Raw genomic sequence first — 114,686 nt, 5'->3', positions numbered from 1 at the left:
CCATGTAGTACAATGATACGGAGTAGTCTGCGTGCTGTCGCCCCAATTGCTACCTTCTGAGGCTTGTTTCGCCTATTTCGGAATCGCCAGTAAAGTCACAGGCCTTCGCTCAAAGGTGAAGGAAATTGATCAGCCTTTTACTCCCTAGCCTACTTCACGCTTCAGGGACTAGCAGAACTCTCATGGAGTCACAGGCGCGTCTTTGGGCCATCCTAGCCCTCATTCGGAAAAGTCCCTCTGCAACACGTACAACGACGCGTTCGCATTACGATTGTATCTGAATCCGTACGATTGGTAGGAATGTTCTCGAACCCAGATAGGTTTTGCTGTTTCCTCACCTCACGCACTCTCTGGTTCCCCGCTGCTTCAAGCTGAATAACATGAATACCGTACAAGCCGTCGGTATGTTCGAGGACAGTCCGTTCACTTCGTGTGCCACGAATCTCGAACGCAGTTACACAGTTCGGCTGTAGACCTCGTTTGGTATTGCTTATAATAGTGCTATATAGTACTGCCCAGCTCTTTTGGGTAGTCATCTCTAGAATCGTAATGTATGACACAGTGGAACGAAGCCCAGACGAAAGCTGTAAGCCCGGATATTACTGAAAAGTCGAATGCGTTGCCAGCGAGATATTTCACTGATATAGAAATTCTTGAATTGGAGAAAGACAAAATATTCGGCCAGTACTGGGTTTATGCCGGTCACGCAAACTGCATCAAAGAAGCAGGGCAGTACTTCACTCGATCCGTCGGCGGTCGTGGGTTGGTTGTCCTCCGTGACGACGATGATTCAATCCAGGTGTTCCACAATGTCTCAGCACGTGATGGCTCAGAGCATGTGCCAGAGGCTCCAATGGATGATCCAAGTCGACTCGATACTGGCGAGCTTGATGATTTAGATGACGTACGCGTGGACTCAATTGGACCACTCATCTTCGTCAATCTGAGCGACGATCCGATGCCACTTGACGAACAGGCTGGCGTGATGAAAGATCGTCTGGAAGCGCTTCCACTCGGCAAATACGAACACGCAAATCGCATCGTTTCGGAGGTTGAGTGCAACTGGAAGGTATTCAGCAGCAACTATTCAGAGTGTGACCACTGCCAAGCGAACCATCAGGACTGGGTAAAAGGGCTACGGCTTAAGAAATCTGAACTTGAAGTCAACGACTACCATTGGGTGCTTCACTACAAACATAGACAGGATGTCGATGATGAGCTACGAATTCATGACGAACACGAAGCTCAGTTCCACTACTTCTGGCCGAACTTCACGGTCAATATGTATGGTACCGCCGACGGCTACGGCACATATATCATCGACCCGATCGACACCAACCGGTTCCAGCTCATCGCAGACTACTACTTCGAGAGTCCAGAGCTCTCCGAGGAAGAGATGAATTTCATTCGAACAAGTCGTCAACTGCAAGAGGAGGACTTCGAGTTGGTTGAACGCCAGTGGGCAGGACTGCAAACAGGTGCACTTTCACAAGCACAGCTTGGGCCGAATGAACATACTGTCCACAGATTCCACCAGCTCGCACAGGACGCCTACAATTCATAGATGATATGAGACAGCGGCCAGCATTACTTTACGCTGATCAACTACCCTGAACCTCACAGTGCGGGGTACTTCGGGTTATTCTTCGTTATTCCAATCCCCACTCAGCTCTGTACGTCACATCTTCGTACGAACAGTGGAATGGCTCTCTATAAATTGCCTCGGGGCTCAAGTTTCGAGGCTTTCGCATGGATTCCCGTTCTAACCGCTGAGAGCGGTAGTCGAATATTCGTCATTCATATTCAATGTCACGCAATCCAAGCGCACATCTATGGGTGCGTCTCTGTCGACCTGTCTAAGCAACTGTGATATTGTTGATGCCCAAATCCACACCCAGGACTGTTCTGTGCTTGGCCTCTGATTCGGGCGTTTCGTCGTCCCTCACTTTTCGCATCGAAAGTGGAGATACCAATCACCGTCACGATATTGCAAGCTCCATCTGAAACTGGAAGTCATCGTTTTCAACGTACATTCCCAAAAGCATCCACAAATTCGTTTGAGACAATGGATCGCCTCGGGACCAGGCCTCAGGGTATTCGTCTTGGCAGCCCGTGAAGTATATACCACAAACCATCAGAAGAACAATTATTAGAAGACACAAGCTGTCCACTATTATTCATTCTCAAGAATCCATTTTTGTGATTTTCCAAGTAGACCATAGATATAAATATGGTCGCCCAGAGAAGATGAATGGAGTATTACAAACGATGTCCATGGACGCTGTCGTCTTTAAAGGCGAACATGAGGTCGCAGTCGAAGAAGTTGAAGAACCGGCAATCGAACATCCAAATGATGTAGTAATTGACATCACAACGTCATGTATTTGTGGGTCCGACCTCCATATGTACGAAGGGAGGACGGCCGCGGAACCGGGAATCGTATTTGGACACGAAAATATGGGTACCGTGACGGAGGTCGGAGACGCAGTCAGTAGCCTTGAAAAAGGAGACCGCGTTGTCGCCCCGTTTAACGTTGCTTGTGGATTCTGTGAGAACTGTGAGAGCGGTTACACAGGTTTCTGTACGAACGTTAATCCTGGCTTCGCAGGTGGGGCATATGGGTACGTCGCAATGGGACCATACCAAGGCGGTCAAGCCGAAAAACTCCGCATCCCATTTGCAGATTTCAACGCGCTTAAACTTCCAGAGGGAAGAGAACACGAAGATTCGTTTGCCTTACTGGCTGACATCTTCCCGACTGGCTGGCACGGTACAGAACTCGCCAATCTCGAGGCAGGCGACTCCGTTGCGATATACGGCGCTGGTCCAGTCGGATTGATGGCAGCGTACAGTGCGAAGCTTAAGGGTGCTTCTGAGATTTACGTGGTGGATCGCGTCCCGAGCCGCCTTGAACTCGTAGAAGAGCACTGCGATGCAATCCCGATCAACTTTGAGGAAGGCAATCCTGTCGAACAAATCAAGAACCTTCATGGCGGTGGTGTTGATAAAGGCGTCGACGCTGTCGGTTATCAGGCGATTGACCCAGATAAGGAGGGTGATGGTGCATATGACCCAGCTCGTGAAAATCCGGCCATCGTTATTAACAACCTCATCCGGACTGTTCGTCCAACTGGTGAGCTCGGGATTCCTGGTCTGTATGTGCCTGACGACCCTGGCGCACCCGACGACATGGCTGCACAGGGCCGCCTCGGCATCGACTTCGGCCTCCTCTTCGAGAAAGGTCAAGCTCTCGGCACCGGCCAGTGTAACGTCAAAGAATACAACCGTGAACTCCGCGACATGATTATTTCAGGTCGAGCTGACCCCAGTTGGGTCGTCTCGCACCGTGTCGACCTAGAGGACGCGCCAGAGATGTACGAGAAATTCGACAATCGTGAAGAAGGCGTCACAAAGGTTCTGCTGGAACCCTAATTCCACCGAATTCGTTCTCCTCTCTTCCAGATTTTACCGATACTTCTATATTCCTAAATAGGATACGAGTGTACATGTGTCAATACTGTAGCTTCCGATACCATGATGGCTGGACTCAGTTGTTGGAGTACGACGACGTCTACCAGACTGTTGTTAGTGTAGAGTCAGAAGCAACCTACGGGTTCCATGATTCGTGGGACGAACTTCGCGAGGAAGTCGGCTACGGCGCTACCTAATCTGATTAGTCGGAATTGCGGGGGAAGGGATCCTCAAGATCTTCCGCAGCTTGTTCTTCAGCTGTCGCCAAACAGTCGTCAAGTTCTGCAGTCAGGTCAACTTCATTAAGGTCACGCCCAATGAACACTAGTCTGGTCATCGGTTCGTCGTCCCCCCACCGGCCAATGGGGCCGGCCTGTACTTCCGGGCCCGCCTGACTTATACCAAGAACAGTCCCTGGACGACTCGATATCCACGCGAATCCTTTCGCGCGAATGATATTACCACGCCATTCGTCAAGCCAACTGTTGAATCGTGTTGGATAGAACGGCCGATCCCGATAATAGACAAACGATTCTACCCCATGGGCAGTCGCTGCCGAAACTGCTTCACCACTATGCTTGTGGCTATGGTCATGGTTCTCATTGCCGGCTTTGTCCTGACCGTTGGCTAGAGCTCGTTTCCAGCCTTGCTGCCGTTTCGCTTCCTCAAAGTCGAATAGACCAGTGTCAAGCACATCATTTGGGTTTATTTGACTGTATCTCGTCCGGTGAATTTCTGCACGTGGCTGAAGTTCCTCAATTGCCGCCTCAACCGCGTTTAGCGCTTTTTCAGGAACCATATCACACTTGTTCAGTAACAGCACGTCGCAAAACTCGATTTGATCGACTAACACTTCCGTCAATGGACGCTTTGGGCCGGGCACAGAGTCCGGAAGCGATTCCTCGGGATCGAACGCTTTCCAGAATCCATAGGCGTCAATAACGGAAACGGTAGTATCTAGATCGAAGCGGTCTGAAAGGCTCTTTTCCTCCAAGCCGACCGTTAGTGATCGAGCGATGGGAATTGGTTCGCTGATCCCCGAAGCTTCAACAACAAGGTGATCAAACGATCGTTGATCAGCTAGACGGGTTACCTCCGTCACTAAATCTTCTTGAAGGCGACAGCAAATGCACCCATTCGAGAGGTCGATAACCCCCTCTTCTGTCTCGTCTTCGACTAACTCTGCATCGATGTTCACTTCGCCCATATCGTTGACAATGACGGCTATTCGCCTCTCTCCAGAGTTTTTTAGTAGTCGGTTGACTAATGTTGTTTTACCTGCCCCCAGCGGACCACATATAACCGTTATCGGAATGTCTTCTACTGATTCGTGCATAATGTATAAAAACTCATGACGGTGCATAATGAAACCTCGGTTGGAGCGTTTAAATGTAAATATACTGAGTAGATATGGGCTCGCTCCTTACGCCGGCTTTTCAACCTGATAAGTTTTTAACCAATATAAACGTACTAATCTCAACATTAGTTTGTCAGTCAACGGATGCTGGTTTACAAATCTCCTCATCCATTGCTGCATTTCAACGGTGAGGACAACACGGAGCGGGCAAAACACGAGGTTAAGTCTGTCTTTTTACGCGTAGCGAAGAACATGACGCTCTGACCGGCCTCAGTAACGATCCCGAAAGACCGGACAGAAAGTCCGATTAACCTACCCGAGGAACCACCGTGTACGATATCGTACTAGAATAAGGCGTTCTCGCTGCTTGGTCACAGCACAACATCTAGCGACTTCCAAAGAATAATAATCTACGTATGCAGCTTACACAGTATAGACAGATGGCGAGACTTTGGCTAGATAGTATTAGGGCTGCGGATCTCGAAACCGTCGGTGGCAAGGCTGCCTCACTGGGAGAACTCACAGCAGCGGATCTGCCGGTCCCACTAGGGTTCGTTGTGACCGCAGGAACCTACCGTGCGTTCATCGAAGACTCCGGAATCGACGACGAGCTTTTCGAAGCGGTCGACATCGACCCCGAAGATTCCGGCGCGCTTGCGGAGGCACAACAGCGCGCTCACGATCTCATCATGGGAACGGAGCTCTCCGAGAGCGTCCGCGAGGAGATTCTCGAAGCCTACCAGTCGATCGGCGACGACGGTGAGGAGGCGTTCGTCGCCGTCCGGTCGTCGGCGACGGCTGAGGACCTCCCCGACGCCTCCTTCGCGGGCCAGCAGGAGACATTCCTCAACGTCACCCAGGAGAGACTCCTGAACTGCGTCAAGGAGTGCTGGGCATCGCTGTTCTCCCAGCGTGCCATCTACTACCGGAACCGACAGGGATTCTCGCACGACGAGGTGGACATCGCGGTCGTCGTCCAACAGATGGTCGACGCTGAGAAGTCCGGCGTGATGTTCACCTCCCATCCGTCGACGGGTGAACCACAAATCATCATTGAAGCCGCATGGGGGCTCGGCGAGGCGGTTGTCTCCGGGGCAGTCTCTCCCGACAACTATATCATCGACCGCAAGTCCGGAAGTGTCGAAGAGGTGACTGTCGCCGACAAGAAAGTAATGCACGTCAAAGACCCGGAAACCGGCGAGACAGGTGAGCGCAATGTCCCCGAGGACAAGCAAGAGGTGCGTGTACTCTCAGATGAGGAAATCGCTGCGCTCGTCGAACTCGGTGAGCAGGCCGAAACCCACTACAGCAAGCCCCAAGACGTCGAGTGGGCTATCCACGACGGCGAAATATATATGCTTCAGTCACGACCCATCACAACCATTAGCAGCAGCAGTTGTGAGGGAGCTGAAAGTGATTCTCTTACTAACAGCGGGACTGAGGGCACTCGGGGCACCAATGACGTTTTGTTACGCGGACTGGGTGCCAGCCCCGGTATCGTCTCCGGGCCAGTTAGTACCGTCACGAAAGTCGACCAGTTCGACAATATTGCGGAGGGCGATATCATCGTTACCGAGATGACGATGCCCGATATGGTGCCGGCAATGAAACGTGCTGCAGGAATTGTCACCGATGAGGGTGGAATGACCTCCCACGCCGCCATCGTTTCCCGAGAACTTGGCGTTCCCGCTACCGTCGGTTGCGGGAGTGCCACTAACCAGCTCAGTGACGGGCAGACAGTTACTATCGACGGCGATAAGGGCACAATTCGCGAGGGAGGAAAGACCAGGAACATCCAAGAGCGTGAACCAGTCAGGGAGATCCGTCCGAAGACGCCGGTCAAACCGATGACCGCCACCGAAGTGAAGGTCAACGTCTCCATCCCCGAGGCTGCAGAACGCGCGGCGGCGACGGGAGGCGATGGGATCGGTCTCCTCCGTATTGAACACATGGTGCTCTCACTGGGTATGACGCCCGAGCGTTATATCCACGAGAACGGCGAGCGTGCCTATGTCGATGAAATAGTTGAAGGTGTCTGTACTGCCGCCGAGGAGTTCTACCCACGACCCGTTCGCGTTCGCACGCTCGACGCGCCGACCGACGAGTTCCGTCAACTCCCTGGTGGCAAAGACGAACCTGACGAACACAACCCGATGCTCGGCTACCGAGGCATCCGTCGGAGCCTCGACAAGCCCGACATCTTCAGACACGAACTCGAAGCGTTCCGCCGTCTATTCGAAATCGGCTGTGACAACGTTGAGCTGATGTTTCCGCTAGTCAATGACGTCGAGGATGTCTCCCAAGTCAAGAAACTAATGTACGAGGCAGGTATCGACTCTGACAAGCGCGAGTGGGGCGTGATGATCGAGACGCCTGCGTCAGCGCTCTTGGTCAAAGAACTCGCGAAGACCGGCATCGACTTTGTCTCGTTTGGGACGAACGACCTCACCCAGTACACTCTGGCGATTGACCGCAACAACGTGCGTGTCGCCGACCGGTTCAACGAACTTCACCCGGCCGTGCTGGAACTCATCGCGTCGGCCATCGATACATGCAAAGAGTTCGATATAAGGACGAGCATCTGCGGACAGGCCGGCTCGAAGCCGAAAATGGTGCAGTTCCTCGTCAACGCCGGCGTTACCTCGATCTCGGCGAACATCGATGCGGTGCGCGACGTCCAACATGAGGTCAAGCGTACGGAACAGAAGCTCGTCCTCGACTCGATTCGGTAATATACGAAAAGTGTGGCCATTCCGAAAGCTGCGTCCACTGCCTCAAGCAGTCGTACCGCGAGTAATCGTCACAGTCGGTGTCCCCGACGCTGACCTGACGAGGGGATTATCCCAATACGCGTGAAGATAAGCCATTTCCTCACAAATATCGTTACTGACGGCAGTAGTCGTCGTAACCGTAGCATCTTCAGTAGCGATGGTGACATCGTCTCCATCCTCGATTCCTCGTATCGCAGCATCGTGTGCGTTCAATACGACTTGGTCGTCAATCATCTGCACGGGATCGAAGCCGCCCGTCCGACCACCAACGATGAGGGTGAGTTCACCGTCTTCCGTTTTTGATGTCGCTACCGGATTAAGACTCACAAACGGTGCCTTGCCATCACGTGTTTCGAACCTATGGCGATACAGATATACATCGGCATTCACCGGCCAACGTTCATCAGCCACATCAGAGAGATCACGAGATAGGAGATTTACCAGTCGTAGTTCGTCAAAAGCGGCCTCAGGAGTCGCAGATGCGAACTCGTCCCCAATGAGCCGTTTGCCGAGCGCTGCTAAAATCGAATAATCCGTTCGAGCCATGCAGGGTGGTGACGCCGTGACCGCCGGGATGCGTAGTTGAACTCCTCGAACGCCCCGTTTCGCCCAGATTCTGTCCGTGCTTCATGCATCTGCTTTGCACACTAAGAGCACGGAATCGCACGGTCGCTTCCGAGCACGAGCCACGTATCCTTTTCTGGCACAAAAATACTTACAACTCCTCTTTGACTACAGTCACGTCGCGTCGTCAAATGCAAACCGATGTGAGATCCCATGACTCGGTGTAACGCTCTCCATCGATAAAGAAGGCTGCTGTCCCAATAAACCCACTTCGAGCGCCGGGGATGAGGTCACCACGGATGTTATCAAAAATGACGTTGTATTCAGTTAGCATTCACCAACTCCCGCGAGAACCTCACAACGCTCTCGATTCATCGGTATTGACGGCGATAATCGGCCATCGCGTGCGCGTGTTCCCGTTGATCATGTTTGTCCCTGTCAACGCCCAATTTGACTCTCGAACCTCGTAGGCTACTCAATGTCCTGAGAACGCGACGCCAGGGTTCACGATGACCTCTCTGATCGGGCCATCGTATGGAGTTTTTCGCCGATTCTACGTATTGATCGTGACGCTCTGACGAATCCGATTGGCGATTTCGGCTCTAGATACCTTGGAGTTATTCTCTTTCCACACCCTAGTGAGGACGAGATCTAACAGATCCAGTCGCTCCAATAGTTGTCGAGCTTCATCCCGGCCGATGTTCAGCTCACGCGTGACATCGTGTACCGTTATCGAAGATTCGACTGCGTCGGCAAGTGAATCGATAGTCACCCCGTCGGGGAGTCCAATTCCGTCAGCAATGAGCGGCTGGTTTCCGACATCCTCCACAGGGTCGTATGTTTTTGAGTCCATTCCGTCCATCGTTTCGTCCGGCTGTTGTTCGACAGTAGTCGATTCGGAATCCTCCTCCGGAATCTCCGTGATATCTGCGTCTACCGTCAGCGAGGTATCACAGTCATCCCGTTCCAATGTCGATACGTCCTCGCTGTTGGAATTAAACGCGGTATTGTAGGAAGTGGGTTCGTGTACACCTGCTTCGATCATATATCGGCGGACGGTCTCTGAGGAGACATCCATCTCGATTACTTCGGCCATCTCGATGAAGGTATCGCACGATTCGAAGAGCCGTTGTAAATACTCAGTGTCTTCGTATGGCAGGAGATTCTCGTTTCGCACCGCGCTGAGATCGCTTTCATGGTCTGATTTCCCCTCGGCCACAGGAGTATGTGCAGCCCCCGGACGGGTATTGGCTTTTCGTTCGTCCGTCGGTTCATCCTCCCTACCCGTACTCTGAGTCGGTTCCACCGTCTCTTCTATATCGTACTCGCCGATTTGCTGTGCTTTGTTCTTCCTTGCAGTGGTTCCCTGTTGTCCCGCCCCATCGTCGGGGGCGATGGTCACGATGGACGTCACCAGAAGCGTCCCATCTTCGATTCGCACGCTCTCTGCTTCTTCGACCGACACCCGATCGTTTTCGATACGGTCCGCTGTCGGAAGAGTAGACGATGGAAAGTCGATCTGCAAGCTACCGTCCTCCCGTATCGTCGCGGCCGTCGGCACGAGAGCGTCCTCTGAGTGGCTATTCAGTGTCGCACACAATGGAATGGCGACATCGACGGTAGCGCGTAGCGCCCCATTCGACTCGGGATCGTCTGGTCGAGTCGCCTCTACGTGCTGTATCTCTGCCTGCCCCGACTCGTAGTGTTCGAGTACTTGGGAGAACCACCAGAATGTGTCACTTGCTACCATGAGACTGGGTATTCCAATGGAGTACCTAGATGGGGAAATAGGTGCGTCATAAACTATCCGTGTGTTTAAATAGCCACTTCAGGTCAAACTTTCACGACGGCGAATCCGTTTTCCACAGAAGTACAAAGTGAGTGCCTCGGGACGTGACCTCGAGGCGGTTTACATAGCCATCGAAGCGGTTTCGGAAAGAGATTACTTGAGAACTAATTGTTAGCAATGGACCTTCTCTGAAGGCTGCTCAACCAGTATAGATAAACATTATTGTGCGCTTGCGGGGGTGAATCCTCGATAGGGACGGTATGACCGAACGAACGGTAACACCGAGACGACCACATTTACGAAGCCGTGCTTTCGGTCGAGTTCGACGACCATTCAGGGTGTGATCGTAGGTGAGGTATGACTGAGAATGGATCCCTGGTCGAGTCGCCTCTAGATCGGTCGCTGAGGAAGAGTGAGAAAGAGGCATTAGAATCACACGCTCGGCTCCAGTCGATAATGCTCCAGAATCCGATGTCCGACTCCGAACACGGTGAGATAATCGAGACTGCGATGTTCATCGGATACGATTAGGTGACAGCCGTGATCTGCTTCGTAAGTCACGGCTCGAGGGTTATCTTCCAGAGTGAGATGGAGGATAACATACTCGCCAACGGGTCACTCTCCAGTGACAATGAAACGTCGGTCAGGTCGCTCCCGCCGACGTTCCGAACCGTGATGGACTCCTCGATTTGGGCACCCTTCGGCACAGCGAGGGTTACGAGTCCAGAAAGCACGAGAACCGGTGGGAGCGCGTCCATCGACACCTCTGCTTTGAAGGATTCGACCGCTTCCGCTGGCTTCCAGACGACCGTGTTCCCCTCGACCAGCGCGATAGCCATGTGCCAGAACGGGATGGCGACCGGGAAATTCCATGAGGTGATACAGCCGACGATGCCTCGTGGTTTCTGCGTCTCCGAGGTAGGTACTCATGATGGCAATCGCGGGGTTGCTTTGATGTTGAAGGTATTACTCAAGTATTAGATGTCGATTTCCTGTAAACAGCGTCGGGGCAAGCCCCGACGCTTCCCCGAGGGTTGGGGTGAACACCTCCTGCCCGCCTCGGACTGGTATCCTCACGTGGCGGACGAGGAGTCGGGGCGGCCTGTCCACGCGGCCCGATGCCGCCCGTCGCGGCCCACAAGGGACATTTTGAGAGGCGACACATCCCTTCGACTCCAAACGGTCGCTTTGGAGTACGGTTGTTACTCCGCGTCACGACCGTAAAACGGTTATACGAAACGTTGGTAGTTAAGCGTTCATGTCGGCTTCATCTCCGAGGTCAAGTGGTTCGAGAGAGCGAATCTCTCTCGTCATCCCGGAAGACCGAAGGTCTTCCGAACGACCTCAGGGCACTCGCCTTGCTCCGCCTGTAGAAACTAGAGGAGGGTCGGCCTTCCTATCGACCGTGGTTCGTGTTGTAGAGTATCGGATTTCCGATCTCAAGGGTTGGAATATCCGCCTTGAGAAGTGACAAAATTAGACACGCAGTCAGCATCGCATAAAACTGCTTCTTCAAATGACTCATCGGCATCCGCTTCTACCTGTATAATAGAGACGTATTTGTGGCGCTGATCGAGCTTGATCTCTGAGCCACAACTAGCACAGGATGCTGTTCTTGATGTGTCCAAAATACGGGTTGAAACATGTACAAGCTGTTGTTCCTCTACTGACTTTCCTCGTTGAAGAGCATTACTCATTGTCAACCACGATTGTGTACGATACATATGTAACAAGCGACCACGACACATATTGCTACAGGAGCGAATGGGCATGTCGCTTTATTTCTCTAACTGGAACAAAAGTGAATAAATCCCTACTCAGTTCGAACTCCATCGAGTGGCAGTCTCTGCCGTAATCAACGTTGTTTTGTCTTCGCCTCCATGACGAGGCTATATACGATGGTACATACCAGCGTCATTGGATGTGGAAAGATGGGTGGCGCCCTTGTGAGGGGACTTTCGAGAACTGGAAATCACACCGTGATTGCATGCGATGTGGATCCGAATGCCCTTGAAACAGTATCGGAACATTGCTCGAAAACAACGACGAGTATCGACGTTGCAACTGAGCCAGATGTCGTGTTTGTTGCCGTGAAACCCGATCTTGTCGGAGATCTCGTTACCGAACTCGATCTCTCGCCAAATCAAACGCTAATTTCCATTGCCGCGGGTGTTTCAACGACCACACTGAGAACGAAGACTGACGCAACGGTTATTCGATTGATGCCGAATCTTGCAGCCGAGTCAGGATCAATGGCCGCAGCCGTCGCTGGAGCGGAGATTTCCGATGACATTAGATCACTACTTGATGATGTCGGCGTATTCGTCAAGATTGACGAAGAACAAATGGACATCGCAACCGCGGTTAATGGAAGTGGACCTGCGTTTGTCTTTTACTTACTTGATGCAATGAAGCAGGCTGGCATGAACAGCGGTCTCAGTCAACAGGATGCGAAGATACTTGCTGCACAGACATTCAAAGGAGCTGCGGAGACGGTGCTTCGCTCCGACGAAACCGTGACTGATCTGATAGACGCCGTCTGCTCACCCAAGGGAACGACGATCGAAGGAATGGAAGTGCTCTGGAACAGCTCTGTCGAAGAGACCATCACGAAGACAGTGGCAGCAGCCGAAGAACGATCTAAGGAGTTGGCACCTGAATATGGCGATGAATAATACCGTCGAAGCGCGGACGCTCGACCAATCGAGACAGCAAGCAGCCGCAGCCGAACGAATCGTCCTCAAAGCTGGAACAAACTCACTCACGGACGAAACGTCGAGCCTCGATGATGAAAAGCTCAATAAACTCGTTGACGATGTAATGGAGTTACGTGAGCGCGGGAAAGACGTATTGTTCGTCTCATCTGGGGCGATCGGGGCAGGGAAGGGTCGGATTGGCTACTCCAATGATACTGTCGAAGAATCGCAGGCCCTGTCGACTGTGGGTCAGTCCCATCTCATGCGTCGGTACACGGAAAGCTTCGAACGCTACGATCAAAAAGTCGCGCAAATACTGGTAACCCAGCACGATCTCGACGATACAGAACGGTTCACCAATTTCAAAAATACCATTGACACGCTGATAGAGTGGGATATCGTACCGATTATTAACGAAAATGATGCAGTCGCAACCGAAGAGATCCAAATTGGTGATAACGACATGCTGTCTTCATCGGTGGCGATCGGTGTCGATGCTGATCTGTTAGTCACGCTCACCGATGTCGAGGGCGTGTATACCTGCAACCCGAAAGAAAATCCCACGGCAGAGCGCATCGAGGCAGTCGGTCGCAACTACGGCAATATCCAACAGATAATCGACAAAAGCGCGACTGCGACGTTCGGTGGCATCCAAACGAAAGTAGCGGGTGCACGTTCAGTGAGTGAACGTGGCATTCCAGCCATTATTGCACAGTCGACGAAAGACGATATCGTAGAGCGAATCGAAGATGGGAAAGCAGTGGGAACGATATTCATTCCAACGAACGGAGTACACGAGGACGATGATTGAAAAAAGCACAGGAACAAAGGTTGAAGAAGCACAGACTGCCGCACTCCAGCTCGCCAAGATATCTGACGAGGATCGATCGAATGCATTGCATGCAATCGCGGATTCGATCGCTGCGAGGCAGGATGAGATTCTCGAAGCCAACGAAATGGACGTTCGCGAGGCGAAAGACCTCCTTGCGGCAGGAGAGTACAGTCAAGCCCTCGTCGATCGGCTCAAACTCTCCCCATCGAAGCTCGAAAATATTACAGAGATGGTTCGAAGCGTTGCCTCCCAGGACGATCCACTTGGGAAGACACAAACGGCACGAGAACTCGATGAAAACTTGGAACTCTACAAATGCACAGTTCCGATCGGCGTTATTGGAACAATCTTCGAATCGCGACCTGATGCGCTCGTCCAGATTGCTGCTCTCGGTCTCAAATCGGGGAACGCAGTGATACTGAAAGGAGGCAGCGAGGCAAGTCATTCTAACAGAATACTCTTTGAAGTCATCCAAGAAGCAACAGCCGAAATGCCCACGGGCTGGTCACAACTCATCGAGGCACGAGCAGACGTCGATACGTTGCTCGAAATGGATGATTCGATCGACCTTCTCATGCCACGAGGCAGTTCAGAATTCGTGCGATACATTCAGGACAATACAAGTATTGCTGTCCTTGGCCATACAGAGGGCATCTGTCACGTCTACGTTGATGACAAGGCAGATCTCTCGATGGCGACTGAGATCGCATACGATGCAAAAGTACAGTATCCTGCCGTGTGTAACGCGGTCGAGACACTCTTAGTCCACGAGAACGTGGCTGCGGATTTCCTGCCGAAGATAGCCGAGCGATATATCGAAGCAGATATCGAGATGCGAGGTGATGAAGCGTCACGTGCGATCGTTGAAATGGAACAAGCAAGCAGAGATGACTGGACTACGGAGTACGGTGATTTGGTCATTTCAGTCAAAATCGTTAGCTCGCTCGAAGAAGCGATCGATCATATCACCACGTACGGATCGAAGCACACAGAATCAATCGTAACCGAAGATTCGGATCGTGCGAGTTTCTTCATGCGTAGCCTCGATTCGGCAAGCGTGTTCCACAATGCCTCGACTCGATTCAGTGACGGATATCGGTACGGACTCGGAGCTGAAGTCGGAATCAGCACCGGCAAAATACACGCCAGAGGACCAGTGGGGCTTGAGGGTCTGACGACCTATCAGTATTATCTCGAAGGAGATGGACAGGTCGTTGGAACTTATTCTGGCACAGATGCAAAGCAGTTTACTCACGAGGACTACGAAGAATCCTGGAATCCAGGTTCGTTATTTGAGCGATAGTTTATCCGGGCGGAGAGGGGCTAAAACCCCGTGCTTTAGCGCGGAGATACAGCACCTGCATCCGTGATATTAAGCGGTTTGATACCATCCCGGATGGTAACCGAGGCGGTCTACAGAGAAGCAAGGCGAGTGCCTCGGAGCGTGACCCCGAGGCGGTTCACTGGACACTCAAGACAACTCGAATACCCTGACCTCTCGATAACCGCTCCGCCCACGCTTACCACTACCCCTCAACCAACCCACCGCTCACAACTTCTTGCATCCCGTGGACAGTCATATTGTGACGTCAGAGTAGCCATCAACGTCTTCAATGGAAGTAGTTAGCACTTTTAGACATTATATCGAAGGATTTTCGTTTTTGGTTAAATAGGTCGATCGATCATGGTCGCCTCCATCATCGTCTGCTTCGAAAGAGTGGGACAAAAACGCGAATCTCAGGATGCTTGGACGTCTCGATTCCTCGTATGGGTGTTACGTTTGTGAGTAGTCTCTTTTCCCTTCGTCTTCGCTCATCTCCCGTTGCCGGACGTACGATTCGAGCTGGCGACGGTCGTCTTGACGCCAGAACAGTTGTGTCTCTCCGTCCGTCCGAAGATGACCATGGGTTTCAAAATACCTTACTCGATCTTTGAACATAGTCTGTAGGCACTCGTGCGCGAATAAGTGACACCGAACTGATCATCTAACAGCTGTATCACAAGTGGAATACTCCATTGTTCAGCGTCATTGCCAGCATTTGCAGGTGGCTCGCGCAGTAGCTGTAAGTCTTTTGATTGTTCCTCACGATCGAATTTCGGTGGGCGACCCGAACCTTATATCGGGCTGCGCCGCAAACCGGCTCTTCCTCGAATCGTTGGAGCCAATTATACACGGTCTTTCGGGAGAGTCCGTACCACTTGGCTAACTCCGTCTGCGAGACGTCCTGTTTGCGGGCGATCGCGTCTATGAGCCGCTTCGTTGCGTGGCCGTCATTCGCGTCATCAAGTGCATGCTGCGGTTCATCGGTTGAGAATGTCTCCAATCAATGATTTGCTGAATACAACAAATAAAATGGGTAAATAATTTTGTGACAGAGAAGGATTCTCCAATCCTTATAATAAATAATTATCCAGTGGATATAACCAAAAGAGGTAATTTTAACTTTCGTCTTATGTACTGTCAAAACAGAGGTTCTCAAGACGCGTTTCACATTCACTAAGCGACGCATTGAGTTCAGAAACGATAGCTTCCAGGTCTTTGTCTGGTGGAGCACTATGTGGTGTCGGTTCACTCAACTTTGAATTGTCCGGTTGTCTGTGCTGGCTACTGTTACTGCTGTCGTCAGTAGTTAATAGTCAATATAATGGGAACGTCTAGGTTGAACTAGGCTCAGGTACGTTGCGCTATTTATCCGTGCGTGAGTAACAGCGTTTTCGCGCATCGGCAAAGGAAAAGCGTGACTCAACGAGCTCGTGCTCTTCTAACCGATTGAGTGCGTACCGGATCGTCCGCGGAGGGAGCAAGGTTTCTTCATCAAGTTGCCCTTGGGTAAATGTATCGTTGTATTCGAGCACTTTGGCGACCAGCTTGGCGCTTGGTGGCAGTTCGGAGAGTCTCTCGATAACCAGACTCTCTGTTTGATCATGTTCATCCGTCTGTGCAGGATTGGGTCGCTGCATTATACTAATATGAGGAGACTTGCTCCGGGTCTGAGTCTCTCATGGGAACGCTCCTGCGAACGGAGAGAGCGCGAAGAGGACTGTCCCCATTGCGAGCACGCCAAGCAGCAAGAAGACGGTGTTCACGAGGGTACTGGCAGCACGAAGGCATGAAAGTGAGATCCGCCGCCGAGAGAACGGGAGGAAAGGCTGGATACCGCTGACCGTAATGATATCGCCGGCGAGATGGACACAGATGGCGAGAACGCCGATGACAAACCTTCCTGTCAAAAAACACCAATGGGTGAGTATCCGACGCGAGCATATAAATAGAGTAACGTCGAATAAATATTCATGACCTGTGATGATTCAGCACATGTTAGTGGAGTTGTAATACAGTTAGCGATTTCAGAGAGTCATTTTGCAATTAGAGATGTTCAGGATGAATTAGAACGAAATATCAATGAAGGAGTAATTAATGGAGTTCTTGTTCAGTTAAAGAGTGATGGTTGGATTGAGAAAGTCAGCGACAGTCCATTTGGGAGATGGAAAACAGGCCCCATTGCCCATGAATATGGAAATATGGTGAAATTTGCAAAAAAATCCGAAGGAGAAATTCCAGTGCTCCCCGATGAACAACTCAAATAAAATCTTCGAAATAATCAAAGATAAATAATTTAGCTTAATGGTAGAAAGTTTGATAGTATAATCGGCATAGATTAAGGCAAGTTCACGAATTGACCGGTATCACGCTCACATATCCATAGTATCGCTGTCATGGATTCATTGGCCATGATTTCAGTTGTTCAATCCATACTGACCGTCTGTAGCATTAGTATCAAATTTTTATAATCCTATTAAACTTACAAATAAAGTATAACAGGTACTCAATTTTTACTGAGCAGCAATGCCTCCATCAGCTACATGAACTTCTCCAGTCACATACCCTGCTGCATCGCTTGCAAGATAGACTGCGATATTTGCAATTTCTTCTGGATCCGCAAATCTATTTTGTGGGATTGTTTCAAGAATATCTTCCCGAATACTCTCATTCTCGCGAACACCCTTCGTGAAATTGGTTTTTACGTACCCCGGGGCAAGTGCGTTGACACGAATATCTGGTGCCCACTCGACAGCAAGACATTTAGTCATTCCTACCATTGCATGTTTAGATGCAGTATATGGTGTCTGATATGGTAATGCAACGACCCCTCCAACACTGGCAATGTTTACGATAGATCCATTTCCGTCTCGCTTGAACACGCGTTGACCAAACTCACGGGTACATTGGAACGTTCCAATCACGTTCACCGACAGGATGGATTCCAACGTCTCAATGTCGAGGTTACATGCATTCCCAAAGTATGGATTCACACCTGCGTTATTGATCAAGATATCGACATCCCCAAGGGTAGCTTCAACTTCATCGAATAATTCTTCAATTCCTCTTTGTTTGGTTATATCTAATGGATAGGCAAGTGTGTCGCTTCCAGCTGCCTCAATCCGATCGGCAGTTTCGTCCAATGCTCCTTTAGATCGAGCCACTGGGACGACATTAGCACCAGCCTCTGCCATCGCGACGGCGATAGCTTCGCCAATGCCGCGGCTTCCTCCAGTGACAATAGCAACCGAGTCTTCGAGGTCGAATACGTCAAGTCCCATGTAGGGAGGTATTATTGGAGTGTGCATAAAATTTCGGCAATATCTAACAATAATAGGACAATTTACGAGTGAATAATTATAATGTAGATGATAAAAATGAGGACGTTAAATGATAGCTTACTATAGGCTAAATTAGAGCGAAAGAAGACATAGTCGGCAAGTGATCCGATCTCTTACGTGCAGGCCTCCGCAGTTCGGACGGCCTAGTTAGTTGGAAATTAATCAACTATATCCACGTCTGGAAGAGCGGGATTGGCATCGGTGCCAACAAGGAGACGATGAATGTCTATCAATACTCGTTCGTCATTCTGGTTAACCATGTCGATACGAATGGTGAGCTTACCCCACTCGTCGTTCTGCCGGTCAGTGGCTGTGATTTCGAGGGTCGCAGTTAGTGTATCCCCTGGATAGACTGCTGTGAGATACCGTACCTTGTCATGACCGTAGTTCATTGCCAGTGCGGCGTTGTTGGCCAACTTATCGACGAGCAGCCCGTCGGCAATACCTAATAATAGCGTGCCTTGGGCACATACAGTCTCGACAAGTGGATGGGCTTCTGCGTACTCGTGATCGACATGAATCGGATCAGCAGCATCGGTCGCGCCAATGAACATACGAATATCTGATTCAGTGACCGTCCGCCCTCGGCTGTGGAACGTTTCGCCGACGTCAAAGCTCTCGAAAGTTCTCATTGGAATGCCCACTCAAACCTGCACAAGCGGGGGAATAAGCTTTGCCGCTCCCCGAAGTAGATCGGTACTTGTCAGCCTATAGCAGCGCAGGAATAGTACTAGGAGGATCTAATCCGTCTCTTTGACGTCGAGCTCTTGGCCCGACCTTGATCGTAGAATCGACGAGTCGGCCGGAGCGCTACTACGGAAGGCTAGTCTATAATCTCCGTCTGCGGTTACCACTCCAAACGCTATTTGGATCGATACGACTGTATGCCAATTGAAAAAGATTGGGCTGACTGAACTGACAATAGATTCGTTACGGTAACAGAACCACTTTTCCCTTTGACTTGCGATCCTCCATCAATTCGTGAGCGGATCGTACTTCTTTGAAGTTGAAAATATGCTCGACCTGCACTTCTAAACGTCCGTCAGCTAACATTCCAGTCAATTCTGGCACAGCACTCAGTACTCGTCCAGGGGATTGTTGGAGACTTTGAGCTAGGTGAAATCCGATAATACGTGCATTATCGAATAGAAGTTTCTCCGTAGATGGTTTCCCAGGTTCTCCACTTGCAGTACCGTAGGAAACCATCCGACCAAACGGCGCAAGTGCATCTACACTTCGCTCCGAGATACCGTTACCCACGCCGTCGAGTATCAGATCTACACCTTCCCCTTCAGTCACCGCATTGACTCTATCGACGAAATCCTCGCCAGTGTAATTAATAGGATAGTCACAGCCCAATCGCTCAGCCATCTCGAGTTTCTCTCGAGTGCTCGCGGTTCCAAACACCTTGGCGCCACTCTCGCGTGCGAGTTGAACTGCGGCGCCACCGACACCACCACCAGCCGCGTGAATTAACACCCGTTCGTTTTCCTGCAGCTCTCCCCGGTCGTGAAGGCAGTTGTGAGCAGTTAGATATTGAACCGGAAATCCAGCCGCCTCCTCAAAGCTCATGCTGTCCGGGATTTCGAATAGAACGCTCGAATGGGCAATTGCGTATTCAGCATATCCACCTTTGTTAAGAAGACCGGCGACACGGTCTCCAATACTGTAGTCCACGCCCTCGCCAACCGCATCAACAACACCTGCGATTTCCATCCCCACGATAAACGGAGGCGTCGGCCCTCCAGGGTACGCACCTCGCCGCTGTAAAATATCCGCAAAATTGATCCCAGCAGCGCGCACCTCAACTCGGATCTGCCCTTCTCTTGGATCTGGAATGTCGCGCTCGACGATATCTAATGCGTTAATACCACCGTATTCTGACGCTTCTACAGCTCTCATCGTGTATTAATACGAAAGTTCATGTGATAAATGGCGGGGTTAAGAAGTACTCGATTCATTTTAGTTTGATATATCCTCCATATACAATTCCCTTGAAGTCGCATCGACTCCGCGATAAACGTCTCCACCGAAAAGACGATTGTTGTCTGTTTATTTTCATAATATTCATATTTGATCATCTATGGTATTATGGTATGTCATTAACGACGTCCATGTTCGTTCACGGTTTTACACCTGGGATTATCCACTACGGACGGGGATGCATCAGCGATATTGGACAGACGCTCGCTGAAAACGGATTAGAAAATGCGATGATCGTCTGTGGCCAAAATATTGGTGCAAATGAGAGGCTAATGACACCAGTCAAAGAGGGTCTTGGCGATCAGTTAGTAGGAGTGTTCAATGAAACAACGCCTGTCAAGTCGATCGAAACGGTCTTTGACGGTATCGATCGGGCTAACAACCTAAATGCGGACGTGCTCGTAGCTGTCGGAGGGGGAAGCAGTCTTGACATCGCTACTGGAATAAGTTTACTGGCAAAGGACAACCGATCGCTAAAAGATGTACAAGCGGAGGTTCAAGAAACGGGAACTATTACCCTCCCAGAGGATTCGGATCAGCTCCTCCCGATGGTTCCGGTGCCAACGACCTTGGCGGGCGCCGATCTATCAGTTGCAGCGGGTATCATAGTACCAACGAACGAGGGAAAAACTGAGGTGATCGTTGCTCACGAGGACCTGATGCCTACTGCATTCTTCTATGACCCCGATTTGTTCGATACCACACCAATGGACGTGCTGGCTGGCTCAGCGATCAATGGCTTCGATAAGGGTATTGAGGCGATTTATTCACGATTTGCAAATCCGATGACGGACGCTACCGCGATTCGGGGGCTTAAATACCTTCGTTCGTCCCTACCCGGACTTAGAGAGACGGAGGATCCAGCCGTCATTGAACGTGCTGTTTTAGGTATAATACTAGTACAATACGGAGTCTCGGTACCAGGCGCCTATAAGATAAACATAGTACATGCTTTCGGTCATGCTTTGCGAAATCAATTTGGTATCCAACAAGGAGTTGCGCACGCCGTTATCGTACCTCACGCACTCCGGCTAATCTTCGAGGAGGGCGGAGGGCGGCCGGAGGTTCTCGCGGAAGGACTCGTGACCGATCCGGAACCGGAGAACGCTGAAGGAGCGGTCGTCGAGGCCGTGACTTGCATCCGTGATGGTCTCGGTTTACCGAAACATCTTCGCGACATTGATGGTGTATCGAGGGAAGAACTCCGGGATGCCGCCAAACTCACGTACGAAGATGATTTCCTCTCGATGGGGCCCCCAAATTTCAATCCTTCCGTGGACGATATCGAGGAGGCGTTGCAATCTGCCTGGTAAGCGAGATTTAAACCGTTGATAGATGAATTCGGTCGATATCGCGCTTTTTGTCATTATGTATCTCGCCATCGGCGCACCAAAGACCGATGACCATGCCGTCATTGTCGAGTACTGCCCATCCCGCGGAATCGAAACTAAGCGCGAATTGGCTACAGGATGACGATCCTGTGGCGGTGCTCAGTTGCTCGTCATGTAGAACGGTCACCGACCGCTTCGGAGCGGAATCCGACTAACACATGGGCTCAGACCGAGTACCCACCGTCGACGACCAGATTGTGTCCAGTGATGTACGAGGCCGCGTCGCTCGCGAGAAACACAACCGCGGTTGCAATCTCATCGGGAGATGCGACGCGTCCCACCGGTGTCTCCTCCTCGGCGAATGTGCGCGTACCGCTGTGGGTGTCCTCCTCCAGCATTGGCGTGTCAACGAATCCCGGCGACACCGCGTTAATTCGGATGTCGGCGGCGTAGTCTACGGCGACTTGCCGAGTGAGGGAGATAACACCACCCTTTGCGGCACTGTAGGAGAAGCTGTTTGGCCCACCGACCACACCGAAAACACTCGCGACGTTGACTATAGCCCCGCCTCCGCGATCCAGCATCCGATCAACGGCCGCGAGACAGCCATGGTAGACCCCCGTGAGGTTTACTGCGAGCGACCGCGCCCAGTTCTCGGCGTCCGTCGACACTAAAGTTTCCGACTGTGCCCGACCGGCATTGTTTATCATCACGTCTATGCCACCGAATTGCTCGGCGGTCGCAACCGCATCGCGAACCGACTCCAGTCGAGTAATGTCGGTCTCGACGTATGTCGCTTCACCGCCGTCGTCGCGTATCACCTCATGGGTCGGTCGGCCGTCCGTCCGGGGTGTCGGGCGCAGGTCGGTGTTGACGACCGCGGCGCCGTGGTCGGCCGCCGACAGTGCGATTGCCCGCCCGATACCCGAACTCCCGCCCGTCACGACGACGGTCTGGTTCTCGAGATCCATACGTATCGACTCCCGGCACGTCAACAAATGTCTTTGGCCCAACCGCTCGCACACCGTCGAACAGTGCGAGTCCACTTGGCTGCCGATCCGCTGACCGCGTTTCCCGCGTTTCACGTAACGAAAACTCGATGGTTGTTGATATTGGTTTGCTGGTCGATAGCAGGGTATGTGGTGTCAGTAGACATAGGTGGAACGTTCACCGACTGCGTTGTCGTCGACGAAAACGGAGACACGACGATAGCGAAGTCGCGAAGCACACCGGAAAATAACTTCAAGACGGGGTTCTTCGATAGCATCGAAGCAGCCGCAGTAAAACGCGGCATCGACGCCGCCGACCTGCTGGAGAACTCCGTTCGCGTGACACACGGATCGACTGTCGCGACGAACATCATGGTCGAGAAGAGCGGCGCGGACATCGCCCTTATCACCACCAAGGGCCACGAGGACACCCTCGATCTGACGAAGGGGAGGGGGCGGATTCATAGCGAATCCCCTGAACACCTCCTTCGCATCGCCAACGTGCGAAAACCCGACCCACTAGTCGAAGGCAGAACTTCGGGCTGACCGACGAAAACTTCATGGCGGGCATGGCGATCGAGAGACCGACATCGCCGAGGCTGGATCGTCGTTTGAGGATCTGGACTGGCACGTCGACGACGACATCCGACTGTATCGGTTCTACTGCCAAGGGTGTCAAACCCTGCTCTCGGTGACGGTGGGGAGGGAGGACGAACCAGTTCTCGACCAGTTTGAACCCCGCTTGTAGCGCCACCGGATCGGCTGATTTTTCCTTGGGGAAGCGGGTTCCGTTTCGAGTCGCCCGTCGTCTCGACGCCATCGCTCATTTTAAGAGCCGGCCGGCCGAAGCACGGCCATGTCGTTCGACAGCGAGCAGTATCTCGGACCGTTCCAGCGAATGCTCGGTCTCGAGGTGGTGTCGGCCACGGACGGCCACGCGGAAGTGACGCTCAAACTGGAACAGTGGCACTCCTCGATGGAGGATCAACTGGTCGCACAGGGTGGCGTTGTGTTCACGCTCGCGGACTTCGCGGGCGGGATGGCGCTCGTCTCGCTAATCGACCACCCCATCCCAACTATCGACATGCGCATTGACTACCTTAAGCCCGCCACGGAGGATCTGCGGGCCGTCGGCACCGTGCTCCGCGACGGGAGCGGCTCAGGCGTCGTTGACGTCACCGTCAAGGACGACGCCGGGCCCGTCGCCACGGCACGCGGTGTGTTCAAGACAGGCGAGATGACGACGGGGTCGCCGTGGGCCGACGACGGGGAGTGAGTCGAGAGTTGGATAATCGGGGATCTGGTTACCAGCGCGGGGCCTCGACTGGCTCGTACGGCTCCTCCAGCCACTCCACGTCGGACTCGGAGAGATCAATCTCGAGCGTTTCGACAGCATCCTCGAGGTGCTCGACGCTCATCGTCCCGACGATGGGTGCGGTGACGAACTCCTTGTCCAGCAGCCACGCGAGCGATATCTGGGCCATCGTGACGTCCTTATCGGCGGCGAGTTCCTTGACCCGCTCGTTAATCTCGCGGCCGCCGCCAACGTCGTAGGGGTTCGCCTGCATCCATGTGTCCGACTCCGGGCGGTCGGACGTCTCGAACTCCTCGTGGGGGCGGGTCAGGTAGCCGCGGGCCAGCGGTGACCACGGAATGACGCCGATGCCCTCTTCCTCGCACATCGGGAGCAGATCCCGCTCGCGTTCGCGGTAACAGAGGTTGTAGTGGAGCTGCATCGTGACGAATCGCTCCAGGTCGTAGACGTCGCTCTTCCGAAGCGTGCAGGCGAACTGGTAGGCCCACATCGAACTCGCGCCGATATATCTGACCTTTCCGCGTCGCACGGCGTCGTCGAGCGCCCGCATCGTCTCCCCGACGGGTGTCTTCTCGTCCCAGCGGTAGATCTGGTAGAGGTCGATGGTGTCCATCCTCAGCCGGTCGAGCGACGCGTCGAGTTCCTGCTCAATGGTCTTCCGCGAGAGCCCCCCGAATTCGGGTCGTCCTCGCGCATCTGGAAGTACACCTTCGAGGCGACGACGCTCTCCTCGCGTCGCCCCTCCAACGCGTCGCCGAGGATGCGCTCCGACTCACCCTTCGAGTACATGTTCGCCGTATCGAAGAAGTTGATACCGAGGTCGATGGCCCGCTCGATGATCTCGTGCGACTCCTCCTCCTTGAGCATCCAGCCGCGCCAGTCCTTCGACCCGAAACTCATACACCCGAGACAGATGCGACTGACCGTGGTTCCCGTGGATCCGAGAGTGGTGTACTCCATACGGCAGTGCTGTCGTGACTCGGCCACATAAGTGCTAGCGTGCCACATGGGGATGGCCGGGGAACTATAGTCGACCTGCCCGTCCTCATTCGGTGAGTTCGTAGCGCTTAATCTTCCCGGAAACGGTGGTCGGGAACTCCTCGACGAACTCCACCTCGCGCGGGTACTTGTAAGCGGCCGCCTGCTCGCGGACGTACAACTGGACCGCGTCCGCGAGGTCCGCACTCCCCTCGACGTCGGGGTCGGTCTTGACGAACGCCTTCACGACGGTGCCGCGCGTCTCGTCGTCAACGCCGACGACGACGGCGTTGCTGACCCCCTCCACCTCCCGGACGTACTCCTCCACTTCGAGTGGACTCACGCGGTAGCCGCTGGTGATGATGACCTCGTCGGCGCGGCCCTCGTAGTAGATGTAGCCGTCGGCGTCGCGCGATCCGGCGTCGCCAGTCTTCATCCAGTCGCCGACGAACAACTCCTCCGTCCGCTCGGGGTCGTCCCAGTACTCCAAGAGCATCGACGGATCCGGTCGCTTGACCACGATGTGGCCGATCTTGCCATCCGGCATTAGCTCGCCCGTCTCCTCGTCGATGATCTCGACGTCGTGGCCGGGGCAGGGCTTGCCCGACGACTCGAGGTTGCGCTCGACGAGCCGCGAGTTCGTCCCGACGACGAAGTTGCACTCCGTCATCCCGTATATCTCCTCCAGTACCGCGCCCCACTCCCGGTTAACAAACTCGTAGAGGTCGGGTGTGACCTTTTCGCCGCCGCTGGGAATCACCTCGAGGTCGAGGTCGTACGCCTCATGGTCGACCTCGCTCAGCATGCGTATCATCGTCGCCGTCAACAGGGGGTTCGTGATGTCGTACCGCTCGAACAGCTCGTACGTCTGCTCGGGGTCGAACTGTCTGGAGGTGCCGACGACCGGCTGGCCGTGGAACCACGCGCCCCAGACGACCGCGAACAGGCCACCGACCCACGACCACCCGGCTGGCGTGTAGTGAACCGCCGACTCGCCGGGGAAGTCGTTGATCATCTGCCAGCCGGGGATATAGCCGAGTAGTTTCCGGTGGGCGTGGTGGGCGCCTTTGGGTTTCCCCGTCGTCCCCGACGTGTAGATTATGTACGCCGAGTCCTCGGCGTCCGTCTCGACCGTCTCGTAGCCGTGGCCGGCGTTCGGCACCACATCGCCCCACGCCTCGCCGTCGACGTCGGGTGCGTCGAGCGTCACCACCGTCTCCAGCGCGTCGAGTTCCTCCCGCAGGTCGACGACCGTCGCCGCGCGCTGCTGGCCGACGATGGCAAGTTCGGTGCCGGAGTGGTTCAGCCGGTACTGAAGGCCGTCCTCACCGTACATCGGCGACAGCGGAACCATCACGGCGCCACACTGCAGGACGGCCACGTTCGCGATCAGAGTCTCCGGGCGCTGGGGGAGGACGACGCCGACGCGCGTCCCCTCTTCGACGCCCAGCGATTCGAGTGCGTTTGACACCTGGTTGGCCGCGCGCTGTATCTGACAGAATGTGTAGATCTGCTGGGTGCCGTCCTCGTCCTCGTAGAACAGCGCCACGCGGCGCTTCCCGTCGTCGGCCCGAGCCCACTGGCCACACACCGACTCGGCGGCGTTGAACGTCTCCGGGATGTCCCACTCGAACTCGCTTCTGGTCTGGTCGTAGCTGTCGTACTGAGAGAGGCTGATCTCCGGGACTCGCATACCGGGTAGTCACAAGACTGGAGAATAAACGTTACGTCGCCCAGGAACCATGTGTTTAAGCGGTCGCCGCCGCTGGGTTGGCATATGCCACGCGCCACCGTCCGGGACGGCGTCGAACTGTTCTACGAGGATCTCGGCGAGGGGCCGACGGTAGTGCTTATCCACGGCGGGCTCATGAGCCACCGAGTGTGGGAGATGCAGGTCACGGCGCTCCTGGACAGCGGACACCGCGTCGTCGCGCCCGATCTCCGGGGCCACGGCTGCTCGGCGAAGCCGGTGAGTCCCTACACCGCCGAGATGCACGCGGCCGACCTCGAAGCGCTCCGCACGACACTCGGCGTCGACGAGTGGGGGTTCGTCGGCTGGTCTCTCGGCGCGACCGTCGCCACCGCGTACGTCGCGACGCACCCGGAGCGACTCACCCATCTTGCGCTCGTATCGACGGGCATCTTCGCGGGAATGGCTCCATCGGTTGACGACGGAAGCGACGACAACGGCCTCGACGTCGAGGTGCTGCTCGACCAGCAGCGGATCGGCCGGCCAGCGGGGGTGGCGGCGTACGTCGACCGGATGTTCGGCGGCAACCCCGACGAGTGGACGAAGGAGTGGCTCTGGGGGATCGCGATGGAGACCCCCCTGCGGGTCGCGCTGAAAACACTCGACATCTACCGCGACCCCGACTACGACGCGATGGCGCGGACGCTCTCGTCGCTGTTGGTACCAGGGGCAGTGTTTCACGGTGCACGGGACGGGGCTGCGCCGCTTTCCGCAGCTGAGCGCGTCGCCGACGAGGTGTTCGCCGACGGCAGGTTTGTCCCGTTCGAGGCGAGCGGCCACGTGCCGTTCCTCACCGAGTCCGTGCGGTTCAACGAGCGCCTGCTCGCGTTCCTCGAGGAGTGACCGTCGCCTTCAGTCGGCGGCGACCGCTCCGATTTCGGGTGCGAACCACGCCAGCGCGACGCCGATGACGGCCACGACGCCGTAGCCGAACACCGGCAGAAAACTCCCTGTCCGTTCGATGAGCCAGCCGGCGACGATCGGGGCGGTGAACGACCCGACCACGGAGACGGTCATCAGGAACGTCGTGGCAGTGCCGACGATGTTCGGCTCGACCAGTTCCCGCCCGTAGATGTACAGCAGGCCGTGGCTTGACTGGATGAACAGCCCCGAGAGGACGACCAGGACGAACAGGAACAATGGCGTGGCGACGACAGCGACGAGCGCCACGTGCGGCACCGCACAGACAAACGAGAGCAGTACGTGCGGCTTCCGGCGGGTGCCGAACAGGCGGTTCGCGACGGCACCGCCTCCGCTCTAGGAGAGGATGCCGACAGCGGGGAACAGCGCGACAGCGAGACTGCTGTTGGCCAGCGAGAACCTGAACTCCTGGGCGAGGTACGTCGGCATCCAGCTGTTCATGAACACGTACAGCGAGTAGGCCATATAGCCCATCCCAGCGATGTGCCAGATCCGGACGTTCGTGAACACCTGCTTGAAGTCAAGCACGCCCGGTGAGGCCGTGTCCCGTCGCGAGAGACCGGTGCTGGCCCTCAATTTGAGGAACACGACGAGCCCGACCACGGCCAGCGTGCCGTACGCAACGAAGATGGCCTGCCAGCCAAGCCGGGCGGCGATCTGCGGGCCGGTCACTTGCTCGACGACGAACCGCGGAGGCGCGCTGGCAGTGAAGAGGCCGAGCACCGTCGCCCGCAGGTCGGGATCGACCACTTAGCCGGTGAGGTTGGCCGACGCGTTCCACGCGAGGACGACGCCGATGCTCGCCAGCGCCCGCGAAAGCAGCAGCGCGACGAAGTCGCCAACAGCGGCGGCCTGCCATCCCCACGCGCCGCCGACGAGGAACACGGCGGTGGCAACGGTTATCGCCACGCGGTTGTCGAAGTGGCCGAGGCCGATACCGGTCGGCGTGCTCGCTAGCGACTGCATCTCGAACATGACGCTGACGACTCAGCTCGCCGCCGTCGGGCCGATCTGGGGGTCGGCCATGATGAGTGGGAGGACGCTCGGGGGTACGATGATGAACGTCATGCAGGCGGACATCAGCACCCAGAGTTCGTCAACCGTCGTCCAATGGCGTGGCTCGGTCGCCAGCCCGTCGAACAGCCGCCGTGCTCCCGAACGGACGAATGCTAGCACGGCTCTACGTTCGAGGATGGTCGCCAAAGCCGTTCGGGTGCCGGAACGGCCGGTGTGACCCTCGACCGGCCGCTGGCCCGGTTAATGGTCACGCCTTGCGGCGGCGGACCAGCAGTTCGGCCGTCAGCGAGACGAGCCGTTCGCCCTCCTCGTCGAACGCGGTGAACTCGTAGGTGACGTAGCCGCGGTCCGGGTGCCGCTTCGAGAGCGTCTTCTCCAGCACCTCGACGCAACCCGAGAGCGTCGTGCCCGGACGGAGGGGACGGTGCCACCGCACGTCGTCGGCCCCCCGACCACCCATGTTCGCGGTGTCGCGGACGAACCCATCGACGAGCATCCGGTTGAGCAGACAGACCGTGTGCCAGCCGCTGGCGACCAGGCCGCTGAACACGCTGTCCTCGGCCGCCCGCTCGTCGAGGTGGAACGGCTGGGGGTCGTACTTCTCGGCGAATGACAGTATCTCCTGTTTGGTGACGGTTCGGCCGCCGAACTTGTGGCTCTCGCCGGTCGAGAGGTCTTCGAAGAACCTCACGCTCATATGCTGACCGGGAGACGGGAGCTATTAAATCCCATGTGCGACAGGCCACCCGAACGGCTTTGACGGTTCACGCCCACATGCGACATAACACGATGACGGCACGCAAAACCTTCGAGGAGTTCGATGAGGGCGAGACGTACGTGACCGATGGCCGGACAGTCACGGATTCCGACATCCGGATGTTCGTCGGCGCGACTGGGTCGACGGATCCCATCCACCTCGACCGCGAGTACGCCGACGCACACCCGCTGGTCGACGACGTGGTACTGCAGGGAACCCTGCTGCTCGGCATCGCCGACGGGTTCCTCGTCGACGCGGTAGCGAGCGACGCGGTACTGGCGATGAATTACGGCCACCGGAACGTCCGCTATCTGGAGCCTGTCTCGCCCGGCGACAGCGTCCATGGCGAGGTGGAGGTGACGGGCCTGACGAAGCGGAACGACGAGTGGGGCCTCGTCGAGTGCCGGGTCGAACTCGTCGACGGCGACAATCCGGTTCTCGTCGACGACCACGACCTGCTTGTGGCGACGGCCGTGAACTCGGCAGTGGACGGATGAGCGGCGATACGTCGACGATCCCGGTTCGTCGACGACGCACGCGCGAGTGTGTGACTATCGTTACCAATACTTATATAACTCGGAGCGACAAACGGGGTGGACGATGAGCGAGGCGCTACTAGCAACAGAGGACTTGACCAAGCAGTTCGAAGGCGTGACTGCAGTCGACGGCGTAAGCGCAACGTTCGAGAAGGACTCCCTGCACGCGGTCATCGGCCCCAACGGGGCCGGCAAGACCACCTTCTTCAATCTCCTGACGGGGGCGCTCCGCCCGTCCAGCGGACGCATCCACTTCGCCGGCGAGGACATCACCGACCTGTCGCCCGCGGAGATCGCGCGTCGACGGCTGACTCGCTCCTACCAGGTGACGAACGTCTTCGACGAGCTATCTGTCCTCGAGAACGTCCGTATCGCGATCCAGGCCCGCCACAGCATGTACAACTTCTGGTCGAAGGCGTCCTCGATGCCGAACCTCGTCACGGAGGCCGAGGAGATACTCGAACGGGTCGGCCTCCTCGACAAGCGCGACGTAAACGCGGCGACGCTGAGCCACGGAGAGCGACGGACGCTCGAACTCGCTATCGCGCTCGGGACGACCCCGAAGATGCTGCTGCTCGACGAGCCGACCAGCGGGATGAGCGCCGAGGAGACGAAGGAGATGATCTCGCTCATCGAAGAGCTGTCGTCCGACGTGACGATAATCCTCGTCGAGCATAAGATGAGCGTGGTGATGCAGGTGTCCGACCGCATCAAGGTGCTCCACCGGGGACAAATCATCAGCGACGGCACGCCCGAGGAGGTCCAGAACGACGAGGAGGTTCGCCGCGTCTACCTCGAAGGAGGCCAGGAACAATGACGATGCTCGAAGCCGACGAGATAAACACCTACTACGACAAGAGCCACGTGCTGTACAACGTCTCGCTCGAGATCCCGGCCGAAGGGCTGGTGACTCTCATCGGCCGGAACGGCGCCGGCAAGACGACGACACTCCGGTCGATCATGGGCATCCAGCCGCCGCGGTCCGGGACTGTCACGATGAACGGCGAAGACATCACGGACGCATCTCCCCACGAGACGTCGCTGAGAGGGATCTCGATAATCCCGGAGGGGCGCCGGATCTTCGCCGACTTGACGGTACGCGAGAACCTTCGCCTCGGCCACCTCGGCCACGACATTGAGGACATCGACGGGGCGATGGTCGACATCTTCGAGTACTTCCCCCGCCTGGAGGAGCGACAGCAGCAGCGGGCCGGGACGATGTCTGGCGGCGAACAGCAGATGCTCACCATCGCCCGGGGGCTGCTGTCGGACCCCGACCTCCTACTCGTCGACGAGCCGACTGAGGGGCTGATGCCCTCGCTCGTCGAGCGCCTACGCGACATCCTCGGGCGTATCAACGACGACGGCGTCGCGATGCTGTTGGTTGAGCAGAACGCCGAACTGGCGCTGGACATCAGCGACTACGGCTACATCATCGACGAGGGCCGGATACGGGAGTCTGGCCCTAGCGAGGAACTGCGGGCCGACGAGGAGATCAAGGATCGGTACCTCGCGGTCTGACTCGGCCAGATCGTACGAACGCGTTTTCTTGACTCAGGACGGGAGGTGGGGGATGACCTCGTCGCTTATCGTCTCCAGACACTCTTTGGCCGTCGACGCGTCCATCCCCGGATACTGCACTCGGAGGACGACATGGTTGACGCCGATGTCGGCGTACTCCTCCAGGTCGGCCAGCACGGACTCGGGTGACCCGATGAGGAACCGATCCTCGCTGGCCTCCCGGAAGTCGTCGAAGTCGACGCCTTCGAGCCCCCAGCCGGCGTAGCTTTCGAACTTCTGCTGGAGGTACGGCCGGACGGTGTCGAACGCCTCGTCGCCGTCGGGCAGGACGAACGCCTCCCGAAGCACGGGCGGCGTGAAGCACTCGTCTTCGCGGTTCGCCTCGGCGACGGCCTCCTCGTAGAGGGTGAACTGCCGCTTGAGTTCGGCCTTGTTCTGGAGGTTGCCGTACATCCAGGAATTGCCGATGTTGGCCGCTCGCTTCGCCGCTGCGTCGACGTACCCCGCCACCAGCAGGGGCGGGTGCGGTGACTGCGCCGGCTTCGGGTTGATTGTCACGTCTGAGACACTGAAGTGGTCACCCGCGAAGGAAACCTTGTCCTCGGTCCACAGGCGCTTCATCAGTTGGATGCCTTCCACCAGTCGGCCGACCCGGTCACCCTTGTCGACGCCGAAGACGTCAAACTCCTCGTCCCGGTAGCCGAGGCCACAGGCCATCTGGAAGCGGCCGTCGCTCATCACGTCGATGGTCACTGCGAGTTCCGCGACGTGAACTGGGTTGTGCAACGGCAGGAGAAACGCCCCCGCGCCGATAGTTACGTTCTCGGTTTCGCTGGCAAGTGCCGCTAACACCGGGATGTTCTGAAGATACTGGTCGTCAGGTGTCACGTGGTGTTCGCCGATCCACAGCGAGTCGAATCCACCTTCGTCGATGGTCATTGTGAGGTCGTGAACAGACGACCAGACCTCGGACGCCGGGATGGACTGTTCGTACTGCGTCAGGTTGAACACGCCGAGTTGCATGCTCGGAGCGTTCGACCGAGAACGTCTTACCTCTTGTGTCGCTCCCGAAACGGACGCATACTGGACCGACATGACTGTTCCATCATATGAGCGTAAAATGCCATAAAAACGCGGCAGCGAGAGTGAGGTGGATCCACGACTCGTCGGCGGCTTCCTCCCGAGTACGAGCTTACTTATCGTCTATTTAGATGTTAGGTTCAAACCGCAAGAGCGACTGACGACACAGTAGGAGCAGTCATGACGGCACTGTCTCCCTCGGCGTGAAAGGCAGTGGCGTGGGCGTTTTATAGCACGCCTGGCATGGGATCCGAACCCACTCAGCCCCACAAGCGAAGCGCCGATTGCGGAGAAGGTGATGATATGGATGTGCGAGGGGAACGACGTCGCCGCCGCTTACTAGCTCACTTGTCGGTTGCCTATTTGTTCATGTTCATGACGGCCGCCGCCCACAACGTTGCCGGTCTACTGTTAGCGTGACCTCGCTGGCCGCTAGTGCTCGTCGTCTCCGCCTCACTCCTTTGATACCTGAAACTCTCTCGAACGCCGACACGATATGAGGCAGTACCGTTGTCGGGACGACCGTCGACTAGATCCGCACTCCGCCCGGCCGAATCAGGCGCTCTCACCCATAACGATGAGGTCACAAACGTTGATGAGTTCGTCTCCCTTGACCACGCAACTCTCCTCTACGGCAATGGCCACCGACTTGCTGGTTTACCTAGGGCAGGTTCACCGTCTCGAAGTAACCTGTCAGGAACCGGCAGTTCGCCTTGAAGTCGTGCTCCTCCAATTCACTGAGGTTCAGCCGGCGTCACGGTCGACGTCCTTGATAATCGCGTACAGTTCGAGCACAGTCCGCTCGTACAGCGCGTTGTTCCGCTCGACGTTGTTGAGTTTCTTAGCGCAATCACGGTCATTCTCTGGGTAGTTCACTACTAAGCGATCGAAGGCCTCCAACTTATGGTCTGTGCCACTCCCTGGTTACAATTAACTAGCTGACGCCGAAATGGGCACACCCGAGAGACTATAATGATAGACAATTACTAGCTCATCGGCGGTACAGATGAAAGCGATCCGGATGCACGACTTCGGGGGACCGGAGTCACTACGGTACGAGGAGGTAGAGACACCGACGCCCGACGCTGACGAGGTGCTGATAGACGTGGAGGCGTGTGGCATCAACCGAATGGACAGCGAACTGGTGAAGGGGGAGTACGGTAACCTCGACATCGCCGAGTTTTGGTTCGGCGACGTCGACCTGTTCCCGCATATCCCAGGCATCGAACCGGCCGGCGTCGTCTCGGCGGTGGGCGATGACGTCACCCGCTTCGAAGCGGGCGACCGGGTCGTCGCCCACTCGCAGTTCACCTGCGGGGAGTGCGAGTGGTGTACACGCGGGCTGGACAACGCCTGTCCGAAAATACGGGTACTCGGTGTCCAGACACCCGGGCTTGGCGGCTACGCAGAAGCGATAGCTCTGCCGGAGGAGAACGTGCTGACCCTGCCCGACGGGATCACCACCGAACAGGCCGCCAGCACCTGTGTCCAGTTCGGGACAGCGTGGTACATGCTCCGGCGCATCGGCCTCGAACCGGGCGACAACCTACTCGTCACCGGTGCCTCGGGCGGCGTCGGCCACGCGCTCACCCAGATCGGGTCGTTCACGGGCTCGACAGTCATCGGCACGACGACGACGGAGTCAAAACAAGAGTGGGTCGCGGACCATGGCGCGGATCACGTCGTGTACGCCCCCAACAATGAGTTCGCCGAGGAAGTCCGCGAGTTGACCGACGGCGCTGGCGTCGACGTCGTGGGCGAGGCCGTCGGCGGCGCGACGTGGAGCGAGAGCATCGAGTCGCTCGGGATGCGCGGCCGTCTTATCCTCTGTGGGGCCCACTCCAGTCTGGAAGCGGGCATCAACCTCGGGAACTTATTCGGCAAGCAGATCGAACTGGTCGGCACGACCCGTGCCCCGCGGTACGCGATGGAGGAGACTCTCGAACTCATCGCGTCGGGCGCGTTCGAACCGGACATCACCGAGAGATACCCGCTCGAAGACGTCGCCGAGGCACTCCAGCGCATGGAGGACGCCGACCACGTCGGGAAAATGGTGCTTACCACGTAGCGACGGTGGAACTATGTTCCCTGGGGCTGGACGGTGAGACGTGACGTGTCTCGCGGGGCGGAACGAACGGTTCTGCCCCACAGACGCCGAACGGAGACAATCAATGCATAGGTGGTCATCTCATGGCTGACAGCGACATCGAGTTCGGAGTAACGCTGTGGAACGTCGGCGACGGCGAGTACGTGAACGTCGACGCGTTCGAGCAGATAGCGGACGCGACCGAGGAGGCGGGGTTCGACTTCCTCTGGACCGGCGAGCATCCGGTTCTCCCGACGGAGATACCCGATACGTACCCATTCACGCCGGACGGGTCGGCGCCGCTCGACAGTTCGATGCGAACGTACGACGTGTTCGAGGTGCTGTCCTATCTCGCCGGGCGCACGGACGACCTGCGTCTCGGCACGAACGTCTGCGTCGTCCCGTACCGCCACCCGGTCATCACGGCGAAGAGCGTCCTGACGCTGAACGAGTTGCTCGACGGCGCGTTCGACTTCGGCGTCGCCGTCGGGTGGCTCCGCACCGAGTTCGAGGTACTCGACGTCCCGTTCGAGAAGCGAGGCGCCCGCCTCGACGAGTTCTTCCGGATGTTCGAGCGCATCTGCGCGGAGGGCGAATTCGCCTTCGACGGCGAGTTTCACTCCTTCCAGAAGACGGGGTTCTACCCGGTGCCAGACGACGGCAAGGCGCCGCCCATCTACGTCGGTGGGAAGTCCGGGGCGTCGGTGCGCCGCATTGCCGAGTTCGGAGACGGCTGGACGAGTTTTTGGGAGCGGCCCGACGACGTCCGCGAGATGCGCGAGCGGCTGAACCGCGCGTGGGACGACTTCGACCGCGACGGCGACCCCGCCATCGCGGTGTCGCGGCCCGTCTACGTCGGCACCGACACCGACCGCAACACCGATCGGCCGCTTTTGGGCCGGGCCGACAAGGTCATCGCGGACGTCGAGGCGTACGCCGACGCCGGTACGACGAAGCTCCACATCACGACGTATGATACGAGCCTCGACGCCCAGCTCGAACAGATACGACGGTTCGGCGATGAGATCATCCCGTCGTTCTGACTCCCGGGGGAAGCTATTTGCTCGGAGAGGGTGACAGGGGAGTCGTGAACAAGCGATTCAGCGTCGAGGACAACGTCGTCCTCGTCACCGGCGGCAACCGCGGTATCGGCCGAACCATCGCGACCGAATTCGCGAAGGCGGGCGCGCGAGGTGTCACCGTCACCAGCCGAACTGAGGAAGAACTCGAGGAGACCGTCTCGCTCATCAAGGAGGCAGGCGGCGATGGGCTGGCGATGGCCGGCGACGTCCGGGACTCGGATCGCCTCAAGGAGATACGCGACGCGACCATTGAAGAGTGGGGAAAACTAGGCGTAGTCGTCAACAACGCGGCGGGGAGCTTCGGCAGTCCACCCGAGGAGTTGAGCAAGAACGCGTTCAGAACCATCGTCGACATCAACTTGAATGCGCTGTTCGACGGCTGTCGGCTCGCGGCTGACCACTTTATCGAGGAGGACGGCGGCACCATCATCAATGTGTCAAGCGTGGCTGTCGAGGGCTACCCACTGGCGGTTCACTACGCGGCCTCGAAGGCCGGCGTCGAGTCACTGACCCGGAGCCTCGCGATGGCATGGGAGGACGAGAACGTCCGCGTCAACTGCATCAGGCCCGGTTGGGTGAACACGCCTGGAATCAGACAGCAGTACGGCGTCGAGGCAAGCGACACTTCTGACCGCTCTGACACGTCCCGTCCCGTCGGTAAGCCCGAGGAGATTGCCGACATCGCGCTGTTTCTCGCCAGCGAGGCCTCCTCGTACATCAACGGCGAAGTCATTACCGCACAGGGAACACCACAGGAACACCTCCAGAACCTGGAGAACGTCTGACCAGCCCATCTTCCTTGTCTTACTCTTTGGTCTCCTTCCGGATAGCTTCGGCACCGAACTCCATCCGGACGTTCGTGTCTACTGGATGGGGAAACTCTGCGAGCAGGACAAACATCCCGCCAAAGTCCTGAGGATGATAGAACAGTTCCGAGAAGTCGCCCCAATCGATGCGGCCGACGGGATCGACGCCCTTCTTGGCGAGGTGTTCTTCGGCCTCGTCGAGGTCGGCGACGCGGAACGCAACCCCGTACAGTCCGGGGCCGTGCTCCTCGAGGAATCGGGTGACCTCGTTATTGCCGTCGCCGGGTCCAGCGAGGTCGAGTTGGCCATCGGGGCTGATTCGGCTCACGAGATTGTTCGTCCCAGCGACTGTCTCCGTCGAGGCTGAAAAGAACTCACCGAATGAGATGCCCAGTAGTTCATTCAGTCGATTGGCTGTCTCGTCGACATCGGAGGTTGCGAGAACCACTCTGTCCACTCCTAGAACCTGCATACCCCTCAATCGCAGCAAGTGTAGTTAAATCTAGGGAGGGTTATTCTCCGCCACGACGTAGTTGGTCGATAACCGACTGGGCGTCGAATCCGCTCTGGTCGTCGAAGTAGTTCTGGTAAAGGCCGTAAACGCCCTCGGGCGCGAACATCACGACCAGGACGAAGATGGTTCCGAAGATGAGGGGCCAGTTCTGAGTCACCTTCGTCAGGTTATGCGAGAGCACGCCGAAGATGACGGCCCCGACGATGGGGCCATTGAGAGTCCCGATCCCACCGAGGATGGCAATGAGAACCACCTCGCCGGATATTGTCCAGAATAGCATTTCCGGGCCGACAAACGCGAACAGCACCGCGTGTAACGTGCCGGCCAGCCCGGCTAGCGCTCCCGAGAGCGTGAACGCCAGCAGCAGCAGTCCGTTGACGTTGTACCCGAGGTGTCGGGCGCGATCCTCGCTCTCGCGGACAGCCATTAGCGCCTTTCCAAATGGTGACTGGATGACACGCCGGACGCCAAGCCAGGTTAGCGCCAGCAACACAAGGGCGAATACATAGAAGTTGAGACCGGCTGATAGCGGATCGAGACCGGCAATGGGCGCGCTATACATCGGAAGAGACTTTCCGTTCTGTCCCCCCGTCAGGCTATTCCATTGGAATACGACGTAGTACACCATCTGTGCCAACGCGAGCGTGATCATCGCGAAGTAGATGCCACGACGCCGAAGGCTCACGTAGCCAAAAACGAAACTGACCAGCGTAGTGAACGCGATGGCGATGACCATGCTGATGTATAGGTTCAAGACGATGAGTTCGGCCGCGAGGATAGTGCCGTACGCGCCCAGGCCGAAGAACGCCGCGTGGCCGAAGGAGAGTTCGCCGCCGTAGCCGAGAAGCAGGTTGTAGCCCATGGCGAACACCGCTAACACGACCACGGTATTCGCCGTCGACGTGCCGAACACGACCGGCAACAGAGCGAACCCGATGACGACGGCGACGAACTTGAGCAGGTCGGTAGTACCACCGAACGACAGTCGGTCGCGAACCTCGTCGACGGACGCCATACTACTCCACCACCTCTCGACCAAACAATCCCCGCGGTCGGACGAGAAGGAGCAGCGCCATGAACACGAAGATGATGACGTTCGACATCGGCGAGTAGACGACGCCGGTCAACACCATGAGTTCACCGATAAGCAGTCCCGCGAGGATGCTCCCCCGGAGACTGCCCAGTCCACCGACGACGACGACCACGAACGCCGGAATTATCAGATCGATACCTAGTGTGGGGTACGCGCTCCGTAGTGGACCGATAAGCGCCCCGGCGATGCCGGCGATGGCACTCCCGATGGCGAACACCACCAGGAACGTCTGCTTGACGTCGATGCCGAGTGCGTTCACCATCTCGCGATCAGCCGTAGCTCCACGGATGATGAGACCGGTGTCCGTCTGCGTGAGGAACACGTACACGCTGACAACGATGAGCGCCGCGAGGCTGATGACGAAAAGGCGGTACATGGGATAGGTGAACAAGGTGAAATCGAGGGTGCCTACTGCCCACGACGGCGTCGGGAACGATGTCCCCGTCCTTCCCCAAATTATCATCACCACCTCCCGAATTATCTCTGCCAACCCGAACGTCAGCAGTAGCTGTAACAGGATGTCGCGGTCGTAGATTGGCCGGAGTGTGAACCGTTCGACAACAGCGCCAAGCAGGGCGACCGCAATCGGCGCAGCGATCAGTCCGAGGAGAAAGCTTCCGGTTATCTGAATGACTGTCAGCGCGACGTACGTCCCGACAAGTAGAAACTCACCGTGCGCAAAATTCACAACGCCCATAAGACCGAAGATAATGGACAACCCGAATGCGATCAATACCAATATCATCCCGAGCGCAATACCGTTGAGTAACTGCGTGAGAAGATAGTTGACGCTGACCTGCAGGGGTAACCAACTAATCGTTGAAAGTGCTGTCATGATTGAGGTGCGCTATTGTCGGACATTCACTCCATCTGGCAACCGGTCTCTTCGCAGGATCGCATTACCGACTCGGGGTTCTTCGGGTAGTCCAGGATCGTGTATACTGAACCGCTGTCGATGTTCTGCTGGCTCAGTCCTTGCTTTGCCTGCACGATCATCGTTGAGATGGTCGCACGGTGGTCACACGCCCGATACTTCTCGCCGACACCCCAGAGCTGCGGGGACAGCTGTTTCCCCTCAAGTTCGCTCCGCAAGTCGTCTGGGTTCGTCGAACCCACCTCGCCAATTGTTTTTAACACTGTCCGCGTCCCGGCGTAGTGACATGCCGAGAAGTTCAGGGGAACCGTGTTGTACTCATTGCGGAAGGCACTGCTGAACTCCTGGGCTCCAGGTGTGGAGTGCTCCCAATACCACACGGTGCCGCCGGGGTAGAAGTTTTTGTGGCTCATGATGTCGATGCCTATCGACTTGACATCCGACAGCGTCGCGGCCGCCGCGCTGATGTACGACTCCTTTTGCAGACCGAACTCGAACGCCTGGGTGACACCGCCTACGAGGTCGGTTCCCGTCACGGCGAAGTGGATGTGGTCGGCGCCGGAGTCGCGGGCGTTGGTGACCGGCTGTGACCAGTCGTTCGTCCCTAGCGGAACCGCCTGCGTCCCGACGACTTTGCCGCCTGAGTCAGGGATAGCGTGGTTCTTGTTCCACTCCATGTACGACTGGGCCCACGCGTAGTCCGAGTAGATGATGAATACCGACTTGCCGCCGCGTTCCTTGAGCATATACGGCATCGTCACCGACTGTTGGACGGCACTGTTGCCCGTGTTGAACACGTACGGATGGCACTCCGAGCCGGTGATGGCATTGGATCCACCGACGCACTGGTAGATAAGTCCCCGCCGCTGGGCGAGTTCCCCAATGGACAGCGCTACCGCGCTCGAGTAGTTCCCCGAAAGGAAGTCAGCGTCGTTGTTAATGAGTTCCTGTGCGGCCTGGCGGCCGGTGCTCGGGTCACCCTTCGTGTCTGCGAACTCCACCTCAACCTCGCGGTCGCCGGCGTCGCCCTGCTCGTTGGCGTGCTTGACCGCCAGTTTAATTGCACTCTTGTGGTTATTCCCGTAGGCCGCGAACGAACCGCTCGTCGGGAGCGGCGCCCCGATTTTGACGTTCCCTGAACCGCCGCCACCGAGTTGATTGAGACACCCGGAGAGACTTAGCCCCCCGACCGCAGCCGTTGCTTGAAGTAACGTCCGGCGGTCGGTGATGATTCCCCGAAATGAATTATTAGATTTTTGGCCTTCGTCGCCACTACCGGTACTACCACTAGGCCTGTCAGTGGGTGCCATACAAAAGCCATTACGGGGAGTGGATATATAACCCCCTGGAAATAGTAATCTAGATTATGTCTTGGACAGAAATGCAATGCGATGGCTCTACGTTCCGGGGGCGCCCGGCGGTATCGCAGGGGGGCGAAAGAGAGAGTCAAGATCTGGCGACTGCACCTCAGACGCCATAGGATCGGGGCAGATCCAGGACGTTGTTCGCGATGAAGTTCCGCTTCATATGGTCGGTCACGGGGGCAATCTGCTGGTGGCGGGAGAGGCTCCAGACGGCCGCAATGCCGTAGTCGGCCACGGCACTCCCACCGCCGAACGTCTCGACGGCGTTGTCGGCCGCTTCAAAGGCAGCGTTGCCCGCCAGCATGTGGCCAATGTTTGAGAGTTCGCCGACGTTGTCCTGATCGTTGTCGTATCCCCACGCCGCCCTCTTGACCATTGTACTTGCAGACTCGAGGTCGGCATACGACTGGGCGAGGGGGTGCTGGATGGCTTGATGCGCGCCGATGGGTTCACCCCACACCTCCCGTTCCTGGGCTCGCTCGACAGCCTTGTCAAGCACCCACCTCCCTCGGCCGAGATGTTCGGCCGCAGTGCTAATGCGCTCAGGGTTGAGTACCTCGAAGATAGGCGCGAACCCCTCGTGGATTTCTCCGATCGCCTGCGACTCATGAACCCGAAGATCGTCAATATGCACTGTGAACGTATTCTCGCCGGCTGGCCAGTACACATCTAGATCGACCGGTTCGAACTCGATGCCGTCAGTGTCGGGATCGACGAGGAATACAGTGAGACCGTCGGTACGCCGGTCGACCTCATCGAATGGCTTAGTTCGGGTCAACAGCGTGTAGCCGTCGGCCTGATCGAGACCGGAGTTGAACGCCTTCTCGCCGTTGATGACGAACTCGTCACCGTCGCGTTCGGCGAACGTCTTCGTCTTCAGCATGTTCGACCCGGTGTTGGCCTCGGTGACACCGAGCGCCCAGTCCATCTCGCCGTCGGCTATCTTCGGGAGGTAAGTCTCCTTCTGCTCTTCGGTGCCGTAATTCGAGAGGACAACCCCGCCGAACACCGTGTTCAGGGTGAACTTGGCGATGGCGTCCCAGCCGCCGGCCTCGCCAATGGCCTCGATAGCGTACACGAGATCCAGCATCCCCATCCCCTGGCCGCCGTACTCGACGGGAATCGGGATGCCGAAAAAACCAGCGTCGGCGAGATCCTCGACGAACTCCTCCGGCTCCTCGTCGGCCAGCCGTTTCTCTCGGAAGTACGACTCCCCATATTTGTCTACGATGTCCCGGGCCGTCTTGACGAGCATCTTCTGCTCGCCCGAACGCTCGAAGTTCATTCGAAATATCCTCATCTTGACTGTGAATCCCAGTCAATTATACATTACGGTACCACATCTCACGGTCGGGAGCCGGCACCGAGTTTTTGCCGGGGACTCAGAACTGACCGAGCTTCCCGCGGTAGTAGAGGTCGAGTTCCGCGACCGTGCTGGGCCCCTGCTGGCGAGCCGCGAACGCCACAGCGTCGGCCACCTCCTCCGGTTCCGACACCTCCCCCTCGCCGAACCGCTCGTCGATGGCTGTCCCGAGCACCTCGATGCCCGTCCTGACCTCCGCAGGGTTCACGACGGTGACGCTGACGTCGTCCTCGGCGACCATCCCCTCGATGCTCAGGGCGTAGCCGCGAATCCACCACTTCGTCGCCGCGTACAGCGGCGTCGCCGGGCGTGGGTACTGGCCCGCGATGCTGCTCATGAAGATGAGGTTCCCGCCCGTATCCCGCAGGTGAGGGACGGTCGCCCGTACCGTGAAGAACGTCCCGTCGACGTGCGTCTCCATTAGGGTTCGGTACTCCTCGGTCGAGGTGTCCTCGGGTCGACTTCCCGGCGCTCCCACCCCCGCGTTCAATACGACGATGTCGAGGCGGCCGAACGTTTCGACCGTCGCCTCGACCGTCGCCTCGACGTCGTGTTCGTCCCTGACGTTCGTCGGAGCGACGAGCGTCTGGGTGCCGTGCTCGGTCTCTAGCTGTGCCGCGAGCGATTCGAGTTTGTCCTCACTGCGGGCCGCGAATGCGAGATCCGCGCCGTCCGCGGCGAGCGCCTGCGCAGTGGCGTGGCCGATTCCCGAACTTGCACCGGTGACGAGGGCAACGCGGCCCTCTAGTGGTTGGTTCGCCGACATACACGTCCCCCTTCGAAGACGGGTGTCATAACTACTGTGGCGGTGTGGAAGCGTCGCCCGAACCGCCACGTTCGACGTTCGAGCAGGCGACGGAGGAACGCAACCCCCGAACCCTCGATACGTGTTTCGTTCGTCCCGCCCAGCACGGTGCGTGCCGGAAGACAGACGCGCAGTGCTACGGTTCGACAAACCGTCTCTCACCGAACCGACCGCGTAGTGGGCACTGATCCGGTGTCGAGCGCACCCTGTCCTCGTTAGCTATAAGTTACACCGCGGAGGATGCCCTCATATGTCATTCAGTGACAATGAGCTGACGGAGCGGCAAGAGGAGATTAAAGAACGGTTCAAAGAGGAGCGTAACTACTGGTCTAGCCTGTACGGCGACCTGCTATGCCTCGACCCGGAGTACCTCGACAAGTATCGCGAGCTGTCGGCCCAGCCGTGGAAACACGGCGAACTCGATCCTAAGGTCAAGGAGTTCATCTACATCGCTATCGACTGCTCGACGACGCACCTCTACAACAAGGGAACGCGAGTGCACATCAATAACGCGTTCGATCAAGGAGCCACAGTCGACGAGATCATGGAGGTGTTCCAGCTAGCGAGCGTGCTCGGCGTCCACTCAGTGACCGAGGGCGTTCCCATCCTCGTCGACGAGGCAGGCCAGCCCGACGCCGCGACCGGCGAGGCGGCCGAGGAGGAGGAGCGCCTGCGACAGAAGTTCGAGGACGAGCGCGGCTACTGGTCGGAGCTGTGGGAGGACGTCCTGAAGCTCGACCACGGCTACTTTGAGGCGTACCTCGACTTCTCGGCCCACCCCTGGAACGAGGGCGAACTCGACCCGAAGACGAAGGAGCTCATCTACGTCGCCATCGACGTCGCCACGACGCACCTCTACCTGCCCGGACTCCGCGTCCACATCCAGAACGCCCTCAGCTACGGGGCTACCCGCGAGGAGATCATGGAAGTGTTCGAACTGGCCAGCGTGCTCGGCATCCACACCATTACCGACAGCGTCCCGATCCTCGTCGAAGAGGCGCAGAAGCGCGGAGAGCTCCCCGAGGAACTCTGACGCGCGATATCACCTGGCGTCGAGAACCATATCGTCCACGATAGCTTCCCCGTCTCCGGCCACCTCGGTCGTTATCCGCGTCGCACGGTCCGGGCAGTAGAACTCCCAGAACATCATCTCGTCGTCGACCAGCATCGAAAGGGGAATCCAGAGGCGGCCCAGGTCATCGACGTTCCGATCACGGAGTGCGAGCCGTTCCTTGTAGTTTTCGTCCGGCGACCTGAACCCACAGCCACACTTGACGCACCGAAACTCTCCGTCGTCGAGTTCGATGTAGTCACCGACGAGTCGCTTCTCGCTCGCACGGAGTTCCTCGACGGACGGGAAGTCGTCGGTCATTCGTTGTCACCTCCCTCGGAGGAGACGGCCTCGTCGAGTCGCTCGTCTCGAATCTCGGCACGCCGTCGCTCCGTCGCCTGCGAATCGAGTTCGCCATCCTCGAACACAACCCCGTACGAGTCGCGGGCCATCTGCTTTGAGATCCAACCGTGGTCGACGTCGTCAACGACGCGGTCGACGGGCCGGTCGAGCGGATCACCGTAGCCGGCACTGCCCATCCACGTCCACTCGAGCACGTCGTTGCCGTCCAACGACAGGCCCGCACCCTTGCTCGGCGGATGTTTGGTTTCGCCGTCTAGCGCGTCGATTCGCAACTGACTCGAGCGGTCTTCGAAAACCTCTTCAGGAGTCGCATCCCTGAGAACCCAGGTCTGAAGTCGAGAGCCGGGGGCGCCCCCGAACAGCCCGAGGGCTTTCGGACGTAGTCGTTCGTGTACACACTGACGTTCACGTCGCCCTTGTGCGGAACAACAGCCAGTTTCCCGCCGTTTCCGCCCCGATAGTAGCCTTCTCCGCCCGAGTCCGACTGTTCGCCACGATAGAACCAAATTAGAAGTTATCTTCCGGAGTGCTCCGCATCTTGCTCGTGATTACTTCACCGGCCTCGTCGACCAGTGTGCAGTCCGTGACCGTTCCGCCGATGTCAACCGCGCCAACGTACTCTACGTGTCTCTTTATTTGATGCTGTTTTATGTGACAAGATCTAGGGTAGAGTATAACCGCATAAAATTTGGGAGGAGAGTGACACGCATTTCACGTCGATCCGAGGAGAGACGAGAGGAGCGTTGCGCTCGACAGTACGGTGACGAGAGCGAAAGCACGCCTCCACCCGCCCGGTTCTCTCCTCTCAGTCGAACAGTTCGACGGCGGCGACGCCTTCCGCGGCGCGTGACTCCTCGGTTCGCGTCCACACCTCGAAGACGACGGTTCTCGTCTCGGCATCGACGGTCGTCACCTCCCCGCCGACGTAGAGCGGGTCGTCCGGCGTCGCCCGACCGACGTTGCGCCACGAGAGTTCGGTCAGTTTCCCGTCCGCGCCGAGCCAGTCCATCAGCAGTTCCTGGATGGCGGCACCGTGGAGGTGGGCCTGCACGAGGATGTTCGGGTGGCCCTCCTCGTGAGCGTGTTCCGCGTCGTAGTGGATGCGGTGGGGGTTCCACGTGATGGCGCTGTACCGGAACAACTGGGGGATGGTCAGCTCCTTCCGGAGTTCCGGGAGTTCCTGGCCTGCGTGGATATCATCGATACTGGTCACTGTCGGTCACCTACGATCATAGTCTTGTCACAGGTGAGGACGTGGTCGTCATCGTCGCCGTAGTACTCGGCCGTCTGTTCGATGAAAGTCAGCGTTCCCATCTGCTCGCTGTCGCGCTGATACACGTCGGTTAGCGTTTCCTCGACGGAGACATACTCGCCGGCGGTGACGTACCGGTGGATGGAGAGATCCTGTCCCCCGCCCATGAGGATCGCCTCCGGCGGGAGTTCGATGGGGAACCGCTGGGGATTGAGTCCGTCCTCGCGCAACTGGTCGGCGGGTGCCCCCTCCGTAGGGTCGATGATCGCCGATAGGAAGTTCGGCGGCACGATCACGTTGTCGTACCCCCGTTCGCGCGCGACCGCCTCGTCGTGGAACAGCGGGTTGTCGTCCTCAACGGCGCGGGCGTACCGGCGGGCCATTAGCGGCGTCACCCGGCCGATATCGTACGTCTCCGTCCGGCCGATGTCGTCCTCGTGGGCGGCCAGGTCGATCTCGCTCGACATAGCGGTCACTCTGCCCCCATCTCTTCGGGGACGCCACCCGCGTCCCGCAGCGTGCTTTTCTCGATCTTGCCAATGCTAGTCCGGGGAAACTCCTCTATGAACACAATCTCCTCCGGCTGTTTGAACTTCGCGAGGTTCTCCGCGGCGTACTCGCGCAGTTCCGCTTCCGTCAGATCGTCGTCTGCCCGCTTGACCAGCGCCTTCACCGCCTCGCCGTAGATGTCGTGGGGGACGCCGATTACGCCTACCTCCTCGACCTTCGAATGGTTCTCTAGGACGCCCTCAACTTCGGCCTCGCTGACGTTCTCGCCACGAGACTCGATAATATTCTTCTTTCGATCGACAAAGTAGAGGTGACCATTCTCATCGAAGCGGCCAAAGTCGCCGGTGAGCAGCCACCCCTCGTCGGTGAACGTCTCCTCAGTCTTCTCGGGCATCTCGTAGTACGCCTTCATCAGATTCCGGCCCCGCTTCCCGCCGACGGCGATCTCGCCCCGCTCGCCGGTGTCGACGGGGTTGCCGTCGTCGTCGACAATGTAAACCTCCCGGTCGAACGCGGGCCGGCCGATGGCGGGCCAACTCCGGTCGCTGTGGACGGGGGCCATCGAGACGATGGTCATCGTCTCGGAGAGACCGTAGCCGTTGAGCAGCGGCGCGCCGAACCGCTCCTCGAACCGCTCCTTCTCGTCGTCGGTAACGTTGATCGCGAAGAAGATCTCCCGGAGGTCGTTATCGTCGTCGGTGCCTTGCTCCGGTTGAGCGAGCAGCGCTCTGACTTGCGTGCCGATGAGACTCGTCACCGTCGCACGGTGCCGGCGGAGCTGGTCGATGTACTCAGATGCCTTGAACTCCTCGACGAGGACGAGTTCACAGCCCACGGTCAACGACGAGAGCACGCTTATCGACTGAGCGTTGACGTGGAACACCGGGAGCGCGGTGAGCATCCGGTCGGCGGCGTTCAGCGCCGTGTGCTTGCTTGCGCGCTCGCCAGCGTACAGCAGGTTCGCGTGCGTGTGGAGGACGCCCTTCGGGTCGCTCGTGGTCCCCGACGTAAAGATGATCTGTGCGACATCCTCGCCGTCGATGTCAACGTCCGGCAAGTCGGGGTCGGCGTTCGCGACGATCTCGTCGAGCTGTACGCCGTCGACCTCCTCGTCGTTAACGCGGCCGTACACCGTCGTCTCGACGGCCGTCCCCTCGCATGCCTCGTCGACGAGGTCAGCGTATGTCGGCGACGTGATGACCGCCTCCGAATCTGAGTTTTCGATGGTGTAATTCACCTCGCGGACGGTGTGGTTCGTGTTCGAGTGGACGCTGACGGCGCCCAGTTTCAGGAGCGCGAACCAGACCTGGAGGTACTCCGGGCAGTTCGGGAGGTGGATAGTCACCTTGTCCCCCTTCTCGATGCCGAGTTCATCGCTGAACGCCCGGGCCGTTCGGTCGATGATGTCGTTGAACTCTGCGTAGTCGTAGCTCTGTTCGACGCCGGTTTTCTCGTCGGTGATGAGGAACCGATCGTCACCCGACAGCGCGACCCGCTCGCGCCAGAGGTCCTGTACCGTCTTGCCGTGTAGAAAGTCCATGCCGGTCGAGAAATGGTCGCTATCCGGTTTTATACTTTTTATTGGATTTTCAACAATATTCGGGGGTAGCTCTCTCGAGGGATCGTATCGGTTCGGTCACCGCACAGATTGGCGTAAGCTATAAGCAAATAAAGGGTGCAGTTCGGGACGACGAATCAATGAGCCAAAACGTGCCCGCACAGACTGAGACGTTACAGTCTCAGATGTCAGGCTTCGACGAGGAACTACTGCTCGAGATGTACCGGCGGATGCAGGAGATACGCGAGTTCGAACGAAAGGCGAGCGAACTCAGCGACGCGGGGGAATTGCCCGGGGCGGTGCACCTCTATCTCGGCCAGGAGGCCGTCGCCGTCGGCGCCTGCCTCGCGCTCGGGGATGACGACATCATCGGCAGCACGCACCGCGGTCACGGTCACGTCCTCGCGAAGGGGGCCGACATCGACGAGATGATGGCCGAGATAGCGGGGAAGGAACTGGGACTGAACCGCGGGCGCGGAGGGTCGATGCACATGGTCGACTTCTCGCTGGGCATCTTCGGCTGTAACGCCATCGTCGGGGCGAGCGTCCCCCACGTCGCCGGGGGCGCATTGAGCTCCAAACTCGATGGCGACGACCGGGTCGGCGTCTCCTTCTTCGGCGACGGCGCCTCCAACGAGGGCGTCGTCCACGAGACGATGAACATGGCCGCGGTCTGGGATCTGCCGGTCGTCTTCCTCTGTGAGAACAACGGGTACGCGGTCAGCACGCCCGACGAGTACGCCGTCGCCGGCGACAGCGTCGCCGACCGCGCAGCCGGCTACGGCTTCCCGAGCAAGACCATCAACGGCCAGAACGTGTTGACCGTCTACGAGGAGGTACAAAAGGCTGTGGAGGGCGCCCGCGAAGACTCACAGCCACGCCTCGTCGAATGTGAGACGCTTCGATACTCCGGCCACTTCTCCGGCGAGGAAGCGCTGAGCTGGCTGGAGGACCGTCCGTACCGTCCGGACGGCGAGGTCGACGACTGGAAGGAGAGCCGCGACCCCATCTCGACGTTCCGGGAGGCGCTCGTGGCGGCTGGTGTCGCCTCGGAGGAGCGTCTCGACGAGATAGACGAGGAGATAGCGACCGAGATCGACGAGGCCGCCGAGTTCGCCGTCGAGAGCGAGTATCCCCCGGCCGAGCGTGCCGCGGAGAACGTCTACGCCGACCAGGACTATCCGCACACGCCGGCGACTAAATACAGATAACAATGCCTGACAAGAGCTACATCGCGTCGATAATCGAGGGGTATCACGAGGCACTGGCGGAGTTCGACGAATCGTTTCTCATCGGCGAGGATATCAGACACGCGCTGATGGGGACGACCCGCGACCTCGTCGAAAAGTTCGGCGAGGAGCGGGTGCTCGACGCGCCCATCTCCGAACAGGGATTCCACGGACTGGCGGTTGGCGCCGCGATGGACGGCAAGCGGCCCATCATTGAATACCAAATCAACACGATGAGCTACCTCGGGATGGACCAGCTCGTCAACAACGCCCAGAAGCTCCGACACATGACCGATGGGCAGGTGTCTATCCCGATGACCATCACCGTGAACACGTCGGGCGTCCCCGGCGGGAGCGCCCAGCAGCACTCCGACAACGCCTACCCGTCACTGCTCAACTACGGCGTGAAGACAGTCGTCCCTAGCACCGCCTACGACCAAAAAGGGCTGTTCCTCAGCGCCGTCGCCGAGGACGACCCGGTGATGGTGTTCTGGCCGGCCAGCGTTATCGGGCAGCGCAGCGAAGTACCCGAGGAGTCGTACCGGATTCCGCTCGGCAAGGCCGATGTGAAACGGGAGGGCGAAGACGTGACCGTCGTCGCCGTCGGCGAGATGGTGCCAAAGGCGCTGTCCGTCGCTGGATCGATGGCCGACGAAGTGAGCATAGAGGTCATCGACCCGCGTACGCTACTGCCGCTCGACGAGGAGACTATCTTCGAAAGCGTCAGGAAGACAAACCGGGTCGTCGTCGTCGACAGTTCGAACCGCACCTGTGGGTTCGCGAGCGAGGTGGCCTCCCGCATCGCCAACCGGGGGTTCTGGGACCTCGACGCGCCGATCAAGCGCGTCACCCGCGCGGACGTCCCCATCGCATACGACCCACCCGAAGAGCAGTACGTCATCCCGGACGAGGACACCATCGAGCAGGCCGTCTCGGACGTCGTGCTGTAGTGGCTCGGCTAAGCGGATAATTTATCAGGGAGTCGGCAGTCGGTTGCAATACGAATGCACATAGATTCTCTCCCCGAGGAGACGGACCTGCTGGTCATCGGCGCCGGCCCCGGCGGCTACGTCGCCGCCATCCGGGCCGCACAACTCGGACTGGACGTCGTACTCGTCGACGACGACGCGCTCGGCGGCACCTGCCTGAACCACGGCTGTATCCCATCGAAGGCGCTACTGTCGGCGACGGGGCGCGTCGACGACGTGCTCGACGCCGAGCACATGGGCATCTACGCCGACCCGTACGTCGACATCGAGGAACTCATCGACTGGAAGGACAGCGTCGTCGACCAGTTGACCGGGGGCGTCGGCCAGTTGTGTCGGAGCGCCGGCGTCCAGTTCCAGCAGGGCCGGGCGTCGTTCGTCGACGACCACACTGCCTGGGTCGAACACGCCGACGGAACGGACGAGTTCACCTTCGAGCACGCTATCGTCGCCACCGGGAGTCGATCCATCGAGGTGCCTGGGTTCGACTTCACCGACGACCCGGTACTCGACTCGCGACAGGCGCTGTCGCCCGAGACTGTCCCCGAGCGACTAGTCGTGGTCGGCGCGGGCTACATCGGCCTCGAACTGGCCTTCGTATACGCGCGACTCGGGACGGATGTCGTCGTCTGCGAGATGCTCGACGGCGCGCTCCCCGGGTTCGACGCGGCACTGACCGACGTGGTGGAGCGGGAGGCACGCGATCACGGCATTGAGTTCGCGTTCGGCGAGCGTGCCGCGGGGTGGGAGCGCGACGGCAACGGCGTGATCGTCGAGACCGAGGCCAAGGACGGCACCAGAAGCGAGTGGCGCGGCGACCGGGTGCTGGTCGCCGTCGGCCGCGACCCCATCACCGACACCGTGGGACTGGAAAATGCAGACATCGACACCACCGACGCAGGGTTCGTCAAGACCGACGAGCGCGGGCGCACGTCGGCCGAGCACGTCTACGCCGTCGGCGACGTGGCGGGCGAGCCGATGCTCGCGCACAAGGCCAGCCACGAGGGACTGCTCGCGGCTGCGGACTGTGCCGGCGACCCGGTGCCCGACCACGCCCTCGGCCCGGTGCCGGCCGTGGTGTTCACCGACCCCGAGATCGGCACCGTCGGCGCGACGCCCAAGGAGGCGGCCGACGACGGCCACGACGACACCGCCGTCGGCGAGTTCCCGCTGGGTGCGAGCGGGCGGGCACTCGCGGCGAGCAAGAGCGAGGGATTCGTCCGCGTCGTCGGCGACGCCGACAGCGGCCGCCTGCTCGGCGGGCAAGTGGTCGGCCCGGAGGCGTCGGGACTCGTCGCCGAACTCGCGCTGGCGATACGCCACGATCATACGCTCGCGGACGTGGCCGACACAATCCACGCCCACCCGACGTTCTCGGAGGCCGTGATGGAAGCCGCCGCGGACGCGCTGGGGCGGAGCGTCCACACGCCGTGAGAGTCGTCACGCAACTCGAACCCGGTGACTGAGGAGACTGACAGCGAATCTCAGGCTCGGTCGAGGAGAAGCGGCCACGGTTCAGCGAGGTGGGTCGCTAGCGTGTCGAGGAAGCGTGCGGCGTCGGCCCCGTCTACGACGCGGTGGTCGAACGTGAGGTCGACCCCCCCGAACCGCCGAAACTTGACTCCGTTGTCGCCCCGAACAGGTCGTTCGCTTATCCTGTCGACGCCGAGAATCGCTATTTCTGGGGGATTGATAATTGGGGTAAATGAGTCGACGCCGAACACGCCGAGGTTTGAGATGGTAAATGTGCCGCCAGAGAGATCCGCCGTCGTGTAGTCACCCGAGAGCGCCCGGTTCGTCACCTCTCGCCGGCCCTGTGCGAGGTCGTTCAGCGAACGGTTCATGACCCCCGGGAGAACAGGCGTGATGAGTCCGTTCTCGATGTCGACCGCGACGCTGATGTTCTGCTGGTCGTGAATCCGGTGGATGCCGTCCTCGAACGTAGCGTTGAACTCGGGGTGCTCCTCTAGCGTGGCAGACAGCGCCACAAGAACGACGTCCATCACGGAGGCGTCGACATCGAGATACTCATCAACGACATCCGTGGCGGCGAGCGCCTCCTCCATGTCGATGCGCCGGTGGACGGTTACGTGAACCGCCTCTCGATAGCTCTGCCCCAGCCTATTGGCTATTGTTCGTCGCATCCCGTCGAGTTCGCGCTCCTCGACGGGCGACCGTTCGGCAGGGTCACCCGTCGTAAGCGCGCTGTCACCGCCGGAGAAGCTGGTCGCCTCATCACTGTTTGCGGTTTCGAGATCAGTTGCTGTCACCGCACCGTCCGGCCCTGAACCATCTACCCCTGCTAAATCAACGCCGAGACTTCGGGCCCGCCGCCTGGCCTTAGGCGTCGCCTTGACGCCGACAGTCTCTCGGCCTGCGTCCATGCCGACGGACTGACTGCCCTCCGTCTCCACCGACGTCTCCCTCGCGTCGCCATTGGCAGCCTCAATATCGGCGACCGTTATCGCACCATTTGGCCCTGACCCCTCGATGTTCGAGAGGGTTATCCCGAGTTCGCTTGCTCGCTTCTTCGCCTTCGGACTGGCACGAATTCGGTTCAACTGGCCGCTCTCGCGACCGTCGCCAGGTTTGATCCTGTTCGTATCACCTGGTGCAGTGGCGCTCGCGTCGGCAGTCTCGTCTCCCATTTCCAACGGTTCGAGTTCAATCTGTGCTTCGAGGTTCTCGAGATCGGTCTCGTGTTCGGCAACGATGCCCAACGCGGTTCCCGGTTCGACAGTCTCGCCTTTCGAGACGTAGACGCGACGTAGAACCCCGTCCTCGCTGGCGGTTATCTCGGCGACGGTCTTCTCGGACTCGATCTCCGCAATAGGATCACCATCGGTGACCTCATCGCCAAGAGACACGAACCACTGGAGTAGTGTGCCCTCGTTCATTCCCATGCCCAGCTTCGGCATCTTAATGATATACGCCATTCAGGTTCCTTAGTAAGGACAGGAGATATATAAATCCGGCCGGAACCGCTAACTATGATTAGGCAATGATAAGATCGGGCATGAAAGCAACTACCTTTATCACGGTGCGCGCAGCAAAAGTGTGTATGCGAACAACCCATCCGAGAGCCATTCCGCCATTCGAGACACACCTCGTCGAGATATCAGATCAAGGTGAGCACCATGGTTAACCGCGAAACAATCGACATCTGGTGCAATCTCACCACTCCTGCCTGCACGGAGCAGTTCGATCGATCCGCGTTCCAAGAGACTGCTGACGTCATCAACAAACCGAACCTGTTCGAGAGAATCTCCTGCTCGCTCGACGAACTTGTCGATCGAATGGACAGTGCCGGGGTCACAAAGGCGCTGATTCCATCGCTGAAGTTCGGCAACGAGGCACACGATGCCGATCCGGTCGACCTTTCGGTAGAGACGGTCAGAGAGGCTTGCAAAACGTATCCTGATCGGTTCGAAGGGCTCGTCGGAATCGACCCAACCAACGGGATGGACGGGGTCAGAGAATTGGAGCAAGCCGTCGAAAACTACGGGTTCGTCGGTGCGATGGTCGTCCCATACGGATTTGGCTATCCGCCGAATCACCGTCGTTATTATCCGTTCTACGCGAAGTGCGCAGAACTGGGAGTGCCGGTTTCGATTCAGGTCGGCCACACGGCGGTCAAGATGTCCAACGAATACGGAAGGCCACAGTATATTGAAGATATCTGTCTGGAGTTCCCGGAACTCGACATCATTGCCCTCAATATAGGCTGGCCCTGGACCAGCGAAATCATCGCGCAGGTCTGGACGTATCCCAACCTCTATCTCGCGACGACCGGGCATGCACCCCAGTACTGGGGAAATGAACTGGTCAACTTCATCAGGAATCGCGGACGCGACAAGGTCATGTGGGGAACAAACTACCCCTTCATTCGGTTCGAGACTTCCATCAATCAGATAGAGGAACTGAACCTCATGGACGATGTCGGCCGGATGCTACTCTCGCAGAACGCAAAAGCCGTCTACAGGTTGTAACTCGCCACAAGAGCGACAAACAGTTACGACCCGTCGAAACGACCAACCTCCCAAATCAATAACGAAAGAGCGTAAAAGTTGAGGGTGAAGTCCGTTCGGTAATTCCGAACCCTGCTCAACCATATGTTAGTTTGAGTTCAATCTCATTCGTCGTGCCACGAATCAATTCTGGAAGCACGTCACGAAGCTGTGACCCATCAATGCGATTCGATGGACCGACGACCGTTATTGCTCCCCTTACTTCGCCCTCGAAGATGACGGGTGCCGCGACGGACGAGACACCGCCGACGGTTTCCTCCTTCGCATGAGCGACTCCGTTCTCACTGACCGTTTCGAGCTCCTGGAAAAGGGTCTCCTCATCGGTGATAGTGTGTTCCGTTCGCTCGGGAAGACCCTTTTGCGCAAGTATCTCCTCAACGCGGTTGCGGGGGAGATTTGCGAGAATTGACTTTCCCGCGGCGAGATGGTGGAGATGCATCCGGCGACCGATACGTGCGTGCGTCTGCACTGCGCGCTCGCCCAACGCCTTGTAGATGAATACCGCATTTCCGTGCTCTTCCACAACAAACCAGACTGCCTCATTGACATCCTGCGCGAGCTGTGCTATGGCTGAGGTGACTTCTTCCTCCATCCCGATTCGGTTTCTAATGCACACCCCATGATCCAGAAACCGAAGACTCAGGCGATACGTGTCTTCTTCTTTGACTACGTACTCCTTCTGTTCGAGAGTCATGAGGTGGTCGTACACGGTGCTTTTCGCCATTCCAATCTCCTGCGCTAATTCCGTAACACCGGCACCGTCCTCCTGCTGGAGTTTCTGGATGATATTAAATAATGTATCAGCGGCTTTTACGGTTCGGGTTGGTTTCATGCGACAGTATGTGTGTCAATCCCACTAAAGAGTTTTGTCAAGAGGTCTTCTTCCGACCGTGGCATAGCCTTACTCTGTTTCAAAATCTTTCCGTTTTTCCGAGTGAGGGCTTCTACTGCCCGTTTTCTAGTTCGGTAACTGGGAACATCTCTCAAGATATCTTATGCCATATTCATTGTTAGAGACGTCGGGCGATTCCTTTCGCCGTGTCGTTATTAGTTATTTATTTGGTGTTAATTTTTCATTTGATAATATATATTAAAAATATGAATGTGTTCCTTGTTACCGAACACAGTGGAATTTGATGGATATGCGCGTACCTTTCTTTCAAGATTTCGGGTGGTACCTCGGAGCAATGAACCGTACCGTGTATGGGTCGGTTTCAACCTCTGCGATCTCGAACCACAGGGCTTGTTTCTCCGACAGCCTCTCGCCGAAGGCCTCCCGTTCATTCGCTTGAATCTTTGCGATATCTAGTCCCTATTCGGTCATGCCGGCCTTCGTGTTCCCCAGCAAGATGCGGCTGTGATTCAGGACTTGTTGAAAGAACGGGAACCCACGGTGAAACTCACCGACGATTTACTCCTCAGGCACGTGGACAGGGTCGAAAACAATCTTGCTATGGTCGGATTGCCGATCGCATGGTCGCTCATGTGAGCAATATTGTATTTGATTACGACACCGGAGGGGGTTGTTGACGCGACGAATCATAGAATCCTCTCGTGGGCGGACTCAGACGAATCGCTCTTGGTTAAAACGATGTCTGAGTACCTGCCTTGTGTGATTCAATACTTGTGACCGTAAGTGACCCACTTATCACTGTCGCGATCAACAATAGGAACTTGGTCGTGAATGACGGGGTCCGGGTCCACTGCACTCCTCGGGAGTGACTTTCCGTTACATCGGTAGTATTGTAACGGAAACTTATTACTATTGCAATTATCCTCTACGTAAGCGGCGTTTTCGTGATCTTAATCGAGATGCTGTTTCTCAATCAAGCTGAACTAGTTGGATCGTCGACAGGGGATATCAATCTTCGCTATCTTATTTGGTGCAGCACTCGACGTCGCCGGAATCTGGGTGATTTATACAATTCTGGTTTATTTTGTGACGTCAGTGGCCGGTGGGGCTGGGTTGGTCATACAAACGGCAGCGAACGTTGGATAGAGTCTTCTCCCCCCCCAATTATTTGTAAATATTGCTATAACGGTTCTGAACCATCTGCTGTATATTGGTCGTGAGTTGCCAACGATCGCTCCAACACACTCTCAATTGCCTTCCTGGCTTTTTATATTCCAAGGGGTACTGAACATTGCTGGTGCTACCCGGACAGGTTACGTCTTTCTATATGCGATCCACGATGCATGCAAGGTTTCCTGTTAGACGGGCAGCTGTGATTGCAGGACTCGTTACGGTTGCCGATGTGCTCGATATAGACTCAATCTTTCTCTAAGGCTAACAATTCGCAGTTTCATCACTTGGACGTGGATAAGTATGTCTTCCTCATCCTTTCGAGAGAGAAACTACAACGCCGTCTTCCTTTACACGACCATAATTGTAATGCATTTGGTCACATTGCTATTCTTGGTGGCTACAAGAGGAAACCCGTGCCTTAAGCTGCAAAGAAGCCGGTACTTTGAAACATCTCGTAACGGGAAGGTCACTGGAAGATCTTCGGAAGAAAAATCAGATTTGGTTCCGTGATTTCGAGTTATTCGTCGAGCTCCGTGTTGACTGCAATCTGCGTAACCCTATTCCATCCAGGAGCACTTCACGAAGGTTGTTATGACTGACATTCCCACAGTAATTCAACGACCCTGTACTATAATCTAGTTTCACTCTTCCCGCTTCTATTACAAGGGTAGCTCTGTAATGCCACGCCGCTGAATATGAACCTTTTATAATGGCGGAGGACAACAGTTGCATATGGAATTAGCACAGCAAGACCTGGCTGATGTTGAATTGACCACTCGGAATATCGGTGGCATCGACGAGACGGAGGTTACCTTTTCCCCAGGTGTAACCGCTCTCACTGGTCGTAATGCGACGAATCGAACGTCCTTCCTCCAAGCGATTATGGCGGCGCTTGGAAGTGACCAGCCATCCCTGAAAGGCGACGCCGATGAAGGATCAGTCGAACTAACGATCGGTGACGAGACTTATACGCGGACACTCACACGCCAGAACGAAACGGTCACGATGAGTGGTGATCCGTATCTCGCCGATCCAGAACTCGCTGACCTCTTCGCATTCCTGCTCGAATCGAACGAGGCCCGACGGGCGGTCGCGCGCAGCGACGACCTCCGCGACCTCATCATGCGGCCCGTCGACACGGACGCGATTCAAGCGGAAATCGAACAGTTAGAAACCGAAAAAAGGCAACTCGACGACGACCTCGCTGAGCTTGACTCGCTCAAACAGCAACTGCCTGGTCTCGAAGAAGAACGAACTCGACTGGAGACCGAGATCGGGGAAAAACAGGCCGAACTCGCAGAGAAAGAAGCCGAACTGGAAGACGCAGACGCCGATATTGGCGAGACGAAGTCGGAGAAGGTCGAACTCGAGGAGAAACTCGACGAGCTAAGCGATACTCGCTCGCGCCTCGAGGACGTCCGGTTCAAGATCTCGACTGAAGAAGAGAGCATCGAGGCACTCGAACGGGAAGCGACCGAACTCGACACAGAGGACGCCGATCTTCCAGATTCATTGAACGAAGACATGGCGGCGCTCGAAGAACAGATTCAGCAACGCCGTGAGCAGAAACAACGGCTGGAATCGACGATGGCCGAACTCCAGACAATCATCCAGTTCAACGACGAGATGCTCGAGGGGTCGAGCCCTGAACTGCGTGACGCGCTTCAAACAGACGATGCGTCTGCATCGTCAAGTGACTCAATCACTGACCAACTCGTCGAAGATACGGAGACGGTGGTCTGTTGGACATGCGGCACGGAGGTCGAAAAGCAAACCATTGAAGAGACGATTGACCGACTGCGTGATCTTCGGCAAGAGAAACGCGATGAGCGCAACTCGATCGAATCAGAAATCACAGACCTCCAAGACGAAAAACAAACACTCGAGGAGGCACAGCGCCAGCGTGAGCAGACTGAGCAACGACGGCACCAACTCGAATCCGAACTTGAGGAACGGAACACTCGGGTCGAAGAACTCCGTGAGACACGCACAGACCTCACAGATGAGATTGAAACCCTCGAAGAAGAAGTCGAAGCACTCGAACAAGAGGAATACAGTGAAGTACTGAATCTGCATAAAGAGGCGAACCAGTTGGAGTTCAAACTTGGCCGCCTCGAATCTGACCTCGAGGATGTGGAAGAAGAAATCACGGCCATCGAGTCGCAAGTCGCCGAACAGGAGCAACTCGAAACGCAACGGGAGGCGATTCAAGATGAACTCGCGGATCTACGGACGCGCATCGACCAGATTGAGGCGAATGCTGTCGACCAATTCAACGGCCATATGGAGACTGTTCTCGACATCCTCGATTATGAAAATCTAGATCGCATTTGGATCGATCGTGTCGAACGCGACGTCCGAGAGGGACGCCGGAAAGTCACGAAAAGTGTGTTTAACTTGCACGTGATTCGCAGTACGGAATCCGGCACGACCTACGAGGATACGATTGACCATCTCAGCGAGAGTGAGCGCGAAGTCACGGGACTCGTCTTCGCGCTTGCCGGCTATCTCGTCCATGATGTCTACGAGAAAGTCCCGTTCATTCTGCTTGACTCGCTTGAAGCAATCGACTCCAATCGAATCGCGACGCTCGTCGACTACTTCAGCGAGTACGCTGGCTATCTCGTCGCTGCGCTGCTACCTGAAGACGCCGCGGCCTTAGACGACGAGCATGAACGTGTGACTCAAATATAATCCGGCACCCATTTTCTCACACTGTTATCACACATCAACATTTTCCCATCTTGGACCATTTAACGGCATTATGTAGCCAAATCCCATGATAATAATCGTCCTACCTTATATGCGTCTTTCAAACTAGACTGTGCCTTCAATGGTGGCTCCCTAAATCTGATTTGGCATGCTCGAAAGTAGCTCTACCATTGGTATTGTCTAACAACAACCACGGTTGGAGTCCGTTACAATTCTATTGTTGTAATGTTTCTCTCGACCGGATGTCGAAAAATTAATTTTAATAAGATACAGAAGAATACAATGCTGGGTCATTTTCGAGAATGTCGGGTAGATGAATGTCATTGATAGGATGTTCTTCTTGCGGTGTGACGATTTTGTTCTAGGGAGTTATGTGGTCTTCCGGAATTACCAAAACATACTTAGACCTGGAATGACGTGTCATAGGTACACATGGCAGGCCAAATCAAGATACAAAGCCTCAAAAAAGCATTCGACATTATCGAAGTAATTGTTTCTACAAGAGATGCGACTCTCTCAGATATTGCTGCTCAACTCAAGCTATCGGAAAGTACAGTCTATGACTATCTAATTACGCTTGTCGAATTGGGGTACCTCGATCGTGACAACCAAAAATACCGAATCAACACTCGATTCCTCGATATGGGGACGACTGCACGTGAGAATTTGCCTATTTTCCGTCTCTCAAAATCGGAAATCGACGGCCTTGCGACCAAAACTGGCGAGCATGCGAGTCTGATGGTTGAAGAAAACGGATTAGGTGTCCTTCTTTATATCGCCAAAGGTGAAAACGCTCTTGACCTTGGTGTTTCTACTGGCCGGCAGATGCGACTGCCGACTAATGCCCCAGGAAAAGCAATTTTAGCCAACTTCGATAGGGAACGAATTGAGGAAGTTTTAGACGAGCATGGTCTCCCCGTGATCACCGATAAGACGATTACTGATCGAGAGGCGCTAATGGATGAACTCCAGATTATCCGAGAGCGAGGATACGCAACAGATTTCGGGGAACGAGTAGACGGAGTTCGAGCTGTTTCGGTACCTATTGTTGTCGGTAATGAAGTCCACGGCGCGATAACTATTAGTGGTCCAGCCAATCGTATGGGGAATGAAAGGATCGAGAAGGAAATTCCAGATATATTGATGGAATCATCGAACGTAATCGAAATACAATACACTCTAAAGGGTTCTAAACAGATGTAAGAACTGGTGCGCATAACAGTAGATGTACTCAAGGATGGAAAGGGTAATCGGCTGATTTCAATCGTCCAACGCTACCAGTGTATGATTACAGCGTTGACGTCTGTCTATTATAGGAGGCGAATAATCGATTACGAAAAAAGCAGCCAGACACCAATAATCAATTGAAAGTAAGTTCATTGCTTCCAATAATTGCAAATCAAGAAAATACTAGATGGTAAGAATTCACGGCAGGTATAGCATTCAATAGATACAAAAATTTATTAGGGAAAAGTTAGTCATTGATAGTACATGGCAAAGACAGGCGCAGCGATAGCTGCCGAAACACTTGCTGAACTAACAAACAGAGTATATGGACTCTGTGGCGGCCACATCCAACCGATTTGGGACGCAATTGGCGACACAGAGGTATCGATAATCGATACCCGCGACGAGCGTTCAGCTGTCCATGCTGCACACGCAGAGGCAGAAGTAACTGGGAAACTCGGTATCGCGCTCGTAACCGCTGGACCAGGATTCACGAACGCGATGACTGGGATCGCGAATGCCCATTCCTCTGGCGTCCCGTTACTCATCATCACCGGTTATCCTCCTGTTCCACAATTTGAACGGGGAGCTCTTCAAGAGCTCCCACACCGGGACATGGCTGAAGCCATCACGGTGACTGACAGGACGGTTTTCGAGCCTGGACGGGTGAAAGAGTATATCGTCGAAGCAACAGGGGCGGCACTTGACGAAGGCGGCCCGGCGCTCATCGAAGTCCCAACTGATGTCCTCCGGGAGACTACAGAATGGATTCATAACCGTCCAGTACCGGCAGAGCCAAACGATATCTCACCACCCCCCGGAATTCTCGATGAGGCAACACACGCACTGCAAGAGGCTGACAGACCAGTGGCAGTGTTAGGGCGTGGTAGTCGTGATGCAGCAGAAGAAATTCGTTCGTTTGTTGAGACAGCTCAATTGCCGGTTCTGACGACAGCTGGGAGTAAGGGAGTCGTTCCTGAAACGAACGACTATTGTATACCCGGAGCACGCGGCGATGCGATGAATCAAGCAGATCTCTATCTGATTCTCGGCAAACGCCTTGACTTTACGCTCGGATACGGTAGCCCAGCTGTATACGGAGATTCGGTCTTTGTTCAGGTTGATGTCGATGCTGGTGCCTTGAGACGGAATCGAACGCCGGATATTCCGATTCAAAGCTCCGTGTCGTCCGCCGTGACGGGAATCCAAGACCGACTTGATGAACCCATTGGCATGCACGAGTGGGTCGAAGGATTACAAGAGACACACGATAAACGGGCATCACGCCTAGCCGAACAAAAAACTACTGACGAAACACCAATCCACCCATACAGGGTTTGTGGTGCGATCGATCAAGCCATCGACGACGATGCGATTGTTATTTGCGATGGCGGCGATGCACTGTCATTCGGTCGAGTAGCGATACCAACGACGAATCCGCGTGGATATCTTGACCCTGGGCCACTCGGTTGTCTTGGTGTCGGTCTCCCGTTTGCCATCGGCGCGTCTCTTGCTCATCCGGAGACGGATATCGTTTGTTTCACCGGCGATGGCTCGCTTGGATTCAATTTGGCAGATATCGAGACGGCTGTACGAGAGCAAGTAAATATCACAGTTGTGGTGGCGAACAACGCTGCCTGGAATATCGAGTTGTATGATCAACTGGAGAACTACGGCCGAGAGATCGGAAGCGAACTCAACTACATAGCTTTCGACGAAGTGGCGACTGGCCTCGGCGCCGAGGGGAAATCGGTCTCCGATCCAGAAGCACTAGATTCGGTTATCGAAAGTGCTGTAGAGACGGTAGGGCCTGTCATCGTCGATGTTCCGGTCGACTCCGATGCGGTGAGTCCCGATGCTGCAAACGGATTAGCCCGCGTCCCGGACTACCAGCCACTGGATGTGTGGGATCGCCAAGAAAAGGAGGTTCGCTAAAAATGACCTGCTCACCGACGTTAAGTGAGGAGGTCGAATCACGGGGCTGGTCGTATTTGACCACCCAAATTTATAATACCCACAAACAAAATTACCATTTAGGATGAGTTGGCCAAGTACGCCTAAGTCAGACTATCGTCCAGATCCGAGTTCGGAGTACTGGGACGCACATCAAGAGACCCGCTCACCTGCTGAACGACGTGAAGACATCCTCGAGAAGATAAACGAACAGGTTCGCTATGCGTATGACAACAGCGAATTCTATCGTGAATTTTACGCTGATGTAGACATTAACCCGCGAGATATCACGTCCTTCGAGGAATTCGAGCAGTTGCCGATTTTGCGGAGCGAGGATATCAAGCAGGAACAGAAAAAGCATCCACCCTTCGGTCGCTTCCTTTGTATCGACGAAGAGGACATCGCCCGCGTTTACGGGACGTCAGGGACAACTGGCCAACCAAAGGTATTCGGAATTGGCGAGGAAGACTGGAATCGAATCGGCGAGTGGCATGCACAGATCCTGTGGAGTGTTGGAATTCGGCCAGACGACCGGATTATTATCACGAGCCCATTCATTCAGTATCTCGGTTCTTGGGGGGCACTCGCCGGTGTCGACCACATTGGCTGTACGACGTTCCCATTCGGTGCCGGGATGGAAGGGCAGACACAACAGGCTGTCGAATGGATTTCTAACCTGCAACCGGACGCGTTGTACGGAACCCCCTCGTATGCGCTGTATTTGGGGGAGACGGCGAAGGAGAATGGCTATATTCCTGCAGAGGACTTCAGCTTCAAGGTGATGTTTTTCTCCGGTGAACCCGGAGCGAGTATCCCATCAACTCGACAAGAAATCGAAACGATGTTTGACTGTGAGGTCATTGATCAGGGTAGTATGGCTGAGATGACGCCTTGGATGTCGAACTCCGGTTGTCAACATCTCGATAACGGGATGCACGTGTGGAACGATATCGTCTACACAGAGCTTCTTGACCCAAGTACCGAGGCTCATCTGGAGTACGGAGAGGAGGGCGTACCGACCTACACTCACCTCGAAAGAACCTCCCAGCCGATGATCCGATATTGGAGCGGCGATATCACGATGTGGGAACGGCACGACGAGACGGGCTGTGACTGCGGACGAACCTACCCAACTCTCCCGAAAGGCGTATACGGGCGTGTAGATGACATGCTTGTGGTTCGTGGAAAGAACATCTTCCCATCTGAAATCGAAGATCAGCTACACGCACTCGACGATTTTGGCGACGAGTTCCGTATCGTCGTAGAAAAAGAAGGTGCGCTCGACTCGCTTCAACTTGTCGTTGAGATTGCAGACAACACTGTGACGAGCGTTGACGAGTTCCATGACGTTGTGCGAACGGCGATTAAGTCGGAAGTCGGGGTTACACCAAATGTAACCATTGTCCCACAGGGCGAATTAGACCGAACACAATTCAAGGCTGATAGGGTAAAAGATAAACGCGACTTGGCCGTTGATATATAATAAACAAAAAACGGAGACCATCAAATGAATTCAGAATCACACAACAAAGACGACCATATTGCCGATGAACCAACAGGGATGTACGATCCAGACGAACACAGACAAGAATCGATGTTCGACGAGGAGCGATTTCGCGAACTCCTCGCTGCACTCGAGAACTGGGAGGAAGAAACCCTTGCGGAGTGGCTTGAAGATCATCCTGAGCAGAAGGAAACGTTCGAGACGCTGTCGGGATACGAGCGTAAGCGACTCTACTCACCGGAGGACATCGAGGGTCTCGACTATGAGAACGACCTCGGATTCCCTGGAGAGCCACCATTTACGCGTGGTCCCTATCCTACGATGTACCGTGGGCGCCACTGGACACACCGGCAGATAGCGGGTTTCGAAACTGCAAATGAGACAAATCAACGGTATGAGTACTTGCTTGAGCAAGGACAGACAGGTCTATCCACCGATTTCGACCATCCAACGTTGACTGGTTATGATTCTGATGACGACCATTCAGAGGGTGAGGTTGGTCGTATTGGAGTTGCTATCGACACATTGGCGGACTTCGAAGATCTCTTCGAGGACATTCCCCTTGAAGAGGTATCGACAAGTATGACGATCAATTCACCCGCACCGATTCTGCTCGCGTTCTACGTGGCATTAGCAGACAACCGCAGTGTTGATCGTGACAAGCTTCGGGGGACAATCCAGAATTCTATCTTTAAAGAATTTATTGCTCAGAAAACCTATGCACTACCACCAAGACCGAACATCAAGTTAGTCGAAGACGTTATCGAATATTGCACCGAGGAAGTACCGAACTGGTACTGGGCAAACGTGAGCGGCTATCATACCCGGGAAGCCGGAGGGACTGCTGCACAGGAGGCAGCGTTCACTCTCGCCGCGGGCATGGGATATGTCGAAGCCGGCATAGAGCAAGGCCTTGATCCTGACGACTTTGCCCCTCGGATGTCTTTCTTCTTTGTCTCCCAGACAGACTTCTTCGAGGAAATTGCGAAGTTTCGGACGGTTCGTCGCATTTGGGCACGCGTTATGAAGCAACGCTACGGGGCAGATACCGATGCTGCTCGCCGTATGCGGTATCACGTCCAGACTGCTGGCGAAAGCCTGACTGCAAAACAGCCGATGGTCAATATCGTCCGTACAACTATTCAAGCACTTGCAGCAGTACTCGGTGGCTGTCAGTCGCTACATACAAACGGATACGATGAAGCGCTGTCGATCCCTAGTGAGGATGCGATGCGTATCGCGCTTCGAACGCAACAAGTTATCGCCCACGAGTCTGGTGTCACCGACACCATCGATCCTCTGGGTGGCAGCTACTATATCGAGGCGTCCACGGTTGAGCTTGAAGAGCGAGTCCTTGAATACCTCGCCGAGATTGAGGAGATTGGCGACGGAAGCATGAAAGAGGGTATGTTGCGAGGAATAGAGAACGGGTACTTCGAACAGGAAATCGTAGATTCCTCCTATCAGTGGGAAAAGCGTAAAGCGGAAGGTGATCTGAAAAAGGTCGGCGTAAACTGCCACACTGAAGGAGGCGAGGATACAGAAATTGAGCTATTTCAGGCTAATCCAGAGACAGAAGAGCGCCAGAAAGAGCGTCTCAAGCGGGTCAAAGAGAACCGTGATGATTCGCTTGTTGAGGAACGAATCGCCGCTCTCAGCGAGGCTGTCGAGACCGGTGAAAACATCATGCCCTATCTCGTGGATGCCGCAAAGGCGTATGCCACGGAGGGCGAAATGATGGGTGTGCTACGCAAGAAGTACGGTACCTACGAGGATCCAGGAGTGTTCTAAAATGGCAACATCAGAAACAAATGAAACGGAACGCACAGTTCGAGTACTAATTGGGAAGCCAGGTCTTGATGGTCACGACAGAGGCGCTAAAGTCGTTGCACGCGCATGTCGAGATGCAGGTTTTGAGGTCATTTACTCTGGTCTTCGTCAGTCGCCCGAGGCAATTGTCCAGACCGCTATTCAGGAGGACGTCGATGTCTTGGGCTTGAGCATCTTGAGTGGAGCACACGATACACTCGTCCCAAAGATTCTCCGCCTCTTGGAAGAAGAGGGAATGACGGAGGTTCTAATGCTCGTTGGTGGTACCATCCCCGACGATGATAAACAAGCTCTCCTCAATGAGGGTGTGGACAAGGTATTCGGCCCAGATACTGACATCAATGAGATCGTCGAATACATCGATCGAGAGGTATCGACGTGACCATCTGGATACTTCGACGATATCCATGAATGTCTCCGACACCAACATTGAGGATTTGGACGACGACCTGCGTCCACTGGTCAAAGGCGTCCTTAACGGTGAACAGCTCTCACTGTCGCGACTCATCTCCAGCATCGAGAATGGCGACCCAGGATATCGGGACGCCGTGAAGGTGCTTCACAGTCACGCGACTGGAACCCGAACCATTGGGATTACTGGGCAACCGGGCGCTGGGAAGTCGACGCTCGTCGATAAACTCGTCGATAGATTACGCGAACAAGATCTCACAGTTGGGGTCATCGCAGTTGATCCGTCGTCGCCCTATTCCGGCGGAAGTGTTCTTGGCGACCGCGTCCGCCAAACGTCACGCAGCGAAGATCGCGATGTATTTTTTAGATCCATGAGTGCACGGGGGCATGTTGGAGGGCTTGCTGCTGCGACCTTCGATGTCGTACATGCAATGGATGCATTCGGCAAGGACGTTATCCTCATTGAGACAGTCGGTGCTGGACAAAACGAGGTTGAGATCGTCCGGGCTGCCGACACTGTTTGTGTTGTTGCGCTTCCAGGGGCTGGCGACGATGTACAGGCAAACAAGGCGGGTATCCTCGAGATTGCCGATGTCTTTGCCGTCAACAAAGCGGACTTCGATGGAGCGAAATCGACGGCTCTTGAACTCCAGCAGATGATCCGCATCGGTCAGGATCTTGAGCGGAGTAATTCTGGTGACCCGGTAGAAGAGCCCGCTAACTGGGTTCCACGCGTCGAACTGACCGTCGCAACCAAGGATGAGGGAGTTGACGATCTCATCAACGCGTTCGATGCACACTATGAACATATTGAAAAAAGCGGTGAGCTTGCTGAAACCCGCGGTCGGCGGTTCGAACAAGAAGTTCGAACGCATCTGAGCAATGAACTTGACGAACTGGGTGATGCAGTCGTGGAGGCCCATCATGACTTACTCACAGCAGATAACGATCCGTATACTGCGTCGGAGGAGCTCGTTACTCCATTCCGCCGCGCCGTCGAGGATTACCTACGAGATGATTGATTGGACATCTATCGACGACCCAGTAACTCGCCTACACAGCATGGTTAGCGGGTTCCGTGCAACATATTATGTATATACTGGCGTCGAAAGTGGATTGTTTGAGGCGCTCGTCGATTCTCAAACACCAAGCGACCTCGCCTCACAGCTCGGCTATCATGAACCGTACGTCCGTCGATTCTGTGAAATTGGCCTGCGGTGGGGGTTGCTCAGCGCAAAACCGCATGCTGACGATGAAGAGAACAGCGCGAACACCGAAGATTCCATATCTGAAGTCCCCTATACATTCCATCTCCGTGAACCGTTTGTTAAGCCATTGGCTGTTCCCGATGCAGCTCAATATATGGGCCATCTCTTTCGATTCATGGCTACACAGGTGAGTGAAGATTACACCAACTATCCAGTCTACTTCCAAACCGGTGAAACGCTACCGTTTGCTGACCGCGATGCGACGTTCACGGATCTCATTGAGGGAATGACTCGTGGACTCCAGACAATCTTCGTCGAGAAACTAGTTTTAGAATCGCTTCCTGCATTCGAAACACAACTGTCTGGCGGTGGTCGAATCCTCGATATCGGCTGTGGGACGGGATACCTTGCGTGTCGTCTTTGTGAGCGGTATTCGAATCTTTCTGTGGTAGGTGTTGACCTCGATTCAGATGCGATCGAGCGAGCACGCGAACGAGCCGAGGAAGCAGGTGTTGCCGACCGGACAACCTTCCGAATCGAAGATGGTACAACAGCTGCAACCGAGTCAACAGACCGCTTCGATGGAGCTATTTTCTTCATGAGTCTCCATGAGATTGCCGCGGAAAATCGAGATGCATTGTTCAATGGACTCGGCGATAACCTCACAGACGACGGCGTTATAGTCGTTTTCGACGAGGTTTACCCCGAACATCCCGGATCGTTCTACAACCAACCGTTTGCCACCGGCGTTGAGACGCAGTGGTCAGAACTCGTTTGGGGTAACGAAGTTCCGACAATAGCCGAACAGCGCGACCTGTTTGCTACTGCTGGAGTCACAGAACAATCACGAACTTCTTTTGCGGATCAGTTCGTTGTGTATGAAGGAGTTAGTAATAATGACGGATAATCCACTGACACCGTATGAACGGACAGTAGCCCACGAACAAGATGTATCACGATTTCGGCATCCCTATCCTACCTTCGACTACCAAACACGGATCAATGACCTCGCTCATAAGATTGAGGCGACCGAAGCTGATGCGGCGTTGCTTCCGAATCCCGTCGATCTTACCTACTACACTGGAAGCAGTCAGCCGGCAAACCTCTATGTACCAGCCGGGGATGGTAAACATGCTCGGCTGTTTGTCCGACGGGCAATGGCATTCACAAAACAAGAGGCAGGATTACCCGAGAAGTATCTCAAACAAGGTGGGCTCTCAGCGATCGTGGAATACGCAAGCCACGTGGACACAATCGGATTGCCCCTTGAGACCACTCCCGCTTCGCTCGCCTCAAAGTTGGCAGACGCGCTTGACGCTGATCCAATCAATATTTCCGATGTCGTGCTGACACAACGGGCGATCAAGGAAGAAGAGGAAATCGAACTACTGACTGATGCAGCGGAACTCTACGAGGTGGCACACGGGGCTATCCAACGACGAGCTGCCCCGGGTGTAACGGAAAAACAAGTCGGTGGCGAGGTGGTTGGTGCGTTGGTAGCTGCAGGGATGGATGATAATATATTCTTCCGCCGTTGGGATGCTCGGCTTCCCGCAGCTGGACTTATCGCAAGCGGAGAAACCCTTTCGCTGGTTTCTGGCCACGCCATGACTGTGACTGGCACAGGGGTCGCGCGGAGCATGCCTTGGGGGCCCTCGAAACGCTCCCTCGAGAGCGGTGATTTCCTCGTCGCCGATATCGCGTTAAACCGGGCTGGCTACCACGGTGACGTCGCCCGAACCTACGTAATCGGGGAGGCAACACCCACACAGCACGAGTGGTTCGAGTGGACACTTGCTCTTCACGAAGCTGCTCGGGACGCCATCGAACCTGGCGTCCCCGCTGAGGAACCATACCTTGCTGCGTATCGACGTGCAGAGGAATTGGGTGTTGCTGACTGGCTTTGTGGGTACGCAGAAATGCAGGCACCATACATCGGCCATAGCATCGGACTTGAAGCCGACGAGGAACCGACTCTTATGCGTGGTAACACCGAGAAAATACGTGAAGGAATGGTTCTGACAATCGAGCCGAAATTGATCCATCCCGAACGAGGCGCCGTGATGATTGAGGATGACTACCTCGTGACTACTGATGGTGTGAAACGACTCTCGACAGTCCCACAAGAGCTATTTGAAATTTCGATTTAATCAAGCAGTGCTATATTTTTCACTCGCCATATTAATACTATTCTATTGATTACTCTGCAACATTCCTCGTTGAGTCCATCTCCGCTTTCGAAATTCACCCCGACAGTTATATCGAAGGCTTGCATTTGCTCATATAGGGTTATACAAACCAATGGATCATTCCGACTCATACTGTTTGTACGATGTCGATGAGACGCCAGTCCGTGATCGGCTTGGGATTGGAATCCAATTTATGATGAACACTGATCAGGGCGACTCTCCGATGTTTGATCAAGGTATCATCCACGTCGATCCTGGTGAATCGGTTACTCGCCATGTCCATCGGTATAGCGGTGAAACTTTTTATGGATTTCAGGGAGAAGGTGAAATAATCATTGAGGGGGAGTCAGTTCCTTGCCACGCTGGCCAGCACTTGGTATTCATCCCTCCGGGCGTACCTCATTATCCGCGCAACCCAGAAGACGCCGATGAGGTTTTCCGGGCTATGTTTGTCCACTCGCCCGCAATTCTCAACGGAGACACCTACACGGTTGATTCCGACGGCAATCCGATCGATGCGGAGAAATAAGTTACATGCTATATTAATCTAGATATTGGAGGACACCTTGAGTGTTCATCCGGGTTTCTGGACGAGCCTTCTGTTCTCCCCACACATCGATTAGTTCTGCCCTTTCAGCAAAGTAATCGACAACTCCGTCGTCAGAAGCTTGCTCTTCCCGGATTGCTGCTACGGTATCGACCCAGTCCGACAGCACACGCTCGTACTCGTCGAGAGCATTGCTTACGTCTGCTCGTGATCCAAAGTGCGTGTAGAAGAGCATCTCCGGATCGATACGTCGGATTCTCTCGATATCGTCTAATGCCTGTTCGAGGTTGAATTCCGGTGGTGGTGTAGTCGGCTTCACCACATCTTTTTGTGGTACATAGATGCCTGCAGCGTCTGCTACGAATAGAGCATCGGCAGTCTCATCGTGATAAATCGCCTGATGGTGGGCATGGCCAGGCGCGTGGTACACTGAAAGTTGGTGATTTCCTAAGTCGATGGTATCGCCGTCCGAGAGCCCCTTAATTCGGTGTTTAGGAATTGGTTTTGGTTCAGCATAGAACTGCCATTGATCCCCGACTGCGCGTTTGGTTCCCTCGACAAGCCGTGATGGGTTAACAAGGTGTTTGACGCCAGCTTCATGTGTAAGAATAGTTGCATTAGGACACTCTTCCGCTAGATAACCAGCACCTCCCGCATGATCTAAATGAACATGTGTTGGTGAAATAACGGAAACATCGCTACGTTTGATACCAATAAAATCGAGCGCTGCGAGAATACGCTCGTATCTACGTCCAACACCTGTTTCAATGATCGCAGGCTGGTCAGCGTCTACGATGAATGCTGCACCGAACTTAGGAGCATCGTACATCCCAAGATCCAAATAGTAAATATCTTCATTTTTCCCGTTTTCAACCGGGTATAGGTAATCTTCGGACACAATCACCCCTACATGCTACATCGATAAAATAATAGTGGGACGTTTGTTTACTACCTGTTTTACGGCGGTGAGAATTGAATATTGGGAATTCGAGACCTTCGGAGCGTCAGAATTTGAGCGCAATATTAGATTGAAGTGGCGTCCTTGCCCGCTGTATCTGGCGAGAATCTCTCGCTACTTGAACAGAGTGTTCGGATATGAAGAGTACTCGCCCATCATCTTTGCCCCCGGTAGCAATCTTCAATTTATGATTTTGAGAGTTGCCACCTTTTTTCATCAGCGCCGTATGTTGCGGTGTACCCAGTGCAACTTTCGAGTGACGCCATATCAATTAATCCCGGATCAACCCGGAAAAACCCAGTTACGCCGGCTGAAGCAAGCATTCGTGAAGAATCACTAAGTGCATTGGCGGCTGTTTTCTCACCCACTTTCGATACTAAATCAGCGACTGAATCAAAATATACAACTCCAGTTACATCCTCTCCGAGTTTGTTGAGGAAGGTTTGTATATATTCTTTGAGTTCACTAACTTCTTGTATTCGCTCGCGACGCAAATTGATGGGATCGTACGAAAGTTGATCAAGCCATGTACTATCATTCGTTTCCCAATCGATAGCAAGAATGCTTTCTCGGCATTCATGGGCTGTTGTAAGTAAATTCTGGCACATCTGACCAGCGGTTGGTGCATCGTCGGGCGCGAGGAGAAGGACAGTTCCGGGTTCGGACATACTTGGACGGATCCAGCCAGTGGTTTCTATCGCATTGTTATAAGGCACCATGTCTCATTACAAATTCTAACTGAGTCACAATAATTGTTGCGCGTATATTACAACTTAATTTGGTGAGAAAATTGCGACGCCAAGCGTGAATCAGAAAATAGATGGACTGGGAGATGTGAAACGTTAATCTGGTCATTGAATCAGAAAAATATCCGGGTTGCTATAGTTAGATATTCATGTCTAAGGACGTCAGATCTCGACTATATCCCGCATCTAAAACATAAGGGAATATATTCACCCCGAAAAAGCTGGAAAATATAAAATGCCGGTGAATTTTTATCCCCTCCACCGGGAGTATTATGTGATGCAAGCAGTTCAATTCAGTAAGCACGGTGACAAGGATGTCATCGAATACGGCGAATTCCCAACTCCTGAACCTGGGCGACGTGAAGTGCTCGTCGATATCAAAGCTGGTGCGCTCAACCATCTCGACATCTGGACCCGGAAGGGGTTGCCAGGCATCGAATTAGAGATGCCACATATCCCTGGTAGCGATGCAGCAGGCGTCATCGTCGAAACTGGAGCAGATGTCTCTAATTTTGAGAAAGGAGATCATGTTGCGCTCTTGGCAGGCCGTAGTGGACACAGTAAAGATCATCATCGAAAGGGTGACTCAACATTTTCTCCCGAGTTTCACATCATTGGTGAGCATGTTCGCGGAGTTCATGCCGAGTATGCAGCACTCCCCGAAGAGAATCTCGTCTCAGTACCTAAGAGCGTCAAGTGGGAAATCGCAGCGGCTGCACCACTGGTTTTCCAAACTGCGTGGCGGATGCTTATATATAGAGGAGAACTTCAAGCTGGTGAAAAGGTGTTAGTGTTGGGTGCCAGTGGTGGTGTCGGTCATGCGGCCGTCCAAATTGCCAGTTATGCTGGCGCTGAGGTGTTTGCAACCGCTAGTACTGATAAGAAGCTTGAATATGCCCGTGAACTTGGTGCTGATCATACCATCAACTATGAAGATGATAACTTTGCACACGTCATCAGAGAGTTGACTGACCAAGACGGGGTAGATATGGTTGTCGACCACATTGGTGCAGAAACGTACGAGAACTCGTTGAAATCCCTAGCAAAGGGCGGTCGAATGGTTACCTGCGGAGCTACGACCGGTCCGAATCCAAATGCAGGGCTCAATCGCATATTTTGGAATCAACTTTCAGTGATCGGTTCAACGATGGCAACGCCTAGTCAGGCCGAAGAAGTACTCTCTCTTGTCTGGGATGGTGTCTTCGAGCCTCACATCCGAGAAGTCCTTCCAATGAGCGAAACGGCTCAAGCCCACGACTTGCTTGAGAACCGTGATGGGTTTGGCAAAGTGGTCGTAGTCCCCAATAGTGAACTCTGACGGATAACAACCGAAACAGATACCGCGCCTATCTTTAAAGGGAGAGTAAGCAGAGACGAACGAACCGGGATTCATTTCTGAATATGCAAATTTATCACTGATGATGATCTAAAGTAATAGTCTTGGGGTGGTAATTATCTGGAGACAGCTACTGAAGCAAACGACGACAAATAGTTTTATCTAAAAATCATTATCTAAGTTATAGTATTATACGAGTAGTCATAATAAATGAATGATATCTAACTTGAAAGAGCACAACATTAATAATATTCAAGCACACAAGTGTGTTTGTATGTTAGATAGTAACAGCCATGAAACGGCCGTCAATAGACGAAAGTTTCTGAAGGCGACCAGTGCAGGAAGCGCCCTAGCTATCTCCGGACTTGCTGGATGCACTAGTGGAGGCGGTGGTAACAGCAATTCTGGGAAGAGTGGGAAATTGAAAGAAGTTACTGTTGGTGTTCTTGACCCGCAGAGCGGTCCGTACTCTTTTCTTGGCAAAGCTGAAATACAAGGTGCGAAATTGGCAGCAAAGGATCTTGAAAAGGAACTAGGCATCACTGTCAATATCAAAGTCGCAGATACAGAGACAGATCCAAATACAGGTGTCCAGCGCCTCCAACGCCTAGTCAGCAAAGAGGATATTCAACTTGCTCAGGGTGGTGTCTCTTCATCGGTCGCGGTTAAGATGGGTCAATGGGCTTCACAGAACGGACTTGCTTTTATCGCATCAGGGAGCCACTCAGACGCAACGACTGGGTCTTCCTGCGGAAAATACATGTTCCGGACCCCTAGCTCAAATACAATGCTTGCCCAGACCGCTGGGTCAGCGTTCGCTGACTATGCTGACTCGTGGTACCTGATGTATGCTGATTACACTTGGGGAAAAACCGGTCGGGACGCGATGAAAAAAGTACTGAAAGATAGTGGTGCAAAGGTCGTCGGTTCCGTCGCCTCTCCACTAGGAGCAGGGGACTATACCCAGCAACTTAACGAAGTGGCAAGTTCTAACGCCAAAGCTGCAGCCATTATCTTTGCAGGGACGGATCAACGTACAATTATGAAACAATTTGTAAACAAAGGGATGCATAATAATATGAAGATGGGTGGTCCACTGCTTGAAGACGAGGTATTCTGGGGTGTTGGAAAAGATGTTGCTCAACATGCCGGTGTGTGGGCAACAGTTTGGAGCCCAAGTGTCAAACAGGGCAAAAAGAGCAAAAAATTCATGGAGCGTATCAAGAAAGAGTATAACTCAACTCCATACTCGCGGCACTACCTCGGATATACCTCATTGGATCAGATGGTTCGAGCTGCCAACCGGGCCGGCAAAACTGATGCAGAAGCCGTTCGCAAAGAACTAGAGGATCACAAATATACGAAACAAGGTCTGCTCGATGGTAACCAATACTGGCGAATATGTGACCATCAAAATATTAAACCAACTTATGCGGTTAAGGCGCTCCCGAAAGAGAAGATGAAAGACAAACCATATCGAGTTTGGTTTGAACCGTTCAGTAAGTCCAAAGGCGACGATGTTGCTCGATCCTGTGAGCAGACTGGTTGCGGATTCTGACCACACTGTCCCAAATATTAAACCCCATTATATATGTCAACATCAACCCTCTCATGGCAGCGAATGACACAAAGAGTGGAAAAAGTCCGCACTAGATGGAAATTAGTATATATTTTCCTGTCGATCTGGCTAGTGTCTTCTATCATACGTAACCCGTCTCTATTTGCAGCACAGTTCGTTAGTGGGTTCGTGTATGGGATGATACTCGTGATGATTGCCCTTGGCTTAGCTCTTATTCTTGGATTGATGGGTATCATCAACTTCGCCCACGGTGCACTCTTCATGTTAGGTGCATATTTGGCCTTTAGCGTCGTTTCCTGGTTCGGACTTTCATTTTGGGCAGCACTTATCATTGCACCACTGGCAATTGGTTTGATTGGTGCGCTAATGGAAGTAATAACACTTCGTCCACTCCACGGATCCGATCCTGAGGCAGCACTGTTGCTGACATTCGGTCTTACCATGATGTTCGAGGAAGCAATTCGATTCGTTTGGGGTGCTCAGCCAAAGAGCTATTCAACGCCATCTATTCTCACCCAGCCAGTGAATCTGGGCGTGACGTCGGTTCCATCTTCACGCATATTTACAGTCGCTATAGGGATGATTTCATTAGCAGTTGTCTATCTACTCATTGTCCGTACGGATTTCGGACTTACTATCCGTGCAGGAGTTCAAGACGCCGAGATGACTGAACTCGCTGGTGTCAATCTCCCAATTCGATTTACCGCGATGTTCGTTATCGGAGCCATGCTCGCGGGTCTCGCTGGCGTTCTTCGAAGTGCTGAGGTCGGTCTAGACCCGGGCATGGGAGGAACCTTCATCATTATCGTTTTCGTTGTCATCGTGATTGGGGGAATGGGAAGTTTCTTTGGCGCTATTGTCGGCGGTTTACTAATTGGGTGGGCCCGTTTTCTTGTTCCCGGGATGCTTGAGACTGCCGCGTACTATACTGGCATTCAAGCCTTCAACATTCAAGGTATCGCTCGTGTACTGCCGTTTCTATTGATGATAATTGTGCTGCTTGATCGACCACGCGGTCTATTTGGTGAGGAGGGATTCCTCGAATGAGTGATGCTACCGGTATTATCAGACGTCTTCGTAACCGATACTATCGTCTTCACCAGCTCATAATGGCTGGACGAACCGGAGACGCAGTTGCTCTACTTTCTCTCATCACCTTCGTAGTAGTGATGCGCCCGTTGATCTCTTCGAATCTCCTACTCGGTTACAAGGCGATCGCAAACACAATCCTTGTCTGGATGCTCTTCGCAACGGCATTTAACCTTCTACTGGGCTACACCGGTCTCCTCTCGTTCGGCCATGCGTTGTTCCTTGGTATCGGTATGTATAGTATCGCCATCATACTCTCACGGTTCAGTACAGGGTTATTTTTCCCAGCAGTGCTCGTCGCTCTCGTTACAGCGGGTGTTGTTGGATATGTTATCGCCCGTCTTATCGTCCAGAAAGGTGACATCTACTTTGCGATGCTTACTATTGCATTCGGTGAAGTAGGCTGGTACGTTGCCAACGCGGATATCGGTGGGTTAACTGGGGGATCGGACGGAATTGCGATAGATGTTCTGCCTCCGTGGATCGAAAGCGAACTCGGGGAAAAATTCATCGTAATGGGTGGGTTGCAGATTCCACTTTACTGGATGACTGCGACGGTGTTTGTTGTCTGTGTTTATCTATTGTTCCGGATTGTCCGATCGCCATTCGGCCGGACTCTTATTGCTATCCGTGAAAACGAGGAGTTGGCACGAAGCATCGGTATTAACACCACGCGTTATAAAGTATGGGCATTCACTTTGAGTGCGTTGTTCACGGCAATCGCGGGGATTATGCTAGAACTCGTTAAGCAGGGAGTCACGACTAATAGCCTTCACTGGTCCACAAGCGGCGAGGTCGTGATGATGACCGTCCTTGGCGGAATGTCAAGCTTCGTTGGCCCAATGGCTGGTGCATTCTTTTGGGAGTTCGGCGCTGACTACCTCACTTCATTCCAAACTCTCGCTCTCCCACTGTCAGAGTTTGCGATCGTCACTTTCGATGTAAAGCATCTCATGGAGTACTGGCGATTCCTCTTTGGTTTTATTTTTGTTCTCATCATCCTTACGCGTCCTGAAGATGGCGCATGGGGTATCTTCAAGAATATTATTAGATGGATTAGCAAAAAGATCAACGATTTGGGAGGTAACCAATGACAGACGCCAAGTCTAATACCGGTGATGAAACTACGAACGCTGTGAAACTCGAGACGATTGGCCTCACTCGTCGATTTGGCGAACTTGTTGCCAACGAAAAAATCGATCTTGGAATTCGCGAAGGTGAACTTCGGGCTATCATTGGCCCAAATGGTGCAGGTAAAACCACGTTGTTCAATATGATCGCAGGTACGCTCTCGCCGAGCGAGGGCAATGTCCGCTATGAAGGAGCGGACATTATCCATCTTCCCCCAGAAGACCGTGCTCAGCGAGGTCTTGCACGGTCATACCAGTCAAACCAATTGTTCTTCGACGTGACTGTACTAGAAAATGTTCGGCTCGCTGCGCAGGCTGCCGAACTCGGCTCGTTCGCCTTCAGCTTATTTTCGCGAGCAGAGTCATTTCAGCTTGAACGCGCTGAGGAGATAATCGAATTAGTTGGTCTCGAGGACGTTCGGACGACCCACGCAAAGAATCTCTCTCACGGTGATCAACGTAAACTAGGTATCGCCGTTGCTCTCGCAACCAACCCAGAAACATTACTACTTGATGAACCGACCAGTGGAATGGGTTCTGCTGAGACTGACCAAACAGCTGCACTTATCGAGCGAATCCACAAACAGCTCGATCTCACAGTTCTACTCATTGAGCACGACATGAGCGTTGTGCTCTCAATTAGTGACCGCATTAGCGTGCTCCACCGAGGGTCGCTTTTAGCAACGGGTACTCCTCAAGAGATACGCGAGAATCAGGACGTGCAGGAAGCTTATCTTGGTGGATTGCGTGAGGAGGAGATACGATGAGTCTACTCGAAGTCAATAGCATTGATGCAGGTTATAATACTGGTCAGGCTCTATTCGATGTAAATTTCAGTGTTGAAAAAGGAGAAGTAGTATCGCTACTCGGGCGTAACGGTGCAGGAAAAACCACTACTCTCCGGAGTGTAATGGGGGCAGCACCTCCAACTGTTTGGGAGGGTGACATTAGGTTCGACGGTGAGTCTATCTTGCCCCTCGAACCTTATAATCGCGTCACTCATGGCATCAGCTTTGTTCCAGAGGAACGTCGTTTATGGCCGAATCTTACGGTTGAAGAGAACATTCAAGTAGCTATCAACCATTCCCCTAACCCAAAGGGGTTAGAGGAGGTACTATCTTACTTCGGTGTCCTTCAAGAAATGCGCGAACGGCGTGCACGTAATATGAGTGGTGGTGAACAGCAAATGCTCGCCATTGCTCGTGGCTTGGCAGCAAATCCAAAACTTATGCTGCTTGATGAACCAAGTGAGGGACTCGCCCCGTTCATCGTTCGTGACGTTGAGGCAGTAATCAGTGAAATTAACGATGCGGAAGATGTTACTGTTCTCCTTGTTGAGCAAAATGCAGTAATGGCGATGGAGGTAAGTGATAGACACTACCTTATGGATCAGGGCAAAATAGTCACAAGTACCACGCCCAGTGAACTCCGTGAGGATGATACAATGCGGAAGAAATATCTTAGCGTCTGATTCTCGTCTTCCTCCCAACCTTGTTTTTGTAGTAATCAGACAAATAGAGAAGTATTCAACGTATTAAATTTCTTTTTCTTTGGGATGGTATCTTAACTATGTAGGGTTTCAACTACCGACCATTATATTCCCTTTTTTGATTAGGATATTTCATGTAAATACATATAGTTTTTTTACATATTTTGGTTCATAAATAGGCTCAAAATTTAAGTATCACTAGATGCATGTTGTTTTAGGAATTCATGAGTTGGTCAATCAGCCTTGACTATGAGTCGTATGAAGAAGCGAATGAAGTTTTTGAGTGGGATCTCCCAATAGATTATAACATAGCACGAGATCTGGTGAGGAAACATGATGATCCAAAAGGAACTGTCGCCTTATTCCAGGCTTACTCTAATGGTCAGCGGAAGACATACACTTTTCACGATGTTGATGTTTATTCGAATGCAGTGGCGAATGGGCTCAAAAGTTTGGGTATCGAACGCGGTGATCGGGTTGCTGTAATCGCTTCGCAAACCCCTGCGAACTTGTTCGCCCACCTTGCCTGTTGGAAAATTGGTGCAATCTCGGTTCCGCTATCGATTCTGTTCGGCACCGACGCGCTCCGGTATCGTCTCACTGATAGTGAGGCTTCAGTAGCAATCGTGGACTCAACAATTGCAACTAACATTGATCAGATAAAAGAGGACTGTCCAGATCTAAATGAAGTGATTACCATCGACAGTGAGACTGGCGAGTTCCCTGAGGAGTTCATATCTGCCGAATCACGTCACTACGATATTACAGAAACGAATGCTGATACCCCTGCGATTCTAATGTATACAAGTGGAAGCACTGGCCCACCTAAAGGAGTACTTCACTCGCACTCAGTTTGGATCGGCCACTGCCCTGCCTTTCAGATGTATTTTGAACGAGAAATCGATACTTCCGTTTTCTGGACTCCAGCTGATTGGGCTTGGATCGGTTCCTTAGGTGATCTCGTATTTCCTGCATGGCACTATGGTCGACCTGTCGTTGGGTATCCGATGGGGAAGTTCGATTCAGAAATTGCGTATGAGATTCTTGAAGAGTACGGCGTGACAGATGCATTTCTTCCCCCAACTGCTATTCGTATGATGATGGATGTATCAAATCCAACTGAACGATATTCCCTTGACTTGAAAGCTATCTGCTCAGGCGGTGAACCTCTTACTCCCGAGATATTAAAATGGGCCGAGGAAGAGTTATCCGGTGTTTCAATTAATGAACTCTATGGACAAACAGAAGCGAATTTACTAGTCTGTAACTGTCAGGACTGGTTCCCCGCAAAAGCTGGTAGTATGGGTAAATCCGTTCCCGGTCATACTGTGCAAATAATCGATAGCAATACTGGCGAATTAAAAGGGCCAAATGAAATTGGAGAAATCGCGGTCAAGCGATCTAATGATCCTGCTATTTTTAAAGAATATTGGGGCGAACCAGAAAAAACTGAAGAGACGAAGGTAAATGAATGGCACTTAACCGGCGACCTTGGCTATCGTGACGAGAATGACTACATCTGGTTCAAGTCACGTGATGATGATATCATCATAACAAGCGGATATCGAGTAGGTCCCGGGGAGGTTGAGACAGCGATACTCGAACACGAAGATGTAGAGCAAGTAGGTGTCATCGGAGTTCCTAATGATAAACGAGGAGAGATAATCAAAGCCTTCGTCCAACCAATGAGTGGAGCAACTGGCGATGAACAACTGCGAGAGGAGATACGTAATCTCGTTCGAGAACGTCTTGCTAAGTATGAGTACCCTCGGGAGATATCATTTATTGACGAACTTCCTCAAACGACAACTGGAAAGATTCGTCGAAAGGATCTTCGTGAACGGAATAATAACTGACTCAGGCTACCGAAAATATGCTTACTGCTCTCTGGAATAATTTGCGAAATAATTGGGAAATATCCTATCCTATACACTGAGTATCTCTATGGACTATTCGGAGATAATCAACCGAATTAGAAGTATTACTCTATTTTCGTCGTAGTATAGTCGCTACTGGGAAATCACGAGCGGCTACAAGTCAATTAAGGAGGTTTCATCGCTGAAAAGATGGATCGGAGATTGTCGAGTTTATCATTAGCGAACTACCGGCAGTTCAGGAGTTGGTGGAATAGAATCCAAGTGACGAAATCGAAGTGGTAGTTCGTGATGCCTTGTAACCGATGTTAGAAGCTCGTCCGAATCCTTAGTGAGTGATTCCTCCCACATAAAAAGTATAAATTACTGCCATAGGTGACTTCGTCGGATCGCTTACTTCTGTAGGATAATTTGACGGTACGCTTTTAGCCCTCAGTTGCTTGCTCGTTGATGTCACAGTCATCTTCCCCCACTGGTCTTCAGGGAGACAGTGAGGATATTTAATATAGCAATATACGATTTATATACTCGTTTTTGTGAGCTTCAGACGTCCTCTCGTCCAAATTCGACAATTTCTCCATTTTGGCTTCTACTTCCACTTAGGCCAGTAATAGGAAGTGGAAACAAGCAGATCACCGCCCTCAAGGAAGCATAAAATCTGAGACCGCCAATAAGAGGCTGTTTCTTACACCTCGCCTGTGTCGTCAGGGACGGCCGTGAACCCGAGCGTGCGAAAGTCATCGGGATCAAACGTGAACACGTGCTCAACGCCTCGCTCATTGGCGAAGACGCCGGTTGCGTGATCAACTAGAGAGATCTCGTGGTCGTCATACCGATAGAATTCGTCACAGACGCTCTCGAAGACGGCTTCACTACCATGAAGAATTGTCACCGCCGATGAAGAACGAACGCGAGTGAGCGCGCTCGCGACGAGCGCGTAGTTCGCACGGGCAAGGGCAAGCGTGACGAGTTCAGTAAGAACGTAGTCTGTTGTGTAGAGCGGACGGTACGGGAGGTCACCCTTTCGAATCGCGTCGAATATGGCCTTCGCTCGAGCGTGGTGGGCGTCGTCTTCGTCCATTCGGGCGTAGAACGCGCCAGTATCCACAAATAGCGGCGTCGCTCTCATCGTCGTGGCCGTTGCTGACGTAGGTGTCGGTGTGTCCTTGGTGTGTCCGCTCATTTCTCCTGCTTGGCTTTGCCAGCGATTGCCTCTGCAACATATTCGTCCACGTTCGACGAGACATCGCTCGCGCCACCTGAAAAGGTTGGGAGATCGAACAACGGGTCATCCTCGAAACCTTCTTCGTCGGAGCTGTCCGCGTCTTCACGGCTAACGTGCCACCACACAACCGCACGCCCACCGACCTTCTTGCGGTCGACACGCCCCTGTTCGCGAAGGTCGAGCAACCGCTCGCGAATTGCTCGGCGCCCAATCGGAAGCGCCTCCTCGAGATCCGCTGCGGTGACGACAGGGGCAGACGCCTGGTCGATTGCCGCGAGAATCTCCTCGTCGGAAACCGTTGCGGTGTATTTTCCGCCGTCGTCTCGGTTAGCGTCTGACATACTCGGATATTGCTCCGCGATCGTCTTAACCATTTCCCTCTACGGTAACGGACGGTTCTTACGTAACCAACGGTTTACTCAAGGCGGTTCTTCACAGCGGACCAAGGACTCTTGACTGACTGGTACCGTCATCAGAGCTATCAATGTAATCTCGTCCTTGCCTAGACGAAGAAGCGAACACTATCGTGTCGATGAGCCACATCGGCCTTGAAGTACCAGGGAGACTGACCTATTGTTAAGAATCAGAGACGATCAATCATCTAATCGATGTTAAGCTCCTCTTTAAGCTGTGGACTATTGAGACCGGCCCGGAACACAGCATTGAAGAAATCTTTGTTCTTCGAAAGATCTTCGCCGTGTGCATGATAGTATTCCGAGTCGAGTCGCTTGAATGTCGAAATCATCTCGTCATGGATGTTCTCGTAGAGATACACGTTCACGTTGTGTAAATCCCGAACTGCAAGCCCTTTCTCTTCAGCATCCAACGCCATTTCCCGAACCGTCGAACCAACCGCTCGTGGTTCGGTATCTGCTGTAGCCTCTGTTTCTTCAGCTACTGACGTGTCTGAGGTATCTGTGGTACTTGAAGTATCTGACGTTGCTGACTCACCCTTCTCATCCTCCTTGGCATCAATTGTATCTGAATCGCCTGATGTGCTTGAGACATCTGACCTCACTCGAGTGTCTGATGTACCTTCAGTATCTGAGACTGCTGAAGTATCTGATTTATTTTTATCAGGAGTGTCTGATGGATCTGACGTATCTTCCATCTCCTTCTTGGCTGATTGTACACGACCAACATAGAGACAAGCGTGCGTTTTGTCCCGAGGATTTACGTCATTAGTGGGTGAATCTGAGTATATCTATGATCTCGAATCGGCAATCGCCACTCACTCCACTTGCGCAAGAAGCGCTCGACGCACTTGCGAGCGCAGCTCCAAACGACGGGGAACTCACCTATGAGCATGCCTACGATATTTTGACACAGGAAGAAGATCTTGGGCGGCCCGCTACCGAGGATATCATCGAACGACTCTACATGCGCGGCCATCTCTATGAGGTCGAAGGAAGGCTCCGGCTCACTGATTATAGCTCGGAATAACAAGGACGGTCTTGTTTATGAGGGAAAGCGTGGTGACATACGTCGCGGAGTTGGAATTGCTTTGCTGAGCAACTACTGGGACACGAGTTTTCCATCAGTACCGCGCTGTGCTCCAAGCGGTTCGTAGATGAGGATGATATTGTTGCTGCGGACGGTGACAAGATAGTCCTCGACTGTGAATCGGATTTCGACATCGCTCTTTTTCTCCGCGCTTGCTATAATAATGTCTTCGAGCGCATCTGGATTCACGTATTCGTACAGCGTGAGCGTCGTTTGGCCGGCTGCCGGCTCAATCACGTCAATGAGTACGTTGACGACACCAGTAACAAGCTCCGAACTCGATGATTCGGGGTCAATCGTCTCGGAGGCGATCAATGCGTATTGGTGAGTTGGACTCGGTCCAGAGTGTTCGGTGGTGGAGCCTAACCAGCTAGTCGTTTTGGTCGTCAGTGATTCGCTGTGCATACTTTCTGTTAACCCTCCAGATTGTTGAGTAACGGCCGATTACCGCAGAATTTACTGAACTGAAAGAAAACGATATTGAAATAGAGTCTAATAAAAGTTGTGTGGGATTGATTAAGTGGATAATATAATAAAATCAATCTATGTCTGACGAACTTATTTTATCTTCCGGATCATTGGTGGAGATATGCTCTCATCAGAGGCCGGCACGACGACAACGTCTGGCGTCATCACCCGGCCGTGTCGCCGTGGCTGGTCGTGAGAGCTGACTTTCCCTCCCTAGCCTCCTTCCAGGTCGGTGAGCATGTGCCGCAGTGTGTGGAGAATCAGGGTTACGGAAATCCCAATCAAGAACGAGTGACATGTTTGTACTTTAGGGTTCCGTAGAACACCTGTAATAGTACGACTACGTCGTTCTTCGTGCAGCTATCTCGCGTGTGCCATTTCTACTTTCCACCCCTATTTTGATATGCGGCTACCATTATTCTCGGTCTACAACGGGAATTTCTTGATGGACGCTCACAAAACGATGGTTATGATTGGTTCAAATCGTGCGAATACAGACTTGGACGAGACCGATCTCGCTATTCTTGAACAAGTTGAGGAAAATTTTGATGTCAGTCTTGAAACATTGGCGGAGAAACTTGGCCTCTCGAAGTCCGCTGTTCACTACCGATTAAACAAACTCAAGGATAGCGGCGTCATTCAGGGTATCACTGCAGATGTCGATCCGCTTGCCTTTGGTCTAGAAATGGTGTCGATTACGGATGTCTCTGTTACGCACGAACGCGGCTATTCTGAGGATATCGGTGAAACCCTCGCTGCTCTTGAGGGAGTCGATCAAGTATACTATACGATGGGTGATGTCGATTTTGTCGTCCTGAGTAGGGTGCAATCCCGGGAACAATTGAACGATCTTCTTGACCGTATCATCGCGATAGAGGGCGTTAATGAAACGTCATCTCGGCTTGTGTTACGAGAGTTTGATAGTAAGAGTACTATCACCTCAAACCTTACTGACGCAGCTCGAAACGCGGTACTCGACCCATCTACTGATTAAAGCTAGTGAAATCGTGCCTGTCCACTACTGATTGAAACTCATGATGTCAATGAGGGATTCGTTCTCGCCAGGAGAAGGGTTTCATAGTTCTGATTTTTGAATTTCTCATCGTCTTCATTGTGTGCTTGGTCGACACGATTCTCGTTCTTAATCAGAAAATATACGGTTTTGCTCGGAACATTCGTGGCATAGATTGCTCCATTTTCCTAGAATCACTTCCTTGCTGCTGACAAGACCATACCACAGCAAAAGAACCGCCCGACAACCACCCCGCAGCCGACAGACGATTAACAACGATCCATGGCGAGTACTCATACCCAATTATCGGTCACCGTCTTCGAGACGACTATCTCCGCTGCAGAGGCAGAACAAACCCTACTAGAAACGGATACAGAAATGACTGACACAACCACCGACAGGTTTGTCTACTATCCGTATCGCGTCTTCGGATTTGACCTCCAGGCGACGGCATTCCTCGATGAGTTCAGCGATCGTGTCTACTGTGGCGTCGATCTCTGCAACGGCAAGGAATTGTTCATCGAAGACTCCCCACAGACAACCGATCAGGTCGTCGATAAAGATGCGATCGTTCCCAGTAGTGACGACATTACGGATCCAAAACGAACGGCGCGACAGTATCTCCTCGAACTCGCGCACAAAGAGCTACGCGTCGGGTCTCCCCCCGACCTCACGGTTGTAGCCGAACATCGGGTCTATCGTCTTTTCCATCTCGTCGACTGTGAAACAACTGAAGGAACATTCCTTACTTATATTGTCGATAGTGTAACTGGAGACTTCCACCGTGTCTACTTCCACTGACAGCTTGCTGTCACCGGCGGTACTGATCGCACTTTAGTTCAAATTTTCATTTCTCTTGTAGTGATCATCGTCGAGTCGAGAGTAATCCTGCAAAAATGATGTGCGTCTGCTCTTGTGAGGGAGAATGCGTTGTATTCTGCGAGGTGAGGAAGATTTGTTCAGTAGCTCAGTGAAAGGGGGAGCGAGGCTTAGTTACCTGGCCAACGCTCAATATAAACTGTTTTATCAGTATAGAAGTGAATCATGTCTTCGCCTTGCGCGTGGAGATCACCAAAGAATGAATCCTTGCGGCCGCCGAAGTGGAAGAACGCCATCGGTGCCGCTGTCCCAGCATTTACCCCGAGATTCCCGACGTCTGCCTTGTGTCGTACTTTCCGTGCATCCGCTCCGCTGTCAGTGAACAGGCTTGCAGCGTTCCCGAAGTCGCTTCGATTGAGCACGTCGATTGCCTCATCAATATTATTTACTGACACTAATCCGAGAACAGGACCGAAGATCTCTTCTTGAGCAATCGTCATCTCTGGGTCGACATCGCCGAAAACAGTCGGACCCAGAAAGTTCCCGTTCTCGTAGCCACTCACTTCGACATCGCGGCCGTCGAGAAGCAATTCAGCGCCCTCATCGACGCCAGTTGCGATTAAATCACGAACTCGCGATTCATGATTGGGCGTGATGAGCGCTCCAATATCTGTCTCGTCATCTAATCCGTAGCCGACTGTCTGCGCTCGTGCTTCCTCGAGTACCTGGTCGACGAATTCATCGTAGATATCCTCGTCAACGACGGCGATATCGTTTGCAAGGCAGCGTTCCCCGCCGCAGGCACACGCAGACGAGATCGTTTTCTTTGCGGCAAAGTCAAGGTCTGCTGTCTCGGTGACAATGATGTGGTTTTTCGCGCCACCCTGGGCTTGGACTCGCTTGCCACTCGTAGCCGCGCGCTCGTAGACGGTTCTCGCAACTGGCGTGCTACCGACGAATGATGCGCCTTCGATTCCCTTGTGATCGAGTAACGTGTTTACGGTGTCGACGCTGCCGTGTACGAGTTGGACGATGCCATCCGGGAAGCCTGTCTGCTCGAGTAGTTCGAATAGTCGCTCTGCGATAACTGGATCTTGTTCGCTTGGTTTGAGAATGAATGCGTTCCCGGTCGCTACCGCGTATGGCAGGAACCATAGTGGGATCATGCCTGGAAAGTTAAACGGCGTGATGGCCGTGAAAACTCCGAGCGGTTTCCGGACTGCTGTTTCGTCGATATCGGGTGCTGCATTGGGGAGTGATCCTGCCTGCATCATCGACGGAATGCCGCATGCGACTTCGACATTCTCAATACCACGGCGGAGTTCGCCGTTTGCTTCTGCGCGTGTTTTGCCATGCTCTTGGACGAGAACTTCCGCGAGCTCTTCTTGGTGATCTTCTAGCAGCTGTTTAAACTCGAATAGTGGCTGGATTCGTTCTTCGACTGGTGTAGATCGCCAGTGTTCAAATGCCTCTTGTCCAGCGCTAACCGCGGCGTCAACGTCGTCACTTGAACTGAACTTTACCGATGAGATAGATTCGCCAGTGGCTGGATTGATGATATCTTGGCTGTCATCACCGGACGGCGGTTGCCATTTTCCGTTGATGTAGTTCTGTACGTCTTCCCATGGCGGGTTGGTACGGAGTGACATTCGACATGCAGATATCTAGCTCTCGCACAATAAGTCTTTACAACTATTTCCTGATCGAAAGACAGAGCTACAGATGCTGTATCTCATACTGGGAGATAGGTAGGATATTATTCGATAGCTCGCGAAATAGAGCAAAGATTAATCAATACAAAGCGAATGGATAACATACATCGATGTCGGAGCAAGAATCTTCTGCAGACGATTCTCTCAACAACATCGAACAAATGGACAAAAAGTACGTCTTCGGCACCTGGTCATTCCAGAACGAAGTGAGTCCAACACAGGTCACCGACACAAATGGCGTCACCTTCACTGACGCTACCGGCAATGAGTACATCGTCTTCTCGAGTCAACTCATGTGTTCGAACCTCGGCCATTCAGCCGATCGCGTCGAAACAGCTGTCTCCGAACAGATCCAGGAGACCGCCTATGTAGCCCCGAACTATACAACCGAAGCACGCGCAAAACTCGGCAAAAAACTCGCGGAGGTCACCCCTGGCGATCTCTCGAAAACATTCTTTTCGACTAGCGGTACCGAAGCCGTCGAAGCAGCAATTAAAATTGCGCGGTTCTACACCGGCAAGAAGAAAATCATCTCCCGCTACCGCTCCTATCACGGTGCCACTTATGGCTCGATAAGCGTCACTGGCGATCCACGTCGACTCGAAGCCGAACCAGGAATTCCGGGTACAATCAAAGCTCCTGATCCATACGCCTATAGCTCCACCCTCGACCCGATGGAAAGCCTCGAGTATATCGATGAAATGCTCAAGCTCGAGGGCGATACTGTCGCTGCCGTTCTCGTCGAACCAATCCGTATCGCGGCCGATGCCACGGGGAGAACTAGCATGTGTTGTGGGACGTTTTCGAGCGTCTGTGAGGGCTATTCCCAGTCGGGTATTTCTCGATGAATGAATTGGCCATGGCCTGGGTCACTAACGACATCGCCATCTTCGGCTACTACCTCGCCTCTCACCAAGGTTTTCTTCACTCGGCCAGTCACGTCTCGGCCCTCGTAGATACTGAATTCAGCTTTGCTCAGATTATCTTCAGACGTGATTGTGTGGGTCTCTTCGGGATCGAATAAGACAATATCTGCATCAGTACCGGGTTCCAGCGTACCTTTCCGGGTGAGACCGAAGGTACGAGCGGGGTTCGTCGCCATCATTCGGACAACAAACGATGGCGAATGCTCTCTTCTGTTCACTGCTTCGTCATAAAAGACAGACAAACTAGTTTGGAGGGCATTCGCGCCAAATGCGCTCTCCCACCAATTGTCGGTTTGTTTCTGGTCAAGTCGATAGCCACAGTGATCTGTCGAAACGACGCTGAGACAGCCGTTTTGCAGATGCTCGAACATCGCTTCAATGTCGTCTTCCTTTCGGATCGGTGGGGCTATCATCGGTAGAGTTCCCATCTCTGCATAAATCGAATCATCGAGCGTACAGTAGTGAGTGCAGGTTTCACCCCGCACTAGACTCTCGTCCTCTTGGAAGTGTTCGAGAATATCTGCTGATTTCCGGCATGTAGTGTGGATTCCATAGTATTTCATTCCTGCTTCCTGTGCCATGCGAACAGCGTCCTCGGCCGCCATCGCCTCCGCATAGTCTGGCCGTGATTCAGGATACCATTCCGGATCCCCTTTGCCCTCTTCCTGGAATTTCTCGGTGAGAGTCGCACAGATAGAGGGATCCTCTGTATGACAGACCCCAACAGCATCCTCTTCGGCGATCTGCTGCATTGCTAGGTTCATGAACCCGTTTGAAAGACCATGTTCGTAGGCGGTAAACATCTTGAATGAAGTTACACCAGCGTCAATAACATCCGGGATCTCTTCGAATACCGTTGGGTCTTCTCGCGTTATTGCTCCATGTAAACTGTAATCGATAAGAGCGTCTTCACCCTTCTGTTGTTTTCGTTCGATTCCTTCGAGCAGAGTCCCTTCCTTCTCCCAGATGCTGAGTTCACCGACCCACGCTTGCCACGCAAAATCAATATATGTCGTTGTTCCCCCGACTGCTGCGGCTGCAGTCGCCGTTTCGTAACTATCTACCGAAAACATATCATCGATGTGAACATGGGGATCGACGACGCCCGGTAGTACAAGTAATTCAGATGCATCGATTGTTTCGGAAGCTTCTGGCAGTGTGTCTGGGTTCCCGATTGTAACAATTTCACCGTTGTCTATCGCAATACTCCCGTTCAGTTCACCCTTTGGTGTTATCAAAGTCCCTCCCCTGATTATGGTATCCACTGACATACATTTTGTTACCATGAACCACAATAAAAACGTTATGGACTAATAGAACAATATTCTAGTTCACTTTCCGTTGGCTGGAAGTTATACGACGGAAAATAATCTGTGGGTACGGAGTTCACTTATACTCGCCGAAAACGTCGATTACCTCTTCCACATTATCGCCAAGCGAATACAACACCGGTTCGGTACAACCCGCCTTACAATAGTCATTCACCCGCTCGACAACTTCATCAGGTGTCCCCGCCGCCACAACGTTCATCACAATTTTATCATCTACAAGCTGACTTGCCCGTTCAACATCCTCCGCAGTCGCAGGCCAACTCCCCAACTCTTCTTCGACCATATCGCCAAGTTCCGGATCAATCCCTGATCCCTTCTTAATATGTGGCTGCTGGCCAATATACTGGGTCACTAACCCGCGCGCCTGATCGATCGCAGCCTGCCCATCTTCATCCATCGAGACAGCGATCAACTGCGGCCGATCCACGTCCTCTATCGACCCGCCCTGTTTCTCAACCCCTTCCTGAAGCTTCTCCATCCCCCTCTCGTTGTGTTCTGGCGGGATAAGATAATTCATAAAAATCCCCCCAGCAATCCCTTTCCCCACCAACTCACCCGTCAATTTGTGCATCGTCGGCCCAGTCGCACCAATATAAATCGGGACATCACGAGACGATGCATCCGAACGCACCAAGTCAAGCTCAATATCCTCAACATGCAGCGTATCCCCCTCGTATGTGACGTTCTCTAAATCGAGCAACTTTCGTACCACACTACAATACTCCCACATTCTCCGAAGTGGCCGCTCACGCTCGATTCCCACTTTCGACGCTAACGGATCCCACCACGCGCCAATCCCTAATTTCATTCGCCCGCCAGAGAGCTCATCCAATGTCGAAAATGTCTGTGCCATCAATGCAACATTACGCGTATAACAGTTCGTAACGCCCGGCGCAATCTCGATATCATCCGTCAATTGGGTATACGCACCCATAATGGTCATCGCGTCCCGAACAAGCCGGGATTCACCCTGCCAGACAGAATCGAATCCCTTCTCCTCTGCGTACTGCGCATAGTGTAACTCATCTCGGATATTTTCGCACTCCCAATTCCAAATCCCCACGCGATCGAAGTTGGGACTCGTCATGCTTCTCTCTCCGTTTCTCCGGCCAGCTCAAGCCCAGCGTTAGCCAGCGTGTTCGCTGCTTTGTAACAGTGTTCCCAGCTCGTAAACTCCTCTTCGGTATGGCTTTTCCCGTTTTCGCTTACGGCGAACACCATCGACGTATCCATTACATCGGCAGCGTGTGTCGCGTCATGTCCAGCACCGCTAAAAATCTTCATTGCATCGTATTCGAGCTTGTCAGTTGCTTCTGCTACCGCATTGATATTTTCCTGCGCGAAATCGACAGATGACGCCCGCATCCGTTCTTCCCACTCCCAGTCCAAACCTTCACGCTCAGCAGCTGCTTGCGCCTCGGCTAACACCCGATCGAATGCTTCCTGAACGACGTCATCATCCGGATCGCGGAACCCCCACGTGAACGTTACTTCTCCTGGAATCGTATTAATCGAATTAGGTTTGACATCCATATATCCCGTTGACCCAACTGTCCGCTCACCAAGCATCCCCGGAATTCGTCGAATTTGCGAGATCACGTCTGCAGCGCCAACAAGGGCGTCACTCCGATACCGCATCGGCGTTGGACCCGTATGGTCAGCGTCGCCATAGTACGTAATTGCTCCCCAACTGAATCCGACGATGCCGGTGACGATTCCGACATCCATGTTGGCTTCCGCGAGATAAGGCCCCTGTTCGATATGAAGTTCGAGATACCCTTCATAGTCTTCAGTCGGCGCTGCCGGAACGTCTCCTTTGTATCCGATACGCTCTAATTCATCTTCAAAGCGAACCCCGTCTTCGTCGGTTTTCTTATATTCATCCTCGATATCATGGGTGCCAGCCCATACACCACTGCCTTGCATTGCCGGCTGATATCGGGACCCCTCCTCATTTGTCCAGTTAACGATCTCGATGGGATGTTCAGTTGTGATCTCTTCGTCGTTTAGCATCCGGATAAACTCAAGTGCGCTGATGACACCGAGTGCTCCATCATAGATCCCACCATAGGGCTGAGAATCGAGATGTGACCCAATGAGAACCGTTTCTTTATCCGGGTCTTCTCCGTCACGTCGTCCAAACATATTCCCGAACTCGTCGATTCGAATGTCGAGTCCTTCTGCTTCCATTTGATCGTAGAACCAGTCACGGATCTCTTTGTCTTCATTTGAGAGCGTTAATCGGTGTAGTCCGCCATTTTCTGTTGCGCCGATCTTGGCTTGCTCTTCCATTGTTTCGATGAATCGATCCTGATCTAGTGTAACGACCATAACCCTTAATGCCCACATAAACATTATTAAATCTTCCCCTGGAATATCGATATAGAATGCTAACTTTAACTCGAATAGGATATATTGTACTATTTGAATCCCTAGAACTAAATACGCGTATCCCATGCCATGGAATATGTTATCTCAAGACAAGGTGAGTAGTCAATGAGCAACCGACAACAGGACGGTTCAGGAACGAAAACAGACTTAGAAGGACTCAGTCCAATCCCCGGAAGCGAACGGACAATGGGGTTACTCCACTATATCCCCGTCTGGTGGTCTTCACTCATCATCGTCCAAGCTTTCGCCGTCGCATTCTTCGCCGTCTACCCACATGGCGATCTTAACCTCCTTCAAGCTGGCATCGCAATCGCAATTGGAACCGGCATTGCAACCATATTTTTCATTTTAAACGGATTCCCAGGCTACGAAAAAGGAATTCCATTCGTCGTCCAAACCCGTTCAGCCTTTGGCATCCGCGGCGCAGTCATTCCTAACTACCTTCGAATCATCCCTGCAATCGCTTGGCTTGGCATCGGCAACTGGATCGGCGCACTCGCAATCCAAACCATTACTACCTCCCTCTGGGGGTTCGGAAACGTCTGGCTCTACTTCGTCATATTCTTAATCCTCAACATTGCCCTCGCGCTCAAAGGCGTTACCTCTATCAAATGGTTCGATTCAATCGCCGCTGGTATCCTCGGCCTCCTCTTAACCTATACCGTCTTTATCGTCCTCACGACACAACAAATCCCGCCAAAAGTAATCCATTATCCTGGATCCTGGGGCATGCAATTTTTTACCACCATTTCAGCAGCAGTTGGTTTCATCATAACCGGCGCATTAAACGCATCAGACTTAAGTCGACACCTCAAAGAAAGCGGCGGCTCACGAAACCAGATCGTCGGCCACCTCCTTGGCATCGCCCCACCAATGATGTTTATGCTCCTAGTGGGTCTCGTATTCGGCGTCTCGACCGGGAATGCGAATCCGATAGAAGCCATTATGATTGTCGCGCCAAATCCCTGGATTGGCAGTGCAATGCTTCTGTTCGTCCTCGGAGCACAAGTCTCGACAAACCTCACCCTCAACATCCTCCCGCCTACTCACGTCTTCCAGGACTCGCTCGGTCTCTCTTGGAAACTGGGCGTAATTCTCACAAGTGTACTCTCCGTGATTTCGTTCCCCTGGTATCTTTTCTCCAGCGGGATCTTCTTCACCTTCATTAACGTCTACTCCATCTTCCTCGGCCCTGCACTCGGTGTCCTGATGGCCGACTATTGGATCATCCGTAAACGTGATACCGACCTTTCCTCCCTCTACACCATCGATCAATCCTCAAAATTCTGGTTCATCCGCGGCTTCTCTGCTACAGCACTTCTTAGCATGCTCATTGGATCGCTTGCAAGCATTCCATTCCTCAACATCTCCTGGATGATCGGTCTCCCAATTAGCACCATCTCGTACGTTCTGCTTAAAAACAATCAATTCGACGAATATGTCTCAAACAACTTCTCTAAGACTGCTTCTACACCTGTAGAACGCACAGATTAACCACTCATCCTCTCTCCTACCTTGCGTTGCTTTTCTCGGCGACGAAGTCAATCGTCACTTCATCTTTCCGGAGAATATTTGTATAGAGACGGGCGAGGTGTGATTCCAAAGCGAGAACGGAGCGATAGAATACCGCATATGAGACCAGCTCATGCGTTCTGAGACGCTTGCAACAGTCGTCGAAGCGGGAAGCCACGAAGCCGCTTACCAGTCCGAGCAGATCGTTATTGCAATTTCGGTAAGCACGCTCAGTTCGACGTTTGCTGGGGTAGCACAACTTACAAGCCTTGGAGCGGAATCGTTGGCTATTCTATCTGCGCAAGCCTCGGTGTCATTTGGCGAACTCATCGAGAAGACGCTGCCGAACATTGGATTATCCGTTCGTATCGCAGGTACACTATTCCACTGGATACCCGACCCAGGCATGAATATCCTTCAGCTAAATCGAAAGCTCACCTTAGATTAGCGTTCGACCACGCAGGACTCACGGAACTAGGCGGCGACCAACCAGAACCGGTAGAAGAGAACAACACGTCGGGGTACGGGACTACCTTATAACATTGTAATAAAGGGGGATCGCAACGCGATCCCCCTCCGTTTCGCAGGAAACGACGCAGAAAAAGACGCACTCCACCGTGCCAACACACTAGTACCACCATGTTTCACCGGCAATACGGTGTGAATCTCGGGTGGTGGCGTCGCCAAAATGGGAGTTCGAAGAACCCCGTGATTACACCATCATAATCAGCGACCATCATTCGTGATCTCCGTGTTAGCTTCGTGGGCGCGCATTCATCCTGCCAAGTCAGGATAGCCCCCGACTCTCATCGCGTCGCCCGCTGACAGCATTCGGGACTCTTTGTAACTCACGCTGTGTTGTTAGTATAATATACTAACAGCGGCAATATGAGAGATCTTGTTCGATCAATCTTTTCTATTCACTGGACTATGCTACTAATATCGTTTATTTATAGAACAAAATATATATTCAGAAGTCGTCGAAAAGATAGCGCGCAAATTCGTAGATAACCCGGCCGATTTCGTCACAGAGTATGATCTCCAGGCTCGACATCATGAATATCTACGAAACAAACTCCGAACGCAGGATTGTCTCCATGCAGAGGTTGAGCAGACAAGCTTCGAAAACACGACCAGCTACAAACAAAAACAATCGCAGACTGTTCAATCGGCGTTCTTAGAACGGGGTGTCACTCGAGTTCATGGTGAAGTGTCCAAAGAGAAAAACAATTGATTCGATATTGTTGTCCTGAACGAACGGCTGACGCATCCAGTTCGATAGGATGTCGGTGTGAAGAAATTTGACAAGAGGGATTTTAGCGCAGTCATTGAACTCAAATTCGTGAAAAACAAGGATAAATTCCCGACCCACGCACGATCAACAAGCCTCGGATCGCGCCATGATGGAGAGATTCAAGACGAACTTGACTTCGGCCCAAACAAAATCAAAGAAGATCTCGAACGTCTAACCAACTTACCGGATTCGATCGAGACGTATCTCGCAATCTATTCAAATAAGAATTATCTCTATACCGAGCCTGCCTCGGAAAGAGAGCGTAACCACCACGAGTACGCCCGAATAGGTCACCTCGCACGACAGCAAATCGCGGAGATGGCAAATGGAACGAACGTGTTATATGTCATGCCACCACGTTACATAGCTCATGTCTTATTCTTATCTCAACTTGACTTCGGTTAGTCGAGCTATCTTATTACAAATTACCAAAATATAAGGAAGAAAATAAGATGAACCCGCGAATTGCAGCATCCATTGCCAAATACTATGCCAATGAGACCGTACGGCGATCTCGACTAATCATCGCCCGACAGAAGCCTTATATATCCACTTTGGCTACTCATTGAGTGAATAAATTAGTCGAACGGATTCTCATCCTCAAAGACGGCATCATCGCGGACATTCGGTGCGCCGATAGCGAAAATTTCTGATGGCTCAAGAGCGGTAATCCGTCGCCATGGGCCAGGGTCGATAACGACGAAGTCGTCCGCTTCAACCTCGAACTCGTCTCCATCAACTTCTATTCGACAACGGCCTGAAACGACGAAGAAGAGTTCCTCCTGTTCACGCTGTCTATGGCGTGGAACAGCTTGTCCTTTGTCGTAGTAGAAATAATTGAAGCGCAATTCACGCGGACGAGGGTCGCTACGGGCCCGCAGTTCGTATCCTATTGCCTTCACAACTGGTATTGAGTCATCTGTTGTCCGTTCCTTTGCTTCATCTAGGCTGATTACGGAGTACACGCTTTGGGGCACTTCAGGCATGGACGACCTCCAGAGTATTGCGCCATGGATGCAGTTGATCCGCCATATCTAACTAACCACTTAGTTATATTACCTATAAAGCTTTCCCATGGTTACCAGAGGGTGGTCAGGATCAGTCAAACTGATGGCGACTCGCGGATCGTTTCGGACGTTTTTCTCCTTTTGGAAATCACGCTCGCTATTCACTAACAGACGATCAGCATCATAATCGCTCCACACTGGAGTAACATGCGACATCCCATCCGGAAACAGCGTCACTAGATGCGCGAACGTCTTCTTCTCGAAAAGATCGATCGCGGAAATCGCTCGGAATCGATGCCATAGCGCTCATGACCGGTCATCCATCGGCCAGAGGAGGACTTCAAAGATGAACCAGAGCCCAACCATCACGATGAGCAGGGGCGCTTGCTTAATCACGTCGAACCCCTGCCACCATAGCATGATCGTTATTCCAATGAGTCTGGCCCCTATTCATGTATGTACGAAGAGGAGCCACGAAATACGAGCGCCAAACTGTCTTAGCTTTCCAATGGTGAATTCCCGCAGTGGTGTACGACGGCGCGCTACCTGGTTCTGTGTACTCGATTTCGTCATTACAGGTATCCGTATGCGTACTGCATCGATAGCCCTGCACTTGCACTATTAGAATTGAACAGACGAATATACGCACGGGAACGAGACGACACATATCTGTCAGGCTCGCCACTTCCTGCCAGTACTGCGAGCAGCTGACAATCGGAGGATCGACAGATCCGATAGCGATTGGATGGACGATAAAACGCTTTAGTGCCGGGTTAGTCTTGGTCGAACAGTACTGCTGACGTATCGGTCGCGGTCTGTTCGTCAGCGAGCATGGGTTCTTGAGCTACCACGATCGCCCATGTTTCGACGCGGCGAAGACATACCGAAGCGTCGTCAGAGGCAGATTGAGTTCAGCGGCGACGTCTTCGAGCGTCGCCTCGTGCGGGTATTCGTAATAGCCGAGTCGTACGGCAGTTTCGAGCGCCTCGCGCTGTTCGTAGGAAACGTCGGTCCCATAGTCTCGGAGGGTATACTGCCACTGTTCAGGTGAGCCGACACGTCGGACTGTGAGGGACACGCCGTCCGGGAGATCGCGCTTGAGCGCGTCGTGGAACGCTCCAAGTTCTCGGTCGGCGGGAATCAGGACGCGCCACTCATAATAGGGGCCGCGTTGCATAGTGCCGAATACGACACCAGTCCCGAGCGTTTCGACGGCGAGCGAGGAAACGGAGTAACAGAAGCCCCCTTCATTTGTCGATCGGTAAATGGTGCGAGCCGTCGGTTCACGTTCAAGCACCTCGTATTCGACTTGAATATCACATGCTGGATGTGGATCGACGCACTCGTTGCAGATGTCGGGATCGAGGTAGACGGTTTCGAGTGCATCAAGTGCGTTTTCCGGACCTGAAACGCGTTCAACCCTCCATTCAGTATTCGAAGATGCCGAAATTGTCAAAGAGGTCGCCACCAGTTGCGAATGGTTGATGAAGACGTCTCTGACTGGATTGACACCTCGGTTATATCTGAAGAGAGCGATGTATTCACGCATAGATTGTTAGATATTAAACGGTGGTCGCTTAGAGATATACCTTGAATTTTAGCAGGTGGTTTTCGGTCCCCAGTCTTCACGAGTATTCTCCTCAGTGAGTGTGAAATTATGCACTTCGTATAAGTCGAGCGCGGTCTCAAGACCCTCGAACGTCCACAAATACACCCGCTGGAAGCCAACTTCTTCACAGAACGTCATTGCTCGATCCATCAACTCAAAACCAATGCCTTGCCCATGGAGTTCTGGGGGGGCACTCACAGTAAATAACAATGTGTAGGGTGGTAATTACTGGCCCCTGTATTATAGCACGCTATTCCTGCTCGGAATCCCGAAAAGCAGCCTCAAATGAGTTCCCTCGTTCGTAAGGTGTGACGCTATGTTTGTGCATGATAAATCATTGGAACTGTGCAATGATAGCTTTCATTTAGAATCAACATCTGATTTTGAGGAATTAAGAATCTACTAGTAGTTTGTCGACCGCTAGTGTTCCGGGCGGACAATTTGTCCGTACAAGAGGTATCGCAGAAGTAACGAAGGGGGACGACATCTTTTCCGGGGCGTCGGTTCGGCACCTCGTATTCGGTATCAGCCACTCCTCCGAGACGACGGTGTAGAGTCGTGAATCCACTCTACGAGATCAGCGACGACGTAGTCGATGACGTTCCCGCCGAAGTAGAGGCTCAATTACAACGTCGTAATAGAGGGGGTCGCTCTCGCGATCCCCCTCCGTTTCGCAGAAATAGACGCAGAAACTGACGCACTCCCCTGTAACCAACACACTAGTACCACCATGTTTCACCGCCAAGGCGGTGTGAATCTCGGGTGGTGGCGTCGCCGAAATGGGGTTCTTCGAACCCCCGTGATTACAACGCTATAATTAGCGCCCTCCCTTGGCTATGTCCGCGTTCGCTTCGTGTGCTCGCATCCACCCCGCCAGATCAGAATGTCCGAAGGTGATTTCGATGTGATGCCCGCCGACACCCATTGCATCGTCCATCGACAACGTACATGACTCCTTGTAGCTGACACCGGGAACGCGCTCGGCCATCTCTTCCATGACGCAGTAGCCATCGTTCTTGTAATCACACCTGTACTGGGTCGCAACCTCTCAGTAGCCAAGTCGGGCAACCATCACATCGTTCGTTTTGGCGACGTTCTTGGTGTGCTCGAGGACATGAAGATACTTTCAATTTCTCTGATTCGGACGGGTGCGGAGAATTGCTGCTTGAGACGGTGTTTCATTGGCGAAGTTGCAGATAAACAAGTCGTCCTGTTGTCGATTTGCTGTCCCGAAGACGACGTCCGATGGGAACACAAGGCCGTCATCACTCGACGCGATTGTTCTTGTCTGCTTACTCGGCGTCACCCGAACAACCTCGTTCAGTGAATTCGCAGCAACGTATACGGTCTGACCCCTAGTGGTAATCCCATCTGCTCCAATGATCGCTGGACTTTCAAGATAGACTTCCGGATCGGTAGTGCTCCCATCGTCTGCGACTGGAACCCGTACTAACCGGCCCACATTCTCGCCGACGTCGCTTGCAGCACGCGTTACGGCAACAAATACGGCGCCGTCAGGCCCGAAAGTCAATCCATTCGCTCCGAAGCTCTCTGTTGCCAGACTGTCAGCGTCTAACCACACGTATGCCGCAGTTTCTGGATTTGCTGCATCGAGTGGCACTTCATATACTCTGCCACCGAATGATTCCGTGACAAGCAGCCGATTTTGATCACTGTCATAGAGGATGTCGTTCGGGAACACTTGCTTTTGGTTCATCCTAGGGATTACAGCGAACAGGGATGGATCACCTCCATTCTGTGGGACTTGCCAGACTCCGGTGCCTGCATCAGCTTGTGATCCAACGAAAATAGTACCGTTAGGACCAACTTCAACGCCACTTGCACTGCCAGGCAACGTGGTCACCCGAGTGGCGTCGTTGAGCGCTAACCCAGTTTGCTGAGTTTGGTCGGCAGTGAGTTGCCAGATTTCGCCCACGGTGATACCGAAATACAAGGTGCCATCGTCGGCAAATGCAAGGTTCTCAGGCACTTTTTGTTCGCTCGGAATCTCGACGATTGTCTCTACAGTGGGCCGTTGTGCTGCGGCGGTGGTCGTGATAGCTGGCAGGACGAAGTTCCCTCCAGCGAGCTTCATTGCTTTCCGTCGTGTAACCCGAACCATAACGAATGATCGGGATATATGCTGTTAAGTTCGATGCAAACGGCAAACGTGAAGCCCACTACGACTGGATCGCGTTCGTTCCGTTGTGTAATTCGGATGCTGGTAAACTATCCTGTGACAAGGCGAGAGTTCGTACTGAATTCATTCCTGTATCTACTCGTCTTGACCCGAATCTTCACAGATGCGACCTCCGTATTGCTACTCATGCCAGTAGCAATTGTTACAGGGTCATCGCGAGGAATCGGTCGCGCAATCGCTCAACGATTTGCGGACGACGGCCATAACGTAATCATCAATTATCAAAACAGTACCGGGAAGGCCGCCTCAGTGGTAGACACTATCGAACGAGAAACTGATTGCAAGGCCGTCGCTGTCCAAGCCGATGTCAATGATCCAGACGACGCAACCAACCTCGTTACCACGACCATTGATGAGTTTGGTCAGCTTGACCATCTCGTCAATAATGCTGGCATCGATCAGCACGTCTACACCGAGAATCTCTCACCGACGGACTTTGACTGGATAATGGATGTGAATGTCAACGGCACATTCAACGTAACGAAGGCAGCGCTGGCACACCTCCGAGAGTCAGCAGTCCCAGAGGGGCCATCAATTACGAATATCTCCTCGATATTGGCATACACCGGTGCACCAATTGAATGCCATTATGCTGCCTCGAAAGCCGGTCTTCTTGGGTTGACGAAGAGTCATGCTCGCGACTTTGCTCCCACCATCCGTGTTAACGCGATCGCCCCCGGCCACGTCGAAACGGACATGACTGCTGATCGCACTCCTGAAGAAGCTGAACACGAGCGCCAGCAAATTCCACTCGATCAATTTGGACAACCTGAGGACATCGCCGATGCAGCCGCATATCTCCGTGATGCCGGGTTCGTCACTGGTGAAACGTTGAACGTCAACGGTGGCGAACGTATGCAGTGATCCCCTCTTGGAGAATCCCGATTACATCGACAGACATCGAAATACTGAATATGTTTCTCGGAACCACAGCCAGCTAATGCCTACGGAACACGAGTATTGGTTATCATAACTGCTCAACACGTATGCCCCGTTCCCTCGATCGACATTTCTCGTTGAGTAGTCACACTCGTCGTGATCGGTACAACAAACGAAACTACGTCGCAGCTACAGCTATACTCTGTTGGATCTCTCGATAGTCTAATCGAGCGACCAATACGCGAGATATTCGTGCGATCTTCCTTGCTCCTTCAGAAATCGATTGATAGTTAGTATTAGATACTACCATAGACGATTTCCTCTCCTTAGTAGCGGGTTCCTCGTAGTGATACGCGACCGGCCTCTTCTAGAATTGTATTCATCATACTCGTACTCGGTGAACAGCTCTAGCGTTACACTGTCGTAACGCATACCAAGCGGTCAGTGTAACGCACAATGAGTCCTTCTTTCGCTTCTCTCACGAGAGGAGAAAAGAAGGATTCGTTACACCACACAGTAGCCGAGTGATAGTTACGCATCAGAACGGACGTAATTTGCGTCCGTTCTCATCTCTGCAGGTACTGTGGGGGCAGTGGTGTTACGCTCATTCGTGGGAGGGCGTTACGCTGTCGTAACACCCTCCGTGTCTGTGGTGTCCTCCGACATCCCGACCGTGTCATCTATTGCTCTCGTGAGTTGAGTTGCGTCCGACTGGGCATCCTTGGCTGTAACCGAGTCCAATCGATCGTCCTGCCGGGCGCGTTTCTTTGCCTCGAGATACTCGCTGACCTAGCTCATGTACGCTTCCCACTCGTCTTTATCAGCGACAAGCACGAGCTTCGACCCACCAGTCGTGAGCGTGATCAGGTTGTCATGATCATGCGGCTCACGCTCGTCTTGTGGTTTCTCACTCGAGAGTTTTGCGACGAATTTCATGGTTCGGCGCACTGTGTTCCGGTTCGTATCGAGACCGTGTTCATCGAGGATGTTCCGAACCTGTCCAGACGAGAGTTTCCACTTACCCTGTTCTTTCACCGCCCTCGCGTAGAATGCTGGCCACACGAATGTTGCCCGATATTTGTTCCCTGAGAGGTCGTGGGTCTCGGTTTTCCGTGCTTTCGTCTTTCGGTGAATCGGGACGAGCTGCTCTGGATCGACTGTGACAGTACCGCTTGTTGTACTCCCATTAGCGGCGTTTTCACAATCGTCGAGTGCGCCGTCGGGGAAATCCGTTCCAGTGTGGTTATCGACGATATCGCGATCCCAGCCAGCGAGCAAGAGCAGGGCGTTGCGAAACATCTTATCGCGATTTTTTGCGTTCTGGAGCATTATGCCGATTGGATGCCCGGCAATCCAGATGTCTTCGATTTCGGCGTCCTTGGGTGACTCTGCACCTCGCAATTCGATGGCGGACTGCTGGCCTTGCTGTATATAACCGAATGCGTATCGACTGAAACTCTTCGTCGGACGAATATCACTCGGGGTTTGACAAGCCGCCTCGTCGTAGACCCTCGTAGTGCGCACTTCGATAAAGAACGTCTTTTGGAACGCGGCGGACCGACGCCTGCGTCTCCCGTGGCGGTTCGTCGTCGCCGCCATCGTGTTCGGAATCGTCTCGCTCGCGGCGGCGTTTTCGCTTCATCCGGTGTTAGTGTCCGTCTTCGTTGGACTCCAGTTCGCGTCGTTCGGGCGTCTCGGCACGCTGCTGTTTCAAACGTTGCTCGAACTCGTCGTCGTGATCCTGTTCACGTACCTCGTCGGGCGGTTCATCGACCGGCGTCGGTTCGCCGACTTCGGCCTTCACCTGTCGCGGTCGTGGTGGCTCGACTTCGGGTTCGGTCTGGCCCTCGGCGCGGCGCTCATGACCGCGATTTTTTTGGTCGAACTCGCGCTCGGATGGATTCGTGTCACCGGGACCTTCCGGACGATGTCGGGCCTGTCGTTCGTCCTCGTCTTCTGCACGTCCGTCCTGTTCTTCCTCTTCGTCGGCATCAGCGAGGAGTTATTGTTACGCGGCTATCTCCTCACAAACCTCGCCGAGGGGTTCCGCTGGTTCCGATGGCTATCCGGCGACGCCGCGATTGCGATTGCGACGCTCTGTTCGTCAATCCTCTTCGGTATCGGGCACGTGTCCAACCCGAACGCGACGCTCACGAGCACGTTCGTCATCGTCCTCGCCGGAATCATGCTCGCTTCCGGCTACCTGCTGACCGGCGAACTGGGACTTTCCATCGGGTTGCACGTCTCGTGGAACCTCTTTCAGACGAGCGTCTACGGCTTTTCGGTCAGCGGACTTCGTCTCCCCGTGACCGTCGTCGCGACCGAACAGGTCGGTCCGCGCGTGTTTACCGGTGGACCGTTCGGCCCCGAGGCGGGTCTCCTCGGCGTCGGCGCTATCGTCGTCGGGACGGTCACCATCGCGTGGTGGGTCCGCTCCCGCGAAGCGCGGCTCTCGCTGTGTTCGTCCGTGTGGACCCCGGAACTCCGCTAACTACTGCTGAGTATCGCTGCTACAACGTCGACTTTTCTCGAGTATCATGATCCGGAAGCAGTTTGTGAGGAATTACGGTCGTGGGTTGATCGGCTTGAGCGCGGGGCGGTCGATCCGAGTGACCTGGTGATTGCAAATCGGGTTTCCAAGCAACGGGAGGACTATTCGCACTCGACGCGGAGTGTAGCGGCGCTTGATCGGGCGGCGGATTTGGGGTTAGCGCGGTCGCCTGGTCAGAGTATGTCATATGTAGTGGTTGACGATGCGAAGGACTCGCGAGAGCGAGTGATGTTGGCAAGTGAGGGACTGAGTGAGTACGATGTTTGGTTTTATCGAGAATTGCTGGTTCGTGCAGCAGCGAGTGTGTTGTCACCGCTTGGGTGGCGTGAGTCGGATATTGAGGAGAAATTAGGAAGCTATACTGATTCGAGTTTGGCGTCGTTCGGTTGACGATCGAAGGAAACGTCTTCAGTAAGATAATGTGATTGAATACGATTCACGAAATCAAACCATTCGCTATCACAGTAGTGACCGCCTTGAAGCACTCCTAGAGATGTGCCGGCACCAAGTGCGAGAGTAATTCGGTGGACAAGATTTAGCGGTTTATTCTCCCAGCGATCAATTGTGGGGGCTAAAGTACAACAATGTGCAGTTAGCTATTTACTGGTTGCTCCAGTTAACCAAGTAACTAAGAACATCTCTTAAACGCAACCTTGCGTTAGCAAGGTAGATGTTCTACCGATAAGGACAGATGGGAATGAATTCACCTACCATGGGGAGTGAATTGGCAACCACTGGCACGTCTGACTCACTCACTGAACGGATTGTCACTACAGTTGCAGAGGCAGACGGACAGTCAGTAGATGAACTCGAACCGTTATACGATGTAATTAACCCGGATGCGCTTGAGTCACTCTTTGCGTCTCGAGCAGACGGATCCCCTCGTCCAGACGGCGAAGTCTCGTTTCAGTATGCAGGGTACTGGGTTACCGTATCGAGTGATGGTGCTGTTGAACTTGATCCCGAGCAATAAGGATTCAGACCGTTTCCTACGCGTAGTAACTTTTCTTAAGCTGTAAACTAATGTACTTACTAGAGTTAGCTTGCTGTGGCTATTGGATTGCATTGCACCGCATTTTTCCAGAGATATTATAAAGAGTCAGATGATAGAGTAGACTAACCAATGGCAACTATCGTTGAACTCTCCCTTCCAGCGATAGATTTCTGCTCGGTCGATTGCTCACTATAGGAACAGAGACCCAGATTAAATTTGAACGAATTGTTCCTGTTGGAACGAATACTATTCCCTTGTTCTGGGCCTGGAATACAGATTTAGATGATTTCGAGCAACGTGTCAGCACTCACGAACAGGTGCCAAAGCTTGTGGGGGTTAAGGAGGTTGGCGATCGTCGCGTATATCTTCTGAATTGGAATGCATCTGAAGGCGAATTTTTTGAAGGATTTATCGCCGCCGAGACAATCATTCGGAGCGCATACGGCTATGATACCGAAATCTGGGAGTTCGAGATCCTTTTTCCCAATCAAGAAGAACTCATCACATTCCTTAATCATTGCCGCGAGAACGATATTCCAGACACACTTGGGCAAATGCAGACGCTCACCGAGCCTAATGATTATCTCCTGGACAGCGTTCTCACCGAAAAACAGCGGGATGCACTCGTGCTCGCCCTTCAGCAGGGCTACTTTCAGAATGCTATAGGATTAGAAAGTATGGGATATTTCCGATATGCAGCATGGTATTTAGCAGAGAGCGGCTCAGCAACTGCAGTTGTACTCGTGCTGTTTGGAGGACTCCACTACAGTGCATCGTTTGACCTCAGGCTCATCACCCTGGTGGTTTTAGCGGTGGTGAACGTACTGCTTCTCTTCCGCCGAATTGATTTGTTGATGGACGAGCTGCTTGAACGGCGATCTTACCGATTGTCTCGATAACTAAGCCGTCCGCAGTGTTTTCCCTCCGATGATCTCAACTGACCGTCTCAGATGTTCGCTCCTACCCGTTCTGTTGCGCCACAAACACACGAATACTCGGGAGGTGCTTCCACAGTAGTAACCCACCGAACCCCACCATAGTCACCCCCAGAACGGTCATCCCGACTCCCGCCCAGTTCATCCTATTAATCGTACACTCCAACCCTTCTGTTGCACACGCTCCAAACAATTCCTGAGCGAACGCACCAACGTAGATGAGCCAGCTACCAATAGCCAGAGCACCGATACCACCGCCAATCTTCCGTCTCGTCGTCGACACAGTCGGTGATTCACCATTGGCTGTCTTCCGAACGCCTTCACGCGGCCTCGCCCGGTAGGAGAGAATGGCAGCACCGAACAAGAAGAGTGCAGCGGGAGCGATGAAGAGACCAATCGACCACACTCCCATGATGGACAGTGCCGTCATCAAGAGTGCTACCACCCAAACAAGGGGTGTCCACTGCTTCCAGGCGGCAATCCCACCGACAAGTGAGAGGATGACGCTCACCAGCACCCATCCGGCGAAGAACGCATCAGCAAGTGGGTTAGGGAGCAGGAGATAGATTGCTGCAACACTTGTAGAGAGGACAGCAAGGACGCCCAGCAAGCGACTCCCCGTGTGAGCTGGTGATGATTGTGATGTCGCGTTCATATATTATATTAACGCACATTCTATAAACGCATTCTCGGTGACAAATAATTACGCTGATTTTATCGACTGCCTAGATCTTCCCTGCCAATTGAAGCGGTTGAGTGGGAGGTATCCCACCGGACGAAACGGCAGGCAGGCGCAACGCGATACGACCCTGCAACGGACGAGATTACGATTACACTCACGTGGGATGCCTACGACTCGCACGGCTGGAAGCAATTCAGTGCGACTGTGCGCCATGAACTCATCCACGCGTGGCAGTACCACGAATTTGGTGAGGCAGATCAAGGATCATCCTGGCCGCCTCTCGACCGCTTCCAAAGCTCGCGTCCGCCAAGAATCCATGTCCAACCCAGTCCCCCGCTACGTAGAGTCCCTGAATATCTTTAACATCAGGTCGAGGCCGACCACTGTATCCGCCCGTTTCGGCTGTCGGTAGCATACCGACGGCTTGTATTCGGGGCAGGAACTGACGCTTGACCAGTACCTCACGCCATCCTGGCTGCGCCTCATCCAGTAACGCCTCTAGGTCGTGCTCGTCCTGCTGGACATCACTGCCTTGATGGGGATCGTCATTACGCGGATCAAGCTGCTTGAACGCGTATATCAATGCCCCTCCTTCCGGGGCTACATCCGAGTACTCCGATTGGACTGACATAAACCGCGGCTGGTCAAGGTCTTGTACGACCGTAAGTTCTGGATTTGGTAGCCGACGGAGTGCTACTGTGAGACACGCCACGTGGGCTGGAGTCATTCCTTCGACGAGGTCAGCGAGCTGAGTCGAGGTGTCTTCAGGGAGGAGTGCCAGAGCCTGCTGGGGGGTTGTAGCGAGTGCGACCGAGGACGCATATTTCTTCTCGCCGTTCTTGAGGCGAATTCCTGAGATGGTCCCTCGGTCTACCTCAATGCCAGCGACTTCCGTATTCGTATGTATGGTCACTCCAGCTGCTTCAGCAGATTCTCGTAATCCTTCTACGAGCGTCTTCCATCCTCCATCGATGTATATAACCGGGTTGTTGAGCACAGTCTGGGTCCGCTCGATGAAGAGATCTGCGCTGACCAGATCGAGAGCGTCGCTGTATACTCCTGTGCGAGCGTTTGCTTCCAGGAACGAGAGAATCCCCGGATGGTTCGCATTGTTATCTAGCCATTCTTGGACGCTCACCTCCTTCACCGCCTCAGCATTCATACGAGCTATTTTCAGTAGGAGTCGAATTAGCTCGAACTTCTCCCCTATACTGAAAAGGTTGGTTGTCACTGCTGAGCGGCCAGTTATCGGCGCCTTATAGAATTCTCCACCGTGAAGGGCGTGGACGATGTTGGGTGAATTCCCGGTATATTGTATGCCCAGTTCGTTGAGCACCTCCGATGCCTTTCCGCCCGAATACAGGGCGTGAATACCCCGGTTCATTTGGAACCCGGAATGGTCCTGGCTCGTCCCCCGTCCGCCGAGTTCCGACGCCTTCTCGAAGAGACTCACATTTCGGCCTGTGCGTCCTAGGTAGCAAGCAGCTGTCAGGCCAGCCAGACCCCCGCCAACGATGATGGTATCTGCATCTGAGTTTTGTGCTTCCATAATGGACATCTCCTCACACTAACCTAACATCCGTTAGGTAATGAACCTATCGAGCGTTAGGTTCATCATGATTGTCATCCAAGTAAACTCGTGACTGAAAATCAGCGCTTGACCGCAGAAGAACGTCGGGATCGGATATTCGAAACTGCCGTCGAAGCCTTCGCAGAAAAGGGATATCGGGCCACTTCAGTGCGGGAAATCTCTGCGACCGCTGGTATTACACAACCCGTCTTCTACGACCATTTCGCCTCGAAACGCGCGCTGTTCGAAACGATCATCATTGCGGCTCGTGATGAACTCATCGACGCTGGAACTGAAACAATGAGGCAAGATGCACCGGCTCAGGAGCGTGTCAGAGAGGCTGTCGATCAATTCTTTAGATTCGTGGAGGAGAAGCCAGCGCTGGCACGTGTGCTCCTAATCGGGGCTGAGGGGGCACCGGAATTAGAAACTTTGGACCGTGCGGTTCAACAAGAAGCTAGTGAGCAAATCGCCGTGATGCTCTGGGATGCGATGGAGCAAGAAGGACGGCCCCCCGGAGAAGATGACCGTTTCACCATGCAGGTCGAATTCATCAAACTCGGCATACATGGACTCGCCGAGTGGTGGTGGGACAACCCAGACACACCGCGCGAACTACTTGTGGAGGCTGTGATGGACGTCTGCTGGTTCGGGATGCGAGAATCGTTCGAGGAACGCTCTTAGAATCCACTCGAACCGAACCTCCGCAAACTCTGTTCCCCGATCCTATCTTGCCAAAGACGCGCACACTGGGAACAATTTGCCTTCGACGTCGATGCCCCCGGACTCATCGACGTCACCAACGAGAGCCACGAGAACCCCGCTGAGCACCAATACGTTGTTACGCTGGATGACGTGACGGGCGATGCGATGGCTTGCGCGTGCCCGCACCACGTCCATCGGAGCGCCTTCTGTAAGCACATGGCTGCCGTCGAAACCGCAACTGACGATTGGACGCTCAAGGCTTTCCTCTCGGAGGCCGAAGACGATACCGAACCAGAAGACTGTGACTGCGATGGCCTTGATGACTTCCCCTGCTGGCCGTGCGTGCAAACGGGACAGACGGAACTGCACAACTAACCCACGCTTCAGCTTTTTATTCATGGAAGCCAAGAGTCATTCTCGGATATCACCGACCAGCGAACGCTCACAGTGAGTACCAAGGCAGCGATTGACGAGACACCCGAGACACTGACTATCCTCCTTAACCGAGCGCGAATGCATGCGGGGGACATCGCGACGGAGCATCCCCCGGCGGCGATGACGCCGTCAAAACGACTGACGACCCACCAGTCCTCGAAAAAGTAACGGTGTTAGGCAGCGGGTTGACCAGCGGAGGTGTCCTCGCTGACCGTCTCATCCCGATCCTCGTCCTCGCGTGCTTTGAGTTCGGTGTAGGCGGTCGCAAGCACAGCCGTGGAGAACACCGTCGTAATGGCGCTGGCAACTTGTGCAAACACAAGCGCGACAATATCACCGACGAGGCTTCCACTCGCGAGGTTTCCAAGTCCAAAGACGAGGTTGACGAGTAGTATAAGGAGCGTCACTGCCACGCCCAACACGAAGAGGTTGAGGCGGTAGCCCCGCGTCAATCCCCAACTACTGCGGAATGCCGTAATGAAGTTCTGATCTTCGACGGCCACGTAGACCGTCCAGAACGCTAACGTCACGAGTAGGAAGATGCCTGGAACAATCAACGCAACGAAGCCTAGCGCGATGATAATTCCAAAAATGATCCCACCGATAACGAAGTTGATTGCAGCCCAGACCATATTCCGGGTGAAGTACTCTCGGGGGAGACGGTCGGTCTCATCGCTCACGAATACGCGTATGGCTCCGATACTCACGACGAGCAGTGCGATGCTCAACACGAATGCGACGAGCCCCCCTAGTACAGGTGGTAAGAGCGACGTGGGATTCATTTGGACAGCACCCCCAGCCAACTGCTGACCAGTCATCCATCGGGTGATGCCAATTCCTAACAGACCGTTAAGCACCGAGATGATGAAGATGATGCCCATGAGCATGAGCCCATTTTGCTTGATGCTTCGACTGTAGCCTTGCTTGAGAATGTTTGTGGTGTTTATTTGCATACGCGTAAATCTACGCCATGAACGACGATATACTACGCACATTTTGTAGATTACTCGTAGTGTGAGAAACTGGGTGAAACGATGAATAGAGAACCTATTTAGATGTAACTCACGGACGTATCGACGTTACTAATGAGAGCCACGAGACCCCCGCAGACCACCATTATACAGTCTCGACAAACTCCTGGCGGGCTGTGCCTGTCAGGACAATACTCCGACCCAACCGATGCAGTTCGACGGTGGGCGGGCACGACACCTCCGCAAAGAGATGCTCACCACCCTCCGTCGTCTCCAAGAACGCGACGCTGGCTGGCGGATCGACGAGCTATTTGACCACTACCAGAACGCGCTGACGGATATTGTCGAGACGGCGTCTCGACAGGCCGTCGAGTACGCTCGCCAGTTTGACGATCCTATTATCGTTCTCGAAGATCTCTCATACATCCGTGAACATCTGGATTACGGCACTTTCATGAACCGCCGTCCGCACGCGTGGGCGTTCGCCCGACTTTCCAGGCGTATCGAAGACAAAGCCCGTGACGCCGAGATTCCGGTGCGGTTCGTGAACCCCGCGTACACCAGTCAGACGTGTCACGCCTGCAGCCATCTCACTCGTCGCTCGGTGGGGAACCCTTGTCGCAGCGAGCGCCTGTCGCCTTCACGACAACCGGGTTGACTGGTGCGCCGGCCGCGTTCTCGATATTCAACGGCGAAGCCGCGTAGAGAAACTCGTAGATGCCGTCTTCGGCGCAACTCGCAGCTAGCTCCTGAAGGTCGAGAATCTCACAGAGCGTCACCCCCAGGTTGGTGATAAGCGCGGGATGGAGAGGATTCACGATCTCGAGCGTCTCTCGACTGCCGAAATCGACCGCCTCCCGAACGTCTGCGTTGATATCCTCTTCGACGTCGATCTCGGCGGTGGTCAGCTTCTCGACGGCGAGGTTGTCTGCTCCAAGGACAGGAAACTCCATCTCTGCGATGAACTCGACGAGGTCCTGACTGAAGCATAGCCCCGGCTCTCGAAGCGGCTCGTCCGGATCCCCCAGCCACGTCTTTTCGGCGTTCGGGTCCCGCGCTCGCTCGACGGATCCAGTCCGTATTAATACGATGTCTCTTTTTTCGAGTTCGATCCCCTGCACGTCCGCCGTCGCCTTCAGATCCTCGAGGGTGACACATTCACCCGGGGCGAGCCGATGCGGCGGATCATCGACCTTGTGCCGACCGACATCCAGGAGGACGCCGCGGCCGACACTCCCCGCCTCAGCGGCGTTGCTGATGTCGCCCTTACTCGGTCCCCACGTCTTCGTAATCGCCTCCTCCTTGAGATCCGTCGAAAATGGTTCTTCGAGCGGGTTCGGTGGCCTGACTCCGGGGATGTCGACATCGTATTCCTTCTTCGTCGCGGTGGTTTCCGCCGGATATCCATTGTATAGGAGCGGTCGGCGTGTACCGTCGTCCGTCGGCCGTTCGTACCAAACGTGAGCGAGTGCGTCGTACTGGGTTGATCCCTGCAGGAATAGGCGCGTGATGAACGCGTCGTCAGAGAAGCGCATTCCCCCCTGCAACGGTTCCGCGCTTCCATTCTGGTAGTGCCGATGGTCGACCACGTTGTCGCGCCTGGCGGGCTGACGCGTCGGGAACACGGGATCGCCGGTCGGCTCATCACCGGCCACGCTCTCGCCGGTGTACGATAGCTGTAGCGAGAACGTTTCGATCCGAGTCGGTCCGCCCCGAAGGACCGTCTGGAGGCCACGGAACGCCTGCTCGCTGTCGAGGTAGTTGAGCGTGCCCAGTTCATCGTCGTCACCCCACTTTCCCCAGTTGTCCGGGAGTTCGGCGAGGACGTTAGTCCAGATCTCGTTTAGATCGTCATCGCTTTCGTCTCCCGCCACCGTTGGCATGGTAACCCCGGAGACCGCAAGCGCGCCGGCGATGCTCCACGCCCGTACGAACTCCCGTCTGTTGATCGATGCTGCTCTGTTCGAGTCGAATATGTCGTCGGTGTCGGCTCGATCGTCCATATCATTCAGCTCTTTTCGTGGTTGTGAATGACAACCACATATACACATCTATATCCTCGAAACTTAATTATATGGAAAGTAAAGCTAGAAATTTACACGGGCGAGTCGGACTCGTCTTACCGAATCAGTCAGGTTCTCTCATAGTTGAACTCGGTCCATGGCCGCCTCGAAATATTACGTAATTGCAGGCGAGAAAGCCTCGCCCTTGAGGGCGGGGATGAATCGCCGTCTTTGTTCACTTTCACTGTACGGTACAGTCTTCGGTGCTCTCCGTGCGTTTTTCTGGGTATCCGACGCGGTACATCCGCGCCCATACCGGGACAATCGGACAAATTCGGACTTCCCGGCCGAGGCTCGAAGTACCCCTTCGGGATCGGTTGGGTACCGACGCTAAACAACCAAGTACCTCCGAATCCCTCACGGGATAGGAGTAACGGCCACTTGGCATAGCCAGCACCTCGTCGGTGTGTAAACCGTAAACTCCCACCGAACCAACGACTGACGTTGTGGGAATCCTCGCCCTTCAGGGCGGGGAGGATGTCAACCATCATATTCGGCCTCGTATGTAGCGTTGTCATCTTCGTCCCGGTTAGTCTCCTGTCGGGCCCACCCGCGCAGAAAAAACTCGAACAGTGGGTTCAAACGCTTGACTCGTCGGTCTCGGCCGAGTGATACAGTGTCGGGCGAGTGAGCCGCCGAGGCCGTCACAGTCGCACTCTGTCGTCTCAACATCGTCTTCGTCAGTTTCGTCATCGTTCGACAGGAACGTCTCAAGTGTGCCCTCGTCGATCGCGTTTTCGACGGCAGCCATGTGCTTGCAGACGGCGTTGCAGTGAACGTGGTGCGGGCACGTGCACGTCATTGCGTCGCCCGTCACGTCGTCCAGCGTGACGACGTTGTGATGCTCAGCGGGGTTGTCGTGGCTCTCGTTGGTCACGTCGACCATTCCGGGGGCATCGACGTCGAAGGAGAAGTATTCCCCTATGCGCGTTTCTATGCCGTCTCGTCAGCATCACAGTTCAACTGTGACACAAATCCGATCAAAACATAAGGAACATGAATTATCATGTTGGCCAGTGTAACCATGATGAATCACAGCATGTGGCAAAGAGGTAAGTTAATCGGTCTGTTTTAACAGATCATGACAGAACATTCGAAATCTGGACGCGCACGTTCACTCGACGATGTAGATCTCATCGTCGACACGGATGCTCATGTCACTGAGAGCGTTGATGATCTTGTAGCGTACATGGAAGGGAAGGACAAGGGTCTAAAACAAATTATTAAAAATGCAGCTTTCCCGGAACACGACATCTACTCCGTAGCGCACCCACTACCACCATTCATTCACACGGATGCGTTCGGTGACGTCTACGGAGATCAGCCCACGGGAACCGTCGAAGCTAAACGCCAGGAGATGAAGGAGTTTGATCTTGATTATTCTGTACTCAACCCCACGATCAATCTGTCACTAGCAACTGTCAACAATGACCACATGGCTGTGGCATTGGCGAAGGCTTATAACTCATGGATCCTCGACAAGTTCGTCGACGCTGACGATAATATCGTGACGCCGATAACCGCGGCTCCACAGGCGCCCGACAAGGCGGCCGAAGAAATCGACGACCGAGCAGATATGGACGGCGTCGTCGGTGTTTCTATTCCGGCGACGGGCCTCGTCCCACCGCCGGGCCACCGGTGGTACGATCCTATTTACCAAGCAGCCCAAGACAACGATCTGCCAGTGATGTTCCACAGCGGGAGTGGCGCAACGGCTGACGCCTTTCCTGTGGTGCGCAAGTGGGCCGAGACCTATGCTGAGGATCACGCTGTAGTCCACCCGTTTACCCATATGTGGAACCTCACGTCGATCCTATTCCAGGGCGTCCCTGAGAAATTCCCTGACTTGGACTTCATCTTCCAGGAGGCAGGTATCGCTTGGATCCCCTACATGACATGGCGATTAGATGACCACTATCTTGAATTGTCTGATGAGGTGCCTGGGCTACAGAAGCTCCCGAGTAAGTATATCGAAGAGCGGTTCTACTTCAGCACTCAACCGCTTGGCTACACGCAACGCAATCCCCGTCACCTCGCACTGGCCATCGAAATTGCAGGGCCTGACAATATTATGTACTCAAGCGATCTTCCCCATCCAGACTTCGACCCACCAGAAGAATTATTTGACCGTATCCAGGGCCACTTCGATAGGGAGACCGTCAACAACATCATGGGCGGCACCGCAGTCGAGGTTTTTGGACTGGAAAATTAAATGACTCGATACAAAGTTGCGTCTATGGAAGACTTGGCGACCGACGGCGACCGAATCATCGTGGACATCGAGGGTCAAGAAGTCGCCGTTTTTCGCATCAAAGACGAGTTCCACGCACTACCGAATTTCTGTCCGCACCAAGCAGCTCCTCTCTGTGAAGGTGAGTTAACTGGGCGGATGGTTGTCGGTGACGACGGCTGGGAGTGGGAGTACGTTCAAGAGGATGAAATCATCACCTGCCCGTGGCATGGCTGGAAGTTTGATGTCACAAAGGGTACTAACATCAAGGATCAAACCATTGCTGTTCCCCACTACGACGTCGAGGTCAAGGGCGACAACGTTTACGTTATTAGATAGCCAGAGCTATCCCTGAACAGCGTCTCGAACTAGTGTTTCGAATCGGTCTGCAGTGAGATTGTAGACTGTGTAGCCTTCTCCGTGTCGGACGTGCTCAATCTGTTCGACTGGCTCGCCGTCAACGACGATATACCACTGGCCGCCAGATTGAGGATTTTTTGCTCGAAATTGAACGTTGACACCGAGTTCTTCCTTGAGTGATTCAATTTGTTTGGGTGCGAGCGTACCGTCGGCGAACCGTGGCGGGCGGTAAGGCCGCATGCTGTAGCTCTCGAACTCCTCAACATTGCGGCGCCACCACTCTGGGAATGTCGAGAGATCTACGTCCTCATAGGGATTCTCCTCGTCATACCCTGGTGGCAGGCTCGCATCGCGTGGTGGATTTACGTTATCCACACGGTCAGCTATGATTGCTTGAACCAAAAAGTGAAGGGACAGGTTCACAAGTGTTTGCGACGATCAAACTACCCTTGAAATATCGTCTGCGTTAAGAAGTATTTCGGTCTCTATATACGGACTGTAAGGTACAGGGGTATTGGGCGTGCTCAATGACGAAATCAGTGTGTCAAGGCCGAAAATGATCTGCTTAACGACATCGGTTGCGACCTCAGGACGCAAGCTGTAGAAAAGTGGGTATATTTCTGTGCTATCTTGTCAGTTTCACGGGCTGCGGATGGGTTTGTACTTCTGGTCTTCTGATCCAATTGGAAGACTGGTACCGGGTGCTGATGACACCCGGCGCGTTTCTACACGCCCGAGCTTACCTGCCGAGGTCCTGAGCCCGGCGAGAACGTGCTGTACGTCGCGACACCCACGATCTGTACCGCCTGCAGTACGCCTACTACAACGAGATTGAGCACACCAAGACAACGCTCGAGCACTACGATCTGTCGCCGACTGGGCGCTATACCTGGTTCCGAACAGGTGCGCGTGTCGAGTGCATCACCAATCCCAAGGGAGGTGAGCAGGCGTGAGTACCGACCAGCACTCGATCATTCCCAAGCCGCTGAACCCACGCAATGCCGACACACTCATCCAACAACTCTCACCCAGTGATCGCGTTCGCATTACGACGACTGACTTGCCACGGACGATTCTCACGGTCAGAGAAGTACACCCACTGACGAGTCACGCACCACAGCTGGTGCTGACGGCGCCGCCGATCACCACGACTGCACAGGACGAACTTCAACAAGCTACCACTGCACTGCCAGCCACTTCGATTCGCCGATGACTATCATCGAGTATACCCACACCGCTACTGACACGACCGCTCGTTGTATTGGTTCGCTCACCATCGTACGGGATTACGAGACTGAAGAGAGTGTTGACGATGATTCACCGAATCTCGTCGCGGAAGCCTCGAATGCAGGGAAGCAACTCTTCGAGACAATCCAGCGTGCGGAACAGAATACTGAACTCGTCAATTTCCGTGAGAAGCGCGCCGAGAGTCAGCAAGTCGAGAACAAGTATCTCGATGTCCTCGAGCATGAGTTCTAGCTTGATTTCGAGATCACCACCGCGTCGATTTTAAACTCAAAAGATTCCCATCCAAACTCGAACTCGGCTAATTCTGCGTTGGTTCGCTATTCCAATTCATCTATCTTTTTTCTTTCCCACTCTTATATCACAGTAACAACAACACATTACTGACAATGCAAATATTTCTTTCTGCCAGTAGAGCCTATTTCCACCCCCGTATATTCTTGGCCGCCGGTTCTAATAGACTAGGTCTCAATAGTATAGATACTGATGAAACTGGGCCTTGAGCTGGAATACTGGGTGGTCGACAATTCAGGAAAATTAGTCGGTGCAGATGAGCTCCTCGATATCCATGAGGCAGTCGTCCCTGAACTTATCGACCCAATGCTCGAGATCCAGCTCCCACCGGCGGACGGGCTGACAGAGTTGCGCCAAAATCTCACTACGATCCTCGAAACCGTATTAGCACGAGCAGCCGACCTCGACAAACATCTTGTTCCACTCGCTACTCCACTCACAGAACACCAGTTCCCGATCACTAGCGACCGAGGAAAATTGCTGCATCGAATATACGGTAACGAGATCAAATACGCAAAAAATTGTGCCGGCACACATATCCACTTTGATAAGGGAAGTGTTGTTGACCAACTCAATCTCTTGACAGCACTGGATCCAGCGATCGCACTCGTTAGTTCCTCACCGTATTACGATGGCGTGTTGATGGGAATGGATGCTCGCGCACTCTCGTA

At 54.0% G+C, this 114,686-nt stretch carries 114 protein-coding genes and 7 pseudogenes (1 of these 121 running past the window's edge); 62 read left to right on the top strand and 59 right to left on the bottom strand.

The features are described 5' to 3' along the window. Positions 1 to 553 precede the first annotated feature (553 nt). Positions 554 to 1,564: an aromatic ring-hydroxylating oxygenase subunit alpha gene (locus LIW51_RS19970; protein ID WP_227378189.1), complete on the top strand. Its 1,011-nt coding sequence runs from the start codon at positions 554 to 556 to the stop codon at positions 1,562 to 1,564. 295 nt (positions 1,565 to 1,859) lie between these two features. On the opposite strand, the pseudogene LIW51_RS39305 reads toward LIW51_RS19970, so the two are convergent. Next, positions 1,860 to 2,030, bottom strand: a pseudogene (locus LIW51_RS39305) (RNA-guided endonuclease TnpB family protein); the annotation flags it as partial. A gap of 244 nt (positions 2,031 to 2,274) precedes the next feature. Here LIW51_RS39305 and LIW51_RS19965 point away from each other — a divergent pair. Together LIW51_RS19965 and LIW51_RS19960 are read left to right on the top strand one after the other, a co-directional pair. Beyond that, positions 2,275 to 3,432 carry a glutathione-independent formaldehyde dehydrogenase gene (locus LIW51_RS19965; RefSeq protein WP_227378188.1) on the top strand — a complete coding sequence of 386 codons (1,158 nt, stop codon included), beginning with the start codon at positions 2,275 to 2,277 and terminating at the stop codon, positions 3,430 to 3,432. Positions 3,433 to 3,506: 74 nt separating this feature from the next. After that, positions 3,507 to 3,668: a hypothetical protein gene (locus tag LIW51_RS19960; protein ID WP_227378187.1), complete on the top strand. Its 162-nt coding sequence runs from the start codon at positions 3,507 to 3,509 to the stop codon at positions 3,666 to 3,668. A 5-nt stretch (positions 3,669 to 3,673) separates the two neighbouring features. On the opposite strand, the gene LIW51_RS19955 is transcribed toward LIW51_RS19960, so the two are convergent. Continuing rightward, positions 3,674 to 4,834, bottom strand: coding sequence for a CobW family GTP-binding protein (locus tag LIW51_RS19955; RefSeq protein WP_227378186.1), 1,161 nt, complete (start codon positions 4,832 to 4,834; stop codon positions 3,674 to 3,676). Positions 4,835 to 5,268: 434 nt separating this feature from the next. Here LIW51_RS19955 and ppsA point away from each other — a divergent pair, with 434 nt between their 5' ends. Further along, positions 5,269 to 7,560, top strand: coding sequence for a phosphoenolpyruvate synthase (gene ppsA / locus LIW51_RS19950; protein ID WP_227378185.1), 2,292 nt, complete (start codon positions 5,269 to 5,271; stop codon positions 7,558 to 7,560). A gap of 42 nt (positions 7,561 to 7,602) precedes the next feature. On the opposite strand, the gene LIW51_RS19945 is transcribed toward ppsA, so the two are convergent. After that, on the bottom strand, positions 7,603 to 8,145 hold the full coding sequence (locus tag LIW51_RS19945; protein ID WP_227378184.1) for a molybdopterin dinucleotide binding domain-containing protein: 543 nt from the start codon (positions 8,143 to 8,145) through the stop codon (positions 7,603 to 7,605). A gap of 571 nt (positions 8,146 to 8,716) precedes the next feature. Further along, complete coding sequence (locus tag LIW51_RS19940; RefSeq protein WP_227378183.1) at positions 8,717 to 9,913, bottom strand: DUF8073 domain-containing protein; 1,197 nt, start codon at positions 9,911 to 9,913, stop codon at positions 8,717 to 8,719. A 396-nt stretch (positions 9,914 to 10,309) separates the two neighbouring features. Here LIW51_RS19940 and LIW51_RS19935 point away from each other — a divergent pair, with 396 nt between their 5' ends. Continuing rightward, positions 10,310 to 10,483, top strand: a complete 174-nt coding sequence (locus LIW51_RS19935) for a hypothetical protein (RefSeq protein ID WP_227378182.1) — start codon at positions 10,310 to 10,312, stop codon at positions 10,481 to 10,483. A gap of 26 nt (positions 10,484 to 10,509) precedes the next feature. Here the strand turns inward: LIW51_RS19935 and LIW51_RS19930 are convergent. After that, positions 10,510 to 10,860 (bottom strand): annotated as a pseudogene (locus LIW51_RS19930) (aldehyde dehydrogenase family protein); the annotation flags it as partial. Between the two features lie 531 nt (positions 10,861 to 11,391). After that, the gene (locus tag LIW51_RS39995; RefSeq protein ID WP_438267399.1) at positions 11,392 to 11,649 is read right to left on the bottom strand and encodes a DUF7576 family protein; all 258 of its coding nucleotides are present in this window, start codon (positions 11,647 to 11,649) and stop codon (positions 11,392 to 11,394) included. A gap of 201 nt (positions 11,650 to 11,850) precedes the next feature. Here LIW51_RS39995 and proC point away from each other — a divergent pair, with 201 nt between their 5' ends. Genes proC through LIW51_RS19915 form a run of 3 tightly spaced genes read left to right on the top strand, consistent with a single transcriptional unit; the run spans position 11,851 to position 14,783 of the window. Next, on the top strand, positions 11,851 to 12,627 hold the full coding sequence (proC, locus tag LIW51_RS19925) for a pyrroline-5-carboxylate reductase (protein ID WP_227378181.1): 777 nt from the start codon (positions 11,851 to 11,853) through the stop codon (positions 12,625 to 12,627). Further along, complete coding sequence (gene proB, locus LIW51_RS19920; RefSeq protein WP_368411851.1) at positions 12,620 to 13,459, top strand: glutamate 5-kinase; 840 nt, start codon at positions 12,620 to 12,622, stop codon at positions 13,457 to 13,459. Before proC ends, proB begins: the two co-directional genes overlap by 8 nt. After that, positions 13,452 to 14,783 (top strand): glutamate-5-semialdehyde dehydrogenase, encoded by a 1,332-nt coding sequence (locus LIW51_RS19915; protein WP_227378179.1) that lies wholly within the window; start codon positions 13,452 to 13,454, stop codon positions 14,781 to 14,783. The genes proB and LIW51_RS19915 overlap by 8 nt, the downstream gene beginning before the upstream one ends. A 694-nt stretch (positions 14,784 to 15,477) precedes the next feature. Here the strand turns inward: LIW51_RS19915 and LIW51_RS39300 are convergent. From LIW51_RS39300 to LIW51_RS19900, 3 genes are all read right to left on the bottom strand, one after another. Continuing rightward, entirely contained in the window at positions 15,478 to 15,804 is a 327-nt protein-coding gene (locus tag LIW51_RS39300; RefSeq protein ID WP_227378178.1) for a helix-turn-helix domain-containing protein, read from the bottom strand. A 361-nt stretch (positions 15,805 to 16,165) separates the two neighbouring features. After that, positions 16,166 to 16,441, bottom strand: a complete 276-nt coding sequence (locus LIW51_RS19905; protein WP_227378177.1) for a MarR family transcriptional regulator — start codon at positions 16,439 to 16,441, stop codon at positions 16,166 to 16,168. 39 nt (positions 16,442 to 16,480) lie between these two features. After that, positions 16,481 to 16,732: a metal-dependent hydrolase gene (locus LIW51_RS19900; RefSeq protein WP_368411850.1), complete on the bottom strand. Its 252-nt coding sequence runs from the start codon at positions 16,730 to 16,732 to the stop codon at positions 16,481 to 16,483. Positions 16,733 to 16,774: 42 nt separating this feature from the next. On the opposite strand from LIW51_RS19900, the gene LIW51_RS19895 reads away from it, so the two are divergent. Then, on the top strand, positions 16,775 to 17,068 hold the full coding sequence (locus LIW51_RS19895) for a hypothetical protein (RefSeq protein WP_227378176.1): 294 nt from the start codon (positions 16,775 to 16,777) through the stop codon (positions 17,066 to 17,068). A gap of 246 nt (positions 17,069 to 17,314) precedes the next feature. On the opposite strand, the gene LIW51_RS19890 is transcribed toward LIW51_RS19895, so the two are convergent. The 3 genes from LIW51_RS19890 to LIW51_RS19880 form a co-directional block, all read right to left on the bottom strand. Then, a complete protein-coding gene (locus tag LIW51_RS19890) occupies positions 17,315 to 18,082 on the bottom strand; it encodes an SDR family NAD(P)-dependent oxidoreductase (protein ID WP_227378175.1) in 768 nt (255 codons plus the stop codon). Positions 18,083 to 18,300: 218 nt separating this feature from the next. Further along, positions 18,301 to 18,774, bottom strand: a complete 474-nt coding sequence (locus LIW51_RS19885) for a MaoC family dehydratase (RefSeq protein ID WP_227378174.1) — start codon at positions 18,772 to 18,774, stop codon at positions 18,301 to 18,303. Positions 18,775 to 19,072: 298 nt separating this feature from the next. Next, positions 19,073 to 20,044, bottom strand: a complete 972-nt coding sequence (locus LIW51_RS19880; protein WP_227378173.1) for a quinone oxidoreductase family protein — start codon at positions 20,042 to 20,044, stop codon at positions 19,073 to 19,075. A gap of 194 nt (positions 20,045 to 20,238) precedes the next feature. Here LIW51_RS19880 and LIW51_RS19875 point away from each other — a divergent pair, with 194 nt between their 5' ends. Next, positions 20,239 to 21,438, top strand: a complete 1,200-nt coding sequence (locus tag LIW51_RS19875; RefSeq protein ID WP_227378172.1) for an iron-containing alcohol dehydrogenase family protein — start codon at positions 20,239 to 20,241, stop codon at positions 21,436 to 21,438. 242 nt (positions 21,439 to 21,680) lie between these two features. On the opposite strand, the gene LIW51_RS19870 is transcribed toward LIW51_RS19875, so the two are convergent. Next, a complete protein-coding gene (locus LIW51_RS19870) occupies positions 21,681 to 22,427 on the bottom strand; it encodes an SDR family NAD(P)-dependent oxidoreductase (protein ID WP_227378171.1) in 747 nt (248 codons plus the stop codon). Between the two features lie 171 nt (positions 22,428 to 22,598). Here LIW51_RS19870 and LIW51_RS19865 point away from each other — a divergent pair, with 171 nt between their 5' ends. Continuing rightward, complete coding sequence (locus LIW51_RS19865) at positions 22,599 to 22,991, top strand: hydantoinase/oxoprolinase N-terminal domain-containing protein (protein WP_227378170.1); 393 nt, start codon at positions 22,599 to 22,601, stop codon at positions 22,989 to 22,991. A 310-nt stretch (positions 22,992 to 23,301) separates the two neighbouring features. Beyond that, on the top strand, positions 23,302 to 23,721 hold the full coding sequence (locus LIW51_RS19860) for a PaaI family thioesterase (protein WP_227378169.1): 420 nt from the start codon (positions 23,302 to 23,304) through the stop codon (positions 23,719 to 23,721). A 28-nt stretch (positions 23,722 to 23,749) separates the two neighbouring features. Here LIW51_RS19860 and LIW51_RS19855 read toward each other — a convergent pair. Both LIW51_RS19855 and LIW51_RS19850 read right to left on the bottom strand, forming a co-directional pair. Further along, positions 23,750 to 24,720 (bottom strand): annotated as a pseudogene (locus tag LIW51_RS19855) (aldo/keto reductase). An 85-nt stretch (positions 24,721 to 24,805) separates the two neighbouring features. Next, positions 24,806 to 26,431, bottom strand: coding sequence for an acetate--CoA ligase (locus LIW51_RS19850; protein WP_227378168.1), 1,626 nt, complete (start codon positions 26,429 to 26,431; stop codon positions 24,806 to 24,808). A gap of 84 nt (positions 26,432 to 26,515) precedes the next feature. Here LIW51_RS19850 and LIW51_RS19845 point away from each other — a divergent pair, with 84 nt between their 5' ends. Next, positions 26,516 to 27,331 (top strand): alpha/beta fold hydrolase, encoded by an 816-nt coding sequence (locus LIW51_RS19845; protein ID WP_227378167.1) that lies wholly within the window; start codon positions 26,516 to 26,518, stop codon positions 27,329 to 27,331. 9 nt (positions 27,332 to 27,340) lie between these two features. Here the strand turns inward: LIW51_RS19845 and LIW51_RS19840 are convergent, their stop codons facing one another. The 5 genes from LIW51_RS19840 to LIW51_RS19820 all read right to left on the bottom strand — a co-directional run bounded on the left by LIW51_RS19840 (position 27,341) and on the right by LIW51_RS19820 (position 29,123). After that, entirely contained in the window at positions 27,341 to 27,658 is a 318-nt protein-coding gene (locus tag LIW51_RS19840) for an MFS transporter (RefSeq protein ID WP_227378166.1), read from the bottom strand. Between the two features lie 87 nt (positions 27,659 to 27,745). Then, complete coding sequence (locus tag LIW51_RS19835; protein ID WP_227378165.1) at positions 27,746 to 28,159, bottom strand: MFS transporter; 414 nt, start codon at positions 28,157 to 28,159, stop codon at positions 27,746 to 27,748. Beyond that, the gene (locus tag LIW51_RS19830; RefSeq protein WP_227378164.1) at positions 28,160 to 28,384 is read right to left on the bottom strand and encodes a hypothetical protein; all 225 of its coding nucleotides are present in this window, start codon (positions 28,382 to 28,384) and stop codon (positions 28,160 to 28,162) included. It abuts the gene before it with no gap. Positions 28,385 to 28,396: 12 nt separating this feature from the next. Continuing rightward, positions 28,397 to 28,585: a hypothetical protein gene (locus LIW51_RS19825; RefSeq protein WP_227378163.1), complete on the bottom strand. Its 189-nt coding sequence runs from the start codon at positions 28,583 to 28,585 to the stop codon at positions 28,397 to 28,399. A gap of 88 nt (positions 28,586 to 28,673) precedes the next feature. Then, positions 28,674 to 29,123, bottom strand: a complete 450-nt coding sequence (locus tag LIW51_RS19820) for a MaoC family dehydratase (RefSeq protein ID WP_227378162.1) — start codon at positions 29,121 to 29,123, stop codon at positions 28,674 to 28,676. Between the two features lie 92 nt (positions 29,124 to 29,215). On the opposite strand from LIW51_RS19820, the gene LIW51_RS19815 reads away from it, so the two are divergent. The 3 genes from LIW51_RS19815 (at position 29,216) to LIW51_RS19805 (ending at position 31,240) form a co-directional block, all read left to right on the top strand. Beyond that, positions 29,216 to 29,680 carry a MaoC family dehydratase gene (locus LIW51_RS19815; protein WP_227378161.1) on the top strand — a complete coding sequence of 155 codons (465 nt, stop codon included), beginning with the start codon at positions 29,216 to 29,218 and terminating at the stop codon, positions 29,678 to 29,680. A gap of 103 nt (positions 29,681 to 29,783) precedes the next feature. Further along, positions 29,784 to 30,536 (top strand): ABC transporter ATP-binding protein, encoded by a 753-nt coding sequence (locus LIW51_RS19810; RefSeq protein ID WP_227378160.1) that lies wholly within the window; start codon positions 29,784 to 29,786, stop codon positions 30,534 to 30,536. After that, the gene (locus LIW51_RS19805) at positions 30,533 to 31,240 is read left to right on the top strand and encodes an ABC transporter ATP-binding protein (RefSeq protein WP_227378159.1); all 708 of its coding nucleotides are present in this window, start codon (positions 30,533 to 30,535) and stop codon (positions 31,238 to 31,240) included. The genes LIW51_RS19810 and LIW51_RS19805 overlap by 4 nt, the downstream gene beginning before the upstream one ends. 33 nt (positions 31,241 to 31,273) lie before the next feature. Here LIW51_RS19805 and LIW51_RS19800 read toward each other — a convergent pair whose 3' ends face one another. After that, positions 31,274 to 32,263: an LLM class flavin-dependent oxidoreductase gene (locus tag LIW51_RS19800; protein ID WP_227378158.1), complete on the bottom strand. Its 990-nt coding sequence runs from the start codon at positions 32,261 to 32,263 to the stop codon at positions 31,274 to 31,276. A gap of 801 nt (positions 32,264 to 33,064) precedes the next feature. Further along, the gene (locus LIW51_RS38630) at positions 33,065 to 33,196 is read right to left on the bottom strand and encodes a hypothetical protein (protein WP_255767545.1); all 132 of its coding nucleotides are present in this window, start codon (positions 33,194 to 33,196) and stop codon (positions 33,065 to 33,067) included. A 130-nt stretch (positions 33,197 to 33,326) separates the two neighbouring features. On the opposite strand from LIW51_RS38630, the gene LIW51_RS19795 reads away from it, so the two are divergent. The 3 genes from LIW51_RS19795 (at position 33,327) to LIW51_RS19785 (ending at position 36,273) form a co-directional block, all read left to right on the top strand. Further along, positions 33,327 to 34,388, top strand: a complete 1,062-nt coding sequence (locus LIW51_RS19795; RefSeq protein ID WP_227378157.1) for a quinone oxidoreductase family protein — start codon at positions 33,327 to 33,329, stop codon at positions 34,386 to 34,388. 122 nt (positions 34,389 to 34,510) lie between these two features. Next, a complete protein-coding gene (locus LIW51_RS19790; protein WP_227378156.1) occupies positions 34,511 to 35,449 on the top strand; it encodes a TIGR03619 family F420-dependent LLM class oxidoreductase in 939 nt (312 codons plus the stop codon). A 44-nt stretch (positions 35,450 to 35,493) separates the two neighbouring features. After that, a complete protein-coding gene (locus tag LIW51_RS19785) occupies positions 35,494 to 36,273 on the top strand; it encodes an SDR family NAD(P)-dependent oxidoreductase (protein WP_227378155.1) in 780 nt (259 codons plus the stop codon). 19 nt (positions 36,274 to 36,292) lie between these two features. Here the strand turns inward: LIW51_RS19785 and LIW51_RS19780 are convergent, their stop codons facing one another. From LIW51_RS19780 to LIW51_RS19755, 6 genes are all read right to left on the bottom strand, one after another. Further along, positions 36,293 to 36,742, bottom strand: a complete 450-nt coding sequence (locus tag LIW51_RS19780; RefSeq protein ID WP_255767544.1) for a VOC family protein — start codon at positions 36,740 to 36,742, stop codon at positions 36,293 to 36,295. A 64-nt stretch (positions 36,743 to 36,806) separates the two neighbouring features. Beyond that, positions 36,807 to 37,823 carry a branched-chain amino acid ABC transporter permease gene (locus LIW51_RS19775; protein ID WP_227378153.1) on the bottom strand — a complete coding sequence of 339 codons (1,017 nt, stop codon included), beginning with the start codon at positions 37,821 to 37,823 and terminating at the stop codon, positions 36,807 to 36,809. Between the two features lies 1 nt (position 37,824). Next, positions 37,825 to 38,736, bottom strand: coding sequence for a branched-chain amino acid ABC transporter permease (locus LIW51_RS19770; protein WP_227378152.1), 912 nt, complete (start codon positions 38,734 to 38,736; stop codon positions 37,825 to 37,827). A gap of 26 nt (positions 38,737 to 38,762) precedes the next feature. Then, on the bottom strand, positions 38,763 to 40,085 hold the full coding sequence (locus tag LIW51_RS19765) for an ABC transporter substrate-binding protein (protein WP_227378151.1): 1,323 nt from the start codon (positions 40,083 to 40,085) through the stop codon (positions 38,763 to 38,765). A 157-nt stretch (positions 40,086 to 40,242) separates the two neighbouring features. Further along, positions 40,243 to 41,424, bottom strand: a complete 1,182-nt coding sequence (locus tag LIW51_RS19760) for an acyl-CoA dehydrogenase family protein (RefSeq protein WP_227378150.1) — start codon at positions 41,422 to 41,424, stop codon at positions 40,243 to 40,245. A 97-nt stretch (positions 41,425 to 41,521) separates the two neighbouring features. Next, the gene (locus tag LIW51_RS19755; protein WP_227378149.1) at positions 41,522 to 42,268 is read right to left on the bottom strand and encodes an SDR family oxidoreductase; all 747 of its coding nucleotides are present in this window, start codon (positions 42,266 to 42,268) and stop codon (positions 41,522 to 41,524) included. Between the two features lie 289 nt (positions 42,269 to 42,557). Here LIW51_RS19755 and LIW51_RS19750 point away from each other — a divergent pair, with 289 nt between their 5' ends. Further along, complete coding sequence (locus tag LIW51_RS19750; protein ID WP_227378148.1) at positions 42,558 to 43,340, top strand: carboxymuconolactone decarboxylase family protein; 783 nt, start codon at positions 42,558 to 42,560, stop codon at positions 43,338 to 43,340. Between the two features lie 9 nt (positions 43,341 to 43,349). Here the strand turns inward: LIW51_RS19750 and LIW51_RS19745 are convergent, their stop codons facing one another. The 6 genes from LIW51_RS19745 to LIW51_RS19715 all read right to left on the bottom strand — a co-directional run bounded on the left by LIW51_RS19745 (position 43,350) and on the right by LIW51_RS19715 (position 47,023). After that, positions 43,350 to 43,679: an acetone carboxylase subunit gamma gene (locus LIW51_RS19745; protein ID WP_227378147.1), complete on the bottom strand. Its 330-nt coding sequence runs from the start codon at positions 43,677 to 43,679 to the stop codon at positions 43,350 to 43,352. Next, complete coding sequence (locus LIW51_RS19740; protein WP_227378146.1) at positions 43,676 to 43,993, bottom strand: hypothetical protein; 318 nt, start codon at positions 43,991 to 43,993, stop codon at positions 43,676 to 43,678. The genes LIW51_RS19745 and LIW51_RS19740 overlap by 4 nt, the downstream gene beginning before the upstream one ends. 235 nt (positions 43,994 to 44,228) lie before the next feature. Then, entirely contained in the window at positions 44,229 to 44,321 is a 93-nt protein-coding gene (locus tag LIW51_RS39295; protein ID WP_227378290.1) for a hypothetical protein, read from the bottom strand. Positions 44,322 to 44,526: 205 nt separating this feature from the next. Beyond that, positions 44,527 to 44,934, bottom strand: a complete 408-nt coding sequence (locus LIW51_RS19725) for a hotdog family protein (protein WP_227378145.1) — start codon at positions 44,932 to 44,934, stop codon at positions 44,527 to 44,529. Next, entirely contained in the window at positions 44,931 to 45,440 is a 510-nt protein-coding gene (locus LIW51_RS19720) for an FAS1-like dehydratase domain-containing protein (protein ID WP_227378144.1), read from the bottom strand. The genes LIW51_RS19725 and LIW51_RS19720 overlap by 4 nt, the downstream gene beginning before the upstream one ends. 5 nt (positions 45,441 to 45,445) lie before the next feature. Next, positions 45,446 to 47,023 carry an AMP-binding protein gene (locus tag LIW51_RS19715; RefSeq protein ID WP_227378143.1) on the bottom strand — a complete coding sequence of 526 codons (1,578 nt, stop codon included), beginning with the start codon at positions 47,021 to 47,023 and terminating at the stop codon, positions 45,446 to 45,448. Positions 47,024 to 47,181: 158 nt separating this feature from the next. Between LIW51_RS19715 and LIW51_RS19710 the strand changes: the two genes are divergently transcribed. The 3 genes from LIW51_RS19710 to lpdA are packed head-to-tail and all read left to right on the top strand — an operon-like array spanning position 47,182 to position 50,690. Continuing rightward, on the top strand, positions 47,182 to 48,252 hold the full coding sequence (locus tag LIW51_RS19710; protein ID WP_227378142.1) for a thiamine pyrophosphate-dependent dehydrogenase E1 component subunit alpha: 1,071 nt from the start codon (positions 47,182 to 47,184) through the stop codon (positions 48,250 to 48,252). Positions 48,253 to 48,254: 2 nt separating this feature from the next. Then, positions 48,255 to 49,220, top strand: a complete 966-nt coding sequence (locus LIW51_RS19705) for an alpha-ketoacid dehydrogenase subunit beta (RefSeq protein ID WP_227378141.1) — start codon at positions 48,255 to 48,257, stop codon at positions 49,218 to 49,220. A gap of 54 nt (positions 49,221 to 49,274) precedes the next feature. Next, entirely contained in the window at positions 49,275 to 50,690 is a 1,416-nt protein-coding gene (lpdA, locus tag LIW51_RS19700; RefSeq protein ID WP_227378140.1) for a dihydrolipoyl dehydrogenase, read from the top strand. 50 nt (positions 50,691 to 50,740) lie between these two features. Here lpdA and LIW51_RS19695 read toward each other — a convergent pair whose 3' ends face one another. Then, complete coding sequence (locus LIW51_RS19695) at positions 50,741 to 52,192, bottom strand: dihydrolipoamide acetyltransferase family protein (protein ID WP_227378139.1); 1,452 nt, start codon at positions 52,190 to 52,192, stop codon at positions 50,741 to 50,743. A 201-nt stretch (positions 52,193 to 52,393) separates the two neighbouring features. Here LIW51_RS19695 and LIW51_RS19690 point away from each other — a divergent pair, with 201 nt between their 5' ends. Beyond that, positions 52,394 to 53,245 (top strand): amidohydrolase family protein, encoded by an 852-nt coding sequence (locus LIW51_RS19690; RefSeq protein WP_227378138.1) that lies wholly within the window; start codon positions 52,394 to 52,396, stop codon positions 53,243 to 53,245. A 115-nt stretch (positions 53,246 to 53,360) separates the two neighbouring features. On the opposite strand, the gene LIW51_RS19685 is transcribed toward LIW51_RS19690, so the two are convergent. Then, positions 53,361 to 54,116 carry an IclR family transcriptional regulator gene (locus LIW51_RS19685; protein WP_227378137.1) on the bottom strand — a complete coding sequence of 252 codons (756 nt, stop codon included), beginning with the start codon at positions 54,114 to 54,116 and terminating at the stop codon, positions 53,361 to 53,363. A gap of 1,926 nt (positions 54,117 to 56,042) precedes the next feature. Here LIW51_RS19685 and LIW51_RS19680 point away from each other — a divergent pair. The 10 genes from LIW51_RS19680 (at position 56,043) to LIW51_RS19635 (ending at position 68,873) form a co-directional block, all read left to right on the top strand. Continuing rightward, positions 56,043 to 58,004 carry an archaea-specific SMC-related protein gene (locus LIW51_RS19680; protein WP_227378136.1) on the top strand — a complete coding sequence of 654 codons (1,962 nt, stop codon included), beginning with the start codon at positions 56,043 to 56,045 and terminating at the stop codon, positions 58,002 to 58,004. Between the two features lie 450 nt (positions 58,005 to 58,454). Then, positions 58,455 to 59,225 (top strand): IclR family transcriptional regulator, encoded by a 771-nt coding sequence (locus tag LIW51_RS19675; RefSeq protein WP_227378135.1) that lies wholly within the window; start codon positions 58,455 to 58,457, stop codon positions 59,223 to 59,225. Positions 59,226 to 59,513: 288 nt separating this feature from the next. Then, positions 59,514 to 61,184, top strand: a complete 1,671-nt coding sequence (locus tag LIW51_RS19670) for a thiamine pyrophosphate-binding protein (protein WP_227378134.1) — start codon at positions 59,514 to 59,516, stop codon at positions 61,182 to 61,184. Positions 61,185 to 61,287: 103 nt separating this feature from the next. After that, the gene (locus LIW51_RS19665; protein ID WP_227378133.1) at positions 61,288 to 62,685 is read left to right on the top strand and encodes a phenylacetate--CoA ligase family protein; all 1,398 of its coding nucleotides are present in this window, start codon (positions 61,288 to 61,290) and stop codon (positions 62,683 to 62,685) included. Positions 62,686 to 62,796: 111 nt separating this feature from the next. Then, the gene (locus tag LIW51_RS19660; protein WP_227378132.1) at positions 62,797 to 64,497 is read left to right on the top strand and encodes an acyl-CoA mutase large subunit family protein; all 1,701 of its coding nucleotides are present in this window, start codon (positions 62,797 to 62,799) and stop codon (positions 64,495 to 64,497) included. 1 nt (position 64,498) lies between these two features. Beyond that, entirely contained in the window at positions 64,499 to 64,918 is a 420-nt protein-coding gene (locus LIW51_RS19655) for a cobalamin B12-binding domain-containing protein (RefSeq protein ID WP_227378131.1), read from the top strand. Between the two features lie 25 nt (positions 64,919 to 64,943). Next, complete coding sequence (gene meaB / locus LIW51_RS19650; RefSeq protein WP_227378130.1) at positions 64,944 to 65,969, top strand: methylmalonyl Co-A mutase-associated GTPase MeaB; 1,026 nt, start codon at positions 64,944 to 64,946, stop codon at positions 65,967 to 65,969. Next, positions 65,962 to 67,062 carry a methyltransferase domain-containing protein gene (locus LIW51_RS19645; RefSeq protein ID WP_227378129.1) on the top strand — a complete coding sequence of 367 codons (1,101 nt, stop codon included), beginning with the start codon at positions 65,962 to 65,964 and terminating at the stop codon, positions 67,060 to 67,062. The genes meaB and LIW51_RS19645 overlap by 8 nt, the downstream gene beginning before the upstream one ends. Further along, positions 67,052 to 68,305, top strand: a complete 1,254-nt coding sequence (locus tag LIW51_RS19640) for a M24 family metallopeptidase (RefSeq protein ID WP_227378128.1) — start codon at positions 67,052 to 67,054, stop codon at positions 68,303 to 68,305. The genes LIW51_RS19645 and LIW51_RS19640 overlap by 11 nt, the downstream gene beginning before the upstream one ends. 232 nt (positions 68,306 to 68,537) lie before the next feature. Continuing rightward, positions 68,538 to 68,873, top strand: a complete 336-nt coding sequence (locus LIW51_RS19635; protein WP_227378127.1) for a cupin domain-containing protein — start codon at positions 68,538 to 68,540, stop codon at positions 68,871 to 68,873. 13 nt (positions 68,874 to 68,886) lie between these two features. Here the strand turns inward: LIW51_RS19635 and LIW51_RS19630 are convergent, their stop codons facing one another. Then, on the bottom strand, positions 68,887 to 69,789 hold the full coding sequence (locus tag LIW51_RS19630) for an MBL fold metallo-hydrolase (RefSeq protein ID WP_438267398.1): 903 nt from the start codon (positions 69,787 to 69,789) through the stop codon (positions 68,887 to 68,889). 245 nt (positions 69,790 to 70,034) lie between these two features. Beyond that, positions 70,035 to 70,568 (bottom strand): hypothetical protein, encoded by a 534-nt coding sequence (locus tag LIW51_RS19625; RefSeq protein ID WP_227378126.1) that lies wholly within the window; start codon positions 70,566 to 70,568, stop codon positions 70,035 to 70,037. A 304-nt stretch (positions 70,569 to 70,872) separates the two neighbouring features. Here LIW51_RS19625 and LIW51_RS19620 point away from each other — a divergent pair, with 304 nt between their 5' ends. The 7 genes from LIW51_RS19620 to LIW51_RS19590 all read left to right on the top strand — a co-directional run bounded on the left by LIW51_RS19620 (position 70,873) and on the right by LIW51_RS19590 (position 79,074). Beyond that, positions 70,873 to 71,913: a zinc-binding dehydrogenase gene (locus LIW51_RS19620; RefSeq protein ID WP_227378125.1), complete on the top strand. Its 1,041-nt coding sequence runs from the start codon at positions 70,873 to 70,875 to the stop codon at positions 71,911 to 71,913. A gap of 292 nt (positions 71,914 to 72,205) precedes the next feature. Then, positions 72,206 to 73,489: an ABC transporter substrate-binding protein gene (locus tag LIW51_RS19615; RefSeq protein WP_227378124.1), complete on the top strand. Its 1,284-nt coding sequence runs from the start codon at positions 72,206 to 72,208 to the stop codon at positions 73,487 to 73,489. 75 nt (positions 73,490 to 73,564) lie between these two features. Then, complete coding sequence (locus LIW51_RS19610; protein WP_438267406.1) at positions 73,565 to 74,557, top strand: branched-chain amino acid ABC transporter permease; 993 nt, start codon at positions 73,565 to 73,567, stop codon at positions 74,555 to 74,557. Further along, entirely contained in the window at positions 74,554 to 75,693 is a 1,140-nt protein-coding gene (locus LIW51_RS19605) for a branched-chain amino acid ABC transporter permease (protein WP_227378123.1), read from the top strand. Before LIW51_RS19610 ends, LIW51_RS19605 begins: the two co-directional genes overlap by 4 nt. Continuing rightward, positions 75,690 to 76,496 (top strand): ABC transporter ATP-binding protein, encoded by an 807-nt coding sequence (locus tag LIW51_RS19600; protein ID WP_227378122.1) that lies wholly within the window; start codon positions 75,690 to 75,692, stop codon positions 76,494 to 76,496. Before LIW51_RS19605 ends, LIW51_RS19600 begins: the two co-directional genes overlap by 4 nt. After that, positions 76,493 to 77,200: an ABC transporter ATP-binding protein gene (locus LIW51_RS19595; protein WP_227378121.1), complete on the top strand. Its 708-nt coding sequence runs from the start codon at positions 76,493 to 76,495 to the stop codon at positions 77,198 to 77,200. The genes LIW51_RS19600 and LIW51_RS19595 overlap by 4 nt, the downstream gene beginning before the upstream one ends. 242 nt (positions 77,201 to 77,442) lie before the next feature. Further along, a complete protein-coding gene (locus LIW51_RS19590) occupies positions 77,443 to 79,074 on the top strand; it encodes an AMP-binding protein (protein WP_227378120.1) in 1,632 nt (543 codons plus the stop codon). Between the two features lie 703 nt (positions 79,075 to 79,777). On the opposite strand, the gene LIW51_RS19585 is transcribed toward LIW51_RS19590, so the two are convergent. The 3 genes from LIW51_RS19585 to LIW51_RS19575 form a co-directional block, all read right to left on the bottom strand. After that, on the bottom strand, positions 79,778 to 80,275 hold the full coding sequence (locus LIW51_RS19585; RefSeq protein WP_227378119.1) for a type II toxin-antitoxin system VapC family toxin: 498 nt from the start codon (positions 80,273 to 80,275) through the stop codon (positions 79,778 to 79,780). Continuing rightward, positions 80,272 to 80,658 (bottom strand): hypothetical protein, encoded by a 387-nt coding sequence (locus LIW51_RS19580; RefSeq protein ID WP_227378118.1) that lies wholly within the window; start codon positions 80,656 to 80,658, stop codon positions 80,272 to 80,274. Before LIW51_RS19580 ends, LIW51_RS19585 begins: the two co-directional genes overlap by 4 nt. Before the next feature lie 260 nt (positions 80,659 to 80,918). After that, on the bottom strand, positions 80,919 to 81,428 hold the full coding sequence (locus LIW51_RS19575) for a hypothetical protein (protein ID WP_227378117.1): 510 nt from the start codon (positions 81,426 to 81,428) through the stop codon (positions 80,919 to 80,921). Positions 81,429 to 81,523: 95 nt separating this feature from the next. Between LIW51_RS19575 and LIW51_RS19570 the strand changes: the two genes are divergently transcribed. Further along, a complete protein-coding gene (locus LIW51_RS19570; protein WP_227378116.1) occupies positions 81,524 to 81,760 on the top strand; it encodes a hypothetical protein in 237 nt (78 codons plus the stop codon). Positions 81,761 to 81,832: 72 nt separating this feature from the next. On the opposite strand, the gene LIW51_RS19565 is transcribed toward LIW51_RS19570, so the two are convergent. After that, a complete protein-coding gene (locus tag LIW51_RS19565) occupies positions 81,833 to 82,225 on the bottom strand; it encodes a HalOD1 output domain-containing protein (protein WP_227378115.1) in 393 nt (130 codons plus the stop codon). Positions 82,226 to 82,733: 508 nt separating this feature from the next. Here LIW51_RS19565 and LIW51_RS19560 point away from each other — a divergent pair. Then, positions 82,734 to 83,282, top strand: a complete 549-nt coding sequence (locus LIW51_RS19560; protein WP_227378114.1) for an Lrp/AsnC family transcriptional regulator — start codon at positions 82,734 to 82,736, stop codon at positions 83,280 to 83,282. Positions 83,283 to 83,678: 396 nt separating this feature from the next. Beyond that, positions 83,679 to 84,101: a hypothetical protein gene (locus LIW51_RS19555; protein WP_227378113.1), complete on the top strand. Its 423-nt coding sequence runs from the start codon at positions 83,679 to 83,681 to the stop codon at positions 84,099 to 84,101. A gap of 188 nt (positions 84,102 to 84,289) precedes the next feature. Here the strand turns inward: LIW51_RS19555 and LIW51_RS19550 are convergent, their stop codons facing one another. Beyond that, the gene (locus tag LIW51_RS19550; protein WP_227378112.1) at positions 84,290 to 85,768 is read right to left on the bottom strand and encodes a CoA-acylating methylmalonate-semialdehyde dehydrogenase; all 1,479 of its coding nucleotides are present in this window, start codon (positions 85,766 to 85,768) and stop codon (positions 84,290 to 84,292) included. Positions 85,769 to 85,941: 173 nt separating this feature from the next. On the opposite strand from LIW51_RS19550, the pseudogene LIW51_RS19545 reads away from it, so the two are divergent. Then, positions 85,942 to 86,583 (top strand): annotated as a pseudogene (locus tag LIW51_RS19545) (aminotransferase class III-fold pyridoxal phosphate-dependent enzyme); the annotation flags it as partial. A 68-nt stretch (positions 86,584 to 86,651) separates the two neighbouring features. Here LIW51_RS19545 and LIW51_RS19540 read toward each other — a convergent pair. The 3 genes from LIW51_RS19540 to LIW51_RS19530 all read right to left on the bottom strand — a co-directional run bounded on the left by LIW51_RS19540 (position 86,652) and on the right by LIW51_RS19530 (position 90,419). Next, on the bottom strand, positions 86,652 to 88,028 hold the full coding sequence (locus LIW51_RS19540; RefSeq protein WP_227378110.1) for a dihydroorotase: 1,377 nt from the start codon (positions 88,026 to 88,028) through the stop codon (positions 86,652 to 86,654). Positions 88,029 to 88,143: 115 nt separating this feature from the next. Then, positions 88,144 to 89,175 (bottom strand): LLM class flavin-dependent oxidoreductase, encoded by a 1,032-nt coding sequence (locus LIW51_RS19535; RefSeq protein ID WP_227378109.1) that lies wholly within the window; start codon positions 89,173 to 89,175, stop codon positions 88,144 to 88,146. Next, positions 89,172 to 90,419 carry a Zn-dependent hydrolase gene (locus LIW51_RS19530; RefSeq protein WP_227378108.1) on the bottom strand — a complete coding sequence of 416 codons (1,248 nt, stop codon included), beginning with the start codon at positions 90,417 to 90,419 and terminating at the stop codon, positions 89,172 to 89,174. The genes LIW51_RS19535 and LIW51_RS19530 overlap by 4 nt, the downstream gene beginning before the upstream one ends. 165 nt (positions 90,420 to 90,584) lie before the next feature. Between LIW51_RS19530 and LIW51_RS19525 the strand changes: the two genes are divergently transcribed. The 3 genes from LIW51_RS19525 (at position 90,585) to LIW51_RS19515 (ending at position 93,690) form a co-directional block, all read left to right on the top strand. After that, the gene (locus tag LIW51_RS19525) at positions 90,585 to 91,973 is read left to right on the top strand and encodes a cytosine permease (RefSeq protein WP_227378107.1); all 1,389 of its coding nucleotides are present in this window, start codon (positions 90,585 to 90,587) and stop codon (positions 91,971 to 91,973) included. Between the two features lie 151 nt (positions 91,974 to 92,124). After that, entirely contained in the window at positions 92,125 to 92,439 is a 315-nt protein-coding gene (locus LIW51_RS19520; protein WP_227378106.1) for a hypothetical protein, read from the top strand. An 843-nt stretch (positions 92,440 to 93,282) separates the two neighbouring features. Next, positions 93,283 to 93,690, top strand: a complete 408-nt coding sequence (locus tag LIW51_RS19515; protein ID WP_227378105.1) for a hypothetical protein — start codon at positions 93,283 to 93,285, stop codon at positions 93,688 to 93,690. 173 nt (positions 93,691 to 93,863) lie between these two features. Here LIW51_RS19515 and LIW51_RS19510 read toward each other — a convergent pair whose 3' ends face one another. The 6 genes and pseudogenes from LIW51_RS19510 to LIW51_RS19485 form a co-directional block, all read right to left on the bottom strand. After that, positions 93,864 to 94,271: a cupin domain-containing protein gene (locus LIW51_RS19510; protein ID WP_227378104.1), complete on the bottom strand. Its 408-nt coding sequence runs from the start codon at positions 94,269 to 94,271 to the stop codon at positions 93,864 to 93,866. A gap of 99 nt (positions 94,272 to 94,370) precedes the next feature. Further along, positions 94,371 to 94,593, bottom strand: a pseudogene (locus LIW51_RS39290) (pyridoxamine 5'-phosphate oxidase family protein); the annotation flags it as partial. Between the two features lie 543 nt (positions 94,594 to 95,136). Continuing rightward, positions 95,137 to 95,841, bottom strand: a complete 705-nt coding sequence (locus LIW51_RS19500; protein ID WP_438267397.1) for a helix-turn-helix domain-containing protein — start codon at positions 95,839 to 95,841, stop codon at positions 95,137 to 95,139. Between the two features lie 48 nt (positions 95,842 to 95,889). Next, complete coding sequence (locus LIW51_RS39285; protein WP_227378102.1) at positions 95,890 to 96,099, bottom strand: GNAT family N-acetyltransferase; 210 nt, start codon at positions 96,097 to 96,099, stop codon at positions 95,890 to 95,892. A 619-nt stretch (positions 96,100 to 96,718) separates the two neighbouring features. Further along, positions 96,719 to 96,898 (bottom strand): hypothetical protein, encoded by a 180-nt coding sequence (locus LIW51_RS19490; RefSeq protein ID WP_227378101.1) that lies wholly within the window; start codon positions 96,896 to 96,898, stop codon positions 96,719 to 96,721. Between the two features lie 129 nt (positions 96,899 to 97,027). Then, entirely contained in the window at positions 97,028 to 97,996 is a 969-nt protein-coding gene (locus tag LIW51_RS19485; protein WP_227378100.1) for an SMP-30/gluconolactonase/LRE family protein, read from the bottom strand. Between the two features lie 231 nt (positions 97,997 to 98,227). Here LIW51_RS19485 and LIW51_RS19480 point away from each other — a divergent pair, with 231 nt between their 5' ends. Continuing rightward, positions 98,228 to 98,965, top strand: a complete 738-nt coding sequence (locus LIW51_RS19480) for an SDR family NAD(P)-dependent oxidoreductase (RefSeq protein ID WP_227378099.1) — start codon at positions 98,228 to 98,230, stop codon at positions 98,963 to 98,965. Between the two features lie 804 nt (positions 98,966 to 99,769). Here the strand turns inward: LIW51_RS19480 and LIW51_RS19475 are convergent. Next, the gene (locus LIW51_RS19475; protein ID WP_227378098.1) at positions 99,770 to 100,504 is read right to left on the bottom strand and encodes a hypothetical protein; all 735 of its coding nucleotides are present in this window, start codon (positions 100,502 to 100,504) and stop codon (positions 99,770 to 99,772) included. Between LIW51_RS19475 and LIW51_RS19470 the strand changes: the two genes are divergently transcribed. The 3 genes from LIW51_RS19470 to LIW51_RS19460 all read left to right on the top strand — a co-directional run bounded on the left by LIW51_RS19470 (position 100,497) and on the right by LIW51_RS19460 (position 103,424). Continuing rightward, the gene (locus LIW51_RS19470; protein WP_227378097.1) at positions 100,497 to 101,471 is read left to right on the top strand and encodes a CPBP family intramembrane glutamic endopeptidase; all 975 of its coding nucleotides are present in this window, start codon (positions 100,497 to 100,499) and stop codon (positions 101,469 to 101,471) included. The genes LIW51_RS19475 and LIW51_RS19470 overlap by 8 nt on opposite strands. Before the next feature lie 751 nt (positions 101,472 to 102,222). Further along, on the top strand, positions 102,223 to 102,504 hold the full coding sequence (gene ddfA, locus LIW51_RS39280; protein WP_368411827.1) for a DdfA family disk-determining factor: 282 nt from the start codon (positions 102,223 to 102,225) through the stop codon (positions 102,502 to 102,504). Positions 102,505 to 102,779: 275 nt separating this feature from the next. Next, the gene (locus tag LIW51_RS19460; RefSeq protein WP_227378096.1) at positions 102,780 to 103,424 is read left to right on the top strand and encodes a helix-turn-helix domain-containing protein; all 645 of its coding nucleotides are present in this window, start codon (positions 102,780 to 102,782) and stop codon (positions 103,422 to 103,424) included. A 61-nt stretch (positions 103,425 to 103,485) separates the two neighbouring features. On the opposite strand, the gene LIW51_RS19455 is transcribed toward LIW51_RS19460, so the two are convergent. Beyond that, positions 103,486 to 104,115, bottom strand: a complete 630-nt coding sequence (locus LIW51_RS19455; protein ID WP_227378095.1) for a hypothetical protein — start codon at positions 104,113 to 104,115, stop codon at positions 103,486 to 103,488. A gap of 66 nt (positions 104,116 to 104,181) precedes the next feature. On the opposite strand from LIW51_RS19455, the pseudogene LIW51_RS19450 reads away from it, so the two are divergent. Next, positions 104,182 to 104,355 (top strand): annotated as a pseudogene (locus LIW51_RS19450) (SprT-like domain-containing protein); the annotation flags it as partial. A 4-nt stretch (positions 104,356 to 104,359) separates the two neighbouring features. Here the strand turns inward: LIW51_RS19450 and LIW51_RS19445 are convergent. Beyond that, on the bottom strand, positions 104,360 to 105,691 hold the full coding sequence (locus tag LIW51_RS19445) for a phytoene desaturase family protein (protein ID WP_227378094.1): 1,332 nt from the start codon (positions 105,689 to 105,691) through the stop codon (positions 104,360 to 104,362). 90 nt (positions 105,692 to 105,781) lie between these two features. On the opposite strand from LIW51_RS19445, the gene LIW51_RS19440 reads away from it, so the two are divergent. From LIW51_RS19440 to LIW51_RS19430, 3 genes are all read left to right on the top strand, one after another. Further along, positions 105,782 to 106,396 (top strand): TetR/AcrR family transcriptional regulator, encoded by a 615-nt coding sequence (locus LIW51_RS19440; protein WP_227378093.1) that lies wholly within the window; start codon positions 105,782 to 105,784, stop codon positions 106,394 to 106,396. A gap of 186 nt (positions 106,397 to 106,582) precedes the next feature. Continuing rightward, positions 106,583 to 106,792: an SWIM zinc finger family protein gene (locus tag LIW51_RS19435; RefSeq protein ID WP_227378092.1), complete on the top strand. Its 210-nt coding sequence runs from the start codon at positions 106,583 to 106,585 to the stop codon at positions 106,790 to 106,792. A 72-nt stretch (positions 106,793 to 106,864) separates the two neighbouring features. Then, positions 106,865 to 107,020, top strand: a complete 156-nt coding sequence (locus LIW51_RS19430; RefSeq protein ID WP_227378091.1) for a hypothetical protein — start codon at positions 106,865 to 106,867, stop codon at positions 107,018 to 107,020. A 5-nt stretch (positions 107,021 to 107,025) separates the two neighbouring features. On the opposite strand, the gene LIW51_RS19425 is transcribed toward LIW51_RS19430, so the two are convergent. Then, on the bottom strand, positions 107,026 to 107,805 hold the full coding sequence (locus tag LIW51_RS19425) for a DUF7847 domain-containing protein (protein WP_227378090.1): 780 nt from the start codon (positions 107,803 to 107,805) through the stop codon (positions 107,026 to 107,028). A gap of 178 nt (positions 107,806 to 107,983) precedes the next feature. On the opposite strand from LIW51_RS19425, the pseudogene LIW51_RS19420 reads away from it, so the two are divergent. Continuing rightward, positions 107,984 to 108,424 (top strand): annotated as a pseudogene (locus LIW51_RS19420) (IS200/IS605 family accessory protein TnpB-related protein); the annotation flags it as partial. Here LIW51_RS19420 and LIW51_RS19415 read toward each other — a convergent pair. Both LIW51_RS19415 and LIW51_RS19410 read right to left on the bottom strand, forming a co-directional pair. Then, on the bottom strand, positions 108,414 to 109,826 hold the full coding sequence (locus LIW51_RS19415) for a cyclase family protein (RefSeq protein WP_438267396.1): 1,413 nt from the start codon (positions 109,824 to 109,826) through the stop codon (positions 108,414 to 108,416). The pseudogene LIW51_RS19420 and the gene LIW51_RS19415 overlap by 11 nt on opposite strands. A 589-nt stretch (positions 109,827 to 110,415) precedes the next feature. Next, a complete protein-coding gene (locus LIW51_RS19410; RefSeq protein ID WP_227378089.1) occupies positions 110,416 to 110,772 on the bottom strand; it encodes an SWIM zinc finger family protein in 357 nt (118 codons plus the stop codon). A 195-nt stretch (positions 110,773 to 110,967) separates the two neighbouring features. Between LIW51_RS19410 and LIW51_RS19405 the strand changes: the two genes are divergently transcribed. Both LIW51_RS19405 and LIW51_RS19400 read left to right on the top strand, forming a co-directional pair. Then, complete coding sequence (locus LIW51_RS19405) at positions 110,968 to 112,098, top strand: amidohydrolase family protein (protein WP_227378088.1); 1,131 nt, start codon at positions 110,968 to 110,970, stop codon at positions 112,096 to 112,098. Further along, positions 112,099 to 112,455: a Rieske (2Fe-2S) protein gene (locus LIW51_RS19400; protein WP_227378087.1), complete on the top strand. Its 357-nt coding sequence runs from the start codon at positions 112,099 to 112,101 to the stop codon at positions 112,453 to 112,455. Positions 112,456 to 112,461: 6 nt separating this feature from the next. On the opposite strand, the gene LIW51_RS19395 is transcribed toward LIW51_RS19400, so the two are convergent. Further along, a complete protein-coding gene (locus tag LIW51_RS19395) occupies positions 112,462 to 112,851 on the bottom strand; it encodes a hypothetical protein (protein ID WP_227378086.1) in 390 nt (129 codons plus the stop codon). 574 nt (positions 112,852 to 113,425) lie between these two features. On the opposite strand from LIW51_RS19395, the gene LIW51_RS19390 reads away from it, so the two are divergent. From LIW51_RS19390 to LIW51_RS19380, 3 genes are all read left to right on the top strand, one after another. Beyond that, positions 113,426 to 113,689, top strand: a complete 264-nt coding sequence (locus LIW51_RS19390) for a hypothetical protein (protein WP_227378085.1) — start codon at positions 113,426 to 113,428, stop codon at positions 113,687 to 113,689. Further along, complete coding sequence (locus tag LIW51_RS19385; RefSeq protein WP_227378084.1) at positions 113,686 to 113,955, top strand: hypothetical protein; 270 nt, start codon at positions 113,686 to 113,688, stop codon at positions 113,953 to 113,955. Before LIW51_RS19390 ends, LIW51_RS19385 begins: the two co-directional genes overlap by 4 nt. 252 nt (positions 113,956 to 114,207) lie before the next feature. Continuing rightward, positions 114,208 to 114,686, top strand: the 5' end (the start) of a protein-coding gene (locus tag LIW51_RS19380; RefSeq protein ID WP_227378083.1) for a glutamate--cysteine ligase family protein. The gene runs 580 nt beyond the window's last position; only the first 479 of its 1,059 coding nucleotides appear in the window; its start codon is at positions 114,208 to 114,210; its stop codon lies off the right edge, out of view.

The organism is Haladaptatus halobius (genome assembly GCF_020618475.1).
Lineage (GTDB): Archaea > Halobacteriota > Halobacteria > Halobacteriales > Haladaptataceae > Haladaptatus > Haladaptatus halobius.
The sequence above is the reverse complement of the archived record's forward strand: the minus strand, read 5'-3'. Positions and strand labels throughout refer to the sequence as shown.

Coding starts and splice junctions, on each gene's coding strand:
- LIW51_RS19970 (WP_227378189.1), top strand. CDS start 554: ATGACACAGTGGAACGAAGCCCAGACGAAAGCTGTAAGCCCGGATATT.
- LIW51_RS19965 (WP_227378188.1), top strand. CDS start 2,275: ATGGACGCTGTCGTCTTTAAAGGCGAACATGAGGTCGCAGTCGAAGAA.
- LIW51_RS19960 (WP_227378187.1), top strand. CDS start 3,507: ATGTGTCAATACTGTAGCTTCCGATACCATGATGGCTGGACTCAGTTG.
- LIW51_RS19955 (WP_227378186.1), bottom strand. CDS start 4,834: ATGCACCGTCATGAGTTTTTATACATTATGCACGAATCAGTAGAAGAC.
- ppsA (WP_227378185.1), top strand. CDS start 5,269: ATGGCGAGACTTTGGCTAGATAGTATTAGGGCTGCGGATCTCGAAACC.
- LIW51_RS19945 (WP_227378184.1), bottom strand. CDS start 8,145: ATGGCTCGAACGGATTATTCGATTTTAGCAGCGCTCGGCAAACGGCTC.
- LIW51_RS19940 (WP_227378183.1), bottom strand. CDS start 9,913: ATGGTAGCAAGTGACACATTCTGGTGGTTCTCCCAAGTACTCGAACAC.
- LIW51_RS19935 (WP_227378182.1), top strand. CDS start 10,310: ATGACTGAGAATGGATCCCTGGTCGAGTCGCCTCTAGATCGGTCGCTG.
- LIW51_RS39995 (WP_438267399.1), bottom strand. CDS start 11,649: ATGAGTAATGCTCTTCAACGAGGAAAGTCAGTAGAGGAACAACAGCTT.
- proC (WP_227378181.1), top strand. CDS start 11,851: ATGGTACATACCAGCGTCATTGGATGTGGAAAGATGGGTGGCGCCCTT.
- proB (WP_368411851.1), top strand. CDS start 12,620: ATGAATAATACCGTCGAAGCGCGGACGCTCGACCAATCGAGACAGCAA.
- LIW51_RS19915 (WP_227378179.1), top strand. CDS start 13,452: ATGATTGAAAAAAGCACAGGAACAAAGGTTGAAGAAGCACAGACTGCC.
- LIW51_RS19905 (WP_227378177.1), bottom strand. CDS start 16,441: ATGCAGCGACCCAATCCTGCACAGACGGATGAACATGATCAAACAGAG.
- LIW51_RS19895 (WP_227378176.1), top strand. CDS start 16,775: ATGACCTGTGATGATTCAGCACATGTTAGTGGAGTTGTAATACAGTTA.
- LIW51_RS19890 (WP_227378175.1), bottom strand. CDS start 18,082: ATGGGACTTGACGTATTCGACCTCGAAGACTCGGTTGCTATTGTCACT.
- LIW51_RS19885 (WP_227378174.1), bottom strand. CDS start 18,774: ATGAGAACTTTCGAGAGCTTTGACGTCGGCGAAACGTTCCACAGCCGA.
- LIW51_RS19880 (WP_227378173.1), bottom strand. CDS start 20,044: ATGAGAGCTGTAGAAGCGTCAGAATACGGTGGTATTAACGCATTAGAT.
- LIW51_RS19875 (WP_227378172.1), top strand. CDS start 20,239: ATGTCATTAACGACGTCCATGTTCGTTCACGGTTTTACACCTGGGATT.
- LIW51_RS19870 (WP_227378171.1), bottom strand. CDS start 22,427: ATGGATCTCGAGAACCAGACCGTCGTCGTGACGGGCGGGAGTTCGGGT.
- LIW51_RS19860 (WP_227378169.1), top strand. CDS start 23,302: ATGTCGTTCGACAGCGAGCAGTATCTCGGACCGTTCCAGCGAATGCTC.
- LIW51_RS19850 (WP_227378168.1), bottom strand. CDS start 26,431: ATGCGAGTCCCGGAGATCAGCCTCTCTCAGTACGACAGCTACGACCAG.
- LIW51_RS19845 (WP_227378167.1), top strand. CDS start 26,516: ATGCCACGCGCCACCGTCCGGGACGGCGTCGAACTGTTCTACGAGGAT.
- LIW51_RS19830 (WP_227378164.1), bottom strand. CDS start 28,384: ATGTTCGAGATGCAGTCGCTAGCGAGCACGCCGACCGGTATCGGCCTC.
- LIW51_RS19820 (WP_227378162.1), bottom strand. CDS start 29,123: ATGAGCGTGAGGTTCTTCGAAGACCTCTCGACCGGCGAGAGCCACAAG.
- LIW51_RS19815 (WP_227378161.1), top strand. CDS start 29,216: ATGACGGCACGCAAAACCTTCGAGGAGTTCGATGAGGGCGAGACGTAC.
- LIW51_RS19810 (WP_227378160.1), top strand. CDS start 29,784: ATGAGCGAGGCGCTACTAGCAACAGAGGACTTGACCAAGCAGTTCGAA.
- LIW51_RS19805 (WP_227378159.1), top strand. CDS start 30,533: ATGACGATGCTCGAAGCCGACGAGATAAACACCTACTACGACAAGAGC.
- LIW51_RS19800 (WP_227378158.1), bottom strand. CDS start 32,263: ATGCAACTCGGCGTGTTCAACCTGACGCAGTACGAACAGTCCATCCCG.
- LIW51_RS19795 (WP_227378157.1), top strand. CDS start 33,327: ATGAAAGCGATCCGGATGCACGACTTCGGGGGACCGGAGTCACTACGG.
- LIW51_RS19790 (WP_227378156.1), top strand. CDS start 34,511: ATGGCTGACAGCGACATCGAGTTCGGAGTAACGCTGTGGAACGTCGGC.
- LIW51_RS19775 (WP_227378153.1), bottom strand. CDS start 37,823: ATGGCGTCCGTCGACGAGGTTCGCGACCGACTGTCGTTCGGTGGTACT.
- LIW51_RS19770 (WP_227378152.1), bottom strand. CDS start 38,736: ATGACAGCACTTTCAACGATTAGTTGGTTACCCCTGCAGGTCAGCGTC.
- LIW51_RS19765 (WP_227378151.1), bottom strand. CDS start 40,085: ATGGCACCCACTGACAGGCCTAGTGGTAGTACCGGTAGTGGCGACGAA.
- LIW51_RS19760 (WP_227378150.1), bottom strand. CDS start 41,424: ATGAACTTCGAGCGTTCGGGCGAGCAGAAGATGCTCGTCAAGACGGCC.
- LIW51_RS19755 (WP_227378149.1), bottom strand. CDS start 42,268: ATGTCGGCGAACCAACCACTAGAGGGCCGCGTTGCCCTCGTCACCGGT.
- LIW51_RS19750 (WP_227378148.1), top strand. CDS start 42,558: ATGTCATTCAGTGACAATGAGCTGACGGAGCGGCAAGAGGAGATTAAA.
- LIW51_RS19745 (WP_227378147.1), bottom strand. CDS start 43,679: ATGACCGACGACTTCCCGTCCGTCGAGGAACTCCGTGCGAGCGAGAAG.
- LIW51_RS19720 (WP_227378144.1), bottom strand. CDS start 45,440: ATGTCGAGCGAGATCGACCTGGCCGCCCACGAGGACGACATCGGCCGG.
- LIW51_RS19715 (WP_227378143.1), bottom strand. CDS start 47,023: ATGGACTTTCTACACGGCAAGACGGTACAGGACCTCTGGCGCGAGCGG.
- LIW51_RS19710 (WP_227378142.1), top strand. CDS start 47,182: ATGAGCCAAAACGTGCCCGCACAGACTGAGACGTTACAGTCTCAGATG.
- LIW51_RS19705 (WP_227378141.1), top strand. CDS start 48,255: ATGCCTGACAAGAGCTACATCGCGTCGATAATCGAGGGGTATCACGAG.
- lpdA (WP_227378140.1), top strand. CDS start 49,275: ATGCACATAGATTCTCTCCCCGAGGAGACGGACCTGCTGGTCATCGGC.
- LIW51_RS19695 (WP_227378139.1), bottom strand. CDS start 52,192: ATGGCGTATATCATTAAGATGCCGAAGCTGGGCATGGGAATGAACGAG.
- LIW51_RS19690 (WP_227378138.1), top strand. CDS start 52,394: ATGGTTAACCGCGAAACAATCGACATCTGGTGCAATCTCACCACTCCT.
- LIW51_RS19685 (WP_227378137.1), bottom strand. CDS start 54,116: ATGAAACCAACCCGAACCGTAAAAGCCGCTGATACATTATTTAATATC.
- LIW51_RS19680 (WP_227378136.1), top strand. CDS start 56,043: ATGGAATTAGCACAGCAAGACCTGGCTGATGTTGAATTGACCACTCGG.
- LIW51_RS19675 (WP_227378135.1), top strand. CDS start 58,455: ATGGCAGGCCAAATCAAGATACAAAGCCTCAAAAAAGCATTCGACATT.
- LIW51_RS19670 (WP_227378134.1), top strand. CDS start 59,514: ATGGCAAAGACAGGCGCAGCGATAGCTGCCGAAACACTTGCTGAACTA.
- LIW51_RS19665 (WP_227378133.1), top strand. CDS start 61,288: ATGAGTTGGCCAAGTACGCCTAAGTCAGACTATCGTCCAGATCCGAGT.
- LIW51_RS19660 (WP_227378132.1), top strand. CDS start 62,797: ATGTTCGACGAGGAGCGATTTCGCGAACTCCTCGCTGCACTCGAGAAC.
- LIW51_RS19655 (WP_227378131.1), top strand. CDS start 64,499: ATGGCAACATCAGAAACAAATGAAACGGAACGCACAGTTCGAGTACTA.
- meaB (WP_227378130.1), top strand. CDS start 64,944: ATGAATGTCTCCGACACCAACATTGAGGATTTGGACGACGACCTGCGT.
- LIW51_RS19645 (WP_227378129.1), top strand. CDS start 65,962: ATGATTGATTGGACATCTATCGACGACCCAGTAACTCGCCTACACAGC.
- LIW51_RS19640 (WP_227378128.1), top strand. CDS start 67,052: ATGACGGATAATCCACTGACACCGTATGAACGGACAGTAGCCCACGAA.
- LIW51_RS19635 (WP_227378127.1), top strand. CDS start 68,538: ATGATGAACACTGATCAGGGCGACTCTCCGATGTTTGATCAAGGTATC.
- LIW51_RS19625 (WP_227378126.1), bottom strand. CDS start 70,568: ATGGTGCCTTATAACAATGCGATAGAAACCACTGGCTGGATCCGTCCA.
- LIW51_RS19620 (WP_227378125.1), top strand. CDS start 70,873: ATGCAAGCAGTTCAATTCAGTAAGCACGGTGACAAGGATGTCATCGAA.
- LIW51_RS19615 (WP_227378124.1), top strand. CDS start 72,206: ATGTTAGATAGTAACAGCCATGAAACGGCCGTCAATAGACGAAAGTTT.
- LIW51_RS19605 (WP_227378123.1), top strand. CDS start 74,554: ATGAGTGATGCTACCGGTATTATCAGACGTCTTCGTAACCGATACTAT.
- LIW51_RS19600 (WP_227378122.1), top strand. CDS start 75,690: ATGACAGACGCCAAGTCTAATACCGGTGATGAAACTACGAACGCTGTG.
- LIW51_RS19595 (WP_227378121.1), top strand. CDS start 76,493: ATGAGTCTACTCGAAGTCAATAGCATTGATGCAGGTTATAATACTGGT.
- LIW51_RS19590 (WP_227378120.1), top strand. CDS start 77,443: ATGAGTTGGTCAATCAGCCTTGACTATGAGTCGTATGAAGAAGCGAAT.
- LIW51_RS19585 (WP_227378119.1), bottom strand. CDS start 80,275: ATGAGCGGACACACCAAGGACACACCGACACCTACGTCAGCAACGGCC.
- LIW51_RS19580 (WP_227378118.1), bottom strand. CDS start 80,658: ATGTCAGACGCTAACCGAGACGACGGCGGAAAATACACCGCAACGGTT.
- LIW51_RS19575 (WP_227378117.1), bottom strand. CDS start 81,428: ATGGAAGATACGTCAGATCCATCAGACACTCCTGATAAAAATAAATCA.
- LIW51_RS19570 (WP_227378116.1), top strand. CDS start 81,524: ATGATCTCGAATCGGCAATCGCCACTCACTCCACTTGCGCAAGAAGCG.
- LIW51_RS19565 (WP_227378115.1), bottom strand. CDS start 82,225: ATGCACAGCGAATCACTGACGACCAAAACGACTAGCTGGTTAGGCTCC.
- LIW51_RS19560 (WP_227378114.1), top strand. CDS start 82,734: ATGGACGCTCACAAAACGATGGTTATGATTGGTTCAAATCGTGCGAAT.
- LIW51_RS19555 (WP_227378113.1), top strand. CDS start 83,679: ATGACTGACACAACCACCGACAGGTTTGTCTACTATCCGTATCGCGTC.
- LIW51_RS19550 (WP_227378112.1), bottom strand. CDS start 85,768: ATGTCACTCCGTACCAACCCGCCATGGGAAGACGTACAGAACTACATC.
- LIW51_RS19540 (WP_227378110.1), bottom strand. CDS start 88,028: ATGTCAGTGGATACCATAATCAGGGGAGGGACTTTGATAACACCAAAG.
- LIW51_RS19535 (WP_227378109.1), bottom strand. CDS start 89,175: ATGACGAGTCCCAACTTCGATCGCGTGGGGATTTGGAATTGGGAGTGC.
- LIW51_RS19530 (WP_227378108.1), bottom strand. CDS start 90,419: ATGGTCGTTACACTAGATCAGGATCGATTCATCGAAACAATGGAAGAG.
- LIW51_RS19525 (WP_227378107.1), top strand. CDS start 90,585: ATGAGCAACCGACAACAGGACGGTTCAGGAACGAAAACAGACTTAGAA.
- LIW51_RS19520 (WP_227378106.1), top strand. CDS start 92,125: ATGCGTTCTGAGACGCTTGCAACAGTCGTCGAAGCGGGAAGCCACGAA.
- LIW51_RS19510 (WP_227378104.1), bottom strand. CDS start 94,271: ATGCCTGAAGTGCCCCAAAGCGTGTACTCCGTAATCAGCCTAGATGAA.
- LIW51_RS19500 (WP_438267397.1), bottom strand. CDS start 95,841: ATGCGTGAATACATCGCTCTCTTCAGATATAACCGAGGTGTCAATCCA.
- LIW51_RS19490 (WP_227378101.1), bottom strand. CDS start 96,898: ATGGAAGAGATGGCCGAGCGCGTTCCCGGTGTCAGCTACAAGGAGTCA.
- LIW51_RS19485 (WP_227378100.1), bottom strand. CDS start 97,996: ATGAAGCTCGCTGGAGGGAACTTCGTCCTGCCAGCTATCACGACCACC.
- LIW51_RS19480 (WP_227378099.1), top strand. CDS start 98,228: ATGCCAGTAGCAATTGTTACAGGGTCATCGCGAGGAATCGGTCGCGCA.
- ddfA (WP_368411827.1), top strand. CDS start 102,223: ATGGGAATGAATTCACCTACCATGGGGAGTGAATTGGCAACCACTGGC.
- LIW51_RS19455 (WP_227378095.1), bottom strand. CDS start 104,115: ATGAACGCGACATCACAATCATCACCAGCTCACACGGGGAGTCGCTTG.
- LIW51_RS19445 (WP_227378094.1), bottom strand. CDS start 105,691: ATGGAAGCACAAAACTCAGATGCAGATACCATCATCGTTGGCGGGGGT.
- LIW51_RS19435 (WP_227378092.1), top strand. CDS start 106,583: ATGGCTTGCGCGTGCCCGCACCACGTCCATCGGAGCGCCTTCTGTAAG.
- LIW51_RS19425 (WP_227378090.1), bottom strand. CDS start 107,805: ATGCAAATAAACACCACAAACATTCTCAAGCAAGGCTACAGTCGAAGC.
- LIW51_RS19415 (WP_438267396.1), bottom strand. CDS start 109,826: ATGGACGATCGAGCCGACACCGACGACATATTCGACTCGAACAGAGCA.
- LIW51_RS19410 (WP_227378089.1), bottom strand. CDS start 110,772: ATGGTCGACGTGACCAACGAGAGCCACGACAACCCCGCTGAGCATCAC.
- LIW51_RS19405 (WP_227378088.1), top strand. CDS start 110,968: ATGACAGAACATTCGAAATCTGGACGCGCACGTTCACTCGACGATGTA.
- LIW51_RS19400 (WP_227378087.1), top strand. CDS start 112,099: ATGACTCGATACAAAGTTGCGTCTATGGAAGACTTGGCGACCGACGGC.
- LIW51_RS19385 (WP_227378084.1), top strand. CDS start 113,686: ATGACTATCATCGAGTATACCCACACCGCTACTGACACGACCGCTCGT.